The sequence below is a fragment of the Nonomuraea sp. bgisy101 genome (assembly GCF_057708945.1).
Genome location: NZ_JBYITD010000015.1, coordinates 1 through 112375, shown reverse-complemented (window position 1 = coordinate 112375; position 112375 = coordinate 1). Strand labels below are relative to the sequence as shown.

Annotated in this window: 108 protein-coding genes (1 of these 108 cut by a window edge); 58 read left to right on the top strand and 50 right to left on the bottom strand. The window is 71.6% G+C overall.

Translation table 11 applies throughout. The features are described from left to right. The 5 genes in view from nthA to AC3EO4_RS27395 are tightly spaced (at most 58 nt apart) and all read right to left on the bottom strand, a layout consistent with a single transcriptional unit that may run on beyond the window. Window positions 1-158: the 5' portion of a nitrile hydratase subunit alpha gene (gene nthA, locus AC3EO4_RS27415; RefSeq protein ID WP_431898478.1), read on the bottom strand. 424 nt of this gene lie to the left of the window's left edge; only the first 158 of its 582 coding nucleotides appear in the window; it begins with the start codon at window positions 156-158; the stop codon falls past the left edge of the window. Further along, a complete protein-coding gene (nthB, locus tag AC3EO4_RS27410) occupies window positions 155-829 on the bottom strand; it encodes a nitrile hydratase subunit beta (protein WP_431898477.1) in 675 nt (224 codons plus the stop codon). The genes nthA and nthB overlap by 4 nt, the downstream gene beginning before the upstream one ends. Window positions 830-887: 58 nt before the next feature. Beyond that, complete coding sequence (locus AC3EO4_RS27405) at window positions 888-1376, bottom strand: MSMEG_0572/Sll0783 family nitrogen starvation response protein (RefSeq protein WP_379575828.1); 489 nt, start codon at window positions 1374-1376, stop codon at window positions 888-890. Window positions 1377-1390: 14 nt separating this feature from the next. After that, on the bottom strand, window positions 1391-1636 hold the full coding sequence (locus AC3EO4_RS27400) for a hypothetical protein (protein ID WP_379575827.1): 246 nt from the start codon (window positions 1634-1636) through the stop codon (window positions 1391-1393). Beyond that, entirely contained in the window at window positions 1633-2964 is a 1332-nt protein-coding gene (locus AC3EO4_RS27395; protein WP_431898476.1) for an FAD-dependent oxidoreductase, read from the bottom strand. Before AC3EO4_RS27395 ends, AC3EO4_RS27400 begins: the two co-directional genes overlap by 4 nt. 103 nt (window positions 2965-3067) lie before the next feature. On the opposite strand from AC3EO4_RS27395, the gene AC3EO4_RS27390 reads away from it, so the two are divergent. Beyond that, a complete protein-coding gene (locus tag AC3EO4_RS27390; RefSeq protein WP_379575825.1) occupies window positions 3068-3649 on the top strand; it encodes a helix-turn-helix domain-containing protein in 582 nt (193 codons plus the stop codon). A 25-nt stretch (window positions 3650-3674) separates the two neighbouring features. Here AC3EO4_RS27390 and AC3EO4_RS27385 read toward each other — a convergent pair whose 3' ends face one another. The 8 genes from AC3EO4_RS27385 to AC3EO4_RS27350 form a co-directional block, all read right to left on the bottom strand. Continuing rightward, entirely contained in the window at window positions 3675-4121 is a 447-nt protein-coding gene (locus tag AC3EO4_RS27385) for a hypothetical protein (protein WP_431898475.1), read from the bottom strand. Between the two features lie 234 nt (window positions 4122-4355). Continuing rightward, a complete protein-coding gene (locus tag AC3EO4_RS27380) occupies window positions 4356-4751 on the bottom strand; it encodes an OsmC family protein (RefSeq protein ID WP_379575823.1) in 396 nt (131 codons plus the stop codon). Further along, window positions 4748-6109 carry a YlbE family protein gene (locus tag AC3EO4_RS27375; RefSeq protein WP_431898474.1) on the bottom strand — a complete coding sequence of 454 codons (1362 nt, stop codon included), beginning with the start codon at window positions 6107-6109 and terminating at the stop codon, window positions 4748-4750. The genes AC3EO4_RS27380 and AC3EO4_RS27375 overlap by 4 nt, the downstream gene beginning before the upstream one ends. Window positions 6110-6122: 13 nt before the next feature. After that, a complete protein-coding gene (locus AC3EO4_RS27370; RefSeq protein ID WP_431898473.1) occupies window positions 6123-7568 on the bottom strand; it encodes a lyase family protein in 1446 nt (481 codons plus the stop codon). After that, entirely contained in the window at window positions 7565-8458 is an 894-nt protein-coding gene (locus tag AC3EO4_RS27365) for a 1-aminocyclopropane-1-carboxylate deaminase/D-cysteine desulfhydrase (RefSeq protein ID WP_379575820.1), read from the bottom strand. Before AC3EO4_RS27365 ends, AC3EO4_RS27370 begins: the two co-directional genes overlap by 4 nt. Continuing rightward, window positions 8455-9777 (bottom strand): class-II fumarase/aspartase family protein, encoded by a 1323-nt coding sequence (locus AC3EO4_RS27360; RefSeq protein WP_431898472.1) that lies wholly within the window; start codon window positions 9775-9777, stop codon window positions 8455-8457. Before AC3EO4_RS27360 ends, AC3EO4_RS27365 begins: the two co-directional genes overlap by 4 nt. Next, window positions 9762-10637 carry an XcbA family protein gene (locus tag AC3EO4_RS27355; RefSeq protein ID WP_431898471.1) on the bottom strand — a complete coding sequence of 292 codons (876 nt, stop codon included), beginning with the start codon at window positions 10635-10637 and terminating at the stop codon, window positions 9762-9764. Before AC3EO4_RS27355 ends, AC3EO4_RS27360 begins: the two co-directional genes overlap by 16 nt. A gap of 35 nt (window positions 10638-10672) precedes the next feature. Next, on the bottom strand, window positions 10673-11413 hold the full coding sequence (locus tag AC3EO4_RS27350) for a phosphosulfolactate synthase (RefSeq protein ID WP_431898470.1): 741 nt from the start codon (window positions 11411-11413) through the stop codon (window positions 10673-10675). 50 nt (window positions 11414-11463) lie between these two features. Here AC3EO4_RS27350 and AC3EO4_RS27345 point away from each other — a divergent pair, with 50 nt between their 5' ends. The 4 genes from AC3EO4_RS27345 to AC3EO4_RS27330 all read left to right on the top strand — a co-directional run bounded on the left by AC3EO4_RS27345 (window position 11464) and on the right by AC3EO4_RS27330 (window position 17489). Next, window positions 11464-12417, top strand: coding sequence for an AIR synthase related protein (locus AC3EO4_RS27345; RefSeq protein ID WP_431898469.1), 954 nt, complete (start codon window positions 11464-11466; stop codon window positions 12415-12417). Window positions 12418-12547: 130 nt separating this feature from the next. Continuing rightward, window positions 12548-13204, top strand: a complete 657-nt coding sequence (locus tag AC3EO4_RS27340; protein ID WP_379575815.1) for a TetR/AcrR family transcriptional regulator — start codon at window positions 12548-12550, stop codon at window positions 13202-13204. Continuing rightward, window positions 13204-15780 carry an ABC transporter ATP-binding protein/permease gene (locus AC3EO4_RS27335; RefSeq protein ID WP_431898468.1) on the top strand — a complete coding sequence of 859 codons (2577 nt, stop codon included), beginning with the start codon at window positions 13204-13206 and terminating at the stop codon, window positions 15778-15780. The genes AC3EO4_RS27340 and AC3EO4_RS27335 overlap by 1 nt, the downstream gene beginning before the upstream one ends. Continuing rightward, window positions 15777-17489: an ABC transporter ATP-binding protein gene (locus AC3EO4_RS27330; protein WP_431898467.1), complete on the top strand. Its 1713-nt coding sequence runs from the start codon at window positions 15777-15779 to the stop codon at window positions 17487-17489. The genes AC3EO4_RS27335 and AC3EO4_RS27330 overlap by 4 nt, the downstream gene beginning before the upstream one ends. 21 nt (window positions 17490-17510) lie before the next feature. On the opposite strand, the gene AC3EO4_RS27325 is transcribed toward AC3EO4_RS27330, so the two are convergent. After that, window positions 17511-19661 (bottom strand): MMPL family transporter, encoded by a 2151-nt coding sequence (locus AC3EO4_RS27325; protein WP_431898466.1) that lies wholly within the window; start codon window positions 19659-19661, stop codon window positions 17511-17513. A gap of 112 nt (window positions 19662-19773) precedes the next feature. Between AC3EO4_RS27325 and AC3EO4_RS27320 the strand changes: the two genes are divergently transcribed. Next, window positions 19774-20466: a hypothetical protein gene (locus tag AC3EO4_RS27320; protein WP_379575811.1), complete on the top strand. Its 693-nt coding sequence runs from the start codon at window positions 19774-19776 to the stop codon at window positions 20464-20466. A gap of 24 nt (window positions 20467-20490) precedes the next feature. Here AC3EO4_RS27320 and AC3EO4_RS27315 read toward each other — a convergent pair whose 3' ends face one another. After that, window positions 20491-21144 carry a TetR/AcrR family transcriptional regulator C-terminal domain-containing protein gene (locus AC3EO4_RS27315; protein WP_379575810.1) on the bottom strand — a complete coding sequence of 218 codons (654 nt, stop codon included), beginning with the start codon at window positions 21142-21144 and terminating at the stop codon, window positions 20491-20493. A 67-nt stretch (window positions 21145-21211) separates the two neighbouring features. Here AC3EO4_RS27315 and AC3EO4_RS27310 point away from each other — a divergent pair, with 67 nt between their 5' ends. After that, window positions 21212-22042 (top strand): alpha/beta fold hydrolase, encoded by an 831-nt coding sequence (locus AC3EO4_RS27310; protein ID WP_431898465.1) that lies wholly within the window; start codon window positions 21212-21214, stop codon window positions 22040-22042. 152 nt (window positions 22043-22194) lie between these two features. Here AC3EO4_RS27310 and AC3EO4_RS27305 read toward each other — a convergent pair whose 3' ends face one another. Then, on the bottom strand, window positions 22195-23109 hold the full coding sequence (locus tag AC3EO4_RS27305; RefSeq protein WP_431898464.1) for an RNA polymerase sigma-70 factor: 915 nt from the start codon (window positions 23107-23109) through the stop codon (window positions 22195-22197). Between the two features lie 386 nt (window positions 23110-23495). Between AC3EO4_RS27305 and AC3EO4_RS27300 the strand changes: the two genes are divergently transcribed. The 3 genes from AC3EO4_RS27300 (at window position 23496) to AC3EO4_RS27290 (ending at window position 24872) form a co-directional block, all read left to right on the top strand. After that, the gene (locus AC3EO4_RS27300) at window positions 23496-23837 is read left to right on the top strand and encodes a hypothetical protein (RefSeq protein WP_431898463.1); all 342 of its coding nucleotides are present in this window, start codon (window positions 23496-23498) and stop codon (window positions 23835-23837) included. Window positions 23838-23978: 141 nt separating this feature from the next. Continuing rightward, entirely contained in the window at window positions 23979-24320 is a 342-nt protein-coding gene (locus AC3EO4_RS27295; protein ID WP_431898462.1) for an ArsR/SmtB family transcription factor, read from the top strand. Between the two features lie 6 nt (window positions 24321-24326). Then, complete coding sequence (locus AC3EO4_RS27290) at window positions 24327-24872, top strand: SRPBCC family protein (protein ID WP_431898461.1); 546 nt, start codon at window positions 24327-24329, stop codon at window positions 24870-24872. Between the two features lie 84 nt (window positions 24873-24956). Here AC3EO4_RS27290 and AC3EO4_RS27285 read toward each other — a convergent pair whose 3' ends face one another. Further along, the gene (locus AC3EO4_RS27285) at window positions 24957-25583 is read right to left on the bottom strand and encodes a DUF1707 SHOCT-like domain-containing protein (RefSeq protein ID WP_431898460.1); all 627 of its coding nucleotides are present in this window, start codon (window positions 25581-25583) and stop codon (window positions 24957-24959) included. A 132-nt stretch (window positions 25584-25715) separates the two neighbouring features. Then, window positions 25716-26018: a SpoIIE family protein phosphatase gene (locus AC3EO4_RS27280; protein ID WP_431898459.1), complete on the bottom strand. Its 303-nt coding sequence runs from the start codon at window positions 26016-26018 to the stop codon at window positions 25716-25718. A gap of 118 nt (window positions 26019-26136) precedes the next feature. On the opposite strand from AC3EO4_RS27280, the gene AC3EO4_RS27275 reads away from it, so the two are divergent. Next, window positions 26137-26934 carry a hypothetical protein gene (locus AC3EO4_RS27275; protein ID WP_431898458.1) on the top strand — a complete coding sequence of 266 codons (798 nt, stop codon included), beginning with the start codon at window positions 26137-26139 and terminating at the stop codon, window positions 26932-26934. Here the strand turns inward: AC3EO4_RS27275 and AC3EO4_RS27270 are convergent. Together AC3EO4_RS27270 and AC3EO4_RS27265 are read right to left on the bottom strand one after the other, a co-directional pair. Next, window positions 26843-27343 (bottom strand): anthrone oxygenase family protein, encoded by a 501-nt coding sequence (locus AC3EO4_RS27270; RefSeq protein WP_431898457.1) that lies wholly within the window; start codon window positions 27341-27343, stop codon window positions 26843-26845. The genes AC3EO4_RS27275 and AC3EO4_RS27270 overlap by 92 nt on opposite strands. A gap of 32 nt (window positions 27344-27375) precedes the next feature. Further along, on the bottom strand, window positions 27376-28311 hold the full coding sequence (locus tag AC3EO4_RS27265) for an NADP-dependent oxidoreductase (RefSeq protein ID WP_431898561.1): 936 nt from the start codon (window positions 28309-28311) through the stop codon (window positions 27376-27378). A 94-nt stretch (window positions 28312-28405) separates the two neighbouring features. On the opposite strand from AC3EO4_RS27265, the gene AC3EO4_RS27260 reads away from it, so the two are divergent. After that, window positions 28406-28594: a hypothetical protein gene (locus tag AC3EO4_RS27260; protein WP_431898456.1), complete on the top strand. Its 189-nt coding sequence runs from the start codon at window positions 28406-28408 to the stop codon at window positions 28592-28594. A 3-nt stretch (window positions 28595-28597) separates the two neighbouring features. Next, the gene (locus AC3EO4_RS27255) at window positions 28598-29377 is read left to right on the top strand and encodes a GlxA family transcriptional regulator (RefSeq protein ID WP_431898560.1); all 780 of its coding nucleotides are present in this window, start codon (window positions 28598-28600) and stop codon (window positions 29375-29377) included. 3 nt (window positions 29378-29380) lie between these two features. Here the strand turns inward: AC3EO4_RS27255 and AC3EO4_RS27250 are convergent, their stop codons facing one another. Next, complete coding sequence (locus AC3EO4_RS27250) at window positions 29381-30328, bottom strand: DUF2218 domain-containing protein (protein WP_431898455.1); 948 nt, start codon at window positions 30326-30328, stop codon at window positions 29381-29383. A gap of 95 nt (window positions 30329-30423) precedes the next feature. Here AC3EO4_RS27250 and AC3EO4_RS27245 point away from each other — a divergent pair, with 95 nt between their 5' ends. Continuing rightward, window positions 30424-30966 carry an ArsR/SmtB family transcription factor gene (locus AC3EO4_RS27245; RefSeq protein WP_431898454.1) on the top strand — a complete coding sequence of 181 codons (543 nt, stop codon included), beginning with the start codon at window positions 30424-30426 and terminating at the stop codon, window positions 30964-30966. A gap of 16 nt (window positions 30967-30982) precedes the next feature. Here AC3EO4_RS27245 and AC3EO4_RS27240 read toward each other — a convergent pair whose 3' ends face one another. After that, on the bottom strand, window positions 30983-32068 hold the full coding sequence (locus AC3EO4_RS27240) for an ROK family transcriptional regulator (RefSeq protein ID WP_379575802.1): 1086 nt from the start codon (window positions 32066-32068) through the stop codon (window positions 30983-30985). A 98-nt stretch (window positions 32069-32166) separates the two neighbouring features. Here AC3EO4_RS27240 and AC3EO4_RS27235 point away from each other — a divergent pair, with 98 nt between their 5' ends. From AC3EO4_RS27235 to AC3EO4_RS27195, 9 genes are all read left to right on the top strand, one after another. Then, window positions 32167-33405: a Gfo/Idh/MocA family protein gene (locus AC3EO4_RS27235; protein WP_431898453.1), complete on the top strand. Its 1239-nt coding sequence runs from the start codon at window positions 32167-32169 to the stop codon at window positions 33403-33405. Next, window positions 33395-34657, top strand: a complete 1263-nt coding sequence (locus AC3EO4_RS27230) for an ABC transporter substrate-binding protein (RefSeq protein WP_431898452.1) — start codon at window positions 33395-33397, stop codon at window positions 34655-34657. Before AC3EO4_RS27235 ends, AC3EO4_RS27230 begins: the two co-directional genes overlap by 11 nt. A 49-nt stretch (window positions 34658-34706) precedes the next feature. Beyond that, a complete protein-coding gene (locus AC3EO4_RS27225) occupies window positions 34707-35678 on the top strand; it encodes a carbohydrate ABC transporter permease (RefSeq protein ID WP_431898451.1) in 972 nt (323 codons plus the stop codon). Then, window positions 35668-36474, top strand: a complete 807-nt coding sequence (locus tag AC3EO4_RS27220; protein WP_431898450.1) for a carbohydrate ABC transporter permease — start codon at window positions 35668-35670, stop codon at window positions 36472-36474. Before AC3EO4_RS27225 ends, AC3EO4_RS27220 begins: the two co-directional genes overlap by 11 nt. Before the next feature lie 54 nt (window positions 36475-36528). Then, window positions 36529-38253: a tachylectin-related carbohydrate-binding protein gene (locus tag AC3EO4_RS27215; protein WP_431898449.1), complete on the top strand. Its 1725-nt coding sequence runs from the start codon at window positions 36529-36531 to the stop codon at window positions 38251-38253. 361 nt (window positions 38254-38614) lie between these two features. Continuing rightward, window positions 38615-38806, top strand: coding sequence for a hypothetical protein (locus AC3EO4_RS27210; protein ID WP_379575796.1), 192 nt, complete (start codon window positions 38615-38617; stop codon window positions 38804-38806). A gap of 21 nt (window positions 38807-38827) precedes the next feature. Next, entirely contained in the window at window positions 38828-39013 is a 186-nt protein-coding gene (locus AC3EO4_RS27205) for a hypothetical protein (RefSeq protein ID WP_431898448.1), read from the top strand. Between the two features lie 13 nt (window positions 39014-39026). Further along, window positions 39027-40130: a tetratricopeptide repeat protein gene (locus AC3EO4_RS27200; RefSeq protein WP_379575794.1), complete on the top strand. Its 1104-nt coding sequence runs from the start codon at window positions 39027-39029 to the stop codon at window positions 40128-40130. 349 nt (window positions 40131-40479) lie between these two features. Then, window positions 40480-42207 (top strand): tetratricopeptide repeat protein, encoded by a 1728-nt coding sequence (locus tag AC3EO4_RS27195; protein WP_431898447.1) that lies wholly within the window; start codon window positions 40480-40482, stop codon window positions 42205-42207. A gap of 102 nt (window positions 42208-42309) precedes the next feature. Here the strand turns inward: AC3EO4_RS27195 and AC3EO4_RS27190 are convergent, their stop codons facing one another. Then, the gene (locus AC3EO4_RS27190) at window positions 42310-43365 is read right to left on the bottom strand and encodes a LysR family transcriptional regulator (protein WP_431898446.1); all 1056 of its coding nucleotides are present in this window, start codon (window positions 43363-43365) and stop codon (window positions 42310-42312) included. A gap of 229 nt (window positions 43366-43594) precedes the next feature. Between AC3EO4_RS27190 and AC3EO4_RS27185 the strand changes: the two genes are divergently transcribed. Next, a complete protein-coding gene (locus AC3EO4_RS27185) occupies window positions 43595-44137 on the top strand; it encodes a hypothetical protein (RefSeq protein ID WP_431898445.1) in 543 nt (180 codons plus the stop codon). 28 nt (window positions 44138-44165) lie between these two features. Here the strand turns inward: AC3EO4_RS27185 and yczR are convergent, their stop codons facing one another. After that, complete coding sequence (yczR, locus tag AC3EO4_RS27180; protein WP_431898444.1) at window positions 44166-45635, bottom strand: MocR-like transcription factor YczR; 1470 nt, start codon at window positions 45633-45635, stop codon at window positions 44166-44168. 62 nt (window positions 45636-45697) lie between these two features. On the opposite strand from yczR, the gene yczE reads away from it, so the two are divergent. Then, entirely contained in the window at window positions 45698-46510 is an 813-nt protein-coding gene (gene yczE / locus AC3EO4_RS27175; protein ID WP_431898443.1) for a membrane protein YczE, read from the top strand. 169 nt (window positions 46511-46679) lie between these two features. On the opposite strand, the gene AC3EO4_RS27170 is transcribed toward yczE, so the two are convergent. The 6 genes from AC3EO4_RS27170 to AC3EO4_RS27145 all read right to left on the bottom strand — a co-directional run bounded on the left by AC3EO4_RS27170 (window position 46680) and on the right by AC3EO4_RS27145 (window position 53470). After that, entirely contained in the window at window positions 46680-47897 is a 1218-nt protein-coding gene (locus AC3EO4_RS27170; protein ID WP_431898442.1) for a cytochrome P450, read from the bottom strand. A 34-nt stretch (window positions 47898-47931) separates the two neighbouring features. Continuing rightward, window positions 47932-49548: an FAD-dependent oxidoreductase gene (locus AC3EO4_RS27165; protein WP_431898441.1), complete on the bottom strand. Its 1617-nt coding sequence runs from the start codon at window positions 49546-49548 to the stop codon at window positions 47932-47934. 93 nt (window positions 49549-49641) lie between these two features. After that, window positions 49642-50346 (bottom strand): hypothetical protein, encoded by a 705-nt coding sequence (locus AC3EO4_RS27160; protein WP_431898440.1) that lies wholly within the window; start codon window positions 50344-50346, stop codon window positions 49642-49644. Window positions 50347-50430: 84 nt separating this feature from the next. Then, complete coding sequence (locus AC3EO4_RS27155) at window positions 50431-51951, bottom strand: aldehyde dehydrogenase (RefSeq protein ID WP_379575785.1); 1521 nt, start codon at window positions 51949-51951, stop codon at window positions 50431-50433. A gap of 65 nt (window positions 51952-52016) precedes the next feature. After that, the gene (gene solA / locus AC3EO4_RS27150; protein ID WP_379575784.1) at window positions 52017-53171 is read right to left on the bottom strand and encodes an N-methyl-L-tryptophan oxidase; all 1155 of its coding nucleotides are present in this window, start codon (window positions 53169-53171) and stop codon (window positions 52017-52019) included. Further along, window positions 53168-53470, bottom strand: a complete 303-nt coding sequence (locus tag AC3EO4_RS27145; RefSeq protein WP_379575783.1) for a hypothetical protein — start codon at window positions 53468-53470, stop codon at window positions 53168-53170. Before AC3EO4_RS27145 ends, solA begins: the two co-directional genes overlap by 4 nt. Window positions 53471-53600: 130 nt before the next feature. On the opposite strand from AC3EO4_RS27145, the gene AC3EO4_RS27140 reads away from it, so the two are divergent. Continuing rightward, a complete protein-coding gene (locus tag AC3EO4_RS27140) occupies window positions 53601-54944 on the top strand; it encodes an aminotransferase class I/II-fold pyridoxal phosphate-dependent enzyme (RefSeq protein WP_431898439.1) in 1344 nt (447 codons plus the stop codon). Window positions 54945-54976: 32 nt separating this feature from the next. On the opposite strand, the gene AC3EO4_RS27135 is transcribed toward AC3EO4_RS27140, so the two are convergent. Continuing rightward, window positions 54977-55945, bottom strand: a complete 969-nt coding sequence (locus AC3EO4_RS27135) for a MerR family transcriptional regulator (protein WP_431898438.1) — start codon at window positions 55943-55945, stop codon at window positions 54977-54979. Window positions 55946-56177: 232 nt separating this feature from the next. On the opposite strand from AC3EO4_RS27135, the gene AC3EO4_RS27130 reads away from it, so the two are divergent. The 10 genes from AC3EO4_RS27130 (at window position 56178) to AC3EO4_RS27085 (ending at window position 72614) form a co-directional block, all read left to right on the top strand. Next, window positions 56178-56486, top strand: a complete 309-nt coding sequence (locus AC3EO4_RS27130) for an NIPSNAP family protein (RefSeq protein WP_379575781.1) — start codon at window positions 56178-56180, stop codon at window positions 56484-56486. A gap of 255 nt (window positions 56487-56741) precedes the next feature. Continuing rightward, window positions 56742-57719: a GntR family transcriptional regulator gene (locus AC3EO4_RS27125; protein ID WP_431898437.1), complete on the top strand. Its 978-nt coding sequence runs from the start codon at window positions 56742-56744 to the stop codon at window positions 57717-57719. A 34-nt stretch (window positions 57720-57753) separates the two neighbouring features. Then, window positions 57754-58356, top strand: a complete 603-nt coding sequence (locus AC3EO4_RS27120; protein ID WP_379575779.1) for a TetR/AcrR family transcriptional regulator — start codon at window positions 57754-57756, stop codon at window positions 58354-58356. After that, window positions 58353-59207: an NAD(P)-dependent oxidoreductase gene (locus AC3EO4_RS27115; RefSeq protein WP_379575778.1), complete on the top strand. Its 855-nt coding sequence runs from the start codon at window positions 58353-58355 to the stop codon at window positions 59205-59207. The genes AC3EO4_RS27120 and AC3EO4_RS27115 overlap by 4 nt, the downstream gene beginning before the upstream one ends. A 126-nt stretch (window positions 59208-59333) precedes the next feature. Next, on the top strand, window positions 59334-59741 hold the full coding sequence (locus AC3EO4_RS27110; protein WP_379575777.1) for a YybH family protein: 408 nt from the start codon (window positions 59334-59336) through the stop codon (window positions 59739-59741). A 177-nt stretch (window positions 59742-59918) separates the two neighbouring features. Continuing rightward, on the top strand, window positions 59919-60785 hold the full coding sequence (locus AC3EO4_RS27105) for a DUF4132 domain-containing protein (protein ID WP_379575776.1): 867 nt from the start codon (window positions 59919-59921) through the stop codon (window positions 60783-60785). Window positions 60786-60787: 2 nt separating this feature from the next. Continuing rightward, window positions 60788-65659: a DNA-binding protein gene (locus tag AC3EO4_RS27100; protein ID WP_379575775.1), complete on the top strand. Its 4872-nt coding sequence runs from the start codon at window positions 60788-60790 to the stop codon at window positions 65657-65659. A gap of 45 nt (window positions 65660-65704) precedes the next feature. After that, complete coding sequence (locus AC3EO4_RS27095; protein ID WP_431898436.1) at window positions 65705-66871, top strand: ATP-binding protein; 1167 nt, start codon at window positions 65705-65707, stop codon at window positions 66869-66871. Next, window positions 66868-70506, top strand: coding sequence for a vWA domain-containing protein (locus AC3EO4_RS27090; protein ID WP_431898435.1), 3639 nt, complete (start codon window positions 66868-66870; stop codon window positions 70504-70506). The genes AC3EO4_RS27095 and AC3EO4_RS27090 overlap by 4 nt, the downstream gene beginning before the upstream one ends. Before the next feature lie 8 nt (window positions 70507-70514). Beyond that, the gene (locus AC3EO4_RS27085; RefSeq protein WP_431898434.1) at window positions 70515-72614 is read left to right on the top strand and encodes a hypothetical protein; all 2100 of its coding nucleotides are present in this window, start codon (window positions 70515-70517) and stop codon (window positions 72612-72614) included. A gap of 140 nt (window positions 72615-72754) precedes the next feature. On the opposite strand, the gene AC3EO4_RS27080 is transcribed toward AC3EO4_RS27085, so the two are convergent. Continuing rightward, a complete protein-coding gene (locus tag AC3EO4_RS27080; RefSeq protein WP_431898433.1) occupies window positions 72755-74002 on the bottom strand; it encodes a serine hydrolase domain-containing protein in 1248 nt (415 codons plus the stop codon). Between the two features lie 551 nt (window positions 74003-74553). Here AC3EO4_RS27080 and AC3EO4_RS27075 point away from each other — a divergent pair. Then, a complete protein-coding gene (locus AC3EO4_RS27075) occupies window positions 74554-75648 on the top strand; it encodes a class I SAM-dependent methyltransferase (protein WP_431898432.1) in 1095 nt (364 codons plus the stop codon). Here AC3EO4_RS27075 and AC3EO4_RS27070 read toward each other — a convergent pair. Beyond that, window positions 75593-76711 (bottom strand): hypothetical protein, encoded by a 1119-nt coding sequence (locus AC3EO4_RS27070; RefSeq protein WP_431898431.1) that lies wholly within the window; start codon window positions 76709-76711, stop codon window positions 75593-75595. The genes AC3EO4_RS27075 and AC3EO4_RS27070 overlap by 56 nt on opposite strands. A gap of 404 nt (window positions 76712-77115) precedes the next feature. Between AC3EO4_RS27070 and AC3EO4_RS27065 the strand changes: the two genes are divergently transcribed. Next, a complete protein-coding gene (locus AC3EO4_RS27065) occupies window positions 77116-77898 on the top strand; it encodes a GNAT family N-acetyltransferase (RefSeq protein WP_431898430.1) in 783 nt (260 codons plus the stop codon). Between the two features lie 175 nt (window positions 77899-78073). On the opposite strand, the gene AC3EO4_RS27060 is transcribed toward AC3EO4_RS27065, so the two are convergent. Next, window positions 78074-78988: a MerR family transcriptional regulator gene (locus AC3EO4_RS27060; protein ID WP_431898429.1), complete on the bottom strand. Its 915-nt coding sequence runs from the start codon at window positions 78986-78988 to the stop codon at window positions 78074-78076. A 217-nt stretch (window positions 78989-79205) separates the two neighbouring features. Here AC3EO4_RS27060 and AC3EO4_RS27055 point away from each other — a divergent pair, with 217 nt between their 5' ends. Beyond that, window positions 79206-79781, top strand: a complete 576-nt coding sequence (locus AC3EO4_RS27055; RefSeq protein WP_431898428.1) for a dihydrofolate reductase family protein — start codon at window positions 79206-79208, stop codon at window positions 79779-79781. On the opposite strand, the gene AC3EO4_RS27050 is transcribed toward AC3EO4_RS27055, so the two are convergent. After that, complete coding sequence (locus AC3EO4_RS27050; protein WP_431898427.1) at window positions 79770-80288, bottom strand: AAA family ATPase; 519 nt, start codon at window positions 80286-80288, stop codon at window positions 79770-79772. The two genes, AC3EO4_RS27055 and AC3EO4_RS27050, sit on opposite strands and share 12 nt — an antisense overlap. A 229-nt stretch (window positions 80289-80517) precedes the next feature. Here AC3EO4_RS27050 and ppk2 point away from each other — a divergent pair, with 229 nt between their 5' ends. The 7 genes from ppk2 to AC3EO4_RS27015 all read left to right on the top strand — a co-directional run bounded on the left by ppk2 (window position 80518) and on the right by AC3EO4_RS27015 (window position 86799). Then, the gene (gene ppk2 / locus AC3EO4_RS27045) at window positions 80518-81471 is read left to right on the top strand and encodes a polyphosphate kinase 2 (RefSeq protein WP_431898426.1); all 954 of its coding nucleotides are present in this window, start codon (window positions 80518-80520) and stop codon (window positions 81469-81471) included. Between the two features lie 4 nt (window positions 81472-81475). After that, window positions 81476-82348 (top strand): acyl-CoA thioester hydrolase/BAAT C-terminal domain-containing protein, encoded by an 873-nt coding sequence (locus tag AC3EO4_RS27040; RefSeq protein ID WP_431898425.1) that lies wholly within the window; start codon window positions 81476-81478, stop codon window positions 82346-82348. A gap of 200 nt (window positions 82349-82548) precedes the next feature. Beyond that, the gene (locus tag AC3EO4_RS27035) at window positions 82549-82740 is read left to right on the top strand and encodes a hypothetical protein (RefSeq protein ID WP_379575763.1); all 192 of its coding nucleotides are present in this window, start codon (window positions 82549-82551) and stop codon (window positions 82738-82740) included. 176 nt (window positions 82741-82916) lie between these two features. Continuing rightward, window positions 82917-83996, top strand: a complete 1080-nt coding sequence (locus AC3EO4_RS27030) for an NAD(P)H-dependent amine dehydrogenase family protein (protein ID WP_431898424.1) — start codon at window positions 82917-82919, stop codon at window positions 83994-83996. Next, window positions 83993-84493: a carboxymuconolactone decarboxylase family protein gene (locus AC3EO4_RS27025; protein ID WP_379575761.1), complete on the top strand. Its 501-nt coding sequence runs from the start codon at window positions 83993-83995 to the stop codon at window positions 84491-84493. Before AC3EO4_RS27030 ends, AC3EO4_RS27025 begins: the two co-directional genes overlap by 4 nt. 98 nt (window positions 84494-84591) lie before the next feature. Next, complete coding sequence (locus tag AC3EO4_RS27020; protein WP_431898423.1) at window positions 84592-86235, top strand: GMC oxidoreductase; 1644 nt, start codon at window positions 84592-84594, stop codon at window positions 86233-86235. Between the two features lie 111 nt (window positions 86236-86346). Then, the gene (locus AC3EO4_RS27015) at window positions 86347-86799 is read left to right on the top strand and encodes a GNAT family N-acetyltransferase (protein ID WP_431898422.1); all 453 of its coding nucleotides are present in this window, start codon (window positions 86347-86349) and stop codon (window positions 86797-86799) included. Between the two features lie 64 nt (window positions 86800-86863). Here the strand turns inward: AC3EO4_RS27015 and AC3EO4_RS27010 are convergent, their stop codons facing one another. Beyond that, window positions 86864-88651, bottom strand: coding sequence for an amidohydrolase (locus AC3EO4_RS27010; protein ID WP_431898421.1), 1788 nt, complete (start codon window positions 88649-88651; stop codon window positions 86864-86866). Between the two features lie 28 nt (window positions 88652-88679). Here AC3EO4_RS27010 and AC3EO4_RS27005 point away from each other — a divergent pair, with 28 nt between their 5' ends. The 4 genes from AC3EO4_RS27005 to AC3EO4_RS26990 all read left to right on the top strand — a co-directional run bounded on the left by AC3EO4_RS27005 (window position 88680) and on the right by AC3EO4_RS26990 (window position 90881). Further along, window positions 88680-89282 (top strand): TetR/AcrR family transcriptional regulator, encoded by a 603-nt coding sequence (locus AC3EO4_RS27005; protein ID WP_379575757.1) that lies wholly within the window; start codon window positions 88680-88682, stop codon window positions 89280-89282. Between the two features lie 162 nt (window positions 89283-89444). Further along, the gene (locus tag AC3EO4_RS27000; RefSeq protein ID WP_379575756.1) at window positions 89445-90293 is read left to right on the top strand and encodes an SMP-30/gluconolactonase/LRE family protein; all 849 of its coding nucleotides are present in this window, start codon (window positions 89445-89447) and stop codon (window positions 90291-90293) included. Next, a complete protein-coding gene (locus AC3EO4_RS26995) occupies window positions 90290-90415 on the top strand; it encodes a hypothetical protein (RefSeq protein ID WP_431898420.1) in 126 nt (41 codons plus the stop codon). The genes AC3EO4_RS27000 and AC3EO4_RS26995 overlap by 4 nt, the downstream gene beginning before the upstream one ends. 103 nt (window positions 90416-90518) lie before the next feature. Continuing rightward, window positions 90519-90881: a DUF4345 family protein gene (locus AC3EO4_RS26990; RefSeq protein ID WP_431898419.1), complete on the top strand. Its 363-nt coding sequence runs from the start codon at window positions 90519-90521 to the stop codon at window positions 90879-90881. 40 nt (window positions 90882-90921) lie between these two features. Here AC3EO4_RS26990 and AC3EO4_RS26985 read toward each other — a convergent pair whose 3' ends face one another. Next, the gene (locus AC3EO4_RS26985) at window positions 90922-91272 is read right to left on the bottom strand and encodes a hypothetical protein (RefSeq protein WP_379575753.1); all 351 of its coding nucleotides are present in this window, start codon (window positions 91270-91272) and stop codon (window positions 90922-90924) included. 68 nt (window positions 91273-91340) lie between these two features. On the opposite strand from AC3EO4_RS26985, the gene AC3EO4_RS26980 reads away from it, so the two are divergent. Further along, entirely contained in the window at window positions 91341-91961 is a 621-nt protein-coding gene (locus AC3EO4_RS26980) for a DUF3159 domain-containing protein (RefSeq protein WP_379575752.1), read from the top strand. Between the two features lie 161 nt (window positions 91962-92122). Here AC3EO4_RS26980 and AC3EO4_RS26975 read toward each other — a convergent pair whose 3' ends face one another. Next, a complete protein-coding gene (locus tag AC3EO4_RS26975; protein WP_379575751.1) occupies window positions 92123-92398 on the bottom strand; it encodes a hypothetical protein in 276 nt (91 codons plus the stop codon). A gap of 425 nt (window positions 92399-92823) precedes the next feature. Here AC3EO4_RS26975 and AC3EO4_RS26970 point away from each other — a divergent pair, with 425 nt between their 5' ends. Together AC3EO4_RS26970 and AC3EO4_RS26965 are read left to right on the top strand one after the other, a co-directional pair. Beyond that, window positions 92824-93504: a TetR/AcrR family transcriptional regulator gene (locus AC3EO4_RS26970; RefSeq protein WP_379575750.1), complete on the top strand. Its 681-nt coding sequence runs from the start codon at window positions 92824-92826 to the stop codon at window positions 93502-93504. A gap of 257 nt (window positions 93505-93761) precedes the next feature. Next, complete coding sequence (locus AC3EO4_RS26965; RefSeq protein WP_379575749.1) at window positions 93762-94979, top strand: amidohydrolase family protein; 1218 nt, start codon at window positions 93762-93764, stop codon at window positions 94977-94979. Window positions 94980-95019: 40 nt separating this feature from the next. Here the strand turns inward: AC3EO4_RS26965 and AC3EO4_RS26960 are convergent, their stop codons facing one another. The 8 genes from AC3EO4_RS26960 to AC3EO4_RS26925 form a co-directional block, all read right to left on the bottom strand. Then, entirely contained in the window at window positions 95020-95205 is a 186-nt protein-coding gene (locus AC3EO4_RS26960; RefSeq protein ID WP_379575748.1) for a hypothetical protein, read from the bottom strand. A gap of 200 nt (window positions 95206-95405) precedes the next feature. Continuing rightward, the gene (locus AC3EO4_RS26955; RefSeq protein ID WP_379575747.1) at window positions 95406-95801 is read right to left on the bottom strand and encodes a hypothetical protein; all 396 of its coding nucleotides are present in this window, start codon (window positions 95799-95801) and stop codon (window positions 95406-95408) included. 101 nt (window positions 95802-95902) lie between these two features. Next, window positions 95903-97042 carry a CobW family GTP-binding protein gene (locus AC3EO4_RS26950; RefSeq protein ID WP_379575746.1) on the bottom strand — a complete coding sequence of 380 codons (1140 nt, stop codon included), beginning with the start codon at window positions 97040-97042 and terminating at the stop codon, window positions 95903-95905. An 86-nt stretch (window positions 97043-97128) separates the two neighbouring features. Next, entirely contained in the window at window positions 97129-97464 is a 336-nt protein-coding gene (locus AC3EO4_RS26945; RefSeq protein WP_379575745.1) for a putative quinol monooxygenase, read from the bottom strand. Between the two features lie 300 nt (window positions 97465-97764). Then, window positions 97765-98514 carry an SDR family NAD(P)-dependent oxidoreductase gene (locus tag AC3EO4_RS26940; protein WP_431898418.1) on the bottom strand — a complete coding sequence of 250 codons (750 nt, stop codon included), beginning with the start codon at window positions 98512-98514 and terminating at the stop codon, window positions 97765-97767. Window positions 98515-98701: 187 nt separating this feature from the next. Next, on the bottom strand, window positions 98702-101398 hold the full coding sequence (locus AC3EO4_RS26935) for an AAA family ATPase (protein WP_431898417.1): 2697 nt from the start codon (window positions 101396-101398) through the stop codon (window positions 98702-98704). Window positions 101399-101483: 85 nt separating this feature from the next. Beyond that, the gene (locus tag AC3EO4_RS26930; RefSeq protein WP_379575742.1) at window positions 101484-102146 is read right to left on the bottom strand and encodes an AIM24 family protein; all 663 of its coding nucleotides are present in this window, start codon (window positions 102144-102146) and stop codon (window positions 101484-101486) included. Between the two features lie 202 nt (window positions 102147-102348). Beyond that, on the bottom strand, window positions 102349-102852 hold the full coding sequence (locus AC3EO4_RS26925; protein WP_431898416.1) for a hypothetical protein: 504 nt from the start codon (window positions 102850-102852) through the stop codon (window positions 102349-102351). A 55-nt stretch (window positions 102853-102907) separates the two neighbouring features. On the opposite strand from AC3EO4_RS26925, the gene AC3EO4_RS26920 reads away from it, so the two are divergent. The 3 genes from AC3EO4_RS26920 (at window position 102908) to AC3EO4_RS26910 (ending at window position 105437) form a co-directional block, all read left to right on the top strand. After that, window positions 102908-103540 (top strand): TetR/AcrR family transcriptional regulator, encoded by a 633-nt coding sequence (locus AC3EO4_RS26920; RefSeq protein WP_379575740.1) that lies wholly within the window; start codon window positions 102908-102910, stop codon window positions 103538-103540. 308 nt (window positions 103541-103848) lie between these two features. After that, a complete protein-coding gene (locus AC3EO4_RS26915; protein WP_431898415.1) occupies window positions 103849-104304 on the top strand; it encodes a cupin domain-containing protein in 456 nt (151 codons plus the stop codon). Between the two features lie 215 nt (window positions 104305-104519). Continuing rightward, entirely contained in the window at window positions 104520-105437 is a 918-nt protein-coding gene (locus tag AC3EO4_RS26910; RefSeq protein WP_431898414.1) for an LLM class F420-dependent oxidoreductase, read from the top strand. A gap of 9 nt (window positions 105438-105446) precedes the next feature. Here AC3EO4_RS26910 and AC3EO4_RS26905 read toward each other — a convergent pair whose 3' ends face one another. The 4 genes from AC3EO4_RS26905 to AC3EO4_RS26890 form a co-directional block, all read right to left on the bottom strand. Continuing rightward, entirely contained in the window at window positions 105447-105671 is a 225-nt protein-coding gene (locus AC3EO4_RS26905; protein WP_431898413.1) for a DUF3040 domain-containing protein, read from the bottom strand. Between the two features lie 34 nt (window positions 105672-105705). After that, entirely contained in the window at window positions 105706-107409 is a 1704-nt protein-coding gene (gene ctaD / locus AC3EO4_RS26900; RefSeq protein WP_379575736.1) for an aa3-type cytochrome oxidase subunit I, read from the bottom strand. 234 nt (window positions 107410-107643) lie between these two features. After that, window positions 107644-108429, bottom strand: a complete 786-nt coding sequence (locus AC3EO4_RS26895; protein WP_379575735.1) for a SigB/SigF/SigG family RNA polymerase sigma factor — start codon at window positions 108427-108429, stop codon at window positions 107644-107646. A gap of 308 nt (window positions 108430-108737) precedes the next feature. Further along, a complete protein-coding gene (locus AC3EO4_RS26890) occupies window positions 108738-111488 on the bottom strand; it encodes a helix-turn-helix transcriptional regulator (RefSeq protein ID WP_431898412.1) in 2751 nt (916 codons plus the stop codon). A gap of 316 nt (window positions 111489-111804) precedes the next feature. Here AC3EO4_RS26890 and AC3EO4_RS26885 point away from each other — a divergent pair, with 316 nt between their 5' ends. Next, complete coding sequence (locus AC3EO4_RS26885; RefSeq protein ID WP_379575733.1) at window positions 111805-112272, top strand: YflT domain-containing protein; 468 nt, start codon at window positions 111805-111807, stop codon at window positions 112270-112272. A gap of 22 nt (window positions 112273-112294) precedes the next feature. Then, a partial coding sequence (locus AC3EO4_RS26880) for an Hsp70 family protein (RefSeq protein WP_431898559.1) occupies window positions 112295-112375 on the top strand: 81 nt, incomplete at its 3' end.

Here is a 112375-nt window from a genome sequence, read left to right as displayed (position 1 = left end):
GCCTTCGCCACGACCTGCGCGCCGTTCAGCGGCCCGACGTCCGTCTCGTACATCGCGATGTACTTGTCCATGACCGCCGAATCGATCAGGCCGCGCTCGACCAGCAGCTGCTCGAGCGCCTCGACGCGCAGCTCGATCGGCACCCGTTCATCCGTCATGGCGCCTCCTCCAGGTAGTCCTCGTAGAGGTCGACGTGAAGCGCGAACGGCTCGGCGTCGGAGCCGAACAGCTCGGCCGAGCCGAAACGCACCGTGTACACCCACTGCGGGTTCTCCCCCTGGAAGTGGGCGTTCGTGTCCGGCAGCACCTGCGCGGGCTGGACGATCACGACCTCGCCTGTGTGCCCCATCACGTAGCGCGGCAGCCGCGTGTGCCCTGGCGGGTCGAAGGCCCTGGCGCGTACGGCGGAGCCCACGGCGAACCGGGGCGCCGACGAGACCTCCCGGAGGGAGCCCGCGGCGGCCGGGGCGTAGTCCGGCTTGTTCGGCTCCGGCGGCCCAGGCTCCTCGGCCGAGCCCCCTGACAGGTTGGCGGCACGCGCCTCCACCGTCCCCTGCGCGATGATCGAGCTGTCGAGAAGCAGGTTCTCCGCGCCGTGCAGCCAGCGGCCGTAGTAGCCGTCGTCCAGGTAGTCCCGCCGGTCGAGCCGGTTCATCGCGTGCCGGAAGGCGTCGAGGTTCGTGCCCGACAGCCGTATCGACAACACCGCGAGCGCGAAGGCCCTGGCCTGCCATCGCTCGGCGAAGACCGGCTCGTCGGGTCGGGGCACGGGCGCGGCTCCCCAGCCCTCGGTGCCTCCCATGTCGTGGATACCGGTGGCCTTGCTCATCGTCGCCTCCCAGCCGCCCCGCCGGGCGAACGCGCTCTCACCTGGCGTCGGGCGGTGCTCAGACCGTCCAGGTGTTCAGCTGGAACGCGCCTTCCTTCCACGCGGTGAGCGCGGCGTCGAGCACGTCGAGCGGGTTGAACGGTGTCACGCCGGGGATCAGGTCGTCCTCGCGGAAGCCGTAGAGCGCGCCCATCGCGAAGCGGCAGGCGTAGATGTTGGCGCCTTCCTTGATGAGGGTCTTGATCTGGTTGTTGATCGCGAGGTGCCCGGGGAACGCCTCCTGGCCGACGCCGGGGTAACCCCGCGTGCCCGACGCCAGCAGCACGCCGGGGCCGTACAGGATGATGTTCACGTCGAAGCCCTTGCGCACCAGGCGCGTCGAGGTGAGCAGGTTGACGAGGGCGACCGAACCCTCGTACGGGACGGTGTGGATGAAGACGTAGGCCTTCTGCCCCGGCTCGGCCCGCACGTCGGCGAACACCTTTTCCTCGGTGTCGTACAGGGTCTCGCCTTCGGCTGGCAGCTCGGTGGTGACGGTCTTCGGCATGGTGACCTCCTTGACTAGACGGCCGGGCCGGCGGGCGTCGTCGGCTTGGGCCAGTGCCGGCGGTGGCTCCCGGGCATCGCGGCCAGCAACCTGCGACGGACCGGCCAGGGTGTGAGCCGATAGATCGGGACGAAGATCCTGCGCCAGAAGAAGGAGCCGCGGATCGGCGGCGGGGTCCTGCCGTGGGCGCGCGCCACCCGCGCCTGCGCGTCCCTGAGAAGGTACTGCTGGGCGTTCTCGCGCAGCCACCGGCTGATCACGTCGACACCCCGGCCTGCGCGGCCGTCACGATGGGCTCGTTGAGGGCGCCGATCGGCGGCGAGTAGACGTTCTCCATCGAGGCCAGGTCGTGCAGGGTGATGCCCTTCCTGACCGCGAGCGCCAGGAAGTCGGCCCGCTCCTTGATCCCTTCGCCGCCGACCATCTGCGCGCCGATCAGGCGCAACGTCCGCGGCTCGGCGAGGAGCTTGACCGTGACCGGCCTGACGCCGGGGAAGTAGCGCGCTCTGGAGATGCCCGTCGCCTTGCCGACCACGTGCGGGACGCCCAGCGCGGTGGCCGCCACCTCGCCCAGCGCCGCACCGCCGATCATCCACGTGCCGGCGACCATTCCCCACGGGACGTAGACCGGCTGGTACGCGCGTTCTCCGCCCGCGGCGTTGGTGCCCGCCACCTTGCCCTGGGCGTAGGCGTGGCTGCCGGTGAGCCCCTGCAGGGGCAGCCCGCCCACGCCGTGCGGGATCTCGCAGACGTCGCCCGCCGCCCAGACGTGCGGAGCCGACGTGCGCATGTGGTCGTCGACGACCAGGCCCCCCGTCGAGCCCGTCCTGAGCCCGGCGGCCACGGCCAGCGCGTTGTTCGCCACCTTGTGCGTGGCCACCACGACCAGTTCCGCGGGCAGCTCGCCATCCGTGGTGGCCACGGTCCTGACGTGACCCTCGCGGTCGCCGGTGAATCCGAGGAGCCTGGTGTCCCAGTGCGTCGTGACGCCCATCTCGGCCCACGACTCCTGGACGGGGGCGACGATGTCGGGATCGCACAGCTCGCCGAGCGCCCACGGGTGCGGGTCGATGACGTGCGTGTCGATGCCGCGATGGGCGAGGGCGGTCACCATCTCCAGACCGAGGGGGGAGGCTTCGACGACGACCGCGTGCCGTACGTTGTCGAGGATCTTGTCCCACTCCATGGCCCTGCGGATGTTCTTGACGTAGTAGAGGCCGCCGAGGTCCTCACCGGGCACGCCGGGGGGCTGGTAGTCGAAGCCGGTGGCGATGATCAGGGCGTCGTAGCCGCTCTGGCCCTCGCCCTCGACCTGGACGGTCCGTGACTCAGGGTCGAAGCCCAGCACCGTCGTCTCGTACCTGACGTCGATCCCCGCGTCGGCGTAGGCCTGCTTCTCGGCCAGGAACAGCGACGTGAAGTCCGGGATCTCCTTGCCGTGCACGTACGGGATGCCGCACGGGCTGTATCCCACGTCCTCGAACGCGGTGTAGACGATCACTTCCGCCGAAGGCGCGGCGGCCTTCGCCGCACCCGCCGCGCCGATGCCGGCGGCGCCGCCGCCAATGATGACCATCCTCCGTGCCATGGACTCAGCTCCCGCCCGTACGGCACAATATCCATACATTATAGAGGACTTCACGTTGACTATCCTGCATGGCGCTTCGTGATGTCAATGACGAGGGGATTTCATGACCGAGGGTCATCAGGTCGACGAGATCGTCAGCCAGATCGGTCCCAAACTGCGCGCGCTCCGTACGGCGCAGCGCCACTCCCTGCAACAGCTGGCCACCATCAGCGACGTGTCCGCCGCCGCCATCCACAAGATCGAGCGCAACGGGATGGTTCCGACGATCACCACGTTGCTCAAGCTCGGGACGGCGCTCGGCGTCCCCGTCCGCTACTTCGTCGAGGAGGACGACCAGCCGCCGGAGCCGGTGCACTACACGCCGAGCGATCGGCGCCCCACCGTCTACACGCCGCACGAGGGCCTGGCCCTGGCCGGGATCACCGGTTCCTACCGGCAGTTCCAGACGGCCGCCGCCATGGCGACGGTCACACCCGGCGCGTCGAGCGGCGCCAAGCGCATGCAGCATCCGGGCGAGGAGCTGGTCCACGTCACCGAGGGCACGCTGACCTTCCAGGTGGGCGATCAGACCTTCTCGCTGTCCGCGGGCGACTCCCTGCACTTCTCGGGCGAGGTGCCGCATCGCTGGGCCAACGACGGCGACCACCCGGCCAAGGCGATCTGGATCGCCCTGCGCAACGGCTAGAGAGCGCCCGCCTTGGGCGCCCCCGTCAGCCGCAGTGGCCCCAGCCGCTGATCCACTCGGCCTTGGAGCGATTCCCGAAGGGGAACCGCCCGACCAGCTGACCGCCGAACTTGACGCACTGGCCCTTGGCGTGCAGGTAGGTGGGACCCGCGTAGCTCCGGTAGCCCTTGTCCCGGGAGAGCTCATTGTCACCGGACCGCCGAACCGTCGCCGCGATACTGTCCGTCCTGAAGTCCTTGTCACGGCGGGTTATCACGCAGTTGTAGCCGGTCGACGTGTTGTAGTACAGGTACACCACCCCGGCCACACGGCCCGCGCCGGAATCCCGAATCTTGTGGGACTCCTGGAGGTAGAAGCCCGCACCGCAGGAAGGACCCTTGACCGGCTCGGCGTGCGCGGGTGCCGTGGTGACGACCGCCCCGGCGAGTGCGACCGCACCGGCCATGGTTCCGGCCCTTTTCATCACCTGCATGGGACTCCTCTTCATCTTCTTGGCGGGACGACCTGGTCAGTTCCGCGATCTGCCGGCCGGGCCGCGCCTGCGGTTCCGGTACGGACCATCAGGGTGCCCGAGGCGGGACATCGACCACGAGTGGCAGGACTGCCTCGATTCGGCAGGATGCTGCCACGCATCATGCCGGGCTGCCGCCGGTGCTCCATCGGGCACGGCGTGTCCGCCGGCGAGCCCCACCCCGGGAAGACGCTCCTAACGCGTGGTGTGGCGGAAGGTGATCCGGGGCGGCTCGCGCAGCGTGTTGGTGACGTAGCAGACCCGCTGCGCGGCCTCGATGAGACGTTCCGCCTGCTCGCCGGTCAGGGTGGAGACGATCTCGATCGCGATCTCGCTGTAGCGCGGCCCGTCGTAGGTGCCGGTGACGCTCACCTCGACCGCGGCCGGCTCCTCACCGCGTTTCCTCGCGCTGTGCACCAGCGCGAGCGCGAAGCACGACGCGATGGCCGCCAGCAGGTAGTCCGTGGGCTGCGGTCCCGTGTCGGTGCCGCCCGCGCTCTCCGGCTCGTCGACCGGCAACCGGAAACCACCGGCGGTCACGGTGACCCGGTATCCGCCCCGCCACCGGGCGCCGACCGTGCGCGTGCTCATCGGGCCTCCGCCAGGGCCAGCAGCGCCGCCTGGAACGCCGCCAGTGGCGCCGTGGCCACGCCCGCGCCGATCTGGCCGGATCCGTCGCGGGCGTGCAGGACGCCGGTGTTCACCTGCGGCGTGATCCCGGTCTCGACGACCTTGCGCACGTCCACGCCGAGCGGCGTGCCGCGGAAGTCCGTCACGGGCAGCTTGAACCTGGTGCTCTCCGCCGCGCAGATCCGGCGCATGTCGCCGGTGACCCGGGCGGCGTCGGCCATCGTCCCGCCCAGGAACGCCGCCACCGCCGGCGAGCCCGCCGTCGCCGCGCCGCCCAGCCCGACCAGCTCGAGCACGGCGCTGTCGCCGATGTCGGGCGCGCCGTCTGGTGGCCCGTACCCGGCGTGGAACAGCGCGGCCTCCACCGGCGGGCTGTCGGTGACGAACCACCGCCGGTCCCCCGCCAGCTTCACGCCGTACGTGGTGCCGTTGCGCGCCATGGTCGTGACGATGCTGGAGCCCGCCACGCGCTCGGCCGACATGGTCAGCGCCTTCGCGCCGGCCATCGCCATGGTGAGGAAGAACAGGTGGTTGGCCGACAGGTACGCGGCCAGCGGTACCGCGTCGTCGAGCGCGGCGATCGCGGGCAGCATCGAGCGCAGCAGGAGGTTGGTCGACGCCTGGACGCGCATGTGCACGTCGTCGCCCATCTGCACGCCCTGGGCGGCGATCGCGAACGTGTCGATCGGCCCCGTCCGCGACACGATCTCCTTGAGCAGCGGACCTGCCACCGTACGGAGGAAGACGAGCCGCTCGACGGCCGCGGCCGACTCCCTGCCGAGCCAGGCCACGTCTCCGGGACCCTGGCCCAGCGGGGCGAAGGCGCGCGTGCCTCCCGCGGGGTTGTCCACCACCCAGACCGGCATGCTCGGGCCGAGTGCCGTCGCCAGCGGCACCACGCTGTCGTGCTCGTTGGCCGCGGCCAGCTCGACCTGTCCGCCGGTCAGCGCCCTCTCGGCTCCTGCCAGGTCGTCGGCCCAGCCCTCGGCGACGACCGCGGCCCGCATCGAGCGCCGCAAGGGGTCGCACACCGCCTCCCAGACGATCGGCGGCCCGGCGTGCAGGATCGTGCGGTCGCCGATCCCGGGGACCACGTCGATCGCCGGGCGGACGTCGACCACGGAGGGAACCTCCCTGTCGAGCCTGCCCGTCACGTCGGCGTTCGCGCTCTCCAGGTCGGCGGAGTACAGGTCCGTCAGCGCTCGCACCAGCACCGGATCGCCGCGCGCCGGCGGTCTTGCGTCGACGTGGACCACCGCCGCTCCCTGCGCCGCCACCGCGTCGGCGAATGCTCGCAGCCCCAGATTGACGACCTCCATCGTCGCCACCTCCTCAGCGTCCTGCCAGGCAGGCGGCGCGGGCGCGGATGGCGTCCTGCGCCGCGTGGAGCGCCGCGCGGCGGGCGGCCGCGTCCTGACTCAGCTCGGCGGCCTGGTCGCGGACCCCTTCGACCATCGGCATCACGGCCTGCGGCGCGGCCCCGCCCAGGCCGGTGCGCGAGGCGACCAGGGCCTCCGGCGTGAGCCTCACCCGCAGTTCCTCGTCGTCGAGCGACCAGCAGGCGCTGACGACCTCGGTGGCCGCGCGCGCGATCGCCGCGGCGTCCAGCGCGCCGCTCTGCCGTACGGCGTGCTGGACGACCCGGTGGGCGGTGCGGTAGTCGGCGCCGAAGCGCCGCATGAGCAGCTCCGCGAGGTCGGCGGCCTGGGTGAAGGCGGTGTCCAGGGCGCCGCGCATGCGCGCGGTGTCGGCCTCGAGCGTGCGGACCACGCCGGTGGTGAGGCGGGTGGTCCTGTGGGCCAGGTCGAGGGAGCGCGGGAGCTCGCCGTACAGGTAGATGAGGTTGTCGCTGCGGGCCGACGGGGTCTTGATGACGGCGGTCAGGCCGGTGAGGCGGCCCAGCATGACGCCCGCCGTGCCGCGGACGACCGTGAGGGAGTACGGGTTGCGTTTCTGCGGCATGACGACGCTCGGGCGCCCGTACCCCTCGGCCAGCTCGACGAAGCCGAACTCGGCGCTGGCGAAGATCTCCAGGTCTTCCGCGAGCTTGTCCTGGGTGAGGATAAGGCTTGTGGCCGCGGCCATCACGTGCGTGAACGGGTCGGTCTGCCACATGGCGTCGCGGGTGTGCGTGATCGCGTGGTCGAAGCCGAGCGCCCGGGCGGTCGCGTCGCGGTCGTCGAGGATGCGCGAGCCGTTGGCGGCCCCCGACCCGGCGGGGCTGGCGTTGACGTGCCCGAACTCGGCGAACAGCCGCATCGCGTCGCGGAGCACGGGGTCGGCGAAGGAGAGCAGGTAGTGCCCGAACGTGGTCGGCTGCGCCTGCTGGAGGTAGGTGTAGTCGGGCATCAGGGTGCCGAGGTGCCGCTCCGCCTGGTCGGCGAGGCACGCCGCCAGGCCGGCGGCGTCCTCGACCAGGTCGAGGATCTGCCCTCGCACCCGGATGCGGAAGGCGGTGCGCACGGCCTCGCGCCGGGTCCGCCCTGCCCGCAGCCACCCCGCGTCGTCGCCGATGCGTTGTGTGAGGTGACGTTCGCGAGAGGTGTACGGCTCGCCGTCGCGGGGGTCGTAGCCGACGGCCTCGGCGGGCATGGCGGCCAGGTCGAGCAGCGCGCCCAGCAGCGGGCCGCGCACCCTGGTGGGCAGGACGTCCCGGTCGGCGAGCTCGACGCCGTGGGCCAGGTCTGCGAGGCCCAGCGCGGCGTGCAGCCAGGGCGCGTCGGCCGCCTCCCACGCGTAGCCCGCCGCCACCAGCTCGTCCGCGGGCCCGCCGGTCATGTCGCCGCCCTCGCCAACAGGTCCAGCGCGGCGGGAAGGCCGCCGGTGTGCCACAGCACGAGAGGAGTCCGCGTGGCGGCCCGCAGCCGCGCGGCGGCGGCCAGCGTCTTCGTGCCGTACTTGGCGTCGACCAGCACGCCGTCGGCGCGCAACGCGGCCAGCATGGTGCGCACGTCCTGGTCGTCCGCCGGACCTGTCGCGTCGATCAGTTCCCAGCCGGCCACCCCTTCGTGGCCCATGCGCGCGACCAGGCCGAGGATCTCGCTCCGGATCTGGGGCAGCGGCCGGCTGACCGACACGCCGTAGACGCGCCACTTCGCCGCGATGGCGGCCCTTCCGACCAGCAGTCCGGCGATCGACGCCCCCGATCCCACCGGCAGCACGACGATCGCCTCGTCGAAGGCCAGCTGCGCGGCCAGCTCCTGCGCGGCATGCGAGAAGCCGAGCGCGCCGACGGGAGTGGCGCCGCCGCGCGGGATCGCGTAGGGAGTGCGGCCGTGATCACGCAGGTGCGCCGCGCGCTCGCCGATCAGCTTGTCGAGCTCGGTCCTGTCCGCGCCGGTGAGGTGCACCTTCGCTCCCGAACAGCGCACCAGGTCCAGGGTGGCGGGCGCCTGTTCCCCGGCCGTCCCGGAGACGAGCACCTCGCATTCCATGCCGCAGACCGACGCCGCCAGCGCCGCTCCCGCGACGAAGTTGGAGGCCGGGGAACCGCCCGTGACCAGCACGTCCGCGCCACGTGCCAGCGCATCGCCAAGGAGGTACTCCAGGGCGCGTGCCTTGGCGCCTGCGAGCCCGAACCCAGTGAGATCATCCCGTTTGAGGTACATGCCGGCGAACCGCTGGAGCGGCGTGGGCAGCAGGGCCAGGCGGCGGCGCGGCGGGTTCATCGCTGGACTCCTGGAGTGCCGCGGGCGACCACCGCGTCGACCATGGCCGCCGCGGTGGCGAGTTCGGGGCGTGCGGTCCAGCGAGCGAGGCGGGCCGGGTCGGCCACGCCGCTGGAGGCGAGCGCGGTCACGAGGTCGGCGTCCGCGTGGAGCGCCTCCTGCATCAGCTCCTGGGCACGGTGCTTGCCCAGGTGCCTCGACAGCTCGGCGAGGACGCGTTCCGACGCCCAGCTGGTCTTCCCGAGGTTCTCCCTCATGCGGTCGGCGTCGACGACCAGGCCGTCGACGAGGTCGGCGGCGAGTGCGGCGGCCGTGCCCGCCGCGAGCGCGACATCGGGCAGCGCCGCCCATTCGGCCTTCCAGGCACGTCCGTCCCGCTCGTGCCCGCCGGTCATGCCTTCGACCAGGACGCTCGACGCCGCCCTGGCGAGCCTGGCCAGCGTGTCCAGATGCTCGCTGGTCTCGGGATTGCGCTTGTGCGGCATGGTGATGCTGCCGACGGCGTCCTGCGCCGTACGCTCCGACAGCTCCGCGATCTCCGGTCGCTGCAGCTCGTAGACCTCGTCGCCGATGCGGGCGAGCGTGGCCGCGACCATGCTCAGGACCGTCCCGAACTCCGCCACACGGTCGCGCGCCGAGGTCCAGGAGAGGAGCGGATCATGCAGTCCGAGCCGGGCGCAGAAGCGCCCGCGCAGTTCCTGGCCATGCGGCTCGAAGAAGCCCAGCACGCCGACCGCCCCCGCGAGCTGGCCCACCGACCAGCGCTCGGCGCCCTCGGAGAGCCGCACGAGATGGCGTGCCACCTCGTCGGCCCAGGTCACGACCTTGAAGCCGAAGGTGATGGGGGCGCCGGGCTGGCCGTGGGTGCGCCCGCTCATGACCGTGTCGCGGTGCAGCGCCGCCAGTCGCAGCAGCGACCCGTGCGTCCTGGTCAGGTCGTCCTGGACGAGCCTGCCGACGTCCCGCATCACCAGCCCGAACCAGGTGTCGGTGAGATCCTGGACGGTGGCTCCGTAGTAGACGTACTCCCGCGCGGGCTCGGGCAGCAGCCGCTGCAGTCCGCGGATGAGTCCCAGCGTGGAGTGCGAGGTGCGCCGCGTCTCCACGGCCACGAACTCCAGATCGAGGCGCTCCGCCCGCGCGTGCTCGGCGATCTGACCGGCCGCCGCCGCGGGGATCAGCCCGAGCTCGGCCTGCGCCGCGGCCAGCGCCACCAGGATGTCCAGCCAGGTTTGCAGCCGCTCGTCGAAGACGGCGCGGAGCCTCGGCGTGCTCCACAGGTGAGCGTACTCGGCCGATTCGGTCAGACGGGTCGCCATGACGGCTCCCATCCGCGCGCCAGGTGTTCCAGGGCGGCGCGCACCTGACCGAGCGTGGCGCCCCATGGCACGACGACCAGCCCGTCGGATCGCTCGATCCGGTCCTCGAGCAGGCAGCACTTGGTGAGCGTCGGGACGCCTGGGGCGCGGCCGCGCGCCCTGGGGCAGATCTCGACCGTGGCCGCGGCAGGCTCCCCGTAGAACCACTCGTGGATCTCCCGCGACCTGGCGCATCCCAGGAGGGTCCATTTCTCCAGCGCGGGGCGCCGGTCCAGGTAGGCCGCCGGCACATCGCCGACGGTCACGCCCGACCCGCCGCACGGCAGCACATAGCGTTCGGCCGGGGCGCGCGCCGCGAGCTCCTCGAAGCCGACCGTGTCGGCGACCGGCACGATGGGCGGCAGGTCCTCCGCCACCGCGAGCAGGCGCCGCACCTGGTCGAGCAGCTTGGGCGGCTCCGGAGGCACGATCTCCTGTACGGCCAGCCGCAACGGGTCGGGGTTCACGATGAAGCTGACATGCCCGTACCTGCCCTCGACCACCACAGCCCTGACGCCCTGCGCCCGCGTCAGCGCGATGCGGGCCAGCGTGGACGGCACCGCCGTATCGGCCTCCGGCGCCACGACGTAGGCGCACTCCTCCGGTGGCGCGAGCACCTCGATCTTCGTGATGGGCGAGAACAGCGGCACCTCCGACTCCTTCTCGACCCGCAGCAACGTCGTGCCGCCCCGCTCGTCGCGGACCACCACGAACCGCGTGCGCCGGTAGGCCTCCCGCCCGAGGAGGAGCCGTCCGTCCATCCTGCCGAGGCGTGCCACGGAAACGCCGCGGTAGGCGCTCGGGACCATGTTCGGCGTCATCGTCCGGCGCCATCGTCCGGGTTCATCGTTCGGGGTCATCGCAGCGACAGCGCTGCGGTGTCGGCTCGCAGTCCCCGCCGGAGCGTGGCCAGCGGGAGCACGTCGTCCGGCGCGATGTTGGCGAGGTTGACCGCGGGGCCGAACCGGTTGATCAGCCACGCCTGCTGCGCCATGCGGGGCGCCTCGAACATCACCCGCTCGATGCCGGCCGCGTCGACGGCGGCCTCGACGATGTCCTGCCGGGGGCGGCCCGACCCGTCGTAGATGCCGACCGTCCCGCTCTCCCTGCCTTCGGTGATCACCCATGCGGCGCCGGCGGCCAGGTCCTCGGCGATCTCCTCCCGCCACTCGCCGGCCTGAACGGCCGTCCCTGCGTCCTTGCGGCCCGTCTCGGCGAACACGGTGAAGGCCTGGCAGGCCCGCTTGATCAGCTCACGCTTGTCGTCCAGGTCCATCTCGACGACTCCGCGGGAAACCTCCACGGCGTCCAGACCCGTGCGCTCGGCCCAGGCCAGGCACTCCTCCGACTTGCCCTGTGACCAGGCGATCTCGAGCAGTGTCCCGCCCAGGCAGCTGATGACCTCATGCTCGCGCAACAGCCACAGCTTCCGGTCGAGACCGCGATCGAGGTAGGCGATGCCCCAGCCGAACTTCCAGACGTCGATGTGCTCGCCGGTGAGCTCCAGCACGCCGGCAACGGCATCGGGGGCGAGGCCCCTGTCCAGGACGTGGGTACGGCCCGCCACGGTGGGTAGTGCGAGAAAACCAGGTCCCACGTTGTCTATGTTACGATTTCTGTTTACTTTCCGACAAGAGGCGGGCTCTCATGGCCGAGCTCGACGACGTCGTCGCGGCAGTGGCGGCAAGCCCGGCGATCCGCGCCAAGCGCTCGATCGGGCTGGTGTCGGAGGTGCTCGGCGCCTCCGGCTGGGTCGAAGGGCCAGGCGACGACGGCGCCGCCGTCGACGTGGACGGCCGCACGGTCATCGCCTGCGGCGAGGCGCTGTGGCCACCGTTCGTGCGCGCCGACCCCTACGGCGCGGGTGTGGCGGCGGTGCTGACCAACGTCAACGACGTGGCCGCGATGGGCGGTCTGCCCTTGGGGATCGTCGACACCGTCGTCGCGGACGAGGCCACCGCGCGCTCCGCCCTGGAGGGCATGCGCGAGGCGGCGCGGCTGTACGACGTGCCGATCGTCGGCGGCCACCTCACGATCTCCGCCGACGCCGCCCCCTCGATCTCCGCCTTCGCCGTCGGATCCGCCGACGCCCTGCTCTCCACCACGCACGTGCGCGAGGGGCAGGACCTGGTCGTGGCCGCCTGCACCGACGGCGTCATGCGCGAGGACTTCCCGTTCTTCCCCTCCTTCGACGAGCGCGGACAGGATCTCGCGGGGGACGTCCGCCTCCTGGCCGACATCGCGAGGAAGGGCCTGGCGGTGGCGGCCAAGGACATCAGCATGGCCGGACTTGTCGGCTCCCTCGCGATGCTCCTCGAATGGGGCACGTTCGGCGCGGAGGTCGGTCTGGCCGCTCTCCCCGCGCCCCGTGACGTGCCGCTGGCGTGGTGGTGCACGTGCTTCCCCTGCTACGGCTTCCTGCTGACCTGCGAGCGCGGCCAGACCGACGCCTGCGTGCACGCCTTCACCTCCCGTGGCCTGTCGGCCGCCAGGGTCGGCGGCATCGACGGAACAGGCGTGATCACCCTCACCGCCGGCGGGCGCTCCCTCCCGGCCCTCGACCTGACCAGGGTCAGGGTGACAGGGCTCGGCGTGCGCTAGCCGTACCGCGGCCCCCGGCGGAGCCACGCGTCTGCCCGGCGGCTGCGATCCTCCAGGCCCGCCACCAGACCCTTGCGCCAGGCCGATCCCTCCTCTAAGTTATGGCCCATAACTAAGGGAAGGCTTACCTATGAAAACCGGTGGGCGCACGGCCGCCTTCACCCTCCGTGACGTGGTCCGCGCAGGGACGCGGATCGGTCTGGCCGAGCTCACCGTGCAGGGCGTCGCCGACGCGCTGGGCGTCACGACGGCGGCGGTCTACCGCCGTGTACCGAGCCGTTCGGCGCTGGAGAGCCTGGTCGGCGAGGCCATCCTGGAGGATCTGATCCTCGTCGACGACCCGGCCGAACCCACCGTCGCCCACCTCGTCGGCTTCGCCGCGCAACTGCGGCGGTTCACGCTCGGGCGTCCGGGCACGGCCCAGTACCTCCAGCGGCTGTTCCCGCGCGGGCCATCGGGCATCCGGCTCCTCGAGCACCAGATCACCGCCCTGGGCCGGCGCGGCTACGACCCTGCCGCCGCCACCGTGCTCAGCTCCGCGATCGCCACCATCACCCTGGGGGTCACCGTGGCCGAGCAGGAGCGCGCGGCCCACCTCGATTCCGAGACCACCGACGAGGCGCTGGCCGCGATGGCAGGCTCGGCACTCGTGCGGCAAGCCCAGGCGGGCATTCCCGCGCACACTCCGGAGGACTTCTTCGTGTTGATGCTCACCGCGGCCGCCGAGGGGTTGGTCGCCCGACTCCCACCCGGCCGGCCGATCACGGTCCCTGGGACGGCCGGCTGATGGCGAGAGGGTACGGCGGCGCTGTCGCCAAGGCGTTCGGCGCGCAGGACCACACGCTCACCGTCGTGGCCGTCCAGGACATCACCCCGCACTTTCGCCGCATCACGTTCGACGCGCCGACCCTCTTCGACGGCGGGCCGATCGAGCCGGCCGCCTGGGTACGCCTGTGGGCGCCCGATCCCGACCGTCCTGGACGCGAGCACCAGCGCGGCTACACCCTCGTCGACCCCGACCCTGGCCTGCGGCGAGTCAGCCTGGAGTTCCTGCAGCACGAGCCGGCGGGTCCTGCGTGCGCGTGGGCGGGACGGGCCGGGGTCGGCGACACCGTCGAGGTGACGAGGTGGGCCTCCACCCACTTCGCCGCCCCCTACCCCGCGCCCGAGGGTTACCTGCTGGTCGGCGACGCGGCCTCGCTGCCGGGGATCAACGCGATCCTCACCGCGGTGCCGGACACGACGCCGGTGGAGTTGCTGCTGGAGCGGTTCCACGACGAGGACGGGGAGATCCCGATCACCGCACATCCGCGGTGCACGGTGACGTGGCTGCGGACCACCGGCGACCCGGCCACGCTGGCCCGCGCGATCGGCGAGCGGGACTGGTCGAACTGGTACGCCTGGGTCACCGGCGAGACGGCGGCGGCCAAGCAGGTCAGGGCCAGGTTGAAGGAGCTCGGTTTCCCCAGGCCGGACATGCACGGCAGGGCGTACTGGACCCGAGGCAAGGCGATGGGGGTCGACCGCGAGCGAGCCGTGGAGCAGGAACCTGCCGAGCCCCGTGAGGGAGCCGTGAACCAGGCGCCGGCCGGGCCCCGCGATGGAGCGACCGACCAGCCACGCGGCACGCGGCCAGGAACGTCCGGCCGCGGGCGGTGGCGGTCGCGGGCGGGCGCGCACCTCCTGGCCCCGCTGCGCACCCGTCTCCTGCTGGCCGGCCTGTTCCAGGCCGTGGTCTCGCTGCTCCAGCTCGCCCCCTACGTCCTGCTGGTCGAGCTGTGCCGCAGGCTGCTGGCGGGCGGAACCCGCCTGGCCGAGCTGGGCGTGCTCGCCCTGATCCTGATGGGCGCGGGCGCGGCCCTGGCAGGCCTGCTGGTCGTGGCGATGCACGTGCTGGACGCCCGCTTCGGCCATGAGGTGCGGGTGAAGGTGGTGGACAAGCTGTCCCGCCTCCCCCTGGGCTGGTTCACCGCCCACAGCTCGGGCAGGATCAAGCAGGCGGTCCAGGACGACGCGGCCGACCTGCACTATCTGGTGACCCACGCGGTTCTCGACGTCGTGGCGGCCCTGGTGACCCCGCTGGCCGTGCTGGCCTACCTGTTCTCCGTCTCGGGCCGGCTCGCCGCCGCCCTGCTGATCCCGCTGCTGGTCTTCTTCGTCCTGAGCGCCCGCATGGTCCAGGCCTCCACCTCGCAGCTGGCCCGGTTCACGGCGTGGGAGGCACGGGTCGGCTCGGAGGCGGTCGCCTATCTGGACGGCCTGGCCGTGGTGCGCGCCTACGACGCCGGTCCTGCGGGCGGCTTCCGGGCCACCCTCGCCGAGCGCGCCCGCTTCCTCGAGGCCTGGCAGCGGCCGCTGTCGAGCCGCAAGACCCTGGTCGACCTGGTGACCCGCCCGCTCACCTCCCTGCTGCTGATCATCGTGGCGGGCGGTCTGATGCTGGAAGGCGGCCTGTTGAGCGCGGCCGACCTGCTGCCGTTCCTGCTGCTCGGGGTGACCTTCGGCAGCCGGCTCCTGAGCGCCGCGTACGGCATGGGCTCGATCAGGGAGGCGCAGGCGGCGGCCCAGCGCATCGGCCTGCTGCTGGAGGAGCCGGAACTGGCCGAGCCGGACCGGCCCCGTTCCCCGCAGGGCGAGCGCCACACGGTCCGCTTCGAGAACGTCGGTTTCAGCTACGACGGGCGGCACGCCGTCCTGGAGGGTATCGACCTGGAGCTTGTTCCCGGCACGGTGACGGCGCTGGTCGGCCCCAGCGGCGCGGGCAAGTCCACCCTCGCCGCGCTGCTGGCGCGCTTCCACGACCCGGCCGAGGGGCGTATCACCCTCGACGGCGTCGAGCTCGGCGAACTCTCCCTGGCCGAGCTGTACCGCAAGGTCGGCTTCGTCTTCCAGGACGTCTCCCTGGTCCGGGGCAGCGTGCACGACAACATCGCGCTGGCCCGGCCGGAGGCGAGCCGCGAAGAGGTGGAGCGGGCGGCCAGGGCGGCCAACATCCACGACCGGATCACGCGCCTGCCCGACGGCTACGACACGCACGCCCGGCTGTCCGGAGGCGAGGCCCAGCGGATCACCATCGCCCGGGCGCTGCTGGCCGATCCCAGCGTGCTCGTCCTGGACGAGGCGACCGCCTTCGCCGACCCCGAGTCGGAGCACCAGGTGCAGCAGGCGCTCAGCCGCCTGGTGGCCGGCCGTACCGTCCTGGTCATCGCGCACCGCCTGCACACGATCGCCGGCGCCGACGCCATCGTGGTGATCGACGGCGGACGCGTCGTGCAGCGCGGCACGCACTTTGAACTCCTGGCCGTGGCAGGCCTCTACCGCGAGCTGTGGCAGGCCGCCCAGTCCTCCGAGGTGACCGCATGATCCTGAGCCTGATCGACGACCGCCGTGCGGTCACCCGCTACGCGAGCCTGCTCGCGACGAGCGCCGTGGTCAGAGCAGGGGCCGTGCTGACTCTGGTCCCGCTGCTGTCGGCGCTCTTCTCCGGCGGCGACGCGCTCTTCTGGGTGGCGGCGCTCACGGTGCTCGTGGCGGCGGGCTGGGCGTTGGACCACCGCGTCGCGGACGCCGGCTTCGCCATCGGCTTCGAGCTGCTGGGCGGCCTGGAGAACCGGCTGGTCGACCGGCTGCAGCGCACCCCGCTGGGCTGGTTCACCACCGAGCGGAAGGCCGAGGGGCGGCGGGCGATGACCTCGTCGGGACGCGAGCTGTGCCAGGCGGTCGCGTGGCTGGTGACCCCGGCCGCCAACGCGCTGCTCACCCCGGTGCTGGTCGGGCTGGGCCTCCTGCCGGTCGCCCCCGCGCTGGGCCTGGTGGCGCTGGCGGCTGCGCCGCTGCTGCTGGGCGCCCTGTGGGCGAGCATGCGGTGCGTGCGCGCCGCGGACGACTCCTACGCCTCGGCGTCGGGCGAGGCGGGTGAGCGCATCATCGAGCTGGCCCTCGCCCAGCCCGCGCTACGGGCGGCCGGCCGCGCGGGCACGAAGGGCACGGCCGTCGGCAGGGCGCTGGCCGGGCAGCGCGCGGCGGCGCTGCGCCTGATCGGGTACGGCCTGCCGGGGCAGCTGATGTTCGGGCTGGCCTCGCAGGCGGTCCTGCTCGCCCTGGTGGCCACCGCCGTGCTGGCGGAGCTGGGCGCCCCCGAGGTCGTCGCCCTCGTCATCGTCGCCGTCCGCTTCGTCGAGCCGTTCACCACCCTGGCCGACCTGTCCCCCGCGCTGCAGAACCTGCGCGGGACGCTCGCCCGGGTGCGCGACCTGCTCGAGGCACCCGTGCTCGACGGCTCCCGGCCGGCACCGGATCCCGGTGCTCCGGCCCTGGAACTGCGCGACGTGCGGTTCGGCTACGAGCCTGGCCGCGCCACGATCGACGGAGTCTCCTTCACCGTGGAACGCGGCACCACCACCGCCGTCGTCGGCCCGTCGGGCGCGGGCAAGAGCACTCTGCTGGCCCTCATCGCCCGCTTCCACGAGGTGGACTCAGGCAGCATCCGGGTGGACGGCCACGACGTGCGGGACTTCGACCCGGCCGCGCTGATGGGCCGGCTGGGCATCGTCTTCCAGGACGTCTACCTGTTCGAGGCGAGCCTGCGCGACAACGTCCGGCTGGGAGACCCGCGGGCCACCGACGAGCAGGTCCGGGCGGCGGCCTCGGCGGCCCAGCTCGGCGAGCTGGTGGAGCGCCTGCCCGACGGCTGGGACACCCGGGTCGGCGAGCGGGGCGCGAGCCTGTCGGGCGGGGAGCGCCAGCGGGTCAGCATCGCCCGCGCCCTGCTCAAGAACGCGCCCATCCTGCTGCTGGACGAGGCCACCGCCGCGCTGGACACCGGCAACGAGCGCGCCGTCGTCGGCGCTCTGGAGGCGAGCGGCAGGGAGCGGGCGACCCTGATCATCGCCCACCGGCTCAGCACCATCGCCCGCGCCGACCAGATCATCTTCCTGGAGGCGGGGCGCGTGGTGGAGTCGGGGACGCCGGCCGAGCTGCTGGCCCGGGAGGGCAGGTTCGCCGCCTACTGGCGGCAGCGCGAGCGGGCGGCAGGCTGGACGCTTACCGAGGTCGCCACTCCCGCTCCCTGACCGGGCCTTCCCGAGGGGAGCTCACAACGCCGGGGTCTCGTCCTTGAGCGGGGAGGCCGGGACACGAAGGAGCCGGGCGGCCCAGGCGGGCAGCCACCAGTTCCACCGGCCCATCATCGCCACGGCCGCCGGGAGGAGGACGCCGCGGATGAGGGTGGCGTCCAGCAGGACGCCCAGCGCCAGGCCGCTGGCGAAGACCTTGACGTCCAGTTCGGGGGTCATGGCCAGGGCCGCGAACGAGACGAACAGGATCAGCGCCGCGGAGGTGACCAGCCGTCCGGTGCGGCCGACGCCCTCGACGACCGCGTGGCGGGTCTCGCCGGTCCTGTCGTACTCCTCGCGCATGCGGGCCAGGATGAACACCTCGTAGTCCATGCTGAGGCCGTACAGGAACGCGAAGATCGTGAGGGGGACGAACTCGCCGATCGATCCGGTGGGCTGGATGCCGAGGATCTCGCGGGTGCCCCAGCCGAACTGCCACAGCAGCACCATCGCGCCGATCACCGCGCCGAGCGACAGCAGGTTGAGCGCGATCGCCTTGACCGGCAGCAGCAGCGACCGGAACGCGCGGGCCAGCATCACGAAGGTGACCAGCGCGATCATGGCCAGCATCCATGGGAACGCCCCGTAGGTGTGAGCCCGGAAGTCCATGCTCTGCGCCGCGTTCCCGCCGACGAGCACGCTCTCCGGTACGGCGGCGCGGACGCGGGTGACGGTCGCTTCACCGTCGACGGCGCCGCTCTCGGCCTCCGGCAGCACGGAGATGACCGCGCTCCCGTCACGCCGCCAGGCGGACGCCTCCGGCGCGAGCACGGCCGCCACTCCCTCCACCTGCCTGACCCGGTCGACGACGCCGGACGGATCCCCGGTGACCAGGGCGTCGATGGGGGTGATCACGCCCGTGGGGATGCCGGCCAGGGTGAGCGCGGCCAGCCCTTCGTGCCCGGGGGCGGTGGCCGGCAGGTGACGGCTTTCCGGCAGGCCGAGGTTGACGCCGAGACCGGTCGCGGCAAGCGCCAGCAGCAGCCCGCCGGCGCCGAGGATCGCGACCCGGCGCAGCCGTACCACGCCGCGGGCCCAGGCCGACCACGCCCGCCCCGCGGCGGCCTCGCGGGCGAACCGCGCGCCGGTAGCGCCGCGGCGGTCCAGCCGCCGGCCGGTGAGGGCGAGCAGGACCGGCAGCACGGTCAGCGTCGCCGCCACGCTCACCGCACAGATGATCATTCCCGCGATGCCCAGGCTGCGCAGGAACGGCACCGGCAGCACCACCATGGTCACCAGCCCGGTGGCGACCGCGGCGCCGCTGAACAGCACCGCGCGTCCGGCGGCCGCCATGGCCCGGTGCACCGCCTCGTCGCCGCGCACGCCGCCGGCCTGCTCCTCACGCCAGCGGGCCACCAGCAGCAGCGAGTAGTCCACGGCGATGCCCAGGCCCAGCAGCGGCATCGTGGTCAGCGCCACGTCGTGCACGGTCATCATGAGCGTGAGCGGCAGAATCACGATGAACGACACGAAGACCGACAGGACGGAGATGAGGATCGGGACCAGCGCCAGCGCCGAGCGGAACACCAGCGACAGCACGATCACGGCGGCGAGCACCCCGACACCGATCTTGGCGGGCACGTCCACGCCACCGGCGTCCACGCTGGGGGCGAGCGTGTCCAGCCCGGTGACGTGCACCCGGGTGCCCGCCGGCAGGTGCGGGATCATCGCCTCGACGATGGCCGGGCTCTCGTCGGGCGTCTCGCCCAGGCCGCCGCCCGGCGGGCTGCCGTCGGAGTGGGTGCCGGGGAAGACCAGCCCGAACGTGGTCCGGGCGTCGGCGCCGACCAGCCCGGGGTCACCGGTGTCGGCATACGACACGACACGTGCCTGGGGCAGCTTCGCGGCCACGGCGGCGAAGGCACGCCCGATCGCCTCCCTGCTCGTGTCCGCGCGCCGCCCGCGCGGCAGCACGACGACCGGTACGAAGGGCCGCTGGTGGCCGCCGTTGCCGTAGATCCTGACGATCTCCTGGTTGGCCTCGAAGGCCGGCATCCCCGGGTGGGCGTACTCCTCCGACAGGCGTTGGATCGCGATCGGGGTCGCGCCCATGCCGACGAGAAAGGCCAGTAAGGCCAGCAGGGTGACCAGTCGCTTACGGCGCAGGACCCAGGCCGAGATTCTCTCCATGGCCCCAGCGAAACAAAACGATCTTCAGCGCCCCTGTGACAGGCCTTGGACCCGAGTGTGACCATGACGCCACCCCGCGAGCCCACATCGTGTTGGATGGTGACCCGTGCGGATGAAGATCATCGTCCAGCGGGTGCGCATGGAGGGCGAGGAGTACCGGGTGATCCGCCCGGCCAGACCTCTCACCAACGGGGCTCTCTACGACGACGGCCGCCACTACGCCATGTACGTGGACCGGGTGGACGGCCGGCGAATCGGCACGCTGTGGCTGCTCGCCGCGCGATCTCCGCGCTCCTTGACATACCTGCCGATGCGCTCCACCCCGCCCGCCCCCGGGATCAACCCCGACCTCGACCGGGAGGAGAGGTGCCCGGACCGGCCGCTCGACCTCGTGCTGGCCCACCACTCGTTGCAGTTCCCACCGTCACGCTGGAAGCGGCTGCGGGCGCGGATCACCGCGGGGAGCCCTCCGCACGAGCTCCGGACCGCGAGCGTCCCGGACGCCGACCTGCCCGCCGACGAGGACATCGACTACCGGGCCCTGAACTTCCACGAGAACAGGGACGCGCTCCACCAGCGTGTGCACGCCGAGACGCTGTTCCTGACCGGCAGCGCCGCGGCGTTCAGGGAACCGGCCCGTCACTTCTTCGCCGTGGCGAAGGAGGGGCCGGTCGCTGCCGCGAGGTCGCTGTACATCTCTGGCGCGTGCAACTACCACGTCTGCCGGCTGTTCTACTGGCCGCATCTGGATCCGGGCGGTGGACAGGACATCCACGTGGAGTACTGCCCTCCATGGACGCGTTGACGCGCGGTCCCTGTCCACGCGGGGCTAAGGCCCGGACAGGGCGGCGGCGGTGCCGTTGACGAGCGTCCGCAGGCCGTGTTCGAAGGCGTCCTCGCCGAGCGGGGGGCCGCCCTCGCGGACGGCCCGCAGCAGGGTGGCCGAGGCGCCGCCCTCGAGCACGTCGGCCAGCGCGGCCAACCGGTCCTGCGGGGTGTCGGCCTGCTCGCGAGGCACGCTCTGCTCCTGGAGGACGAAGCCGGTGACGTAGTGGCTGACGGCCGTGATCGTGCGCAGCGCCAGCACCGGGGTGAATCCGCAGCCGACCATGGCGGTCAGCTCGTCGTCGAACATCCGCGTCGCTTCCAGGCTCAACTGCCGGGCGTTGACGACGACGCGGGCGCCGTCGCGGTGGGCGAGCAGGGAGGCGCGGTAGGCGCGGGCACGGCGGGTGAGCCACTCCTGCCAGGGCTCGCCGTCGCGGGGCGGCCCCATCCCGGCGGCCCTGACGATCGCGTCGGCCATCCCGTCGAGCAGTTCCTGTTTGGTGCGGACGTGCCAGTACAAGGCCGGCGACTGGACACCCAGTTCGGCGGCCAGCCTGCGTACCGTCAGCCCCTCCAGCCCGACGTCGTCGAGCAGCCTCAACCCGGTGTCGATCAACGTCTGCCGGGTCAGACCTGGCCGCTTGCTCGCGCGCATGGTTGACACCTTAGCATCGCTAAGTCAGGCTTAGCAGTGCTAAGGAACTCTCGGCCACACCGGGGGCATGATGTTCACGACCGTTTCGGCCGACGGCACCGAGGTCCGCGCCTACGACGATGGGCAGGGCCCGCCGATCGTGATGGTCGGGCCAGGCCTGGACGACGGGACCCGGCTCCAGAAGGTCGCCACGCTCCTGTCCGGGCGCTTTCGCGTGCTGCGCCTGCACCGCCGGCAGTACCGGCTGGATCTCAAGACCGATCTCCGGCAGGGCTCACCGTGCTCCGTCGCCGAGGAGGCCGAGGACGTCCTCGCGGTGGCGCGGGCGGCCGGCTCACCGGCCGTGCTCTACGGCCACTCCTCCGGCGCGGTCGTCGCCCTCGAAGCCCTGGTGGCATCGCCGTCCTCGTTCGCCGGCGCCGTGATCTTCGAGCCGGCCGCGGTGACAGGGCCGCCGCTGGCGGGCGCGGGCGGCGAGGTGCTCGAGCGGGCGCGGGCGGCGATGGAGGCAGGCAGGCCCGGCCAGGCGATGACCATCTTCATGCGGGACACCGTGGGGCTGCCGGACCTGCAGGCTCGGCTGGCGGGCCGGCTCACGGCCCTTGTCCCCCGTTACCGCAGGCTGGTGCCGTGCCAGCTCGACGACCTCGAGGCGCTGGACCGGCTGGGTGTTCGCCTCGGCGCTTACGCCACGATCGAGGTTCCGGTGATCCTGCTCGGCGGAGACCGCAGCCCGGCGCACCTCGTCGAGCGGCTCGACGCCCTCCAGCGGGTGATGCCGAGCGCCGAACGGGTGGTGATGCGCGGGCGGGACCACGGCGCCGACCTGAAGCATCCGGCGCAGGTCGCCCGGATCGTGCAGGATCTGGCCGGCAGGGTTCTCCCGCCGATCTTGTGACTGTGGCGGAGTTCCGCGCGCCGGTGGCCAGGTCGACGCTCAGTCACCACCCTGCGGGTCCTGCGTGATGCCCGGACGTCGGCATCGGGTGAGCGTGAAGGACGGTCCGCAGCTCGGTTGAAGGCTCGCCGCGACCAGCGTCTCGCGGCAGGTCATGGCGCGGCCGACGCTGCGGTGATCTTGGTCGGGTTCATCATCCACAGCACCTGGTCGATGCCCTGCGCGGAGGCGCTGACCGTGAGGACGGTGAACACCTGCCCGTCGCGGCGCAACAGGGCGGAGGTCTGTCCGTTCGTGCTGGCCCACGCCACTTCGACACCGTCCCAGAACTGGTTCGCGAACGCCTTGACGTACTTCGCCACCCGGAATGCGCCGACGACGGGGATGCGAGAGGCACGGACGGCGCCGCCGCCGTCGGAGTGGCTGGTGACGTCGGCGGCCAGGAGCTCTTCCAGCGCGCCCAGGTCGCCGGAGCGGGCGGCGGCGACGAAGGCCGTCAGCAGCCTGCGCTGTTCCGCTTTGGTCACGGACGCGCGGCGCCCGCGGAGCACGTGTTTGCGGGCTCGGCTGACCAGCTGGCGGACCGCCGCCTCGTTGAGCTGGATGATGTCGGCGATCTGCCGGTAGGGGTAGTCGAACGCTTCACGCAGCACGTATGCCGCGCGTTCGGTGGGCGAGAGCCGTTCCAGCAGGAGCAGGACCGCGAACTCCAGAGCTTCGCCGCGCTCGGCGCCGAGGTGTGGATCCGCGGTGGTGTCGACGGGTTCGGGAAGCCAGGGGCCGACGTAGGTCTCGCGGCGGACCCGCGCGGACTGGGCGGCGTTGATGGCCAGCCGCGTGGCCGTCGTCGCCAGAAACGCGGCCGGGTTGACCACCGCGGCGCGGTCACAGGCCTGCCAGCGCAGCCAGACGTCCTGCACCAGGTCCTCGGCCTCGGCGACGCTGCCCAGCATCCGGTACGCGATCCCGAACAGGCGCGGCCGCACGCCGGCGAAGACCTCTGCGGCCTGTTCGAGGCCTTCCGGCCCGCCGGATCCGCTCTCCGCCACGGCATCTGCCACTGTCATCGCCCCCTGATTCGCCGGTGTCCCACACACCGCCGGTGGTTCCATCTTTCCGCCACTTCGGCTGCCGCCTGCCCCTCGGGTGCCGCGTTACGGGACGGCCCCGCTGCCCCTCACGACTCGGAAATTTTCGCTGAGGCTGTCACAGGCGGGGAGGCTGCCCGGGCTTAGCTGGCGACCGAAGGCGGCAGGGCCCCGGCGTACAGAAGGGTTCGACATGAAGATCGTGGTGGTCGGGTCGAAGCTCGTCACCAAGCTCGGCGAGTGCGCGGCCCCGCCTTCATAGAGCCCGCGCCCGTCCCGAACGCGGGCGGCCCGCCTTCGCAGAACCTTCGCAGCCGTCCCGAACGCGGGTGGGCCGCTCCCGGCATGACGGCGACAGGCGGCCGATGGGCGAGGCGAACGCCTGGCCGGCCGGGATCAGGCTGCCGGACATCCACTACAACACGCATGGAGGAAAGATGAGCGCGCCGAACGGCGAGAACGACGTGCTGTACGAGCTCAAGATCGAGGTCGAGGCGGAACTGACCCTGGCCGAGGCGAGCCACCCGGAAGAGGTCGTCGTCCTGCCGGTCACCGACTGGCTGGTCGATCCGACGGACGTCGAACGCGAGGAGATCGGCCTTCGAGGCCTGCTCGCGTCTGGTGCTGCGCCGGGCGGGCCAGGCCGTGGCGGTGGTCAGCGTGAGCGTCGCCGGGACACAGTGTCACCGCCGTGTGGGCCGTGCTGAACCCCGACAAGCTGCGGCGCCGGCACCGTCCATGACCAGCGCACTCGCCACGGGCTCTTCGTGGCGCGCGATGGGCGTGAGCGCTCCAGGCCCACATGTATGCCTTGACAGGCATATAACTCATGGGGAATATTTGGCGGCATGGCAGACACAGCCGTCTGGGCCGCCCTGGCCGACCCGCACCGCCGGGCCATCATGGCGCTGCTCCTGGAGCGCCCACGGCCGGTCGGCGAGATCGTCGAAGAGTGCGGCCTCAGCCAGCCGAGCGCGTCGAAGCACCTGAAGGTGCTGCGCGAAGCTGGTCTGGTGCGTGTGCACCAGCAGGCCCAGCGTCGCGTCTACGCGCTCGACCCAGGCCCCGTGTCCGAGCTCGACGCATGGCTCGAGCCGTACCGAAGGCTGTGGAACGCCGGCCTCGATGCGCTGGGCAGCAGCCTCGACGAGACGGCGGGCCTGCAGCAACCCGACCCTTCAAAGGACTGAACCACCATGACCACGGGACCCGCTGAAGCCACCGGAACCTACGTACACCTCGACGACGGCCGTCCGGCGGTGCGCTTCACCCGCACCTACACCCACCCGATCGGGCGCGTCTGGCAGTTCGTCACGCAACCGGCCGAACTCGCGCACTGGTTCCCTTCCAAGGTCGAGATCGACCTCCGGCCCGGCGGCGAGATCCGATTCAGCTCCGGCCCGAACCTGCCCGACTCGACCGGCCATGTCCTCGCCGTCGAGGCGCCGCGTCACCTGTCGTTCGACTGGGAGGGCGACGAGATCCACTTCGACCTGGAACCGGTCGGGGCGGACAGCACCCGCTTCACGCTCACCAACGTCCTGGCGGCGGAGAACACGGCCGCCCGCAACGCGGCAGGCTGGGAGGTCTGCCTCGCCGCCCTGGACGCCGCGATCGGCGGCGAGCGCCACGAGGGCCCGCACGCGGGCATGACGCCTTCCTGGAAGGTCTACTACGACGCGTATCTCACGGCGGGGGTGCCGTCCGGGGCCCACGTGCCGGGCATGGACGAGGCCGGCTGACCCCCGGCCAGGCCCACGATCACGAGCGCGACCGGAACCCGGGAATCAGCAGGAGAAATCCATGATCTCCCCAGCATCGGCTCCTCATGCCGCAGGACGGTCGGTCAGGTCGCCGCGTGTCGCCTGTCGCCTTGTCCTGATGACGACGGCGCCGAACATGGCGAGCCCGCTGATGACGATGCGCGGCGCGCCCGGCTTGCCGCGCCTGGTGCCGCGCTTGCCGAACAGGCCGAACAGCCCCAGGCCTCTGACCTTGACCTCGATGTCGTCGGGGACGACGATCTCGGTGCCACCCCACAGGGCGAGAGCGCGGATGCGCGTCTCGTGGGCGGTGAAGGCGGCCTCGCTCAGGTCGATCCTGCCGCCGCCGAACATCGACACGACGGAGAACCTCCGCGGGACGACCCACTGACCCTCGTGCTCGAACCCGCCGAACAGGCCCAGCGCGAAGCGGGAGGTGGGCTGCTGGTCCACCACGAGCAGGTCCGTGCGGCCCGGTTCGGGCAGATCGCGACACACCCGCTCCAGGTCGGCGTGCGTCTTGGCCTCGTAGATCCTGGTGAGCCGCGTATCCAGTTCGGCCAGGTCGATCCGCCCGTCGGCGGCGGCCACCCGCACGCGGTCCGCCGCGCGGTCACGCTCGTGGTCGGAGGCCCGCACCTGCTGGTCCTCCGTGCGCCCGGGATGCTCCATCATGTTCAGTCCTGTCATGTCGATCCACGCCTCGAACCACGCGAGGGTGCCGCCCGGTTAGCGCGGCCGAGGTCCACCTTATTATCCAACTGGAGAATAGGTTGGCGCCAGGGCGTCGCGGCCGCCATCAAGGCCGGTCATCGTGGCCGGTCAGATCACCTCGATCCCGATGAGGCAGGTGTCGTCGTCGGTGTCGGAGTTGCTGTGCGTGAGGAGCCGATCGAGGCTGTGTTCCAGCGTGGTGTCCAGGCGCGCGAGAGTGGCGAGCAGGCGCTCCTGCGAGCGCTCCAGCGCGATGCCGCGCCGCTCGATCAGGCCGTCGGTGTACATGAACAGCGCGTCCTCGCGCTCCAGCCTGACCTCCCCCTCCTCGTAGTCGGCCTCCGAGATCACCCCGAGCATCAGCCCGCCGATCAGCGGCAGTTCCCTCGCGGTGCCGCCGCGCACCAGCACGGCGGCAGGTGGCCCGCCCTGGCCCAGCGCAGCCCCTGGTGTCGGGGTCGTACAGGCCGCAGATGGCGGTGACGCGGTCGGTCAGGACGACCGTGTCGTACCAGTCGCCGCCGGCCAGGTGCTCCTCCTCGGCGGGGCGGTAGCGAACCGCGATGTTCAGCCCGAAGGCCTCCACGGGGCCCTGGGCGGGCGGCATGATGGCGTGCTGGAGCTGCAGCGTCAGCCGGTTGCGTTCGACCGCCTGCTGCTCGGAGTGGGCCGGCTGGTCGCGGGTGGCGGCCAGCGCGACCTCGGTCCAGTGCTGTGCGGAGATGTCCTGGCAGGCGCCCCGTACGGCGATCATGCGGTCGTCGGGGCCGAAGACGGGTTCGGCGACGACGCGGATGTGGCGGGTGCTCCTGTCACGGCGCTGGAGCCTGAAGGAGGTGGAGGCCGGCCGCCGGTGGTGCGGCACGGTGCGCAGGGAACGGCCGACGGCCGTGGCGTCGTCGTCGGGATGGGCATGCTCGCGCAGGTACTCCAGCGGGATCGGCCGCTCGCCGTCCTCGGCGTGCAGGACCCGCATGCCGTGGATCTCCAGGATGCCGGTCAGCGCGAACAGGTTGCGCGTGTCGTCGTCGACCACCAGCACGGTACGGCCGGCGAGCGTGCCGTCCTCCTCCTGGCCTGCGGGCTCGCCCTCCTTCTCCGAACGCACCAGGGGCAGTACGTCGCCCGGCTGGTCGGCGGTCAGGTGGAGGGCGATACGCTCGCGCAGCTCGTCGAGACTCGACAGCAGCTCCAGCGGATGGTGGTCGGCGCGGGACTGCAGGTCCCGCGGATGGTCAGCCGCGGGCCTGCCCGTGGAGGATCAGCGCCCAGACCAAGCAGCCGAACGAGCCGGTGGCGGCGACGGCCCGGACGACGTTCCAGGTGATCCAGCGCGCCTCGAACGCCTCCCGCACGGCCGCCAGGTCGGCGATCTTCGCCGGGTCGCCGGCCTTGGCGAGCTGGTCGTTCAGCGGGACGTTCACGCCGCTGGTGACGCCGAACATCAGGAGGTAGAACACGCAGCCGGCGATCACCCACGGCAGGGCGGCACGCAGGTCGCCCTGCCAGTGCAGGGCGACGGCGGCGAGCGTGAAGACCAGGCCGCCCATGAACACGATCATGAAGACCGGGTTGAGGATGGCGACGTTGATCTTCTGCATGGCCTCGACGAGGGTCCGGTCGGCGCTCTGCCGTAAACCGGGCATCACCGCGTAGGCGAAGGCGGCGAAGAGCCCTGCCATGAGTCCGGCGCTGAGCGTGGACAGGACGAGGGCGATGGTGCTGAGGGCTTTCACGCTGCTCTCCATGGAGTGGTGGACCGGCGCTCTCAGGCGACGGTCAGGACGATCTTTCCGGTGGTGCGGCCGCTCTCGGCGATCTCGTGGGCCTTGGCCGCCAACTCCAGGGGCAGCGCCGCCTCGATCCTGGGGCGCAGGCGGCCGGCCGCGGCGAGGGCCGCGATCTCCCGCATGCCCGCATGGTCGGCTTCGACGATCATGAAGGCGGCGCGGAGCCCGAGCGGGCGCGCCTCGGCCGCCAGGTACGCCTCGGCCGGTGAGGCCAGCGAGACGACGATGCCGCCCGCGCGCAGCGTCCGCAGCGAGCGCGGGCCGTACTCGCCGCCGATGGTGTCGATCACCACGTCGATGTCGCCGGTCGCGACGCCGAAGTCGGCCTCGGTGTAGTCGATGACCTCGTCGGCGCCCAGGCCACGCACGAACTCGTGCTTGGCCGCGCGGGCGGTGCCGACGACGTACGCGCCGCGCGCCTTGGCGATCTGGACGGCCAGGTGGCCGACGCCGCCTGCCGCGGCGTGGATCAGCACCCTTTGGCCGGGCCGCACGTGGGCGGTGTCCACCAGCGCCTGCCATGCGGTGAGCCCGGCCAGCGGCAGCGCGGCCGCCTCCTCGTGGGAGAGCCCGGCGGGCTTGCGGACCAGGTGCCGCGCGGGCGAGGTGACGTACTCCGCGTAGGTGCCGGCGGGCAGCGGGTGGCGCGGCAGACCGAACACCTCGTCACCCTGCTCGATCGTGGTCACGCCCGGCCCGACGGCCTCCACCACGCCGGACACGTCCCAGCCCAGCCTGACCGGGGCGTCGCCGCCCGCCAGGCCCCCGCTGGCCCGGTGCCAGATGTCGGTCGGGTTGACCCCGGCCGCGCGCACCCGCACGAGCACCTCGGCCGGGCCTGGCTCAGGCCGCTCGGCCTCGACCACCTTCAACACCTCAGGGCCGCCGAATGAGTCCTGACCTACAGCGCGCATCATCGCATTCCTCCCGTTTCGTGTGGAGTAAGCCTGGCGCGGCCGGCGGGGGCCCACGAGTGGCCAGATAGCCAATATGTGGAAGGATCTGGCCATGCATCGCGTCGTCGTCCTGGCCCTCGAGGGCGTCTACCCCTTCGAGCTGAGCATCCCGGTCCGGATCTTCGGCACCGCCACCGCGAACGACGGCGCGCCGCTGTACGAGGTCATCACCTGCAGCCTTGACGGCGCCCCCGTCACGACGAGCGCCGACTTCGCGCTCGCCGTCCAGCACGGGGGCTAGGCGCTGGAGAGCGCGGACACCCTGGTGATCCCTCCGTTCACCTGCGGCCCCGCGGAGGAGAGGAACTGGCTGCCCGAGGAGCTGTCCTCGGCGCTCGCCCGCGTCCGGCCCGGGGCCAGGATCGTGTCGATCTGCAGCGCGTCGTACGTGCTGGCCGCGGCCGGCCTGCTCGACGAGCGCCCCGCGACCACGCACTGGAACGAGGCCGATCATTTCCAGCGGATGTTCCCGCGGGTCAAGGTCGATGCGGCGGTGCTGTTCGTCGACGACGGCAGGGTGCTCACCGCGGCCGGGGTGGCCGCAGGGGTCGACCTGTGCCTGCACATCCTGCGCCGCGACCACGGCAGCGAGGTCGCCAACCGGGTGGCGCGGCTCTGCGTCGTGCCGCCATGGCGCGAGGGCGGCCAGGCCCAGTTCATCGAACGCCCCTTGCCCGAGCTGTCAGCCTCGGGCACGTCGGCGACCAGGGCATGGGCGCTCGAACGGCTCGGCGAGCCCATCATGCTGCCCGAACTGGCCGAGCACGCCCGCATGAGCGTCCGCACCTTCTCGCGCCGCTTCCGTGAAGAGGTGGGCATGACCCCGCTGCAGTGGCTCACCCAGCAGCGCGTCCGGCACGCCCGGCGGCTGCTGGAGACCACGGACCTGTCCGTGGACCGCGTGGCGGCCGAGGCGGGGCTGGGCAGCGGCGCCTCGCTGCGCCAGCACCTGGCCGCCGCGGTCGGCGTCTCGCCCACGGCCTACCGCCACACCTTCCGCGCCAAGGACCACCGGGCCGTGTAGGGCTCAGCGCTTGCGAACGAGCGTCACGCCGTCGCGCACCGGCAGCATCACGGACTCGACCCGGTCGTCGCCGAGGACGATCTCGTTCATGCGCCGCATCGCCACCTGGTTGTCCTCCTGGAATGCCGGGTCGAAGACGCGCCCGCCCTGGAACACGTTGTCGAGGACGATCAGGCCACCCGTGGTCAGCCGCGGGACGATCTCCTCGTAGTAGGCCGGGTAGTTCACCTTGTCGGCGTCGATGAAGGCGAAGTCGAAGGCGGGCTCGGCGGGGAGCGCGCGCAGCGTGTCGAGCGCGGGGCCGATCCTCAGGTCGACGCGGTCGGCCACGCCCGCGCGCCGCCAGTACGGCAGGGCGATGGACGTCCACTCCTCGCTCACGTCGCAGGCGAGCAGGAGGCCGTCGGCCGGGAGCGCGCGGGCGATGCAGAGGGCCGAGTAACCGGTGAACACGCCGACCTCGATCGCGCGGCGCGCGCCGATCATCCTGACCAGCATGGTCAGCAGCGCGCCCTCGTCATGCGAGATCTGCATCCCCGCCGCGTCACCGGTCGCCTCGCGCGTCGCGTTCACCAGGTCCCGCAGCAGTTCGTCGGCCGGCGTGCAATGGGTGAGCACGTAGTCCTCGACGACCGGGTCGATGATCTGCATGTCGTCGCCGCGCAGGGGCGCCGTCCATTCGACGCGGAGCTCCTCCCGCGTGGCGAAGCGCAGCAGGTGGCGGGTGACGACGTCCTGGACGCCGGCCAGCGCCTCCGTGTCGGCCGCCGTGGCGATCAGGCGCAGGTGGTCGCCGGCCGGGGCGAGCACGCAGCCACCGTGGCGGAGGGTGACCGTCCCCCTGCCGTCGCTCGACAGCTCGGTGGTCGCCTTGTTCCCCAGGTTTGAGACCAGTTGCTTGATGTAGCGCTCGGGGCGCTCGGTCGGGACGTGCGCGGTCGAGGAGGGCATCGGAAATCCTTCGGCTGGACGACGAGGAAGCGTCGACAATATTCGACACTTAAGAGGTGTTTGTCAAAACGTCGAGATTCCTCGACACTTTTCTTGTGAACGACCGGCCGACCGACGACGAGCAGCTGACGTTGCGTACGTCCGCGCAGTTCAAGGCGCTCGGGCATCCCGTACGGCAGCGCATGATGAACGTGCTGCGTCAGCGGCCCGCGACGCTGGCGGAGCTGGCCTCGGCGCTGGGATCGGCCAAGGGCACGATCGCCTATCACGTCCGCGTCCTGCGGGAGGCAGGGCTCGTTCGCCTGGCCTACACCCGGCAGGTGCGCGGTGGCACCGAGCAGTACTTCACCAGGGCCGCCGGCGTCATCAGGCTCGCCTCTGAGATGGGCGCCGAGTTCCTCCTCAAGGAGGCCATGGCCGAGATGCTGCCGGTCCGCCAGGACCAGGGGCACACCGTGCTGCAGCACCTCTGGCTCACCCCCGAGGAGGCCGGCGCGCTGGTGACACGGATCAAGGAGTTCGCCGCCGCGCAGCGCGAGAACGACGACCGCCGGGGCGAGCCCTACGGCCTGCTGCTCAGCCTCTACCCTGCGGACATCCCCGCGCTACCCTCGGCTCCCGAGCCGGGCGCTCCATGACCGCCCGAGGGCGTGCTCAGAGCCCGAGCACCTCGCGCTCCACGTGGTCCAGGGCCAGCCGTACCCCGCCCAGCGCGACGCTCTCGTCGCCGAACGTGGAGGTCACGACCTCGGGCACGCTGAGGCACAGGTCGTCCAGATGGCGGCGGAGCGGGGCGAGCAGCACCTCGCCCGCGCGCGCGTAGCCGCCGCCGATCACCACCATGTCGGGATCGATGGCGAGCACGAGCGCCGAGGTGCCCACCGCGAGGTTCCACGCGAAGCCGTCGACCGCGTCCACCGCCGACTCCTCGCCCGCGCCCGCGGCGGCGAACACCTCGTCGGGCCTGCCCTTCTCCGTCAGCGCGCGGCCCGCGTCCTCCCAGCCGACCTGACGAAGGGCGCCGATCTCGCCGGCGCCGCCGCCGCGCCCGCGGTGCACCCTGCCGCCGATGACGATGCCGGCGCCCGCCCTGCGCCCGGCGAGCACGTAGACGATGTCCTGGGCGTGCTGGGCGCTGCCGCACCAGTGCTCGGCCAGCGCGGCCAGGTTCGCGTCGTTGTCGGCCAGGCCCTTGCATCCGAACCAGCGACCCGCGTGCGCGGCCAGGTCGACGCCGGTCCAGCCGGGCAGCACCAGGGAGAGCGTGACGCGGCCCGTCCTGTCGACGATGCCGACCGTTCCCGCCGCCACCGCCCAGACGCGCGATCTGGCGATGCCGTACCCGTCGGCGCAGGCCAGGGCGGTGCGTTCGGCCGCGGCCAGCCGCTCGGGCGCGCCCGCGGCGTCCTCGACGACGGTCCGCTCGGAGGCGACCACCCGCCCGTTGAGGTCGGCGAGGGAGGCGAGGATCTTGTTGGCTCCGACGTCGACGCCCATCACGTAGCCCGCGTCGGCACGGAAGCCGAAGCGCCGCGCCGGCCTGCCCATGACGCCGCCGTCGGGCGGGATCTCCCTGACCCAGCCACGCTCGCCCAGTTCGTCGAGCACCGCCTCGACGGTCTGCCTGGACAGCCCGGTGATGCGGCCGAGTTTGGTCAGTGTGGCCACGCCCTCACTCCGCAGCGCACGCAGCGTGGCCTGGGTGTTGACCTTGCGTACCAGAGACGCGTCCCCCAGCACTTATGAGACCTACTCTCGTAACTGCCCCATTGACGTCCAACGGCCAGGATTCTAGCATCAGCCGACATACGTAAGCCGGTTACATAAGTGGAGGAAAGATGGTGACTCTCGCCGTCGTCGGCGCGGGTTCTCGGGGGACCTCCTATGCCCGCCACGCCATCGCGTCCGGCCGGGCCGAGGTGGTCGCGGTGGCCGATCCGCTGGCCGTACGGCGGGACAGATTCCCCGAGGCGACGCCGTACACCGACTGGCGGGCACTGGCCGCGCTCCCCCGCCAGGCGGACGCGGTCATCATCGCCACGCAGGACGCCGACCACGTCGAACCCGCGGAGCGCTTCGCCGAACGCGGCTACGACATCCTGCTGGAGAAGCCGATGGCGGTCTCGGAGAAGGACTGCCACCGGATCGTGGCCGCGGCCGAGCGGCACGACGCCGTCTTCGCCGTATGCCACGTCATGCGTTACACCTCCTACACCAGGACGTTGAAGTCGCTGCTCGACGCGGGCCGGATCGGCGAGATCGTCAGCGTGCAGCACCTGGAGCCGGTCGGCTGGTGGCACCAGGCGCACTCCTACGTCCGCGGCAACTGGCGCAGGGCCGACCAGTCGACGTTCATGCTGCTCGCCAAGTCCAGCCACGACCTCGACTGGCTGGTGCACATCACCGGCAGGTCGGTCACCAGGGTGTCGTCGTTCGGCGGGCTGCACCACTTCCGGCCCGAGAACAAGCCCGAAGGAGCCGCAGGCCGCTGCCTGGACTGCGCGGTCGAGGCGGACTGCCCGTACTCCGCTCTGCGTATCTACCTGCCACTCGCCGGGCAGGACGTGTGGCCGGTGTCCGTGCTGTCCGAGGACGTCTCCGAGCGGGGGCTGCTCGAGGCGCTCAGGACCGGCCCCTACGGCAGGTGCGTCTACGACTGCGACAACGACGTGGTCGACCACCAGGTCGTGAACATGGAGTTCGAGGGCGGCGCCACCGCGTCGTTCACGATGACCGGCTTCACCCCCGCCGCGCACCGGCAGACCCGCATCTTCGGCACCCGCGGCTCGGTCGAGGGCGACGGAGAGCGCCTGACCATCCACGACTTCGTCACCCGCGAGGTCGAGACCGTGGACACCCGGCCCATGGGCGACTCCACGGCCGCCGGTGGGCACGGCGGCGGCGACCAGGGGCTCGTCGACGCGTTCCTCACCGCGGTCGCCACCAGGGACCGCTCCCCCATTCTCTCCTCGCCCGGCGAGAGCCTGCACAGCCATCTGATCGCCTGGGCGGCCGAGAGGTCACGTCTCAACGGCGAGACCGTCACTCTGGAAGGAACAACCCCCCATGCACGGTAAGCAGATCGCGGCCGTCCTGGCCCTGGGCATGAGCCTGGTGGCCTGCGGATCCTCGACCCCCACCGCGGAGGAAAGCGCGGAGTCCGGCGGCGGCGACCGAGGGCCGATCACGTTCGCCAGCGGCAAGTTCGAGGCCGAGGCCACCCAGAAGATCGTCGACGCCTGGAACGCCAAGCACCCTGACCAGAAGGTGACCTCCAACCTGCTCCCCGAGAGCGCCGACGAGCAGCGCCGCAAGCTCATCCAGAACGCCCAGACCAAGTCGGACTCGTTCGACGTGATCCTCATCGACGCCGTGTGGACCAGCGAGTTCGCGGCGAACCGGTGGGCCGAGGAGCTGACGGGACCGCGCTTCGACGTGACCGGGTTCCTCCCGCCGTCCATCGAGACCGGCAAGTACCGCGACAAGCTCTACGCGATGCCGCTGTTCACCGGCACCGGCCTGCTGTACTACCGCAAGGACCTGGTGGAGCAGCCGCCCAAGACGTGGGCCGAGATGAAGAAGATCTGCGACGAGGTCCTGCCCGAGCAGAAGGGCATGAGCTGCTACGGCGGGCAGTTCGACAAGTACGAGGGCCTGACGGTGAACTTCGCCGAGGCGGTCAACTCGGCCGGCGGCCAGTTCCTCGACTCGGCGGGACAACCCCAGGTCACCAGCGACGCGGCCAAGCAGGGCGCGCAGTTCCTCGCCGACGGCTTCAAGAGCGGGCTGATCCCCAAGGAGGCCATCACGTTCAAGGAGGAGGAGGGCAGGGTCGCCTTCCAGGAGGGAAAGCTCCTCTTCTACCGCAACTGGGCCTACATGTACGAGGCCGCGAACAAGACCGACGGCTCCAGCAAGGTCAACGGCAAGTTCGACGTGGCGCCCATTCCCGGGCTGTCCGGCCCCGGCGCGGGCACGCTCGGCGGCAACAACCTGGCGGTCTCGGCCTTCTCCAAGCACAAGGAGACGGCCAGGGACTTCATCGCGTTCGTCACCTCGGCCGAGCAGGAGAAGGCGTTCGCGCTGATCAACTCCACGCCGATGGCCCGCGCCTCGCTGTACGAGGACCCCGACCTGATCAAGAAGTACCCGTACCTGCCCGCGCTCAAGGAGGGCATCCTGGCGGCCAAGCCGCGCCCCGCCGCGGTCAAGTACGGCGACGTGACCGCGGCCATCCAGGAGTCCGCCTACGCGATCGTCTCCGGCGCCAAGCCCGCCGACCAGGCCCTGACCGAGCTGCAGTCCGCGCTGGCTCCGCTGCTCAAGTAACCGCCATCCGGTACGGCACGCCGTACGGACCGAGGGAGGTAGCAGGACGGTGGTCACGCTGACCGAGAACCCGCGCCCGGTGACCACCGGGTCCGGCAGGCGGCGAAGGGGGGCGGGGGCGCGCGGCCACTCGTGGCTGGCTGCGGCCATGCTCTCGCCCACGCTGATCGTGCTCGCGCTGGTGGTGTTCTATCCGCTGGTGGCGGCCATGCGCGAGTCGTTCTACACCAGCGGCGAGACGCTGGACGCCGACGGTTTCGTGGTGGAGGGCGAGCAGTTCTCCGGGCTGGCCAACTACGCGGGCGTGGTGGGCGAGCGGTTCATGAACGCCGCCTTCAACACCACGCTGTTCACCGTGGTCACCGTCACGCTCGAGGTCGTGCTCGGAGTGGCGATGGCGCTGGTCATGAACAGGGCCTTCCGCGGGCGGGCGTTCCTGCGGGCCAGCATCCTCATCCCGTGGGCGGTGCCGACCGCGGTGTCGGGGCTCATGTGGAAGTGGATCTTCCAGGCGGACGGCGTGGCCAACGCGCTCCTCGGCACGGAGATCCTGTGGACCGCCGAGGGCGTCCACGCCAAGTTCGCGGTGATCATCGCGGACGTATGGAAGACGGCCCCGTTCGTCGGCCTGCTGGTGCTGGCCGGGTTGCAGATCATCCCGCACGAGGTGTACGAGGCGGCCAGGGTGGACGGGGCCTCGCCCAGGCAGACGTTCTGGCGGATCACGCTGCCGCTGGTCAGGCCCGCTCTGCTGGTGGCGGTGCTGTTCCGCCTGATGGACGCGCTGCGCATCTTCGACCTGCCGTACGTCCTGATCGGCCCGCGCAAGCACTCGGTGGAGACGCTGTCCGGGCTGATCTGGGACGAGGCGACCAGGGTGCACTACGGGCCCGCCTCGGCGTACGGCACGGCCCTGTTCCTGTACATCGCGGTGATCGCGTTCGTGTTCGTCAGGCTGCTGGGCGCGGACCTGCTGAGCGACGTGCGCGGCCGCGGGAAGGAGGCCGTGAATGCTGCGTAGGACCGGCATGATCGGCATCGCGCTCTACTGCCTGGTGCCGTTCTACTGGATGGTGGTGTCGAGCTTCCGCCGCACCGCCGACATGTACGACAAGACCCCCGTCCCCGTGCCGTGGTCCGTCGAGTCGTACCAGGCCGTCTTCGAGGAGGGCGTCGGGTTCGGCCGGTCGCTCGTCAACAGCCTGATCGTCGCAGGGGTGACGACCGCGGTCACGCTGCTCGTCGGCACCCTCGCGGCCTACGCGCTGGCCAGGCTGACGTTCCGCTTCAAGAACCTCATCCTGGCGCTGATCATCGCGGTGTCCATGTTCCCCGGGGCGCTGCTGATCGTGCCGCTGCTGAAGCTGTTCACGGCGATCGGGTGGATCAACACCTACCAGGCGATGATCGCGCCGTCGATGTCGTTCGCGCTGCCGCTGACCGTGTGGAACCTCACCACGTTCTTCCGGCAGCTGCCGTTCGAGCTGGAGCAGGCGGCCATGATCGACGGTTGCACGCCGTTCACCGCCTTCCGGCGGGTGATGCTCCCGCTGGCGGCGCCCGGGATCTTCACGACGGCGATCCTGGCGTTCATCGCGACGTGGAACGAGTTCATCATCGCGGTCACCATGATCAACGACCCGGCGACGCAGACGGCGACCGTCCGCATCGCCCAGTTCACCGGCGCCGCCAAGTACGACACCCCGTTCGGGACGCAGATGGCGGCCGGCGTCCTCGTCACGATCCCCCTGGTGCTCCTGGTCCTGTTCTTCCAGCGCCGCATCGTCACGGGACTGACGGCGGGCGCGCTGAAGTAGCGCTCGTCGCCTGCGGAGGCAGGCGGGAAGGGGTGAGGCAGTACGATTCCCGGCATGCGCGATCTTGGGGCCTTAGTCGCCTCCCTCGTGGTGGGCGCCGGACTCGTCGGCGTCCCCCTTCCCGCCTCCGCCGCGACGACCCCGGTGACCTGTTCGGCCGTCGTGCCCGTCTACGCCGTCGACAGCGGCGGCAAGCTTCGCTGGTACGGTCACCGCCAGGGCGCCTCCGGCACTGACGCCTGGGCCGACGGCAGCGGCAGAGAGATCGGCCACGGCTGGAACACGCTCACGAAGGTGTTCTCCGGCGGCGCCGGCGTGATCTACGCCATCGACAGGGACGGCGACCTGAAGTGGTACCGCCACCTCGCCCCCTCCACCGGCGAGGAGGGCTGGGCTCCGGGAAAGCGGACGGTCATCGGCACCGGCTGGCACGACATCGTGGACGCGGTCTCCACGGGCTCGGGTGTCATCTACACCCTGGACAGGTCGGGTGACCTGCGCTGGTACCGCCATTTGTCCCCCACCACGGGCGCCGAAGGCTGGGCGGCCGGCAGCGGCAAGGTCATCCGTTCCGGATGGACGGCCGTCACCCGCCTGATGACCGGCAGGGACGGCACGCTGTACGGCGTCAACACCAAGGGGTACGTCCGCTGGTACCGCCACACCGACCCCCGCGGCGGCGGAACGGCCTTCGGCGAGGGCACCGGGCTCGTCGTCGGCGAGGGCTGGGACGGCTACCGCAGCATGTCGGCCGCCGGCGGCGGGGTCATGTACGGCCTGGACCTCACCGGCCGGCTGTGGTGGGAGCGCCACGCCGACCCGCTCGCGGGCGCCCCCGTCTGGCAGGCCCGCAGGACCGCCAGAACCGGCCTGGCCGGCCTCACCTCCGTCTTCGCCGACGCCACGGCCTGCGCGGCGAACACCTCCTTCTCCGGCTACGCCGCGGGCAGGCAGGGACAGACTCTCGCCTACCGGAACGGGCGCGTGCGGGCCGCGTTCACCGTGGGGGCGCGGACCGCGCTGACGTTCGGCGACCTCCGCACCCTGACCGAGGCGAACAGCAAGGCGAGCGTGGCCACCAGGGCCCGGGTGTCGCTGCTGCCCGCGCCGTGGGCGCTCGGGGCGCCGTGGGCCGGCGAATGGCTGGATCGTCCGCGCGACGCCGGCGAGGAGGACCTGCTGGCGATCGCCACGCAGTACCTCGCGCAGGCTCCCGACAGAACCAAGGACGGCCTGCGCTACGCGGGAGACGCCGACTACGGGCCGCTCCTGGCGGACGGGACCCGGCAGGAGGGGTCGGACTTCAACGACTATCTCGGCGTCCCCTGGTCCTACCCCGGCAAGACCGACGCGCCTGAGGCGAAGCAGAAGGGCGCCCTGGACTGCTCAGGATTCGTCCGCATGGTCTTCGGGTACCGCGGCGGGCTGCCGCTGGGCGTCGAGGGCGCGATGCCCGCGGGGGCGCTGCCGCGCCGCGCGGTCGAGATGGCCGAGGACACGGCCCCTGGGGTGACGGTCATCGACGGCAAGGGCGCCAAGCCTGCCTCGTACGCCGACCTGCAGCCTGGCGACCTGCTGTTCTGGGACGGCTCGTCCGATGACGGCACGGCCATCGACCACGTAGGCGTCTACCTGGGCATCGACTCCACGGGCAGGCACAGGTTCGTCTCCAGCCGCAAGTCCGTCAACGGGCCGACGCTCGCCGACGTCGGCGGCCCGTCGACGCTCGACGGCGAGATGCTGTACGACAGGTCCTGGCGTAAGGCCCGCCGCATCTGACCTCGGCTGTCAACTCCCTTGCAAGTGAATTGAAAGGGATTAACAAGCAGAATCGAGTACAAAGCGGGCATATGACTGCGTGGTTCTCGGATCGCCGGTACGGGAGGTCAGGCCGGCCGCCCACCGCGTTCGAGGCCGCCCGATCGATATCGGAGAAAGTGGATGACAACACACGCCACTCCCGCCGAAACCTTCAGCGGCCGCCGGGCCGTACTCCCATCCGTCCTGGCCGACTCCCGGCGGTCGCGACCGCCCGCGCCGCCGTTACCGGCAGGTCCCGCAGGCTGAAGGCCGCCCGCGAAACCGCGGGCGGCCGGGGGAATCGCCTGTCCGCGCAGGACAGCTCACCACGGGGAGACATATGCCCACACCCGACACCCATGCGAAGCCCGGAAACGGACGCCGGCTCACCGCCGCCGCGGCGCTCGCGCTCGTCCTCGCCTCCGGCGCGGCGGCGGTCACCGCCGGCACGGCCGACGCCTCAGTCGCCAGGCCGGGACCGTCGCCAGGGCTCAGCCACAACCACAACGAGACCGTGCTGGTCCGAGACTGACCGCGCGGCACGGAGGACAGCATGTCCGCACACGAGAAGAAGCCGGGAGCCGAGACCGGACGGCGGCTTGCCGCCGGACTGCTCACGCTCCTGCTGGCCTCCGGCGCGGCAGCGGCCACCACCGCCGCGGCCGACGCCGCGGCGAAGCCCAGGCCCGACAACCGGCTGAGTCTCAACCACAACGAGACCATCCTGATCCACGCCTGAAAGCACGAAACCGATGGAATCCGAGCAGGACATCGTCCACGCCCTGGCCGAAGCAGTGCGGCACAGGAGCGAGGGGAACTATTCCGCCGCGCTGGAGCACGCCGTCCAGGCGCGCCTCCTGCTGACCGGAAGCGGATCGGCGACCGAAGCCGACACGGCCGAGGCGCTGGCCGCGGTCCTGCTCATGGAAGGCGGCCTGCGCCGGCACCTCGGTGACCTGCCGCAGGCCGCGACGACCCTGAACGAGGCGCTCACCCTGAGCGAGCGAGCAGGCGCCACCATCGAGGGGGCCCGGCTGACGCTGTCCGTTCTGGGCGAACTCGCCGCCGTCCACCGCACCGACGGCGACTACGACCAGGCCGAACGGCTCCTGCGCGCGGCCATCGCCCGGGCCAGGCGACTTCCGGGGCCCGAGCCGCCCGAACTGGCCAGCCTGCTCAACGAACTGGCCGTCACGTTCAAGTACTCCGGCCGCTTTCCCGAGGCCGAACAGCTCTACCATCAGGTCCTCGAACTCCTGGAGCGGGCGCTGCTCCCGCACCAACTGGACCTGGCCGCCGTCCACCACAACCTGGGCGGGCTCGCTCACGCCAGAGGCGACTTCGCCGCCGCCGAACCGCATGCCCGCCGTTCGCTGGCGTTGAGCGAGCGCGCCCTCGGCGCCGATCACCCTGTCACCGCCGCCGACCGTGCCGCCCTGGCCGCGATCCTGGACGCCCTCGGCCGGCACGAGGAAGCGGAGGCGCTGTTGATCCAGGCGCTGAAGGTCTTCACCCGCGTCTACGGTGACGACCACCCCGAGGTCGCCGTCACCTGCAACAACCTGGCCGCGATCGCCTACCGGCGCGGCGACCTGGCCAGAGCAGAGCAGCTCTACCGGCGATCCCTGGCCGTCAAGGGACACACGCTCGGCTCGGTGCATCCCGAGCTGGCTCCCACGCTCAACAATCTGGCCCTGCTGAAGGAGGACCAGGGCGACAGGGCGGAGGCCGCGGCGCTGTACCACCGCGCCCTGGCGATCCTGGAGGGCGCGGTCTCGCCCGACCACCCGGTGCTGGCCACCTGCCGCGCCAACTACGCCGCGCTTCAGGGCGCGCGGCGCGGCCGCGACTCCTGACCGGCCGCCCACCGGTCGCCCACCACCGGCCGGTTCACCCCCGCACGGGCATCACGCGGGTCACCTGCTCGCGTGCTCGGGACGTCGTCGTCCATCACGATCACCAGCTTGCCGCGGGCAGCGGCATGTTCCTCCAGGCGATCACGTGGTGGCTGGAGAGCGGCAGGCGAACCTGGCGTCACCAGCCGATCGAGATCGTCCAGGTGGGGTGGGCCCACAGAGATGTCTAGAGGATTACTACAAATGATCCCGAGATAATCACCGCAAATAGCGACGTTCCGGACGTGCCTTTTGGTAGAAACGCACTTTGATCGTGGTTGGCACGTGAAGAAGGCGAGGCAGGAGCGGCATGACTCGGACCATCGGCAGGATCCCTCGGCTGCCACCGGAGAGCGGTCTCAACATCGCGATCCTGGCCATGGCCGCCGACATCTCCGGTACGCGGGAGGGGGCGGAGATGCTCGCCGAGTGTGCGGAGACGCTGCTCGCGAACGGTTCTCGCGCGGAGGCGCTCGACTGGTTCTCGCGCATCGTGGAGGGCGGCGAGCCCGAGCTCGCCCCACACGCGGCCCTGCGCATCGGCGACGTGCTGGTCGACGAGGATCTGGAGGCCGCCCAGGCCGCCTGGCGTTACGCCACCGACCATGGCACCAAGCGAGTCGGGAAGGCCGGGCGCGACAACATGAAGGTCCTCGCCCGGCACGACATCACCCCTCGCAAGACCCCGGCCACCGCCGAGGAGGTGGTCGGCCGCGCGGCGCTCGGACGCGGCCGGCTGTGGGTGGCCGAAGGGGATCTGGACGCTGCCGCCGAGGCGTTCGGGCAGGCCTCGGACTCCCCGATCCTGGAGGTGGCGGCGGAAGGGCTCTCCTACCTGGGCTCGACGCTCTCCATGGCGGGTGAGCACGAACGTGCCGTGCCCGTGCTCGAACGCGCGATCGCCACCGGACATCGGAGGTACGGGCCCATGGCGGCGCTCGACCTGTCCTCGATTCTCAGCGCCCGGGGCCAGGCCGGCCGCGCGGTCGCCGTGCTGAGACAGGCACAGCACGGGGAGGGCTGGGCCGCGGCCATGGCCGCGGTCAACGTCGGGGTGCTGCTCGCCCGCGAGCTGGGCGATCTCGAAGCCGGCATCGCCGAGCTGCGCCAGGTCTCCCACAGCCCGGACCCGCTGGCGGCCGCGGGCGGGCTGTTCAACCTCGCCACCCTGCTGGAGGAGAACGGGGACGCCGACGGCGCGCGGCAGGCCTACCAGGACGCCGCGGACCTGCGGCAGCCGATGTTCAGCGGCAAGTCCGCCGTGAACCTCGGTGTCCTGCTGACCAGGGAGACCGACTTCAGGGGCGCCGAGGCCGCCTGGCTGCTCGCGCTCCAGATCGGCACCCCCGAGGACCGGGCCAGGGCCCAGGATTCGCTCGAGCAGCTCAGCCTGCTCGGCGACCTGGACCAGGCGCGCAGCACGGTGGAGGGGGTGGATCTGAACGATCCCGACCTGGTGGGTACGGCTGCGCTCCAGGCCGCCGAGCACTTCCTCGCACAAGGGGACATCGGGGCGGCGGTGCGCTCGTACGAGCGGGCCATGGACACCGGCCATCCCCTGCACGCGGCGTGGGGAGCCGCCCTGGTCGGGCTCATGTTCTCGTACGAGCACGGCTCGCGGGGCGCGGAGATCGGGATCGGCCGGCTGGGCGAGGTGGGACTCGGCCCGCTGGAGGCGAGGGCGTGGTTCTTCCACGGGGTGCTGGTGATGCGGCGCGGCGATCTGGCGGGCGCCGAGTCCGCCTGGCGGCGGGTGGCGCGGACGGCTCGTGACGCCTACCCCGCGGCGACCTGCCTGCTGTGGGCGGTGCACCGGGACCCGTCGCAGGCGGAGGCGTCGTTCCACTGGGTGCTCGAACTGGCCGGGGACCTCACGGAGGACGTCGTCCAGGCGGTGCTCCAGCTCGGGCGGGCACGCGCCGAACAGGGTGACCGCGCGGCGGCCCGCGAGGCGTACGAGCTGTGCCACCGCCTCGCGGGCCGGTCCGGGGACGCCACGCTGATGGAGCAGGTCAGGACCGCCATGGGCTCGACCTGACCGGCACCCGCGCGGGCCCGTCACGGCTGTCGGCGGTGCCGTTACCACGGTGCCGATCCGAAGGCGGACACACCCGCCGCCCGCCGTCCCCGAGCTGCCCGGCTACCCTCCCGCGGGGTGGCCGGTCTCGGCCGCCTCTCTGCCCAGGGCCTCCCACAGCAGGTTCAGCGGATGATCGGGCCCGTACCGCTCGCGCTCGCCCTTCCTGGTGAACACCGCCGAGACCATCTCCAGCTTGGGCTCGACGTCGTGCGTCAGCTCGACGACGCGCAGTGCCGTGCCGTCCGCCGCCTCGACCGCACGGCGGCCGAGCGTGCGGGTCACGATCATGCAGCCCTTGGCCAGCCGCGCCCTCAGGAGCGCGACGCCGTACTGGAGATCCTCGATCTCGGCCACGATGTTCAGCCGGTCACGGAACGCGGGACCGAACCAGCGCGCAAGGAAGTCGGCGATCAGCCCGCTCACGGGCACGATCAGCGGCAGTCCGCCGAGTGCGCTGGTGGCGACCGCGTCACCGGGCAGGTCGGCCTCCGGAAGGTTGGTCAGCAGGACGGGGCTGCCGCGGCGCCATTCGATGCTGTCGTACTTGCCGTGGCTGGCGTGGTCACCGACCGGCGTGACGACGCTGCCGCACAGCAGGTCCACCTGCCCCTCGTCCAGGCGGGACCAGAAATCCCTGGTGCGGACGTGCACGAGCCGGAATTCGACGCCACGGCGCGCGAATTCGTCCGCGAGCGTTTCCCAGGCACGGGCGAGAATCCATAGCGTGAATTCCGTCGTGCCCACCGTGAGCGTTTTCCCGATGCGCCGCCGAGATTCGTGAAGGTCGTCCATCGAGCGCGCGAGCACCGCTCGCGCGCCCTCGACGAGGATCTCGCCGGTGGGGGTGAAAACGAAGTCCTTCCCTCTGCCGCGCTTGCTCACCAATACCTCGCCGCACAACGACTGGAAATTGCGGTTGAGCGTGTCGAGCTGTTTCTGGACGCTGGACTGCTCCCTGCCGAGAAGCCGTGCCGCCTGCAGCGCCGACCCCGTCCGCCGAACGACGATCAACGTCCGGAGCTGGTCCAACGTGGTGTCGAGCAGCGCGGGCGGGCAACTCAGGAGTTCGGCCATCGGGTCGGCCGGCGGCACCAGTTCGGGAAGCGGCGCTGACATGTGCGGCTCACATCCTCACTTTCGTGTTGCACGGAAAGTCCCGTGGAAACTGATCCCAGTTCCCGCCGAACTTATCCGAAGATTCTTTCGACTTCCGATGGACATCGGTGATCGAAACATAGAGCATTGCTTCTCGCCCCCGCCGGGATTCATCTCGAAAGCGGGCCGCCCGCGCCGTCCGGTGCGCCGGGCATTTCAGCATGACAATCGTCTCTGACCAGGAGTGATCATGGCATCATCGCACGCGTATACAGCCGCGCCGCAACACGGCGGCCGGCCGCCGGCGAGACCGGCGACGCTGAGGGCGGCCGCGGCCCTCTTCGCGCTCGCGGCGCTCGCGGGCATCGGCAACCTCGTCGTCGCGCTGACCGGCGGCAGGGAGCTGCTGCGCGGCCTGATCGACGAAGTGATCAAGAGGGAGCTGGGCGGCTCCGCGGACGCCGCGAGCCTTGGGGAGACGCTGATCGCGGCGGCCCTGGACGACGCCTACTCCACGCTCACCGCGCGGACCTCGATCATGGCGTTCGTCGGAGTGACGTTCCTGTTCTTCGGGGCGTTCGTCTGGGCGCGAAGAAACTGGGCACGGATCGCGGTCATCCCGTTCGCCCTCATCGGCCTCGGCATCTGGTTGCTGGACCTCACCGACGACGTCCCGACGATCCTGCGCTTCCTGGACGGTGTCGGCGTGGCGGCCACGGTCGCGGCACTGGTCCTGATGTGGCTCGGCCCCTCCAACCGCGCCGTCAGGGCGCGCAAGGAGGGGCGGAACTGACCCGGGCGTCGCCGCCCGGGGGATGCCCTCACGCGACCCAGTGCGGTCGCCGGGAAGCGGGTGACGGCGATGGGCCGTCGGCGAGAGCGGTGGCCATCCGGCGCACGGCCTCGCGCAGGGTGTCCGGCGGCATGGTGTAGGGGATGCGCAGACGCTGTTCGAAGATGCCGGGGTCGGTGGCGAAGTAGGCGCCGCCCTCGATCCGCACGCCGTAGTCCAGCGCGCGCTCGGCCAGCGCCGAGGCGATGGGCTCGCCCAGGTCGACCCACAGCGAAAGGCCGCCGGGCGGCGGTCGCCAGGTCCAGTCAGGCAGGTGCTCGTTCAGGGCGGCGGCCAGGGCGGCGCGCTGCTCGCGCAGGTGTTCCAGGCGAGGCGGCACCAGCTCTCCGGCCCTGGCCAGCAGGGTGAGGGCCAGCAGCTGATCCAGGACCGAGCCGCCCATGTCGGTGGCGACCCGCTGCCCGGCGAGTTCGGTGACCAGGCGTGCGGGGGCGCGCAGCCAGCCGATGCGCAACCCCGCCCAGTGGGTCTTGCTCATCGACCCGATGGTGATGATCTGGCCGCTCCCGCGAGGCGTGGCGTGGGAGGCGAGAGGCGGCGGGGCGGGGACGTCGAGGGCGAGTTCGGCCAGCGTCTCGTCGACGACGAGCCACGTGCCGGAGCGTTGCGCGGCTCGCAGGAGACGGGCGCGCTCCTGCTGGGGCATGAGGCAACCGGTCGGGTTGTGGAAGTCGGGGATCAGGTACGCGAGGCGGGGCACCGCCTGGCGCAGGGTCGACTCGATGATCTCGATGTCCCAGCCGGTGTCGGTCACCGGGACGGACACGGTGCGCAGCCGCGCTCTGCGCATGGCGTCCAAAGCGTTCGGATAGGACGGATTCTCGGCCATGACGCGGTCCCCGGGGCGGCACAGCAGCGCCAGGACCAGCGTGAACGCGTGCTGGGCGCCGGAGGTCACCAGGATCTGTTCGGGCACGGTGGCAAGGCCGCGCCGGCTGAAGCGCTCGGCGACGGCGGCGCGCAGGTCGGGCAGGCCGTACGGGTGGTAGCCGGGGGTGTTCGCGTGCTCCGAGAGGTGCGGGGCGACGGTCGCGAGAGCGTCCGCCAGCGCCTGCCCGGGCAGTCCGGGGGCTGCCCTGGCCAGGTCGATCGCGATGTCCTCCGGGCCGAGGAGCCGGGTGACGCCGGTGGTCCCGCGGCCTTCCGGCAGGTCCGTCCAGGTGCCCGAACCCTGGCGGCTGTGTGCGAACCCGCGCTCGCGCAGCAGGTCGTACACGGCGGTGATCGTGGCCCTGCTCGTGTTCAGGACGATCGCCAGTTCCCGCTCGGCGGGCAGCCGTACGTGCAGCGCGATCCGTCCGTCCAGGATCAGCGCGCTGATCGCCTCCGCCAGGTGGCGATAGGCGGGCCGCGCTCCGGCGAGGTCGGGCAGCATGGCGGCGAGCTGCCGGCTGCCCAGGGCCCGATCGCCGCGTTCCAGCGGGTTCGAGTCGGCCATACCAACCATTCCCCTGAGATTGGCCATGTCTTCTGAGCCAATCACTCTACAGACTCGCCTCATTGGCCTTGAAGTCAGACGAACCCCTGGAGGCGAGCGGTATGGAGCAGGAGATCACCGACGGTGACGGGCACCGGCTGGAGCGCCGCCGTCGGGCACGTGTCACGGCTCGGCCGGCCCCTCGCTCCACCCCCTCCCCTCCCCCGCTCACCTACGTCCGCCTCACCGAACGTCCACTGCGACGTCTCCCCCAGCTGTTCATCGGCCTCGCCCTCTACGGGTTCAGCCTCTCGGTCATGGTGCGGGCCTCGCTCGGTGTCAACCCGTGGAGCGTCCTGTACGAGGGGCTGGAACGCCACACGCCCCTGAGCTTCGGCACGATCAGCGCGGTCATCGGCGTCGTGGTGCTGCTGCTGTGGATCCCGCTCAGGCAGGCACCGACGTTCGGCACCGTCGCGAACATCGCCGTCCTGGCGTGCTCGTCCGACCTGGGCCTCCTGCTCATCCCCCAGGACCTCGGGCTCCCCGCCCGGGCCGGTCTGCTCGCCGGGGGGATCCTCCTCAACGGGCTGTCCGTCGCCGTCTACGTCGGCGCGCGCTTCGGCCCAGGTCCCAGGGACGGCTTGATGACGGGCGCGTCCGCCGCCACAGGGCACTCCATCCGGCTCGTCCGTACCTGGATCGAGCTCACCGTGCTCGCGATGGGCTGGCTGCTCGGCGGGACCGTGGGAGTCGGCACCGTGCTGTACGCACTCGCGGTCGGCCCGATCACCCAGTTCTTCATGCCCTGGTTCGCGTACCGCGACGCCGCCGACCGCGCCGGCGGGCAGCCCTCGCCCGACGAACCCCGCGCCGGCTCCCATCCCCTACCCTGACGCCGGGCCCACGTCGCCGGAGATCGCGAAGGCGTGCGCTCACGAATGCGCGAGCGAGCGGAGAGATGAGCGAACCAGGCATCCGGTCTCTTCCACCCGAGCCACATCGTCGACCTGGACCCGTCCATCGCGGCCACGGCCACGCTGCCGCTCGGGCACATCGCCTGGGTCAAGGCTGGTACGGCAGGACCCGGTCGTACTCGATGGCGAGGTGGCGCGGGCCGCGCAGCGTCGAGCTCGGGCGGTAGGGCGGCGGGTCGGTGACGAGCCTCGGGTTCACCAGCCGCCTCGCGAGCTCGCGAAGGGCGATCTGGGCCTCCAGGCGGGCCAGCGGAGCGCCGAAGCAGTGGTGGATCCCCCCGCCGAACCCGAGGTGCTGGATGTAGGGGCGGTCGGGGTCGAACCGGTCGGGATCGTGCACGTGCGCCGGGTCGCGGCTGCCCGACGCGAGGGCCAGGGCGATGGAGGAGCCCTTGGGGATGGTGACGCCCGCGATCGTGATGTCGTCGAGCGCGACACGCTGCGGCAGGAACTGCACCGGCGGCTCGAACCGCAGGAGCTCCTCGACCGTGTGGATCACCAGGTCGGGCTCGTTACGGATCCGTTCGATCAGCCCTGGATCGCGCAGAAGGGTCAGCATCCCGTTGGTGATCAGGTTGACCGTGGTCTCGTGCCCCGCGATCAGCAGCAACGTGGCGGTGGTGATCACTTCGATCTCCGAGAGCGCCCCGTCGGGACCCTCGTAGGTGACCAGTCCCGACAGCACGTCGTCGCCCGGGTTCTCGCGGCGGGCCTGGGCCAGTCCACCCAGGTACGTGGCCAGCGCCATGATGGCGGCGTGGCGGCGCCTGGCCCGCTCCTCCACGCCGCCCTCGCCGACGCCGAGGGTCTCCACGATCTCCTCCGCCCAGTGGTGGAACTTGGGCTCGTCCTCGCGGGGCACGCCGAGCAGGTGGCAGATGACGGTGACGGGGAACGGGTAGGCGATGTCGTCGACGACGTCGGCCTGCGTCCTGTCCGCGATGCCGTCGATCAGGTCCTTGACGATCTCGTGCAGCTCTCCGCGCATGTCGTCGACAGTGCGTGGCGCATGGGGTGGTCCGAAGTGACGCATCGCGAGCGCCCTGAGCCGGTCGTGCTCGGGCGGGTCGGTGGTGATGAAGGAGGGCGGCAGCGGTTCCTCGGGGGGCGGGTTGTCCGCCTTGCGCTTGTCCGAGCTGATGCGCGGGTCGTGCAGCAGCGCGACGATCTCGTCGTAGGTGCTGACGACGTAGCTGCCGTCCTCCAGCCTCACGACGGGCGTCTTGCGGAGCTCGGCGTACAGCGGGTACGGGTTCGCCCGGTTGGCGAACTGGTGGATCTGCTCGTAGATGGTTGCCGGCTCCACGGAGCGTGCCTCCCTGTCTCGTCGTTCGAGGGTCCTACTGCTGATGCCGTACGAGCGAGACGCGGCGTTCGGCCGGATCGTGGCCGGTCACCACGACGGTCGCGCCCTCCGCTGGAGCCATCCGCTGCGGGACCTCGGCCGGGACGGGCCGCAGTTCCTCGGGTCTGCCGACCATGTGGAAGTCGGGCGGGAACGGCTCGGCCCGCTCGATGAGGTCGCGGTAGAAGTCCAGCCACATCGCCTGGTCGAAGGTGACCGCGGCGGTGATCCTTCCGCGGTATCCGTACACGGCGACGAACCGGCGGTTCTCGACCGAGCCCTGCGCGATGACGACCTCGTCGGCGACACTGGGCACGCCGACGGACTTGATGTTGGTGTTGAACTGGTTGGACCAGAAGACCGGCAGCGACAGGTGCGGCCAGCGGTGGGCCTGGTCGCTGAGCATGTTGTGGGCGGCGATCTCGGCCTGGGCGACGGCGTTGCCCCAATGCTCCAGCGCCATGAACTGGTAGTGGTAGACCGGGTGCGGGAACCGCGCGACGTCGCCGGCGACGAAGATGTCATCGGTGACCAGGCCGTTGATGTCGACGGCGCGGCAGCCCGCGTCGGTGGCCACCCCCCAGGGTCCTGCCGCGAGGCCGGAACCCTCCAGCCACTCGACGTTGCGGAGCGCGCCGAGCGCGACCACGGCCATGTCGGCCTCGACCCTGCTGCCGTCGGACAGCCGCGCGCCGACCAGCCGCCCGTCGGCGTCTCCTTCCAGCGCCGTGACCGTGACCTCGCAGCGCAGGTCCACTCCGGCCGCGCGCTGCATGTCCGCGGCGATGTCGCCGATCACCTTGCCGAACGCGCCGACCAGCGGAGCGGGACCCGCTTCGACGACGGTCACCTCCAGCCCGAGGCTGCGGCAGACCGAGGCCACCTCCGAGCCGGTGAACCCGGCCCCGATGATCAGCACCCGCCCGACCCCTACGGCCAGCCGCTCGCGCATCCGGTCGGCCTCGTCCAGCGTGCGCAGCACGTACACGCCGTCGAGCGCCGCCTCCTCCTGCTTCGGCCACGGCCTGGCGCGGGCGCCGGTGGCGATCAGCACCTTGTCGAAGCCGATCTGCCTGCCGTCGGCCAGGCGCACCTGCTTGGCGCCGATGTCCAGTCCCGTCGCCGGGGTGCCCGCGAGCCATTCGACGTCGATGTCGCGCAGCTGGGGAAGCATGGTGTGCTCGGCGTCGACCTTGCCTGCGAGCACCTGCTTGGACAGCGGCGGCCGGTCGTACGGCGGGTACGGCTCGTCGCCGATCAGGGTCACCGTGCCCTTGAAGCCGTCCCTTCGCAGGACGCCGGCGGCCCGGCCACCGGCGAGCGAGGCGCCGACGATGACGATGTGCCCGTTGCGCTTGAACTCGTCGTCACCGTCCCTGGTGGGATGGCGCAACTCGGGGTCCACGGTTCTGTGCTGGGTGGCCATCCTGTCGACGTGGATGGCCTGGACCGGACATGCGGCGGCGGCCTGCAGCACCTTCTCCCGCTGTTCGTCGCCAGGGTCGGTGTCGTACATGAGGGCTTCCTGGCCGTGCATCGTGAACGCGTCAGGCGCCAGGAAGGCGCACTGCCCGTATCCCTGACAGCGCGTGAGATCAACGACAACTCTCACAGCCACTCCCCCGTCGATCTGGGCCGGGACACGCCCCCAGGCCGATCTGACACCCCCTTACCCGGCACTCTCTCGGCGATAAGCGAGGAAAGGTCATGGATTGGGTATTTTCGCGGTCAGGCGGACGCCATTGCCCGCCGGCGGTGCGCCGAGCAGGAAACAGCCCACGGCCAGGACCCAGACGGGGAACAGCATCTCCGTCCAGACGACGGTTCTGACGACGAGCAGGAGCACCAGCCCGGCGAGATAGCCGAGCGCGCTGAGCCAGCGGGGGAAGATGCCGAGACGGGTGGCGATGGTCGTGGCCGTCAGCGTGAACACGGCGGCCATGCGGGGCGCGTACTCGGCGAGCAGGGTGAACGTGAGATAGCGCCCGAAATGGTGGAGGTTGCCCGGCTGTCCGGCGGCCTTCATCTCCTCGATCGTGTCGAGGTAGGCGCCTGCCGTCGCTCCGAAGACGAGGAGCATCGCCACGTACAGCAGGCCCGCGCCGAAGAAGACCGTCGCGAAGAACCTGTCCTCACGCGCGCCGATCGAGTCCCGCAGGGCCCCCATGAACCACAGGAAGAAGATCCCGCCGTACGGCAGCAGCACCAGGGCCACCCGCAGGGCACGGTGGCTTGAGGTGTCGGCGAGGTACTCGGCCGCGTCGAGCGGCCGGCCGGGGAACGCCAGGCGCACCAGGACCATGGCGCCGCCCAGCATCAGGGCGGCGAGGATGCCCGCGGCGCCCGCGGCGCGGGGAGTGCGCAGGCTCTTCGCCGGCGGATCGGCACTGCCCTGCATGCGGTCCCCCATTCCAGCGCACCCTGTACGGGCTTTCGTATCCTTCCGCTACGGTGTGTAACCGCCCTGGCGGGCTCAGCGGCGAGCAGAGGGGCGTCAGCGGGGTGTGAGCCGGGGAGGTCTCGTCTGGATCCAGGTCGCCTTCGGCGCGGTGTACTCCTCGACGGCGTGCAGGGACTTGTCGCGCGCGGTGCCCGACTGCCCGAACCCGCCCCACGGGACCGACCAGTCGCTGCCGTCGTAGTCGTTCACCCACACCTGCCCGGCCCGCAGCCGCCCGGCCACGTGCAGTGCCAGATCGATGTCCCTGGACCACAGTCCGGCGCCGAGGCCGTAGACGGTGTCGTTGGCCATGCGCACCACCTCGTCGACCTCGTCGAAGGTGAGGACGGACAGCACAGGCCCGAAGATCTCCTCCTGGGCGATCGTCATGTCGTTGCGGACCTGGTCGAACACGGTCGGCGCGAGGAAGTGCCCGCCGGTCTCGGCGAGCACCTCGTGGCCGCCGGTGACCAGCCGCGCGCCCTCGGCGCGGCCGCGCTCGACGTACCGCATGACCCGCGCCTTCTGCTCCGCGCTGATCAGCGCGCCCAGTTGCGTCGCCGGATCGAGCGGGTCGCCGACGCGCAGCTCGCGTGCGCGCCGTACGACGAGGTCCAGCAGGTCGTCGACGATCTCCCGGTGGGCGAACAGCCTGCTTCCCGCGCTGCACACCTGGCCCTGGTTGTAGAAGATCCCCCATATCACCGCCTCGGCCACGACCTCGAGGTCGGCGGCGTCGGGAAAGACGATGTGCGGCGACTTGCCGCCCGCCTCGACGCACACCTTCTTGGCGTTGGACTCGGCGGCGTAGCCGAGGAACCGGCGTGCCGTCCGCGTCGAGCCCGTGAAGGCGAGGACGTCGACGTCCGGGTGGCGGCCCAGAGCGGCACCCGTGGTCGGGCCGTCGCCGGGAACCACGTTGAGCACGCCGGGCGGCAGGCCTGCCTCCATGGCGAGGGCGGCGATCCGGATGGTCGTCAGCGGGGTCTGCTCGGCAGGCTTGATGATCAGGCTGTTCCCGGACATCAGCACAGGGCCGAGCTTGTAGGCGGCCTGGTACAGCGGGAAGTTCCACGGGGTGACGCAGCCGACCACCCCGAGCGGCTCGCGGCGTACCACGGCCAGCACGTCGGTTCTCGTCGGCGCCACCTCGTCGTACAGCTTGTCCGCGGCCTCGCCGTACCATCGGGTCATGTCGGCCGACTTCGCGATGTCCCCGGTGAGCACGTCGCGGACGGGTTTGCCGGTGTCGAGGCACTCCAGCAGTGCCAGCTCCTCCCGGTGCTCGTCCATGAGCTCGGCCAGGCGTCGCAGCACACGGCCGCGCTCGCGGGGCGAGCGGCCTGACCAGCGCCCGTCGTCGAAGGATGCCCTGGCCGACACGACGGCGGCGTCCACGTCCTCTCCGGTGGACATCACCACCTTGGCGATCACCTCGCCGGTCGCCGGGTTCTCGGTCGCGAAGGCGTGACCGAGCGCGCCGGTGCGGTACTCGCCGTCGATGAAGGCGCGCGTCTCGGGCCGGAGCCGTCCGGCCATGGTGCTGATCTCGGCGACGTCGCGGTCGAGCAGCATGTGTTCGCTCCTGTCCTGTGGTCGGAGGTCGGCGGCGCCTCGACGGCGTCGTGGGGCCGTGGCGGTCATCGCGAGGAGGCCGGTACGGCCAGGGCCGGGCGGTCGAGAGAGAACCGGGAGACCGGGCGCGCCGTCGTTCCCGTCGTGAGCAGATCGACCATGATCTCCCCCAGGACCGGGCCGAACTTGAAGCCGTGACCCGAGCATGCCGACGCGACGCCGATCGTGGCCTGGCCGGGAAGCAGGTCGAGGACGAAGTCCTCGTCGGGTGTCATGGTGTACCGGCAGGTCTCGGCACGGACGAGCGGCCCGAGTCCCGGCAGCCGGTGGCGGGCGTGTGCCATGAGCCGCTTGAGCGCCGGCTCGTGCACGACTCCTGACAGATCGCCGGCATCGATCTCCGGGCCGTCGCGGTCGAGCATGAGCTTCACGCCGCCGCCCGGCTCGAGCTCGGGGAACATCGAGATCATCGGGGGCCGGCCGGCCCGGTGCTCGATCATGACGGGGAAGCGGTCAGGCCCGAAGGCGGTGGAGGGGGCGGCGAAGTAGGCGACCTGCTCGCGCGTCACCGACAGCGGAAGGGGGCGTCCCATCTCGGCCAGCAGCGGACGGGTCCACGATCCCGCGGCGATCACGGCCGCCGCGGCGCGAACGTCCACGCCGTTGACGTCGGCGGCCACTCCGCCGGGCACGGGCCTGAGCCGGCGCACGCGTGCCTGCTCGCGTATCTCGGCCCCGTGCGCCCTGGCATCCGTGGCCAGCGCGCGTACACAGGTGTCGGCGTCGAGCACACCGGCGTCCTGCTGGTAGAGGCCCTCCATGCCGGGGTCCGGGCGCAGCTGCGGGAACCGGCCGGCCAGCTCGTCCGGCGACAGCCGCTCGAATTCGACGTCGCACGCCTCCATCGTCCTGGCGGTGGCCCGCAATGACGGCGTGTCGGCTGAACCGAAGTCGAGCCCGCCGGTCCCGCGCAGCAGCCGCTGCCGGACATCGTGCCCCACCCTCCGCCACAGCCCGTAGGCCTCGCGCGCGAGAGCGACGTAGTCGGCGCCGTCGTAGGCGAGTCGGATGATGCGGGACGGCCCGTGGGAACTTCCGTGGGGGTTGCCGATGTGGAACTGCTCGACCAGGAGGGTGCGCAGTCCCCGCCGGGCGGCGGCCGAGGCCGTGGCGGTACCCGTCACTCCCCCGCCGACCACCAGCAGGTCCAGGGCGCTCACCGGTCGTACAGGTGGTAGTGGGTCACACGGGATTCCTTCTCCAGCAGGTAGTCGCTGTCGAAGTCGTAGTACTTGGCGACGGTGACGTCGTCGCCTGCGAAGGCGGCGATCGACCGCTCGGACTCCCAGAACGTCAGCGTGAGGAAGTGGGCCGCCTCCGCGTCCTCGTGGTGCAGCACGTAGGCGCCCTGGTTGCCGGGGGTGGAGCGGTAGTCGGGGATGGCGACTTCGCGCATCAGCCTCAGGTAGTCGCCGGATTTGTCGAGCGAGGTGGCGCCGTGCCAGATACGGGCGATCATCGTCTTCCTCCCCATGAGGACTTCTGTACTGGTACAGTTGTTCATCTGTTCTGTCATAGAAGCATCCAGCGTGGTGAGAGGTCAAGGCGCTCGGCATGATGAACCCAGGCGTCGGCGACGAGGAGGCACAGTGAGCGGTTGGCAGGATGTCATCACCGGACGCAGCAGGAAGGAGCTGGTGCTCAGCGTCGAGCGCGCGGTCAGCGCCGGAACGCTGGCGCCCGGCCAGCCGCTCCCCTCCGTCCGCGTCCTTGCCCGCCATCTCGGTGTCAGCCCCTCGACGGTCGTCGGCGCCGTCACAGAACTGCGGCAACGCGGGGTGATCGTGACGAACGAGCGCCGCACCAGCGTCGTCGCACCTGTACCGCCGCTGAAGCTGGACCTGCCCGCAAGCCCTGCCCCGCCCTCGCAGCCGCCTGGCATCGACCTCAGTCACGGCGGGCCCGACCGCGCGCTGCTGCCGAGCCTACGACCGGCCCTCCTCGCGGCCGCCGAGGAGAGCCACACCCCCCGGCTGTACGGCCAGCCCACGATCGACCCCGAGCTGCGTTCCCTGGTCCTGCCCCAGTTGCACGAGCTGGTGAAGGGGTTGTCCGCCGATCACGTCGGGGTCACCAGCGGCGCGCTCGACCTCGTCGAACGCGCGTTGCTGGCCTGCTGCCGCCCGGGCGACCGGGTGATCGTCGAGGACCCCGGCTACCCGGACCTGTTCGACCTGATCCGCGCGGCCGGGCTGCAGGCCGTCCCTGCCGCCGTCGACGACGAGGGTCTCCGGCCCGAGGCCGTACGGGCCGCGCTGGAGCGGGGGGCGTCCGCGCTGGTCCACACCCCGAGCGGGCAGAACCCGTTCGGCTCCGGCCTGTCCGGCAGGAGGGCGGCCGAGCTGGCCCAGACGCTCGCCGACCGGCCGGACCTGGTCGTGATCGAGGACCAGCACCTGTCGCTCGTGGAACCGCCGCGCGCCAGCCTGGCCGGACGGGTCCAGCGGTGGGCGGTCGCGCGGTCCGTGGCCAAGTCACTCGGACCCGACCTGCGGCTGGCCATCGTCGCCGCCGAGCCGCACCTGTTCGCCAGGGTGTTCGGCCGGCACGCGCTCGGCCCCGGCTGGGTGTCGCACATACTGCAGCGCACCGTCGTCCACCTGCTGCGCGACCCGGCGGTCCAGGCGGGGCTGCGGCAGGCCAGGGAGCTCTACGACGCGCGCCGTAACGCGCTGCTCGCCGAGCTGCGTTTCAGGGGCGTGCCCGCCCACGGAGCGACAGGGCTGAACGTGTGGGTGCCCGTCCACCAGGAGGGCAACGCGGCCGTGGATCTGGCTCACCGCGGCTGGGCTGTCAGCCCCGGCGGCGCCTACCGCAAGACCTGCCCTCCGGGAATCCGCGTCACCACGTCGACCCTCGACCTCGCCGACGCCTCCCGGCTCGCCGACGACATCGCCGACGTCCTGCGACCGCGCGCCTCCCGGCGAGGCTGAGACGGACCACGACCCGTCGCCGCGTCACCTGCTCACGCGTGGGAAAGCGGGTTCCGGCGCAGCCAGTCCAGCACCTCGGCGGCGTGCGTGTCCGGCGGGAAGATCGGATAGAAGACGTGCTCGACCGTGTTGCCTCGCACCACCATGGTGAGGCGTTTGTACAACGTCAGGCCGTTCGCCTCGAACGTCGGCAGGTCAAGCGAGCGACCGAGGGCGAACGTCGGGTCGGACACCATGGGGTACGGCAGATGCAGGCGCCGGACCAGCTCGCGCTGGTACTCGGCTCGGTCCGTCGACAGCGCGACGACCCGCTCGGCGCCCTCCGCACGCAGGGCGGCCAGAAGGTCCCGGAAGCCGCACGCTTCCTGACTGCATCCGCGGGCGCCGGGGATCTCGTCCCAGCCCTGGGGGATGTCGGCCCCCGGCTTGCCGGTCAGCGGATAGACGAACAGTACCCAGCGTCCGTCGCACACGTCGTCGAGCCGTACCTCTCCGCCGTCGGTGGCGGGGAACGCGAGCTTCGGCAAGGTGAGCCCCGGCAGGTGCCGGGCGGCCCCGTCGTCGACGGGAGCGGGCAGGTCGTCGGGCAGGATGTCGGGCTGGGGCAGCATGTCAGGCGGCTCCTGGTCAGGGTGATGGGATCCGAAGCCCCGCCCTGCCGCCGCGTGCATCTGCCGCGTCAGCTGCCGGCGGGTCCGCGAAAGGCGTGCGATGAACGCGTCCAGCTGCTGGATCTTGCGGTGGTACGCCGCCAGCGATTCCGGGCAGTCGTCACCGACCTCGTGCCCCTCGCGCAGGCAGTCGAGGAATGGCCGGGTTTCCTTCGGTGACAGGCCGAGCGAGGTCAGGTTGCGGATCTCCGCCACCAGCCTGACGTCCTGCCCGCTGTAGTCCCGATAGCCGTTGGGAAGGCGCGCAGGCCGCACGAGGCCGAGGTCCTCGTAGTACTTCAGGGCCTTCACGCTCACCCCGGCGGCGACAGCGGCCTCACTCGCGCGCAACGGAATCTCCCTTCGCGTCACCTCTCTCCCCCACGCTAAACCTGTCCCTTCGGGTGCAGGTCAAGCGATCGTCTCCCCCGACCGCCGCAGGACGTGCCCGGCCCGACACGGATGGAAGCCCGCGGCTGGATCGGCCTGCGCATGGAAGGTCACGACGGCGGGCAAGAGCTCACCGTTCACCAGGCCTTGACGGGTACGCACGTCCGACCGACAACCCACCGAGGGAACAGAAGTGATCACCTGTGTCGTCGACTACACGATCGACCCCACGAAGCTGGCCGCGTTCGAGGAGTTCGCGCGCCGTTGGATCGCGTTGGTGAACCGGCACGGCGGATCACATCACGGGTACTTCCTTCCCGCCGAAGGCGCCAGCGACAAGGCGCTCGCGTTGTTCAGCTTCCCCAGCCTCGCCGCCTATGAGCAGTATCGCGGGCTGTTCGGAAAGCATCCCGACTTCATCGCCGCCGACAGGATCAGGGACGAGAGCGGCTGCGTGGTGCGGTACGAACGGACGTTCATGCGACCTCTGCTCCCCGACTAGCGCCGACGGGCTGCTGACCGGCGGCGACGCGGGACCGCACGCGGGGTGGTGACGTCGCCGTCACGCGGGAGGCTGACGGCCCGCCACAGCCGGACGTACGGCCGGCGGCGGTGGCAGATCTTGCCGCTGTCCTGCCGGAACAGCAGGTCGGCGCCACGCCGTGCGTGCTGTCGGTGGCGCAATCCGACCGTTATCCCTATTTTCCTACCTGATTGCTAGGTTGATGCGCGACGGAGGGCGAGCAGGGAGGCGGGTATGGACCGGGTTGCGGCCGTGCCGGACGTCCGACGACGCCGGGCGGATCGGGCGAGGCAGGTCGCGGACCTGCTGAGGAGGCAGATCGTCGACGGGCAGGTCGCGCGCGGCCAGCTGCCGCTGGAGGCGGCGCTCGCACGCGAGTTCGGCGTCTCGAGGAACACCGTCCGCGAGGCGCTCGACCTGCTGCGCGACGAGGGTCTGGTCGAGCGCTGCCCCGGCGTGGGCACCACGGTGGCCGCCGAGAAGTACCCGCACGGCCTGCACCGGCTGCTCGGCCTGGCCGAGCGGCGGGCCACCGCCACCGGTCTCAGGGAGCTCGTCGAGGTCCTGCCCGCCACCCCCGAACTGGGCGCCGCGCTTTCCGAACGGCTGGCCAGCGCGGACGCCGTGGTCCGGGCGACCGGGCTCGACGTGCTGCGCGCCCTCCGGCTGGGCGGCAGGCAGACCTTCGGCGCGGGCTTGGGCGACGCCGACCGCAGGGTGCGCATCGAGGCGATCCGCGGCCTGGTCTCGCTGGACGAATCCGACCTGGTGGCCGCAGCCGCGGGCGACCCTTCGAGGGAGGTGCGGGTCTGGGTCGCCAGGGGGCTGGGTCTCATCGGCAAGCCGTCGGGCGCGCTGGCGGTGCTCGCCGCCGACGGCGATCCGCTGGTCAGGGCCGCCGCGCTGGAGTCGTCGGGCACCGTCGGGCAGCCGATGGAGGCGGAGGCCGTACGCGGGCTGAAGGACGCCGACTGGCAGGTGCGGGTGGGCGCGGCCCGCTGCTTGGGCGCGGCGGACCGGTCGACGGCCGTGGGGCCGCTCGTGGCGGCGCTGTCGGACGCCAACCTCGACGTGCGCAAGGCGTCCGTGCTCGCGCTCACACCGTGGGCGGCCTCCCCTGAGGTCGGCGCCGCCCTGCGATCGGTGCTGACCGACACCGACGCGGACGTGCGCGCCTACGCGCGGAGGGCCCTGGCCGACCTCGAATCTTGACTGTTTGTTCCAGATCTGGACTAGAGTACCTCGCGTGGCAAGGACGAGGGAGTTCGACACCGACGCGGTCATCGACGAGGCGGTCGGCGTCTTCTGGCGAAAGGGCTACGCCGCGACCTCGGTCCAGGATCTGGTCGAGGCGACGGGGATCGGCCGCGGCTCGCTGTACGCCGCGTTCGGCAGCAAGGAGGGGCTCTACGAGGCCGCGCTCACGCGCTACGCCGAGCGGTCCTCAGCCGAACTGATCGCCCGGATGGAGAGCGCGGCCCCCGTCCACGAGGTGCTCCGTGACGTGCTGCTTCACCTCGTGGACGCGACGGTCGCGGACCCGGAGCGGCGCGGCTGCCTGATCACCAACACGGTGACGGAACGCCTGCCCGGCGACCCCGTGGCCGCCCGCGTGGCCGGCGGGGCGCTCGACCGCAATGCCATGGCCCTCACCGCCCTGCTGCGCGGCGCCAGGGCGCGCGGCGAGTTGCCGCCCGACGCCGACGTGACCGCGATGGCCGACTTCGTCATGACGACGATCCAGGGGCTGCGCGTCCAGGGCAAGGCGGGCGCCGACCGGCGGCGCCTCGTGGCGGTCGTCGATCTGGCGCTATCTGTACTGTTCATTCACGATAGGAGTTCGCTATGACCACCGTCGCGCTGCTGGGTACGGGGATCATGGGCGCGGCCATGGCACGCAACCTGCTGAAGGCCGGCCTCGATGTCAGGGTCTGGAACAGGACCAAGGACAAGGCGCTGCCGCTGCAGGCGGACGGCGCCGTCGTCGCCGCCGACCCTGCCGAGGCCGTGACCGGCGCCGACGTCGTCATCACGATGCTGAACGACGGCGACGCGGTCCATGACGCCATGTCCGCCGCCGCCCCCGGACTGCGCTCCGGTCAGGTATGGGCGCAGATGAGCACGGTCGGCGTGGCCGCCCTCGAACGGCTCGGCGAACTCGCCCGCGCCCACGGTCTCGTCTTCGTGGACGCGCCGGTGCAGGGCACCAGGCAGCCCGCCGAAGCGGGCACCCTGGTCATCCTGGCGGCGGGGCCGGCCGACGAGCGGCTCGAACCGGTCTTCTCCGCCGTCGGCGGCAAGACGCTGTGGGTCGGCGAGCCGGGGGCGGCCACCCGGCTCAAGCTCACGACGGTCGGCTTCGGGATCGCGCTGACCTCCGTGCTGGCCGAGGCTCTCGCGCTGGCCAAGGGGCTCGGGGTGGACCCCGCGCTGTTCGGCGAGGTGATCACCGGCGGGCCGATGGACAGCCCTTACCTGCAGGCGAAGATGAAGGCCATCGTCGGCGGGGACTACACGCCCAGTTTCACCGTGCGCAATGCCGAGAAGGACACGCGGCTCATCGCCGAAGCTGCCGCGAGGGCGGGCGTGTCGGTGGACCTGGCCGAGGCCGCCGGCGAGCGGTTCAGGCGAGCCGAGTCGCAGGGGCACGGCGACGACGACATGGCGGCCGGCTACTTCGCCAGCTTCCCGTCCGCCTAGGTTCGCCGCCAGGCACGGCCGGAGCCCGCGGCGCGAGCGGGTTCCGGCCCTCGGCGGCCTCGCGATGAGTCTGCGGATCCGCGCGGGTTGTAGTCCTGAAGGACGCACCGACCCGAAAGGAAAGTCATGCAGACCGACGACGAGCGGATCCGCGCACTGATCGAGCTCTGGGCCGAAGCGGTCCACGGCGGTGACCTGAAGGGGGTTCTCGCTGATCACGCGGAGGACATCGTGATGTTCGACGTTCCGCCGCCCTACGAGGGCGTGCGCGGCCTCGACGCCTACCGTGACACGTGGCCGCCCTTCTTCCAGTGGCAGGCGAACGGCGCCTCGTTCGAGATCGAGTCGCTGGAGGTCACCGCCGGTGAGGACGTCGCCTTCGCCCACGCGCTGCTGCGGTGCGGCACCCGGGAGGAGTTCGCCGCCAACCCCGACAATCGCCTGCGGCTGACGCTCGGCCTCCGCAAGGACGACGGCCGCTGGGTGGTCGTCCATGAGCACCACTCCTTCCCTGTCGGTCCTGCCGTCGGCTGACCCCGGCGGGTCGCGGGGCGGAAGCCGCGCCGGTACGCGGTCTCTTCGGCCGCCCCCTTACCCCGAAGTGTCGGACTCGGGTGCTTTTGTCGGTCGGCGCCGCTAGCGTTCCGCGCATCACAGCGGGCGGGAGCTGACGTTCCCGTGTGTTCGACGACGGCGAAAGGCGGGGCAGCGTTGGGTTGGCTGGCGGCGGGCGACGGGTACGAAGTCGCCCTCATAGAGGGCAGGGTCGCGGCGAGGGCCACGTCCGGCAGGGCGGCGGGACGGCAGCTGAAATCGCTGCCGAAGGCGTTAAAGGAGCATCCGGAGGTCGACCGGCTGCGCCGCCTCGCCGAGTGGCTCGACCGGCACGCCGCCGCGTGCGTGGCCCAGGTCGACCTCTGGATGGTCTCGGCCCTGCCCGTCCCGACCGGCCTGCTGGCCCGCGTGTGGCCGGATGAGGCCTGGCAGTCGGCGCTGCGGGACATGGCCGTGGTCGGCGACGACCCCGACGAGGTGGGGTTCCTGCGCGACGCCACCGATGCCGGTGAGCTGCGGGTGGTCAACCTCGACGGCGAGACCGTACGGCTGTCGCCCACGACGGTGACGCTGCCGCACCCGGTGCTGCTGCCCGATCTCGACGACCTGCGCGAGTTCGCCGCCGAACTGGGCCTCGTCCAGAAGGTCGAGCAGATCCACCGCGCCACCTGGCACAAGCCGGCGGAGCTCGCCGAGAAGGCGACCGAGGTGAAGGAGTTCGCCGGAGGCAGGTACGACTCCAGGTTCGGGCTGGCCGCGCGCGCCACCTCGCTCGGCTACCGGGTGTCCGGCGGCTACGCCACCTGCAGGGTCCGCGACGCGGAGCGCATCACCGAGGCCAGTGTGTGGATCGGCGAGCCGTACTGGGACGACGAGGTGACGACGGGCGGCCTCAGCTGGAACGACCAGGAGGGCAGGTCGCTCCCGCTTCGCGAGGTGGGCCCTGTGGCCTGGTCGGAGGGGATGCGGATGGCGGCGGCGCTCTACGCCGGACGGCGGGTCGACGAGGGGAAGGACGCGTGAGCATGCGGATGTCGCCGGCGGAGGAGCTGCTGAGGGCGGGCGCGGTGCTGCCTCCGGGCACCGAGGGGGCCGGCGAGCGGGCGGTGCCGCTGACCGCCAGGACCTACCGCCATCCGGGCCTAGACGGCCGGGTGGTGGTCCGCCTGGTCGCCGCCGAGCTCGGCGCGGCCGAGGACCTGGCGGCGAGTTTCCTCGGCCTGTCGCCCGACAGGGAGCCGGAGGTCGTCGGCCTCGGCTCGCGCCGGTCTCTCGGCTTCCCCGAGTGGGTGCTGGTGCACCATCCTGAGGACGGTCACCACGCGCTCGCCGTCGTGCCGGAGCTGGAGCGCACGGCGCGGCAGGCCAAGTCCAAGCCCAAGGCCGCGCTGGACGCCTACCAGGAGCTCGCCGGCAGGCTGGCCGCGTCGGTCCCGCACTTCCTGCCCACGTTCTACGAGCAGGCCGGCCGGGTGTTCCTCGAGGTCGAGAACGCCACCTACGCCGCGCAGCTGTTCGGCCACGCGCGCAAGGCGGAGGCGCAGCACGGCCTGGCGGTCGACGAGGACCGGCTCGACGCGGTGTTCCTCGAGTTCGCGCTGGCGGGAGCGCTACCGGTCAAGGTGCTGTCCGGCTACGCGAGGGAGCTGGCTGCCCGGTTGCCGGCGGACGAGGCGCTGCGCAGGTTCGCGCGGCTGTGCGTGCGGCGCACCGCGGGAGGGCTCCCGCCGTCGACGCAGATGGCGACGGATCTGCGCAGGCTGGCCAAGGCCGCGGGCGCCGACGCCGACGCCGAGGAGCAGGCGTTCCTGGCCCGGCTGCTCGGCCTGTCTGCCACCCTGCTGGCCCCGACCGGCTGGTGGAAGGCGCACCGTCCGGCGATCACGGCGCTGGCCCTGCGCGATCCCGAGACGCGCGGGAAGCTGCTGAACGTCATGCCGCAGGCCGGGGATCACGACCTGCCCGGTCTCTGGCTGGACATCCTCGAAGGGTCGGGCGCGACCGTGGGCCTGGCCGGCGGCGAGGTGCCCGAGCAGGAGCGGCCGGGCGACGGTACCGCGGGCTGGCTCGAGCGTTTCCTGAAGGCCCGCGACGAGGCCTGGGGCGTCCCGCCCCGCCTGCCCGCCCTGTACGCGCTGGTGGAGCGAGTGGCCGACGTCGTGCGGTCCGAGCTCGCCGCCTCCGGAGGGGCGCTGACCGTCGAGTACGACGTCGACCTGCTGGATCTCCTGCTCGCTCTCGACATCCCCGTGGCCGACTCGGCGGCGTCGGGCTCACTGCGGCTGGAGGAGTGGGCACGCGGCGAAGGCCAGCGCGACCTGCTCGCCCTGGCCGCCGACGCCCGCTATCACCGGGCCTTCCATTACGCCGCCGACAGGTTCTGCGACGACGAGGACGGCAGGCGGGCCGTCCGGCTCCTGGCCGGATCCCCCGGCGGGCGACCCCTGCTGGCCGAGTGGGTGCGGAAGGTGGCCGCGCGGTCGTCGGCCGCGGGGCTGCCCGACCTGCCGGGCGCCATGCGGCAGCTGGCCTGGCTGCCCGGCGAGGCGCTGGCCCTGGCGGAGGAGGAGGTGCGCGCGGCCGCCGGCGCCGACGTCGCCGAGGTGCTCGCCAGGACCCTGCGCGCCGGGCTCTTCGACGAGCTGGGCTGGCCGGCGTGGGACGAGGCGGCCGCGGCCCTCGTGCCGAAGAAGGACATCGACGACCTGGTGGTCGCCGACGCCTGGCCGTACCTCGTCGTCGGGGGTTCGGCGCAGGTCCGCGTGCTCGGCGCCGAGGGCGCCGTGCTCACCCACGACCTCCGCGTGCCTGCCGACGACACCTGGAGCGACCTCGGCTTCCACCACGTGGACGGCGAGCTGCTCGTCTACTGGCAGTCCCGCGCGCTGGACGGCGGGCTGCGCGGATACTGGCACAACGCCCCCGACCGTCCGCGCCCGATGGAAGGCGGCAGCGGCCCCCGCGGCACCCGCATGGACTGGTACCGCGGCGACGACCCCGTCACCCTGCCGGTTCCCGGGGGCGGGCGGACGACCGGCCACACGCTGCTGCACAAGGGCGACACGGCCATGCCCGACGAGCGATCGGTGATCAGCGACGGCACCTCGTTCTGGGTGTGGACGTGGGAGGAGGACGACCGGGGCGGAGCCGACTGGCACGAGTTCGACCCCGTCGGCGGACGCCGCGGCAGGAAGGCCAGGCCGGGCTTCCTCGCCGACGCGCTGCGCTCCGCGCCGGCCGGCAGCGCCTTCCACGCGGGCTGGGTGCTGCCCGCCCCTTCGGACGAGGTCACCCCGGCCGCCGTCCCCGTGGACGGCGTATATGGCTGGCGGGTGGTGCGGCTGCCCGACGGATCGATGCGCGGCGAGGACCTGTCCGGTCGGACCGTCACCGTCGGACCCGACGGCGGGCCTCCGGTGCGCGCGCTGACGTTCCCGTCGGACGAGCGGCACACAGCCGTCGTGCGGCCGGGGAGCTACCAGGTCGCCCTGGTCGACGCCGACGGTGTCGTCACGGCCACCGCCAGGACCGACGCCGCTCCCGGCGCGTTCGCGGCGGGCACGCTCATCCTGCCGCCGGTGCGCTACTGGCACTGCCTGAGGCCGAGAGACGCGGACGGCTCCGCCGCGCTGCGCCGCGTCGGCAGGGACACCGCGTCCGCCCTGCTCGACGCGGGCGAGGCGAAGGAGAACGACCTGCCCGCGCGGATCCGTGCGGTGCTGCCGCAGGTGAGCGACGACGCGCTCGTGGCCGGCATCGCCGGGGTCGTGCGCTTCGCCGCCGCCCAGCGCACCGCGCTGCGCGACGTCGTGACCAGGCTCACCGAGGTGCTCGAAGGCGGCCACAGGGAGACAGCACCTGTGGGGCCCACGGACGAGCTGATCGACGCCGCGCTCAACGGCCTCGGCAGCTTCGTTCCCTACTACTGGCACCGCCAGGACACCGACGGCGCCCACCGGCACATGCACGCGATCGGCGCCGCGGTGGCGGAGGGCGCGCCCGCCGCGCCCGCCGGCCGCACCCACCTCGACCTGCCCGGCCTGCCCGACTCAGCGCTGCACTGGGACGCGCTGCTCGACCACCCCGCCGCGGCGGCGGTCAAGGCCGCGGCGGCGACGACCGAGGAGGATCACCGCACGGTACTGCGCGGCCTGCTCGGCGACCTGCACGGCCTCGGCCTGCCCGTCACGGCCGGTCAGGACCGGTGGCGCCGGATGTCGCTGCGCCTCGACAACCACCACGTGCGCACGGCAGAGGGCGGCCTGCGCGCCGGCACCTGGCTCGGCCTGCTCCCGCTGGCCGGCGGCGCGCTGCTCGCCTTCGTACGCTGGACGGTCGACGACGCGGGGGGTGAGTGGACGGCGCTGTTCCACGACCCCGCGGGCCGGTTCGAGGTCCCCGCCCCCTACACCGTCAAGTCATCCTCCCCTGTCGGCGGAACCGGGCAGGCGGGCTGGCTCGAGGCGTTCCTCGCCGAGCTGGACGCGCGGGGCCCCGCGCCGTGGCGGCCGGCGGCGGCGGAGGAGTTCGCGCTGCTCACCGGCGTCTCGCCGACGCTGGCCAGGCTGGTCGTGTCCGGCATGCCGTACGTGGACAGCCATGAGCGGAGCTTCCTGCCGAAGGAGACGCGCGCCGCGCTCGGGGTGAAGGTCGGTGACGCCGCCATCGCCAAGGACGAGCTGCGCGAGGTGAGCGTCACCGTCCGCAGGGCGGTCGTCGCGGCTCTCCTGCCGGACGACCCGGCGAGGCTCTGGACGGACGGCCCCGACGTCGCCCGCGCGGCCCGGATCTGGATCGAGGCGGTGGGGCGGCGCAGGCCGATCCCCGAATGGCTCGCCGCCGAGGCCGGCCGCGCGCTGAAGACCGAATGGGACAGCGCCCGGGCGCTCGGCATGCTCCTCGACCCGGCCGCCGCGCCCGAGCTGACCCGCGACCTGGTGTGGACGGTCAGCGGCGACCGCGTCGCGGCCACCGAAGGGGCGAGCGCGGGGTTCACCGGCGACGCCCTCGTCGTGGCCGTCGACACGGCGGGCTGGCTGGCGCACCGGCTCCCCGCGGGCGACCCGATCCGCGCGAAGCTGCCCGAGACACTGGCGGCGGTCCGCGCGCGGCTGGCCGCCCCTGGCCTGATGCTCGACCTCGACCGGTACGTCGACCTGCCCGCGTTCAGGAAGGCCGCAGGCGCGCCGACCGAGGTCACCGAGGGCTACGAGAGGTACGGCGCGCTCGTCATGCCGACCTACGACGACCGGCCCGCGCCCGGCATCCGCGTCGCCCTGCTCGACGCGGCGGGCGAGGATCCCTACCTGCGCGCCCTCCTCGCCACCGAGGAGCCGTTCCCCGTCGACATCGCGCTGCGCACCGCCCGCGACCCGCGGTTCGAGGCGCTCCTCGCCGACCCCGGCGACCCCGTGGCGGGAGAGCGTGACGCCGACGGCACATGGTGGCCGCAGGACCCCACCAGGTCGGTGCCCGACCTGGTGGTCGAGGTGGCGAAGGAGCACGGCCTCGGCGAGGACGCCGCGGCCCTGTACCTGATGCTGCTGGCCATGCCCGATCCCACCGATCGCCACGTCGCCCGATGGACCGGCTGGAAGCCCGCCAGGCTCAGGTCGGCCCGCGCCGAGCTGGCCGCCACGGACCTCGTCGTCGAGGCCACCAGGAACCGGGCAGGGCGCTCGCTGTTCCTGCCCGGCGGCTGGCGCGAGCTCAGGTCGCCGCGCCTTCCGCTGGAACAGTGGAAGACGCCCCTGTTCGACGTGTCCGAGAACCGGAACGGCCCGCTCGTTCCCGCCGAGCCCGCCGCCGGCCTGTACGGCAGGGCCTGGCGGCGCGTGAAGGACGGCGACGCCCCCCGGTTCGCCGAGCTCCAGGTCAGGCGCGGCAAGCGCCGCTGAGCCCGGTCACCTACCCCAATCCACGACCTCGAGGACTTCCCTTCCATGACCCTGACAGAAGACCAGGCGACCGCTCCCCGGCAGGTGCTGCCCGCCGAGGAGCGGCACGCCGCCGAGCTCTCCTTCCTCGCCGCCCACGACGACGGCCCCCGCCCGCCCGGCTGGGCCCTGACGCCGCGCGCGGTCGTGACGTTCATCTGCGGCAGCGGTGACGACACGCTGGAGGTGCCGAAGAACCGCCGTCCCGACGACGGCACCCCGGCCCGCATGAAGATCGCCGCCAAGTTCGTCGGCGAACGGGCGCTCGTCGAACGGTGTGTGGTGACCCTCGCGGGCGAACGCGGACTGCTGCTGGTCGGCGAGCCCGGCACCGCCAAGTCCATGCTGTCGGAGCTGCTGGCCGCCGCGGTGTGCGGCACCAGCGCGCTCACCGTGCAGGGCACCGCGGGCACGACCGAGGACGCCTTCCGCTACGGCTGGAACTACGCGCTGCTGCTCGCGCAGGGCCCCAGCCGCGGCGCGCTCGTCGACTCCCCCGTGCTGACCGCCATGCGGTCGGGACGCGTCGCCAGGATCGAGGAGATCACCCGCTGCCTGCCCGAGGTGCAGGACGCGCTCGTGTCGATCCTGTCCGACCGGCGGGTCAGCGTGCCCGAGCTCGCCGGCACCGCCGACGCGCAGGTGGCCGCCGCGCCGGGCTTCACCGTGATCGCCACGGCCAACCTCCGCGACCGCGGCGTCTCGGAGATGTCGGCCGCGCTGAAGCGGCGTTTCAACTTCGAGACCGTCGACCCCATCTCCGACGCCGGCGCCGAGACCACCCTCGTCCGCCGGCAGGCCACCGCGGTCGTCCAGCGGGCGGGCGCCGCGTTCGCCGTGGACGACGCCGTGCTCGAGGCGCTGGTCACGGTCTTCCGCGACCTGCGCACCGGCCGCTCGGACGAGGGCTGGGACGTCGAACGGCCCGGCACGGTGATGTCCACCGCCGAGGCCGTGCAGGTCGCCGCCTCGCTGGGCGTCGCCGCCGCCTACCTGCCGAGCGGCGACGTCCTCGACCTGGTGCCCGGCCACCTGCTCGGCGTGGTCCGCAAGGACGACCCCGCCGACCACGGGCGGCTGCTCGGCTACTGGGACGGGCCGGTGCGGCGCAGGGCCGAGGACGGCTCGGCCATGTGGCGCAGGCTCTGGGACCTGCGGGAGAGCCTCCGTTGACGGCACTGGTTCACGACGACAGGGCAGCCGATCCCCGGCGGGCCGTCGCCGCGCTGGCGGCGTCCGGCGTGCCGTACCTGCTGGGGGTGCGCCACCACAGCCCCGCGCTGGCGGTGGCGCTGCCCGCGCTGCTCGACGCGGCCGACGTCGAGGTGGTCTGTGTCGAGCTGCCCTCGGACTTCCAGCCGTGGCTGGAGTACCTGGCCGATCCCGCGACCATCGCGCCGGTGGCCCTCGCGGGGTCGGGGGCGGAAGGGCGGCTCGGGTTCTACCCGTTCGCCGACTTCTCTCCCGAGCTGGTGGCCGTCCGGTGGGCGTGGAAGCGCGGCGCCGAGGTGATCTGCTGCGACCTCCCGCTGTCGGACCCCGGCTGGCACGCGCCCGACGCGTCCGCCGGCGGCTCGGGCGGCGCGCCGTACGCCCGCGGGCTGTCCGCCTCCGGCACGGGCCGCGAGGGTGACGACATGTGGGACAGGGCGGTGGAGGTCCTCGCGCCCGGCTGCCCGCCCGAAGCGGTGCGGCGTGCCGCCCTCGGCGTCGGCTGGGCGCTGCGCCGCGACGCCGAGGCGGCAGGCGGCGTGCCGGCCAGCGACCTGGCGCGGGAGGCGCACATGCGCCGTGTCCTCGCCGGCGCGGCGGCCGGTGGGCGGCGCGTCGCGGCCGTGGTCGGCGCCTTCCACGCTCCGGCGCTGGTCTCCTCCGATCCGCCGCCCGATCCTGCGGTGCCCGGCACTCCTGCGTCTGTCACCTCGCTCGTGCCCTACGCCTTCGACCTGCTCGACTCGCGGTCCGGCTACCCCGCCGGCATCCGCGACCCCCGCTGGCAGCAGGCGGTGTTCGCGGCGGGCGGCGACCCCGACCTGGTCAGGGACGGCGCCGCCCGCGCGATCACCGACGTGTGCAGGGAGCTGCGCGCCGCCGGGCACACCGCGGGCACCGGCGAGGCCGTGGAGACTCTCCGCCTGGCCTGCGACCTCGCGCGGCTGCGCGGGCTGCCCGCCCCCGGCAGGGGCGAGCTGCTCGAAGCGGTGACGACCGTACTCGGCCAGGGCGAACCCCTCGGCAGGGGCCGCGCGCTGGCCCAGGCTCTCGACAAGGTGCTCGTCGGCGCGGAGCGAGGCAGGACCGCCCCCGGCACTCCCCGGTCCGGGCTCGGTCCCGCCGTCGAGGCCGAGCTCGCCGCCCTGCGGCTCCCGTGCCCCGACAACCCCGAGCCCCGGGAGGTACGGCTCGACCCGCTCCGCTCCGACCTGGACGCCCGCAGGGAGGTGGCGCTGCGCCGCCTGGTGGTCTGCGGCGTTGGATACGGCGAACCCGTCGAGGTGGCGGGAACAGGTGACGGCACCGCGCTCTCCACGAGATGGCGCCTGGCCTGGACTCCTGCGGTCCCCGCGCTGCTCGACCTGGCGGGCGTCCGCGGGGTGACCCTCGCCCAGGCCGCCGCGGGCACGCTGCGCGAGAACTTCCGCCGCGAGTCCGCCGAGGCAGGACCCACCTGCGCGCTGATCCTGGACGGCCTGCGCGCCGCGGCCCGCTGCGACCTGCCCGAACTGGTGGCCGACCGTCTCTCCGACGCCGCCGACGCGCTGCCCGCCGCCGCCACGCTCGCCGAACTGCTCGACGCGCTCGACCTGCTCGAAGCGCTGCGCCGCGAGCACCTGCCCGGCACCACGCCCGAGGGGCGCGAGCACGCGGCGGAGCTGGCGGGCACACTGCTCGACGCCGCGGTCCGCGCGCTGCCCGGCCTGGCGGGAAGCGACCAGCCGGAGGACGCGGCCGCGCTGGTCGCCCTGGCAGGCAGGGCCGGGGAGGAACGCCTCGGGCTGCGGATGGACGACACGCTGGCCGCTCTCGCGCGCTCCGGATCGCCGCTCATCCAGGGGGCGGCGCTCGCCGCTCGGGTGCTGCTCGACCTCGACGGCCCCGACGTGCTCGGAGCCAGGGCTGCCGGATGGGTCGACACCGCCACCGACGCGGACGGGCGCCGCCGCCTGAGCCGGCTGCTGAGCGGCGTGCTCGCGGCGGCGGCGCCCCTGCTCCAGTCGGCTCCCGCGGCGCTCGGCCCGCTCATGGACCGGGTCGACGCGCTGGCCGACAAGGAGTTCCTCGACCGGCTGCCGGCGTTGCGGGGCGGGTTCGACACCCTGGCCCCTGCCGGACGCGCCAGGCTGCTGAACGCGGTGTCGGAACGGCTCGGCGACCGGCTCGACGTGGCGCTGGACGCCCCGCCCGCGCTGCTCGCGATGTGGGCCGCGGCCGACGCGGCGGGCCTGGCCGCCCTGCGGGCGCTCCGGCTCCCTCTCGGCGAGGGATTCTCCGACGAGCCGGGCGCCTCTCCCGAGACGCGCGATCGCGCGGCCGACGCATCCCTCGACACGAGGAGCCGCCCACCGAAGCATCCGGATCAGCCGGCCGACGCCCCGCAGGCACCTCCGGGTGACGCGCTCCCTGAGGGCCGCCCGGCCGTACTGGATGACATGGCCGCTCAGGGGCTCGTCGTCGCGCGGAGGTTCAGGCCGGCCGACCGGTGGCGGCTGTTGCTCGGCAGGGAGTCCGACCGGCTCCCCGCGAGCGCGCGCTCCTACGCGCGCGCGTTGGACGAGCTGTACGGCGCCGGTCGCGGCGAAGGCGCGAACGACTTCGGGCCTGGCCAGGACGAAGGAGGGAACTCCGGCGGGAGGTGCGACTCGTTCCCCACCGCTCGCGAGTGGGCCGAAGAGCTCGAGGCGCTGTTCGGCACGGACGTCCGTGAGGAGGTACTGGCCAGAGCCGCCGAGGCCGGGCGAACCGACGTGCTGGACGTCCTCGACCCCGCCGCGGTGCGGCCGTCCGTCGAGCTGCTGACCTCCGTGCTGACGCTGGCGGGCGGCCTGCCCGAGCAGCGGCTGGCCAAGCTCAGGCCACTCGTCCGCCACCTGGTCGCCGAGCTCACCCGCGAGCTCGCCACCAGGCTGCGGCCCGCCTTGAGCGGGCTGGCCACGCCGCGCCCGACCCGCCGTCCTGGCGGACGGCTCGACCTCCCCCGCACCCTGCGGGCCAACCTGTCGCACACGCGCCGCATGGACGACGGCAGCTTGATGGTGGTCCCCGAACGGCCCGTGTTCAGCACCAGAGCCCGCAAGGAGGCCGACTGGCGGCTGATCCTGGTGGTCGACGTGTCCGGCTCGATGGAGGCGTCGGTCATCTGGTCGGCGCTGACCGCCGCGGTCCTGGCGGGCGTGCCGACGCTCTCCACCCACTTCCTGTCGTTCTCCACGCAGGTGATCGACCTGACGGGCAGGGTCGCCGACCCGCTCTCCCTGCTGCTGGAGGTGCAGGTCGGCGGCGGAACGCACATCGCCGCCGGGCTCGCCCACGCCAGGTCCCTGGTCACCGTGCCGAGCCGCACGCTCGTCGTGGTCGTCAGCGACTTCGAGGAGGGGTACCCGATCGGCGGCCTGCTCGCCGAGGTCCGCTCCCTGGCGGGCTCGGGCGTCCACCTGCTGGGGTGTGCGGCGCTCGACGACAGCGGTGTCCCCCGCTATTCGATACCCGTCGCCCAGCAGCTCGTCGCGGCCGGGATGCCCGTCGCCGCCCTCAGCCCGCTCGCCCTCGCCCGATGGGTGGGCGACCGCCTCCGCGGAGAAGCCCGGTGAACGCCCCGATGTCAACCGATCCGTCAGCGGGAGCACTCCCGCCCGCCGCACCGCACGTGGTGGCCGCGGCCGTCGAGTGCCTGACCTCCAGGCTGCGGAAGAAGCTGGACGCGGCGGTCGAGCAGTACGCCGCCGTGCCCGCCGTCACCGACGGCGAGGGCATCACGATCACCTGCGGCGAGGACGCGGTGGTCACCCTCTCACCGGGGTCGTCGGGTGTGATCGCGGAAGAGGGGCAGGCGCGGTGCAGTTGCCTGCTGGCACCCCGCTGCCTGCATCGCGCGGCGGTACTGAGCGCCTGCCCGGTACCGGACGCCGACACCCTCGCACCCGCCGACACGGTGGTGGATGCCGGCACCGCGACTGGCGCCGTCACCACGGCTGTCACCGACACGGTGACGGGCACCGTCACCGGGGCCGGCACCGATGCCCAGGTGGGCGCGGTCCCCGCTCCCGCATCCCACACCGGCTCCGGATCAGGTCCCCATCCCGCCTCCTCCGCCGGCGCGGCCGGACACGCGGCCACGCCCGAACAGGCGGATCCCACCCGTGCGCAGGTCGCGGCCGCCTCGGCGCTGTGGGACGCCGCGGCGGCGGTGCTGGCGGCGGGGGTTCCCGCGGCAGGCGCGGTCCTCCAGGCGGAGTTGCTCAGAGCCGCCCACACCGCCCGGCTGGCCGGGCTGCCCAACGCGGAGGCCGCCGCGCTGCGCGTCGTGCGCGGCCTGAGAGCGGCTCGCGAACGCCACGTCAGTCACCGCCTCGCCGACCTGGTGTCCGCCCTTCGCGAGCTCCTGCTCACCGCGGGCAGGCTGGCCATGGCCGACCCTGATCCGGCGCTGGTCGGCAGCGTTCGCAGAAACTACGAGCAGGGCGGGAGCCTGCGGGTGCACGGCGTCTGCAGGGAGCCGTTGATCAGCGCCACCGGATACGGCGGCGTGGTCACCCACCTGGTCACCGAGGACGGCCGGTGGTTCTCTGTGGCCGACGTCAAGCCGGGCGGGGCGGCGCGCGCCCGTGGGGCGGCCACCGCGACCGTCGCCATCGGCTCGGCCATGCTGAACCACGCGCAACTGGCGCGGGCGGGACTGCTGATCACCGGTGCGACGATCTCGCCCGACGGCCGCCTGGGCGCGGGCGCGGGCGTGCGTGCCACCCCGCTCCCGAGCAGGCCGTGGACCACCGGTCCGCTGGCCGCGCTGTTCGCGCGCCCGCTGGCCGACGTCACAGGGACGCGGCTGTCGGGTGACGCGTGGCGCGAGCAGGACGTGGCCCGCGAACCGGTCGGCTGCGACCTGGTGATCGTCGGAACGGCCGGCGACGCCGTACTCGCTCGCGAGCTCCTGCCCGCCCCCGCGGCCGAAACGACCGATGCCGCAGGGGGCGTGACGACCGGCTCCGTCACCACAGCCGACGACTCCGTCCCGGGCGGTCCGTCCGGCGCGGGCCGGACGGCCGGCGGTCCGGTACCGCGGGCGCGGCCTGGCGGGCCGCTGATCCGGCTCGTACCCGCCGGCCTGCATCCCGCCCTGGCCCACCTCGACAACCTGCGGCGGCTCGCCTCACGCCCCGGCCTGCTGGTGCGCGTGGTGGGCCGGGTGGATCCCGACAGGGCCGCCACCCTGGTGCCGCTCGCCGTGGGGCCCGTGCCGGGCGCGGAGGCGACCCTACGCCTTCCGCCCGAATGGCAGGGCAGGGCCGACCTCGGCTACGACCGCCTGCAGGGCTCCCACCTTCCCCCGGAGGACGCGTGCCTCCCGTGGCAGGCGGAAGCGGGCGACGACGTGGACCCGCTGGCGGGCGCGCCGCTGTGGCGGGTGCGTCGCCTGGTCGAGCTGGCCGTGTCGGGCGGGCGCAGGGCGGTGGCCGAACCGGCGCGCAGCGGAGACGCCCGCGTCCAGGCCTCCGCCCTGCGCGGCGCCGGGTTCATGGCCGCCGCGGAGCTGGTCACCGAGCTCACCGCCGAGGCCGACCGCAGGTCTCGCGACGTGTTCGGCCGCTTGGCCGAGTCCGACGCCGATCGATACGCGTGGGCGTGGCTGGCCGCCGCGACGCATCTCGCCGCGACGGAACGGGCCCTGGTTCGGGCCTCCTGGCAGCCCGCGGTGTGACGGCGTGGAGGGTACGGCCGGGCGGGGAACCCCTGCCCGGCCGTACCCGACGATCACGGAGCTGGACGCCCCTGCACGCGAGGCGACGAACGTGAGCCCGCGCGAGGCGACGCATGCTGAGCCGGCGAGGCGAGGCCGAGCTAGAAGTAGCGCGAGCTGAGGTCCGTGGTCGGCCAGGTGGTCACCTTGCCGATCTCGGCGTTGATCAGCGGGCTGAGCCCGTCGAAGTCGGGGGACCCGCTCTCCTCGCCCCTGTTGAACAGAGCCGCGTAGGTGAAACCGTTCTGCAGCCTGGCCAGGTAGGTGTAGGTCCCGGGCAACGACCCGTTGTGCCAGGTGTTGAGGTGTCCAGGCACCTGGCGCACCCACCAGCCGGCGCCGTACCAGGCGACACCGTCGGTGAGGAGTGGGTTCGGCTTGGCGAGCATCCTGTTGATGGACGTCGCGTTCAGCACCGCTCCCGGCGCGTCGAGCACCTTCGCGAACCGCACCAGGTCGACCGCTGAGGCCAGCCATCCGCCGCCCGGCCCGCGGTTGGTCATGCTGAAGCCGCCGTACGGCCTCGGCACCACCGCGCCCGACGCGTCCGTCACGGTCACGGCGGTGCCGTCGGACTCGTAGATCACCTCGCCGGGCGCCGCCTGCGACCTGAGGGTACGGCCGAGCCGGAGGCGGGTGATGCCCACGGGCGCCAGGATGCGCTGCCTGACATAGGACTCGTAGCTCATCCCCGAGACCTTCTCGACGATCCGCCCGAGCAGCATGTAGCCGTAGTTGCTGTAGGCGTACTTCGTGCCGGGTTCGAAGTCGAGCGGGCGGCTGCCGGCGTACTTGATGATGTGGTCCTGGGTGATCGGCAGCGGGACGCCGAGCGCCTTGGAGATGGCGTGGTCCATGTAGAGGTAGTCGCCGGAGACGTCGCGGTCCCAGCCGCCGGTGTGCTGCAGCAGCCGCCACACCGACACCGTCGCCAGCCGGGCGTCGGCGGTGGTCGGCAGTCCCAGGAGGGTGGCGACCGACGCCGACAGGTTGAGCTTGCCGTCCTGCGCCAGCCTCATGATCGCCGTGGCCGTGATGTGCTTGCTCAGGCTGGCGATGCGGAACAGCGAGGTCGGGGTCACCGCGGGGATGGCCCTGCCGTCGTCGGAGTACCGGTAGCCCCTGGCGAGCACGAGCTTGCCGTTCTTGGAGATGGCGAGCTGGGCGCAGGAGATTCCGCGCTCGACGATGAAGGTCTTGAGCACCCTGTCGAAGCCGGCGAGCGCGGTGGGCGCCACCCCTGAGGTCTCCACCGTCGCGGCGAGTGCGGAGCGGGCCGCCGTGGCGCCCCATGTGATGGCCGGCACCGTCACGGCACCGGCCTGGAGGAATCTCCGCCTGCTCAGCATTCCCGCGTCCACCTTCCGGCCGCCGTTTCGGATGAGTGAGGCGCGTATTTTTGCATGGTCATATATCTAGCGGATCAACCTCACTCTTTGCTGGCGTATGTCCGCATTTGTTGCGGCTCCGCAGAGCCGTTATCCGCGCTTCGCGGACGACGGCACGCGCTCGCGGTGGTCGGCACCCGCTTGTGCCCCGAAGAGTGACCTTTCAGACCAGGACCGTCCGGTAGCCGGACATGAGCATGAACAGGTCCGGGTCCCCGCCGCAGAACGTGATCGCGAAGTCGACCCATGTGAGCTGCGGGCAGTCCTTCGACGAGAGGCAGATCCGCCGGCGGCGTTCCTCACCTCGATCTCCTCGCCCTCGGAGATCTCCGGCGGGTGCGAGGCGCTGATCAGCCCGTCCGTCGGCACGACGGAACATGGGCCGACCACCCGCCTGTACGGATCGTCACCCGGGCATCGCCGGGCCGCGCAGAGGAGTCGTGGTGCCGCAACTATCGTGGGGTGAAGTACGGCCCCGCCTTGGGGGAGGCGGGACGGGGGGAGTGGACGGCATGCCCGAGACCAGTGCAAACGCAGACACCGAGCGGCGCGACGCGCTCGCCGACAGGCTCTTCCGCGACACCATCGCCATGCAGGAGATGCTGCACATCTACGTGGGCGACCGGCTCGGGCTCTACACCGCGCTCGCGGGAGCCGAGTCGATGTCCCCGCAGGAGCTCGCCGACCAGGCGGGCATCGCCGAGCGGTACGCCCGCGAGTGGCTGGAACAGCAGGCCGTCGCGGGCATCCTGGACGTGATGGAAGACGACGGTGGCAGGCGCCGTTACCGGCTCCCGCCCGGGGCCGACGAGGTGCTGTGCGAGCCGGAGAGCCTGTACTACATGGCGCCGTTCGCGCCGCTCGTGGTCAGCCTCGCCCAGGCGCTGCCGCAGGTCGTCGAGGCGTTCCGCAGCGGGGGCGGCGTGCCGTACGAGGCCTATCCCGGCGTGGCCGACGCGATCGCCCGCGGCAACCGGCCGATGTTCGTCAACCAGCTCGCCGCCGAGTGGATCCCGGCGCTGCCCGACATCGAGGCCAGGCTACGCGGTACCGACCCTCCCGCGCGCGTCGCCGACCTCGGCTGCGGGACCGGCTGGTCGACCCTCGCGCTCGCCCGGGCCTACCCTGACGCCCGCGTCGACGGCATCGACCTCGACGAGGGGTCGATCGAGACGGCCCGCGGCAGGGCCGAGCGGTCCGGGCTGGCCGAGCGGGTCACCTTCGCCTGCCGTGACGCGGCCGACCCCGGCCTGAGCGGGCGCTACGACCTGGTGACGCTCTTCGAGACGCTGCACGACATGTCCAGGCCGGTCGAGGTGCTGCGGGCGGTCAGGGGCATGCTCGCTCCCGGCGGAACGGTGCTGGTGGGCGACGAAAAGGTCGCCGAGACCTTCACCGCGCCCGGCGACGACGTCGAGCGCTTCCAGTATGGCTGGAGCGCCCTGCACTGCCTGGCCGCCTCCATGGTCGACCCCGAGTCGGCCGCCACCGGGACGGTGATCCGCCCGGAGACGGTCCGCCGCTACGCCGACGAAGCCGGCTTCAGCAACGTCACGATCCTGCCTGTCGAGCATGACCTGTGGCGCTTCTACCGCCTCGACCCATGAGCGTCAGGTAGGCCGCGCGTACGGCGAGCGCGCGCTCGAGCTCGCGGATCACCGGCGGGAAGAACTCCTTGCGGTAGTGCGGATCGGTCATGGTGGAGATCGCGAAGTACATGCTCGCGAACCCGGCGAGCAGCAGCGACACCCGCAACAGCGCGACCGGGAGCACGGGGATCAGATTGGACGGGTTCGGCGGCGATCCGATCCACTGCTGCATCGTCGCCGGGTCGATGAGCACCAGCCCGATCGAGACGAAGAACAGGAACATGCCGACGCCCACCACGGCCGCCTGGGTGAGCTGCCTGCCGGCCAGCAGGAGCAGCCGGTTGAAGCTCTGTCTGCGGGTCAGCGGGACCGCGGCGGCGCATTCGTCCAACGCCCCTTCGAGAGGCGTCCCGCGACAGGCGGAGAGCATCTCCGGGATGGACAGGCGCTGCTCGATCTGCTGGATCTCCTCGCGCAGCCGGGCGGCGGAGGCGCAGACGGTCACGGTCGCGAAGATCCCGATCACCACGCTCTCCCGCCACCACGACAACCTGTCGGCCAGCTGCCACAACTCGCCGGTGAAGAAGAAGAACAGCGTGAGGAACAGCAACAGGGGCAGGCTGCGCGCCTGCAACTGCACGCTGTCCCTGACGTCGCGGACGACGTGCAGGAGGGCGCGCCCGGCCAGCGGCACGAGCCCGTAGGCGGTGGCAAGGTAGGCCACAGGGAAGAACGTCCCCAAAATCACTACGCTGCCGACGGCGCTTACCGTCACCTCCGGCCCGGAGAACTCGACCATCCCGATCGCGCTCGCCCAGTAGAGGCAGACGGACGCGAACCTCGTCCAGCGCACGGCGACGGAGCGACGCGTGACGCCGATCCAGTAACGCAGCGCGAACGCTCCAGCGGCGGCGACGCAGTACAGGACGATCACCATGTTCTGCAGCGGCCTTTCCAACAGGCCCGTCACGCCCACGAAGGCCAGCACGGGTGCCATCCGGGCGAGTGTGTCGCGCCGGCCGTCATCGAGGCGGAGCGTGGGCAGCCCCTGGCGCACGAACCATCGCTCGACCTGGCTCACCCGCGGGTCTCGTCCCGCGCTCGGTTCCGGTGGGCGGCCGGCTTCGCGCACGGCCGCCGAAGCGGATTGCCGCGTGTACGTCACCATCGTCCCCCCGTCGGCGGCTGTCTTGGGCTACCACCGTGCGGGACGCCGGTTGACGACCGCTTGCAATGCCGGTGCTGTGCACTGGACATCGGCCTGAACAGCCCCGGGGCCGATCTCCTGGAGATCGGCCGTCCCGCCCGAGCAGGACGGTGCGCTCGGGCTGCGCGTTCCCGCCAAGGTGGAGCGGAGCCCTCCGACACCGCGTTGAGAGGTGGGAGGACGAGCCTGCGCGGCTGAACGGCGCCACAAAGGGGAGGGGGTGAAGTTCGGCGTGGACGCCAACGCGCAGGACGGCGCGTGCCGCGATGCTGAAGCTCATGGCCGAACTCCTCATCTCCGCCCCGGCCGGGGTCACGATCCGTTCCCTCCATGGCACGCGGGCACTGCAGTGCGCCGACCGACTTCTGCGTGGGGTCTGGGGAACGAGACGCGGCGACGACCCGCCGATCCCGCTGGATCTGCTGTGCGCGTTCGCCCACACCGGCGGATATGTGGGCGGTGCCTTCATCGGCGAGGAGCTCGTCGGGGTGGCCGCGGGGTTCCGCGCGGCGGACCGCAGCCTGCACTCGCACGTCGCGGGCGTGGCTGCGGGCGCACGCGGGCGTGGCGTCGGCAGGGCGCTGAAGGAGCACCAGCGGGCGTGGGCTGCCGAGCAGGGGCTGGCCGCCGTGTCGTGGACGTTCGACCCTCTGGTGCGGCGCAACGCCTTCTTCAACCTGGCCCGCCTGGGCGCCCGCGTCGACGCCTACCTGCCCGACTTCTACGGGCCGATGACCGACGGCATCAACGACGGCGGACCCTCCGACCGGCTCTACGTCACCTGGCCGACGGATGCGGCCGCTCCCCCGCCGTTGTCGGACCACGATGGTGTGGTGGTGGTCGACGAGGCCGGGACGGTACGGGAAGCCGGTGACGCGCCGCTGCTGCTCTGCGCGACCCCGGCGGACGTCGAGTCGATGCGCGCGGCGGACCCGGCGGCGGCCGGGCGGTGGCGGGCGGCGCTGGAACGCGGGCTCGGGGACGCGCTCGGCCGCGGCTACCGGGTGACCGGGTTCACCCGCTCCGGCTGGTACCTGCTCGCCCGCGGGGGTGCAGCCTGAAGCTGGGCACTGTCGGCGAGCATGCCCTGAATCAGCTGGAAGCGCCGCCCGGGCTCTGGACACGGGCATCGTCTGGATCAACACCCACGCCGCCACCGTCGCTCCGCCCGAGCACAGCAGAGCGACGGGCTCCTGTATCGTCGCGCGCCGACCCCCGCCGGCCCGCACCGCGCGGTCAGGGATGAGCTCGGAGCGCCGCCGCCAGCCAGGCGAAGTCGTCCAGGTGCGAGGAGGGGGCCGGTTCGCCGTTGACGGTCGCGAGGAGCTGCCGGTAGCGCTCGGTTCGAGCGTCGCCTCCGGATTCCAGCCGCGCCAGCACCTGGGTCCGGTCGGCCGGGCCGAGGAGCCGGTCCAGCACGTGGGCCGCCGCGGCCGAGTCGGGGCCGATCCCGCGCTCACGGGCCTCGCCGACCATTCCGCCGACCTTCTTGGCGAACCACTGGTAGGCGCCGGGCTCGCGGCCCGGCCCCTCCGGAGGACGTCCGGCGGCGTGCTGCTCGGCCATGGCGCGCATCCGCCGCCGGAAGTCCCTGTCCTGGACGAGCTCGGCGAGCTCGATCCAGGCGTCGACCTGCTCGGGGGTGGGGTCGGCGGGCAGGTCCGCCGGCGTGTGGCGCATGCGCTCCTTCAGTTCGGGGTCGGCGTCGAGGCCGCCGAAGACCTCCTCCAGGAAGTCCTCGATGATCTGACGGCGCTCGTCGCCGGTGAGCCTGGCCAGTCTGTCCAACAGGGTCAACTCCTCTGGTCGGGGGCGTCGCCTGGCGAGCGTGCTGAGCACCGCCCGGCGCAGCCGGAGGACGCGGATCTGCGCGTCCAGTGCCATGACGTGGGTTTCGGCGACGTCCGCGATCGTGGTCCGCTCCTCCAGCACCCGGCGCACGTCCCCCAGTCCCAGCCCGAGCTCGCGCAGGCTCCGGATGAGCTCCAGCCGGGCCACGGACCGGGCGTCGTAGAGCCGGTAGCCGCTTTCGCTCCGGCCCGCCGGCGGCAGCACCCCGACGTCGGACCAGTACCGGATCGTGCGCACCGGCATCCCCGTATGCTGGGACAGCCGGCCGATGGTGAGCGGTTCGCCGCGGTCGTCGTCCATGACCATGAGTGTGGACCTTCCAGCCGCTGGAGACTCAAGCCCTTCGGCTCGCCCCTCTCGCCGACAGCGGGCGACTCGAGCGCCTCCCGCACGCGGCAGCGCAGCCGCCATGCTCGGCGACTCCTCCTGGAGCCTCGTCCTCGCGAACGGCCTGCACGCGCGCGCATGCCTGGGAAACAATCACGGTGACTCCTGTGCGAGTGCGGAGGGAACCGCGATGAGAAAGATCATCTTGATGATGTCGGTGTCGCTGGACGGATTCTTCGAGGGACCGGACCGCGAGCTCGACTGGCATCTGGTCGACGACGAGCTGCACGACCACTTCAACGAACAACTCGGCGCCATGAGCGCCTTCCTCAGTGGCCGGGTCACCCACGAGCTGATGGCCGAGGCCTGGCCGACGGCCGACAAGGACCCGTCGAGCACCCGGCCGATGGTCGAGTTCGCCCGTATCTGGCGGGACATGCCGAAGATCGTGTTCTCCCGGTCCCTGGAGAAGGCCGACTGGAACACCGCGGTGCTGCGGAACGTCGACCCTGAACAGATCAGGGAGCTCAAGGCGCGGCCAGGTGGCGACATGGCGCTCGGCGGGGCTGATCTGGCCGCGGCCTTCATGCGCGAGGACCTGGTCGACGAGTACCGGCTCTACGTCCACCCGGTCGTCATCGGGCGGGGCAGGCTCCTGTTCCGGCCATCGGACTCCAGGGCCGAGCTGCGGCTCATCGAGACCAGGGCCTTCGGCAACGGGGTCGTCCTGCTCCGCTATCTGCGCCCCGAAAGGTCAGCCGCCTGACCCTTCGGCGATGATCTGAGCGACCCGCGCGGGCGCGACGCCGGTCGTGTCGACGACCTCGGCTTCGCGGGTCAGCCACGGCAAGGCGTCGCGGTAGTCCGCGAGGTGGTCGAGCCGCCACTGGCGTGCGCCGGTCTCGATGGTGTCGGTCTCGATCCGCCGGGTGAGCGTGTCCTGGTCGGTGTGCAGCACGACGTGACGCAGGGGGATGCCCTCCTTCTCCAACCCGGCGCGGATCTCCGTCCAGTACTCCTCGATCAGCACCGTCTGCGGGATGACGAGCACTCCGCCCACGTAGTCGAGCAGGCGGAAGGCGGTCTGGACGACCAGCGCGCGCCACGGGGTCCACTCCTGGAAGTTCCTGACCTTGGGCAGGCCCTCGACGTGGTAGAGCATGTAGCCCACCTGCTCGGCGTCGAAGATCCGCGCATCGGGAACGACCTTGACGAGCTCGCCCGCAGTGGTCGTCTTGCCCGCGCCGAAAGTGCCGTTCAACCAGATGATCATGACGTGAGCCTAGCCGTTCCGCCCCTCGTCCATGATGCCGATGATCTCTCTTGGCCGGGACCCGCCGGGACGCGGCAGCCTCGTGATGTCGCCTTTCTCGGCCGCATCCGGCGGCGTCCGGGCGGCGGTAGGGTGAATTCTTAGGAGAACACCCCGGCATGTGGTTAAACGACCTTCTGGCTGTGAAGGGTGACGATATGGACGCCATCATCTTCGCCTGCCCGGCCGCATGAGCAACTCGCAGATGCGACCCCGGATCGTGGTCGATCCGTTCGCCGCGGCCGACGGTAGCGAGCTGCTCGACGCCACACCAGGCCTGTGGGTCGATGATCGCGACGACGACGACCCGGTGCTGCTGCGTGCCGACGGCAGCCCGGTCGACACGTGGCGCCAGCACTACCCCTACCCGGTCCGCCTCCAGCGAGCGGAGTACGAGCACGACAAGCGGCTCCTGCAGATCGAACTGCTCAAGCTGCAGTACTGGATCAAGCGCACGGGCCTGCGACTCGTGGTGCTGTTCGAAGGGCGCGACGCCGCGGGCAAGGGCGGCACCATCAAGCGCTTCATGGAGCACCTCAACCCGCGCGGCGCCACCGTGGTCGCGCTGGAGAAGCCCAGCGAGCGCGAACGCACCCAGTGGTACTTCCAGCGCTACGTCGCCCACCTGCCCGCCGCGGGCGAGATGGTGCTGTTCGACCGATCCTGGTACAACCGCGCGGGTGTCGAGCGGGTGATGGGGTTCTGCACCGAGGAGGAGTACCGGGAGTTCATCGAGCAGGCGCCGCGCTTCGAGCAGCTCCTCGTCGAGTCGGGGCTGCACCTGATCAAGCTCTGGTTCTCGGTCTCGCGCGCCGAGCAGCGGACCCGGTTCATCATCCGCCAGGTCGACCCGGTACGTCAGTGGAAGCTGTCGCCGATGGATCTGGCCTCGCTCAACAAGTGGAACGACTACACCAGGGCCAAGGAGGACATGTTCCTGCACACCGACACCGAGGCGGCGCCGTGGACCGTCATCAAGAGCAACGACAAGAAGCGTGCCCGGCTGGAGGCGATGCGCCACGTCCTCAGCAGGTTCGACTACGACGACAAGGACGCCGACGTGGTGGGCATCCCCGATCCACGCATCGTGATCTCCGCCGCCGACATCTTCGACGAGGACCACGCCGCCGATCACGAACGGTAGCCTCGTGGCGTTCTCCCCTCCACAACTCGTCGAACGCGCCCTCACCGTCCCCTTCGAGGGAGTGATGGTGGAACCCGTGGGCGGTGGAGACGTCGGCGTCCTGGTCCTGGCGGGCTCGAGTGGCCGGATCGCGACGGAGCGCTCGCGCCTGCTGGCGCGGACAGGCGCCGTGGCGTTGTCGATCCGCTGGTTCGGCGGACCTGGCCAGCAGGAGGGAATCTGCGAGGTCCCACTGGAACGGTTCTCCACCGCCATCGGTCTGGTGGAGCGCCGCGGCGTCCGGCGCGTCGGCATCGTGGGTCTGTCCAAGGGCGCCGAGGCCGCCTTGCTGGTCGCCGGACTCGATCCGCGCGTCGACGCCGTGGTCGCGCTCTCGCCCAGCTCGGTGGCCTGGGCGAACGTCGGAGCGGGGCACGACGGTCGCGCCCTGCCGTACCGGTCCTCATGGACGTGGCGTGGAGGAGAGCCGCTGCCGTTCGTTCCCTATGACGACACCTGGACTCCCGCCGAGCGGGACGGCGCGCCCGTCGCGTTCCGCGCGCTCTACGAACGCAGCCGACAGCGTTTCGCGCGTGAGGCGGAGGCCGCGGCGATCCCGATCGAGCACGCGGCCTGCGACCTCCTTCTCGTCGCGGGCGGAGACGACCTCATGTGGCCCTCCTTGCCGTTCGCCGAGGAGCTGGTGGCCCGCCGTACCGCGTCGGGGCACTCGACGCGCCTCGTCAGCAGTCCGGACGCCGGCCATCGCCCCAGGCTTCCTGGCGAAGCGCCGGCCCCGCCGTCCACGGCCTACGTCTACGGAGGCTCCGACGAGGCGGATGCCGCGCTGGGGACCGCGGCGTGGCCCCACATCCTTGAGACCCTCCAGATCATGTGACGTTCCTGGCGACCGGACTCTGAGGGGTGTGTGGGGAAAGGTTGAACGACGCGGGGCACCCCCACGCGGAGGTGACGCTCCGTGATGTGTTGTACTCAGATAACCCCCGCCTTCGGTGATATCCGTTTCAGCATGGGTTGGAGGCAGGTATGTCCATGAGTCGTGGACCAATGTGTCAGGTCGTCCCCCACTATGACCGGTTGAGCATCACCGGATGGGAGCCGGCGCGATACGTGCCTGCCGCGGAGGACCATGATGGCTCGCACGCCACGCTCACCCTGGAGATCGTCCAGGCGTCCGTGATGGTGATCTGCGAGGTCCACGACTGGTGCGGACGGGTGCCCGTGGACTCCGACTACCGGCCGCCGGGGTACGAGCCCTGGCCGATCTGACGCCTCAGCACGCGCACCCGGGCCGGCCGTCGCCGGGTGTGTCCAGTCGTCCGCCGTCCACGCCGCCAGGGTGGGCGGCGTCGGCGGTACGGCCGGGCAGCACCCTCTGATCGCCGCCTGCGGCGGGTATCGCGGCGGCACTATACACCGAACCAAGCGCTTGCTACGCTCCGCCCATGACGCCCACGATCGTCTGGGGTACCGGCAACGTCGGCCGTGCGGCCATCCGTGCCGTCGAGGCCCATCCGGCGCTGAATCTCACGGCCGTGCTCGTCCACGACCCCGGCAAGGTCGGCCGCGACGCAGGCGATCTCGGCGACCTCGGCTACGACCTGGGGATCGCGGCGACCGACGACGTCGCCGCGGTGCTGGCCGCCGGCCCCCGCGCCGTGGTCTACGCGGCGTCCGGCGACATCCGCCCCGATGAGGCCCTCGCCGACATCATCAGGGCGATCCGGGCGGGAGCCGTGGTCGTCACTCCCTCGATGTACGCGCTCTACGACCAGCGCAACGCCTCGCGGGAACTGCGGGAGCCGGTGCTTGCCGCCATCGCGGACGGCGGCGGCTCGCTGTTCGTCTCCGGCGTCGACCCCGGCTGGGGCAACGACGTGCTGCCCCTGCTGATCAGCGGGCTCGGCACCACTGTGGACGTGATCCGCTGCCAGGAGATCTTCGACTACTCGACCTACGACCAGCCCGACTCGGTCAGGTACCTGGTCGGTATGGGCCAGCCGATGGACTACGAGCCGCCGATGATCGCGCCGACGGTCCCGACCATGGTGTGGGGCGGGCAGGTACGGCTGATGGCCAGGGCTCTCGGGGTCGAACTCGACGAGATCCGCGAGACCGTCGACCGGCGTCCGCTCGAATCCACGGTGAGCACCAGGACGATGGGCGCGTTCGAGGCCGGCACCCAGGGCGCGGTGCGGTTCGAGGTGCAGGGTGTCGTCGAGGGCGAACCCCGCATCGTCGTCGAGCATGTCACCCGCATCCACCCGTCCTGCGCGCCGGACTGGCCGACGCCGCCCGACGGCGAAGGAGCGCACCGGGTGATCATCGAGGGCCGCCCGCGCATCGAGGTCACGGTCGAGGCCACCGACGAGGGCGACAACCGGTCCGCGGGCGGGAACGCCACCGCCGCCGGCCGGCTGGTGAGCGCCATCGACTGGCTGGTGGAGGCGGAACCCGGCCTCTACGACGCGCTCGACGTCCCCCTGCGCCCCGCGGTCGGCAAACTCGGGAGGAAACAGCCGTGAACATCGACATCCCTGAGGGCAAGGACGCGATCGAGTACGTGTGGGGCGAGATGGTCCCCGGCATCGGGATCGCCGCCTCGAACTTCTCGCTGTCGGTCTACGCCAACACCACTCTCGGGCTCCGCGAGTTCGAGGCGGCACGGCTGCGGATCGCCCAGATCAACGGGTGCGTCTTCTGCCTCGACTGGCGGACCGAACGGGACGGGCAGAAGGTCGAGGAGAGCTTCGCCGACGCGGTGGCCGAGTGGCGCACGACCGACGCCTTCGACGACCGCACCAGGCTGGCCGCGGAGTACGCCGAGCGGTACGCCCTGGATCACCACGGCCTCGACGAGGAGTTCTGGACTCGGATGACCGCGCACTACAGCCAGCTCGAGATCGTGGAGCTGACCATGAGCCTCGGTTCCTGGCTGGCGTTCGGCCGACTCAACCGCGTGCTGGGACTCGACACCGTGTGCATGCTGCCCAGCGGTCCATCGCCCTCTGTCAGGCGATAGCCCCGCTGCGACCCGACCATCAGACAACCGGCTACCGATTCAAGGCGCGAGCACCATGTAGAACCTGTTCTCATTTAGTCGAGTGTGAGGAACGTCGCATGAGCACCACCTCGCGTTCTACAGGCCCCAGAGATCTGTCGCGCCGCGGATTCATCGCTGGAACCGGCTCCATTCTGGGAGTCGCGGCTCTCACCGGCCGCGCCGGCGCGGCCAGGGCGCAGGCCGTAGCGTCCGCCCCTCCGATCGCCAACGGGGCCCACGTCCCCGCCCTGGTGGTCGGCACCGGGTACGGCGGCTCCGTCGCCGCCCTGCGACTCGCCCAGGCGGGCGTCGACGTGCACATGATCGAGATGGGCATGGCCTGGGACACCCCCGGCCCCGACGGCAAGATCTTCTGCAACACGCTCGAGCCCGACCACCGGTCCTACTGGCTGCGTACCAGGACCAAGGCGCCGCTCAACTACTTCCTCGGCTTCCCGATCGACAGGAACATCTCCCGCTACACCGGGATCCTGGACGCCGAGGACTTCAGCGGCATCACGGTCTACCAGGGTCGCGGGGTCGGCGGCGGCTCGCTGGTCAACGGCGGCATGGCGGTCACCCCCAGGCGGGAGAACTTCGGCGCCGTCCTGCCGTCGGTGAACGCCGACGAGATGTACGACATCTACTACCCGCGCGCCAACGCGGGACTCGGGGTCAACACGATCGACCCGGCCTGGTTCGACTCCGCCGCCTGCTACCAGTACGCCAGGGTGGGCCGCAAGCACGCCCAGCGTTCGGGCTTCCCGTTCGTCTTCGTGCCCGACGTGTACGACTGGGACTACATGAAGCAGGAGGCGGCCGGCACCGTCACCAAGTCGGCGCTGGCCGGCGAGATCCTTTACGGCAACAACCACGGCAAGAAATCACTGCAGCTGACCTACATCGCCCAGGCGAAGGCCACCGGCAGGGTCGCCGTCTCGCCGCTGCACAAGGTCACCTCGGTCTCCCCGGCGGCCGGTGGCGGCTACACGGTCGTCATCGAACAGCTCAACACCAACGGCGACACCACGGCCACCAAGACCGTGACCGCGGACAGGGTGTTCTTCGCCGCGGGCAGCGTGGGCACCAGCAAGCTGCTGGTCAAGCTGAAGGCGACCGGCGCGCTGCCCAACCTGAACGACGAGGTCGGCAAGGGCTGGGGCGACAACGGCAACGTCATGTGCGGCCGCGCCAACCATCTGTGGGACCCGACGGGCAAGCTCCAGTCGACCATTCCCTGCTCCGGTATCGACAACTGGGCCGCCGGTGGCGCGTTCGCCGAGGTCGCGCCGCTGCCGACGGGGATCGAGACCTACGCCTCGTTCTACCTGTCGATCACCAAGAACCCGAACCGCGCGCAGTTCTCCTGGAACGCCGCGACGGGCCAGGTCGACCTCAACTGGCAGACGGCCTGGAAGCAGCCGTCCATCGACATGGCCAAGACGATCTTCGACAAGATCAACGCGAAGGAGGGGACGATCTACCGGACCGACCTCTTCGGCGTCTACAAGATCTGGGGCGATCACCTCACCTACCACCCGCTCGGCGGCGCGGTGCTGAACAAGGCCACCGACAACTACGGCCGCCTCACCGGTCACCCGGGCCTGTACGTCATCGACGGCTCGCTGATCCCGGGCAACACCAGCGTCAACCCGTTCGTCACGATCACGGCGCTCGCCGAACGGAACATCGAGAAGATCATCGCCACCGACCTGCGATGACGTGATGCGGCGGTCGGCCACGGGCGCGTGTGGCCGACCCGTTCTCCGAGGATCCGCCCTGGCCGTACCGCTCCCTGATGAGGGTCACGATCTCCCTGGCACGATGGGATGATGACTGCCTACGTCCTGCGTCCCGCGGTCCCCGAGGACTACGACCCGATCGCCGGCGTGGTCGACGACTGGTGGGGACGGCCGATCCTGCCGTCGCTGCCCAGGTTGTTCCTCGACCACTTCCACCGGACCAGCCTGGTCGCCGAGCGCGAGGACGGCCGGATGGCCGGGTTCCTGATCGGCTTCCCCTCCCCTTCCCTGCTGGACGAGGCCTACATCCACTTCGTGGGCGTCTCCCCTGAGGCGAGGGCAGGCGGCGTCGGCCGCAGCCTGTACGACCGTTTCTTCGCGATCGCCCGCGATCACGGCAGGCGGACGGTGAAGGCGGTGACCTCCCCGGTCAACGCGCCGTCCATCGCGTTCCACCGGCGCATGGGCTTCACCGTCAGCGACCCCGTTCCCGGCTACGCGGGCCCCGGCACCGCGCTGGTCACGTTCGAACGCGCCATCTAGCGCGCCCTCCGTGCCTGGCGCGGCGCGGGAGTACCCGCCGGGGTCCTCCCGCGTCCACCACCCGTCAGCCGAAGTCCGCCGAGCCGTGCACGATGGTGCCGCCCACCATGGTGAGCAGGACCTTGGTTTTCGCGATCTCCTCCGCGGGGATCTTCATGACGTTGCGGTCGAGCACGATCAGGTCGGCCAGCTTGCCGACCTCCAGCGAGCCGGTGTGCCGTTCCTGCCGTAGCTGGTAGGCGCCGTTGACGGTCGCCGCGCGGAGGGCGGCGGCGCGGGGCAGCCGCTGGTGCGGGGTCATCGCGCCCTGCTTGGCGAACGCGCTGCCGGGCGCGGCGGTGCGGGTGATGACGGTCTTGATCGCGGTCCACTCGTCGAGCGGGTCCACCGGCCAGTCGCTGCCGAGGGAGACGCGGCCGCCCTTGCGGAAGATGTCGCCCTCGGGCTCGTAGGTGGCCCAGCGCTCGGCGCCCAGGTACGGCTTGACCGTCTCGACGGAGTCCGGCGCGGGTTTGGCCCAGTGGAAGCCCATGGCGGCGACCACGTCCAGCCTGCCGAAGCGCGGGATGTCGGCCGGGTCGACGAGCTCGGCGTGCGCGATCGCGGGGCGGGTGCCGGTGTACCCCGACCGGCGCAGCAGCGCGTAGGCGTTGAGCGCGACGCGCACCGCCCGGTCGCCGATGGCGTGGATGTGCGGGTCGAACCCGGCCTTCGCCAGCTTGAGCACGACGGCGTCGAGCTTCCCCTGTTCCCAGTACTGGGCGCCCTTCTCGCGGCCCGGCACCCAGCGGTCGTGCCGGTGCACGAGGTACGGCTCGAGCAGTCCGGCGGTCTGGGCGGGGTACTGCAGGACCCCGTCCATGAACAGCTTGACGTTGTGCACGGCGACCTTGGCCCTGGCGGTGACCCTGCCGTTGTCGTAGCGGCGGCGCAGCCGGGCCGGTTCCTTGAGCGGGTCGGCGTCGGTGACGTTGATCAGCGGGGCGAAGTGGGCTCGGGCGGTGAGCTCTCCCCGCTTCTGCAGGGTGGTGAACGCCCGCAGCCCCTCCTCGGAGGCGACGGCGTCCATGAACGTGGTGACGCCCTGCTGCGCGAGCGCCGCCAGGGCGGTGCGGGCGATCTCCACGTTCTCGGCGGCGGTCGGCTTGGGGATCTTCCTCTCGACCAGGGTGGACGCGCCGTCCTGCAGGACTCCGGTCGGCTCGCCCGACCCGTCGCGCTCGATGGTGCCGTCGGGTGGGTTCTTCGTCCTGGCGGTGATCCCCGCGAGCTCGAGCGCGCGCGTGTTGACCAAGGTGGTGTGGCCGTCGGTCGACTGGACGATGATCGGCCGCTTGGTGTCCAGCGCGTCCAGGTGCGCCCTGGTCAGCTTGGTTCCCTTGGGACGCATGGCCTGGACGTACCAGTGGGAGACGACGACCCAGGCGCCGGGCTCCTTGTCCTTGGTTTTGTCCAGGTAGGCGCGGATCTCGTCCTGGAACCGCTCGACGGTGAGGGAGGCGTACTTCAGGTCGCAGCCGATCAGCCCCTGGCCGCCGGACATCGGGTGCATGTGCCCGTCGTGCAGCCCCGGCATGACCATCCGGCCGCCCAGGTCCACCACCGTGGTGCCGTCGCCGATGTGGCGGGCCGCGCCCTCGACGCTGCCGACGTAGACGATGCGGCCGCCGGAGACGGCTAATGCGCGGTGCACGCTGTCGCGGGCGTCGACGGTGTAGACGTAGCCGTTGGTCAGGACGAGGTCGGCGGCCGAGGCGGCTTCGGCGGGCGCGGTGAAGCCGTCGGCGACGGCCGAGGCTGCCACCACGGCGCCGGCGGCCAACACGGCCCGGCGGGGCGGGTTATTCTCCACGGGGTTCTCCTCAGAATGCGACGGGTGGATGGCTGGACAGAGCGGCAAGACGCAGGAGCGCGGCAGGCAGGCCAGGCGCAAGGTGGTGGAGGCGGCGCTCTCGGTGATCGCCGAGCGGCCGGTGGCGGAGATCCAGGTGCAGCAGATCGCCGATCGGGCGGGGATGAGCCCGGCGCGGGTGCTCTACTACTTCCCGTCAAGGGACGAGATCTTGGCCGAGACCTTCCGGTGGAGCGAGCGCGAGCTGGCCGAGCGGCGAGCCAGGGAACTGGTCGGCGAACCGCAGGAGCGGCTCGAGCGGTATGTACGGATCTATCTGCCCGTGGATCGGCATGACGTCTCCTGGAAGCTGTGGCTGGAGGCCTGGCTGCGCGCGGTGTCCAATGACGCGATGAGCCGCACGGCTGACGAGATCGACAGCGGGTGGATGCGGGATCTGTCCGCGATAGTCCGGGACGGCATGGCGTGCGGGGTCTTCCGCTCGGTGACCGTCGAGGAGTTCCTGCCGTCGTTCAACGCACTGCTGGACGGGCTCGCGGTTCATGTGCTCATCGGACGGCTTGACCAGGCGCAGGCCGTAAGGGCCGCGCTGCGTCATGCCGAGGGAGAGCTGCACGTCCCACGAACTTGAATGGAATTTAAGTTCTGTGGCGCGTGCGCGTCAACGGCTTGCGGCATCGCGCCACCCCTGCCGATCGGAGAGATGGGCGATCCGAGCCTGTCGATCCGGCCGGCGGCCGTTCGTATGGATGTCGAGACGCCGGCACGGTGCCGGCGCGCGAGAGGGGCCGTGATGAGGAAGACCGAGCTCCGGACGCTGCTCACCGGCCGGGGACTGGTCGAGTCGCCGCGCTGGCACGGTGACCGGCTGTACTTCTCCGACTGGTCCGCGGGCGAGGTCATCGCCCTCGACCTCGACGGCGACGACGAGGTGGTCGCGCACGTCGAGTCGTTGCCGCTGTGCACGGCCTGGTTGCCGGACGATCGGTTGCTGATCGTCTCCTCCCGGGACGGGCGGCTGCTGCGCAGGGAACCCGACGGGTCCCTCGTCACTCACGCCGAACTCGGCCCGCCCGGCTGGAACGACATCGTGGCGGACGGCCGCGGCAACGCCTATGTCAACCGCGGCGGCTTCAACCCGATGGCGGGTGAGCCGTTCAGACCCGGTTTCGTCTTCCTGGCCACCGCCGACGGCTCGGTGCGCCAGGTCGCCGACGACATCGCCTTCCCCAACGGGATGGCGGTGACCGCTGACAACTCCACCCTGATCGTCGCGGACTCCTACCGGCACAGCCTCGTGGCCTTCGACATCGGCGCTGACGGCGGGCTGTCGCGACGGCGCGTCTGGGCCGACCTCGGCGAGGGCACACCCGACGGCATCTGCCTCGACGCGGGGAACGCCGTGTGGTACGCCGACGTGCCCAACCGGCGGTGCGTACGCGTGGCCGAGGGCGGCACGGTGCTGGACACCGTCACACTCGACCGCGGCGCCTTCGCCTGCGCCCTGGGCGGCACCGACGGGACGACCCTGTTCATCGTGGCCGCCGAATGGCGGGGCATGACCGAACCGGAGATGGTGACGCCAGGCTCAGGCCAGGTGCTCGCGACGCAGGTCGGCGTGCCTCAGGCGGGCTGGCCGTGACGTGCGCCCCGACCGGCGGCACGCCGTCCCCGACCAGGCCGGCAGGCTCCGCGGCCATCGCCCGCCTGCGGGCCGAGGCCGAACGCCTCACCGGCGTCACCCTGCCCGCCACCGTCGCCTGAGCGGGCGCGAACGCAGCGGCGATCGAGCCCGGAGGCGTCACGCGCCCGCCCCCTACCTGAGAGGTCATCGACGGGCGACGGCCGTTCCGTGATGCTGGAACCCATGAGCCAGGTGGTCATCGGTGTGGTGATGGTCTTCTTCGCGGGGATGGGGATCTACGGTCTGATCTCGCCCGCCTCGCTGGTGGCACCGTTCGGGACGGCCCTGCTGTCGGCCGACGCCCGCAACGAGGTCCGCGCCGTGTACGGCGGTTTCGGCCTGGCCGTGGCCGCGGCCCTCGCCGTCGCCATGCACGACGTCCGGCTGCGTGTCGGCGTCACGACGACCGTGGCCCTGGCACTCGCCGGCATGGCCGCGGGACGGATCATCTCCATGATCGTCGAGCGTCCGTCCCGGTTCTATCCCACCGTCCTCTACCTGATCGTCGAGGCGACTCTCGCCGCGGCTCTGTCAGCCGCCCACTGATCTGTCAGCCGCCCACCGCGCCGCCACCCGAGCACCGGCGTCAACGCTCTTCGGCGACCCCGGCCGGTGGGGATGCGCGCTCCGGCCCCGCGTCGATCTCACCTGCGGGAACAGACTGCTCCTGGCCCGTGGGTGGTACGTGCCCGAGCCTGGTGATGATGAAGACCGCCGCCACGATCAGGACGCCGGCACTGGCGGTGGCGAAGACGTTCATGCCGTCGGCGAAGGAGTCCCTTGCCGCGGCGAGCAGCGAGCCGCCCAGCCGCGGGGGCAGATCCCCGACCACGGCCACCGCGTTGGCGATGTTCTCCTGCGCGGCGCTGACGGCCTCGCCCGGCAGGCCCGGAGGCGCGCCGGTCGCCAGCCGGCCGGCGTACACGGCGGCGGACACCCCGTGTGCCTGGCCCGCGCCGCGAGGCGCAGACTGGTGGTGCGGATCCTGTCACGGAAGGTTCATCCATGAACGCCGAGGCCGGCGGGAGGCTCGCCCGCGTGCTGGACAGTCCCGTCGTCGGCATGGCTCCGTGGATCATCTTCTCGCTGCTGGTCGGCCCCGGCCGGTTCGAGATGGCGGTGGCGTCGGCGCTGGCCGCCTCCGTCGTTGTCATCGTGGCGGACCGCGTCCTCCGGCGGGGCAGCTCCTGGAAATTCCTCGAGGTCTGCGAGCTGGTGTTCTTCGCCGGCCTGACGGCCGTGGGCGCGGTGGCGAGCGCGGGCACGCACCGCTGGCTGGAGACCTACGCGGGCGAGGTGGCGAACACCGCCCTGGCCGTGATCGCGTTCGGCTCCATGGCGTTCCGCAGGCCGTTCACCCTCCAGTACGCCCGTGAGCAGGTGGACCGCGCGTACTGGAACTCGCCCGCCTTCGTCCGCGCCAACTACGTGATCACCGGCGTCTGGGGCCTGGCCTTCCTGATCGCGGCGGTCGCGGGCGGCTACGGGGATCTCGTCCTGCGCGACCCGGACAACATCTGGACCGGCTGGATCATCCAGATCGCGGCGATCGTCGGGGCCCTTCGCTTCACCGGCTGGTATCCCGGCGTCGTGCGCGCCCGCGCCCGCGATCAGGAGGGCCGCTAGTCGTGAGCCGGCCGGGCGTCACGGCGGCCGGCATCGGGTACGCCGCCGAACTGCTCCTCCGGTCATGAAGGACGCTCGGCCGGGACATCCCGGCCGAGCGTCTTCACCGGCTCATGGCGACGGTCCTGGTTCGCCGGAAAGGTGAGGTCGTTCGTCCCCGATCAACCGCGGGCAGCGCTCCGCAACTGCCTGTTCGCGTCCAGCTTGCTCGGCACGGTCCCCCACCACGGAAGGTCCCGCAACGCCTCCAGCATCCGCATCCGCTCCGAACGAGCCTCGATCAGATCCGCCATCGCCTGCTCGTCGAACGCGGCCTCGCCGTTCACCACGGTCACCGACGCCGGCAGCGCCGCGGCCAGTTCCTGCACACGAGCGTCCGCGGCGTCATAGGCCCGTTGAGCTTGGATCACATCTTCGGGCAGGTCTAGGTCAGCCATGCGTCCCCCCAGATCACGGCGCGTTTAGAGCCCTGATCCTAGGACCACCCACAATCGGGGCGATACCCGCTCCACCACACAAAACGACAAAGCCCGGACCACCTCTCGACCCCGTCTCCCAGAGGCCGCATCCGATCGCGTAAGGGACGTACCTCGACCGTGGATCAGGGCCGCCGTCGCCTCTCGCGGGCGACGACCGGATGGCCGAACCCCGCCTGCCCGCGCCTCGCCCATGTTCGTCGGATGTGGAAGCCGGGGTGCCGGGCCGGCCGGCCGCGGGTGGGACCGCGGGTGGGACCGCGGCCGGGCGCAGCGGCGCTCCGGCTCGGTGCCCGGCAGATCGGCGCCGCCCACGGCAGGCGACGTGCCGTATCCGGCGCAAAGGGCGCTCCGGCATATTTTCATAGCACTGCTACAGTGAGCGTGTGAGCGGAAGATCGCCGCGCCCCGGCGGAACGGCCGGCAAGAGTCCCGACCGCGTGGACGGGCGGACGGAGCGGTCGCGCGCGACCCGAGCCCGCATCATCGCCGCGGCGACCGAACTCTTCACCACCGCCGGCTACACCGCCACGAGCATCAACTCCATCGCCGCCGAGGCAGGCGTGGGCGAGCAGACCGTCTACTACGCCTTCGGCACCAAGAAGGCCATCCTTTCCTCCGCCATCGACCTGGCCGTCGCCGGTGACGACGAGCCCGTTCCCACGCTCGAACGCTCATGGGTACGGGACGCCCTCGCCCACCCCGACCCACAGGAACAGATCCGTCGCCACGTGACCGGCGCCGGTGAGATCTACCTGCGAGCGGCGCCACTTCTGGATGTCGTGCGCAGCGCCGCCATGGCCGACTCCGACCTGGGCGAGCTCTGGGCGAACAACATTCGGCAGCGCCGCATCGTCCAGCGTGTCTTCATCGAGGCACTGGCGCGCAAGACACCTCTCCGCGACGGCATGACCGTCGACGGCGCGACCGACACCGTCCTGGCACTCCTGTCGCCCGAGACCTACAACCTGCTGGTGAACCACCAGCAGTGGGAACACGCTCGCTGGCAGGCATGGGCCGTCGACGCCCTCACCAGACTGCTCACAACGCTGCCCGACCCGGCATAGCGCTCCCGCCGGATATCCGCGGACCCGGCGCGACCGTGACCTCTGACGCCTATCCGGGCAAGCTCTCCCCCTCTGTTCTCCTTTCCTGTCGCTCACCCTCTTCCCAGAGTTGACTGTAGTGCCACTCTAAAAATATTGTCGTAGTGACACTACAAGAACATTGCCGCGGCCCGCGTCGGCGGACCCCCGACCCGGGCCTACGGCGCCGAACCACGCCGCCGCCCCTCCGTACGCGGCGGTGACAGGGATGGAAAGAAATGCGCACACGGATCAACCGACGCGAGACCCTCAAGGCAGGGGCCGTGGCCGCTGCGGCCCTGGCCGGCGCGCCGGGCTGGACCTTCCAGAACGAAGCGGACGACGGGTTGCTCATCACCGCCGACTCCATGTTCGACGGCCACCGCTTCGTGGAGAACGCCGCCGTGCTCGTCAGAAAGGGCAAGGTCGTGCGCTCCGGCCCGGCGCGCTCGGTACGCGACGCCTCCGCACGCAGGCTGGCCATGGGGTCGGCCACCATCACCCCCGGCATGATCGACCTTCACGTGCACGCCACACAGGGTCATGTGCCCTTCGACAGAATCCTGGCCCACGGAGTGACCACCATCCGCGACCTCGGCGGAGACCTGCGACCGACGCACGAAGGCCCCGGCCGCCTCCGCTACGTGGGCGCGGGACCTCTCGTCACCGTGCAGGACGGCTACCCCACCCCCGTGTGGGGAACCGGCCTGTCCGCGGTGATCAAGGGCCCGGCGTCGGCTCGCGCGACGGTGGCCAGGCTGGTCGATCAGGGGGCCGCCATCATCAAGATGGCGCTGGAACCAGGAGGCGAGGCGGGAGCGCCATGGAGCGGCGAGCACGCATCCACGCCCCCGCCATGGCCGTTGCCGTCGATCGAGGAGGCCCGCGCCGTCGTACAGGAGGCCCATCGTCGAGGACGTAAGGTCACCGCTCATGTCGGCGAGGAGCAGGGCGTGCGCATCGCGCTCGCCGCGGGCGTGGACGAGTGGGCGCACAGCCCGAGTGCCCTCGTTCCCGAAGAGCTGCTGAAGGAGGCCGCCCGCAAGGGAGTCCGCATGATCAGCACCCTCGACACCGAATCCCACACCGAAGGGGCCCTGCGCAACGCCAGGATCTTCGTCTCCCACGGCGGCCGGCTGCTCTACGGCACCGACATGGCCCACCCGGAGATCCCTCACGGATTCGATTCGCAGGAGCTCAGCCTGATGATGCATGTCGGGCTGACCCTCGAACAGGCCCTGGCGGGAGCCACCTCGCTCGCCGGCGAACAACTGGGGCTGGCACCGCTGGGCACCCTGCGTCCCGGCGCGCCCGCCGATCTGATCGTCGCGGCCGGAGACATCCGCCAGGGGCACGGCGGCGTCAAGAACCTCGAATACCCACTGCTGGTGATGACAGGAGGCCGCCTGGTGGTCACCCCGGACACCACCAGGTCACCCCAGACCCCTGCTCATTGACCGGATGACCCGGAGCCCCTCGAGGCTCCGGGTCATCGGATCACAGATAGTGGCCGCACTGGCCGAAGAAGCCGTAGTCCCAGACGTAACACCACTCCCAGACGATGTAACCGTCGTTGGGCTGCGCCTGGGCAGGGGAGGCGGTGGCACCGCCGATGAGGACAGCGGCGAGGAGGCCGAGCATGACGGCCATGATCCGTTTGCCGGCCCTGGAGAAACGCGACATCGATGACTCCTTCTCATTGTCGGTACTCGTCGGAACGCGAAAGAGTCCATCGCAGAGGAACTGTGGATCACCTGGAACCCGGTTGCGGATCAGTGGATGCCGATCACGCTTCCAGGGTGAAGGCCGAGATGGGCGCGGCCGAAGCGAGCGTGCCGGACCGGGCACGAACGCCGCGCGTCAGCACAGGGCGAGCGGGTCGATCACTCGCTCGAGGAGGGTCCGCGTCCGAGGGCTCGCTCGACGGCGATGCGGGTCAGCCAGCCCAGGCCCGCGGTGAAGAGCGGCGGCCACACGATGGGCCCGAAGGTGTAGCCGACCAGCACCCCCAACGGGATCCACACACGGTGCACCACTTGATGGGCCGGCCCTGGCGGGCGGACTCCACCCAGCCGCGCCAGGTCGGGCAGCGCGACGAACAGCAGCATGGCGGCCGTGGTCGGCAGGCCGTACTTGACGCTCTCGAAGACGGCGAACGCGGCCAGGAACAGGGCGAGCGCGCCCCAGCAGATCCTCCGCGTCCGGCCGCCGACGCCATGACGGCCGCCCACGCGCATGACAGGCGGCGACGCGTCGTCATCCGTGCGTTCGCTTGTCACGCGCACAGCGTAGACCAGCGGGCCGCGGCGGCGTGCTCATGGGGGCGCGGCCGACGCTCAGGAAGGGTCCTTCATCAGCGGAGGAGGGTACGGAGGGGGCCTCACGCGTTCTCCCTGAGATCGAGGATGTGGGCGAACGGATCCTCGTATCCGGCCCACGCGCCGGAGCCGGCCCCGGCCTCCTCCTCGGTGAGCAGGCAGGAGTCGAGCAGGGCGTGGATGCGCTCGCGATCGAGGTCCGGGCCGGTGAAGACCAGGTGCTGGACGCGGTCGCCCAGGATGTCGTTCCAGTCGAGCGAGGCGACGGCGTGGCGGGCGGGGGCGACCAGTTCCCATGCGGCCTCGGGAAGCGTGGCCAGCCAGGGGCCGGCGTCCTCCACCGAGACGACCCCGGCGACGGCGTCCCAGGCGAGCATCCGCTCGTGCCGGTTCGCCAGCCAGAACCGTCCGCGGGAACGGACCGACGCGCTGACGAGGTCGTCGACCGCCTCGTACAGGCGGGCAGGATGGAGCGGGCGCAGCCGGTGCCAGACGACCGTGGTGATCTCGCCGGTCCGGGCGTCGCAGGGCAGTTGGGCGGTCGCCGGATCGACGCGTTCGGCCAGCTCGGCGGTGCACAGCGCGGCACCTGTCACATCGGGCACGTGTCCGGCGAACACCGGTGTGAAGGGCGCCAGGTGACCGAGGACGGCACGCGTGAGGTCGTGGTCCTCCTCGTCGCCGCCGTGCAGGACCAGCCCGGTGGCGTACTCGATCTGCCGGGCCAGCACCTCGGCGAGGTAGCGCTGGTCGCCGGCCGCCGCGGCCCTGCCCGATTCGGAGAGGCGGTCGCCGCGGGAGATGTCGACGGGCATGTGCTCGGCTTCCAGAGCGGTGAGCACCGCGGTCAGGCGCAGGAGGTCGGCGGCTTCGTCGACGTCGAGGGCCTCCGCGACCGAGCGCGGCTCGACCGAGTCCCACAGGTCGGCCACCAGCAGCGAGGCGGTGCCCGCGCGCTGGATCAGCTGTGGGAGCAGGTCCTCGCGGACCGCGCAGGTGACGCAGCCGTGCGCCAGTCGAACGTCGGCCACGTCCAGTGTGCCGTGGGCGGTGCGGACCACGCGCTCGACCCGGTCGTCGGTGACGGCGCGCAGATCGTGATGGACGGCGACGGCGCCGGGGTGCGTTCGCAGCAGCCGGTCGACGGCGGCGGTGCGGGCCGAGGCGTGCAGGCCGGCGACGAGGATGACGGGGGTGGACAAGGGGTCCTCCCGGACGACGAAGGGAAACGATTGTCGCTCCATGGCATGAGACAGGAGCCTCAACCGTGCCAAGGGGCTGGCGACGGCTACGCGCGCTCCTGCGGCACCGCCATCTCGCCGAGGAGCGACCAGTCCTGCTGGGGAACGTTCGCGTTCACGATCCGCGGGGTCTCCGCCAGGTACGCGGGGAGCGTCTGCCGGGCCTTCGTGAAATGCTCGGACCGGACGTGCGCGGCCCCGGCCTCGTCGTCGCGGAAGGCCTCGACCAGGACGTACTCGCTGGGGTCCTCGATGCTGCGCGACCAGTCGAACCACAGGCAACCGGGTTCGCCGCGAGTGGCCCTGGTGAACTCATCCGTGATCTCTGGCCACCGGTCGGCATGCTCGGGCAGCACGCGGAACTTCGCGGTGATGAAGATCATTGATGCTCGCTCCTTCAGCTCGGAACCCGCCGCGGCGCGGCGGAACAAGGCTTCGGCCGCCTCGCACGCCCTTCACGCAAGAAAGGCGACGGCGCCCGCGCTCCCCCTCCTTTGATCATGTCACCCTGAGTCCGCGATGGCGACGCGACGAGCTGCGGGCCTGCGGATCGCAGGCCCGCGGTGGTCCCTGTCCCGCCGGGGAAGAACCGGCACGTCTACTCGGCGTCCAGGCGGAGGGGAACCTTCGCCTCCCCGGCCCCGCCGAATTCCGCCTCACTCATGTTCGGCTGCCTCTCCTCGTCAGTCGACGAGCGCGCCGCAGGAGATGTTCACCTGCGTGGAGGTGAGTGTGCGGGCGTGCTCCGAGGCCAGGAAGGCGGCGACCCGGCCGACGTCGGCGAGCGTCGCGGCCCGCTTGAGGAGGGTGGCGTCGACCATCTTCTGCCGGAACGGCGCCGTCTCCGGAACGTCGGGCATGCTTTCCGGGATTCCGCCGGTCCGCATCGAGATGACGCGGACGGCGTGCGGGCCGAGTTCGCAGGCCCACTGGCGGCGCATGGCCTCGACCAGGTCGAAGCCGACCTGTACGGTGCCCAGGCCGGGCGTGGAGTTGGTGGCGTCAGCGCCGCCGAAGTGCAGGATGACGCCCGAGCCCTGCTTGACCATGTGCCGGGCGGCGGCCTTGGTCGTCAGCAGGAACGAGCGCGCGAGCTTGTCCATCGCCTGGCCGAAGTCGGCGACCGGCATGTCGATCAGCGGCACGAACAGGGCGTCCTGGGAGATGAGGTTCACCGAGACGTCGACGCTGCCGGTCTGCGCCGCGATCGAGTCGACCCAGCCGTTGACGGCTGCCTCGTCCAGGGCGTCCACGACGGCCGTCTCGGCCAGTCCGCCTTCGCGGCGGATGTCCTCGACGACGGCGTCGAGCCTGCCGGGGGTACGGCCGGCGAGGAAGACTCGTGCTCCCTCCGAGGCGAACGCCCGTGCCATCGCGCCGCCGATGGCCCCGCCGCCACCGTAGATCACCGCGGTCTTGTTCTCGAGCAGCATCTCTGACTCCATCCGTCGGATTCGATGGCTCGAACCTAGGAGCGCAGGGGCAGGACCGGCATCGGCCGGATGACCGTGCCGGCGGACCCGCTGATCAGGACGGCAGGCGAGCGCGGCGCCGTACCCCGTGACGGTGGGGTGCGGGTCTCGCGGCGGGGTGCGGGTAAGTAGGTCGACTGATACGAGCTCACAGCTCGAGCTGCGTCAGCTCCATCCGCCGGGTCACGCCGATCTTCGGGTAGGCCCGGTAGAGGTGGTGCCCCACGGTGCGCGGGCTCAGGTACAGCCGCGCCGCGATCTCCCGGTTGCTGTATCCGGCCGCGGCCAGCCGCACGACCTGGAGTTCCTGCGGCGTGAGCCGCTGGAGTGGGTCATCGGCCTGGTCGCGGGCCACGGGCCGGTCGCCGAGCACGCTCAGCTCGGCGCGGGCACGCGCGGCCCACCGCGCCGCGCCGAGCCGCGCGAAGGCGTCCTCCGCCTGGACCAGGACGGCCCTGGCCTCGGAGCGGCGGCGCCGGCGGCGCAGCCACTCACCGTAGACCAGGCCGGTCCGCGCCCTCTCGTACGGCCGGCCGGGAACGAGGTCCAGGGCGGCGCGATAGTGCTCCTCGGCCTGGTCCCCTTCGCTGAGCAGCCCCTGGCAACGCAGCTCGAGGGCGCGGCCGAGGACGTTGTGCTCGGCCCACGCCGACAGCACAGGCACGTGCCGCCGAGCCAGGTCCGCATGGCCTGAGCGCACCGCGGCCTCCACGTGGTCCGGCACCGCCCGGATCAGCAGATCGTGCCGGGCGGGTCCCGAGCACACCGCTTCGAACCGGTCGAGCGCCTGCTCGCTGCGCCCGTCGGCGAGGTCGAGCAGGCCCAGGCCCCACGAGGCCAGGGCCGCGTTGGTGGGGTGCAGTGCCGCGTGTTCCAGCACCTCGCCGGCCAGCTCCTGGCATCGGGCGGCGTCGCCGCTCACCGCGGCCAGCCATACGGAGATGGCCTTCAGTACGGTCACCTGCATGTCCATGCCGATGTCGGAGGCCAGCCAGACGCCCTCGGCGACGTCGGCCCCTGCGCCGCGGAAGTCGCCGCGCAGCAGCCGTCCGATCGCCAGCGGCTCCAGCAGGTAGGGGAGCCAGCCGAGCGATCCCGCCGCCCTGACGTCGGCCGCCAGCGCCTCCAGCAGGTCCGTCGCCGCCTCGTCGTCGGCGATCAGCAGGCCCATGAATCCCGCGATGACCCGTTCGACGAAGTCCTGGACGGTTCCGGCCTGGACCGCCGTGACCAGCGCACGCATCGGCGGTACGGCAGCGGCAGGGTCGCCGTCGCTGAGCCGGCCGTAGCCGATCAGCGCCGCGACCACCGGCGTGAGCGCCGAGCCCACGGGCAGCCGCACGGTCTCCAGCAGGGCGACGCCACGCCGCAGGAGGTCGTGAGCGCAGGCGTCACGCGCCGCCCACACCGCCTCGGTCAGCATGGACACGGCCCGCTCGGGGTCGCTCCGGCTGATGAGGGTGGCGCCTTCCAGCGCCAGGGCCGCGTCGGCGGCCGGCGAGGTGCGTTCGTACGCGACCTGGGCGCGCACGTAGGCCGCCTCGGCGACGACGCCTGGCTCGTCGGTGAGGGCCGCGGCCTCGGTCGCCAGCCTGGTCGCCCAGTCCGGGCGGCCGGCGTCGTAGGCCGAGCGCGCCGCGCGGACGATCCGCTGGGCCTTGCCCCGCCGGCCGGCGCTGAGCCGGGCGGCACGCTCGTACGCCGAGGCGACGGCCACGGTCCCGCCACGGTGCCGGGCACGTTCGGCGGTACGTTCCAGCTCGCCCGCGACCTCCTCGTCGGGGCCGGTGGCGGCGGCGGCCCGATGCCAGGTGCGCCGGTCGGCGTCCGCGGCGACCGGAAGGGCCTCGGCCAGCGCTCGGTGCGCGGCGATGCGCTGGTGGTGGGGGGCGTCCTGGTAGGCGACCGCACGGATGAGCGGATGGCGGAACCTGATCTCGTCGCCTGCCGTGACGACGAGACGGGCCTCCTCGGCCGGGCCGAGGTCGGCGGGGGACGCCCCGAGAGTCTCCCCTGCCCGCAGGACCACGCCCAGTTCGGCGGCGCCGTCGGCGGCCGCCAGGAGAAGGAGCAGGCGCGTGGCCGCGGGCAGCTCCCCCAGCTGGGCTCTGAAGGCGTCCTGGACGCGGCCGGTGACCCGTAGCGGCCCTGCCTGGTCGACGAACCCGTCCCTCAGTGCGTGCGCCAGCTCGATCAGGGCCAGCGGGTTGCCGCCCGCCTCGTCCAGGAGCCTGTCGCGGACCGGGACGGTCAGCTCGGGCGCGCATTCGGCCAGCAGGTCCGTGGCGGAGGCCCGGTCCAGCCCGTCGAGCCGCATGGTCTCGATCCCGGGAGTGGGGAAGGGTTGCACGGTGTCCCGGACCGCGAAGACCATCGCGATCGGATCGTCGTGCAGCCGCCGTGCCGCGAAGAACAGCGCGTCCGAGGACGCCCTGTCCAGCCACTGGGCGTCGTCGAGCAGGCACACGAGCGGCCGCTGCGCCGCCAGGTCCGACAGCAGCGTGAGGGTGGCGGCGCCGATGAGGAACGGATCGCGCACCGGCGACTCCGCCAGGCCGAACGCCGAGCGCATCGCCGCCGCCTGCTGGTCCGGTAATCCCTCCAGCCGGTCCGCGAACGGGTGCAGCAGCAGGTGCAGGCCGCTGAACGGAAGCTCGGCCTCGGACTCGATGCCGAGTGCCCGTAACACCCTCATCTCCCCTGCGGCCGAGGCGAGGTCCTCGAGCAGCGTGGACTTGCCGATCCCCGCCTCGCCCCGCACCACCAGCGCCCCGCTGCGGCCGTCCCTGGCGTCCGCGAGCATCCGCTCCAGGCGGTTGCGCTCCGGGCCTCGACCTTTCAGCATGAGGGCACAGTAGCGAGGTGACGGCTTCCCGGTCAGCGCCCCGCCTCGCCGGAACGCCACGTCGCCTGGACCGCGCGGCCTCGCGCTACTTCGCCTGGACCACCGGCGGGCCCTCGCTCGCCTGGACCAGCACGAATCCCTGCCCGTGGAAGGCGAGCTGCATGGCCTCGCCGCTGCCGCGGCCGATCAGTGCTCCGGCCTTCATCGTACGGTTGACGCCCACGTTCAGGTCGGCGCTCCAGCACACGGCGGACTGACCGTCGGCGAAGGTCGGCATCTGCGCGGTGTCGAGGAGCACGGGAGTGCCGTGGGCGGTGACCGCGACCCAGCCGGTGCCCTTGACCGTCATGTTGAACAGCCCGCCTGCGGCGACGCCCGCCCCCTGCACGCGCTTGATGTCCCAGGTGAGCGAGGCGTCGAAGGCCAGGAGGTTGCGGCCGTTGACGGTGAGGGCGTCGTTCTCGAGGTAGAACAGATGGATGTCGTCGGCGTTGTCGGCCAGGAACAGCAGGCCCTGACCCCTGACGCGCATGAGCGGCGCGCCCTCGCCGGTCACCATCTTCTTGAACAGCTTCCCGACCCCGCCCGCCCCCTCGTAGTCGAAGTCCATCTGGCCCTGGAAGGCGACCATCGAGCCCTGCCTGGCGAGCACGTCGTGGGGCAGCTGAACGCGCAGCATCTTGGCATTCTGCAGGGCGAAGTTGGCGGGTACCTGGGTGTCCAGGTTTCCGAAGAGCGCGCTGCGCATGAGGGCCCCTTTCGGCGGATGTGGTCGACAAGGGTGATGACGAACGGGCCGGGGCCCGGGTTCCTGACGGGCAGGCGTCATTCTCGGCCTTACCCTCGAAGGCCTCCCGGCCACCCTGCTGTGGCACGACGCCGCCGCCGGGATCGACGCCCCGGGGCGCCGTCCGAGTACGGCGGCGACCGAAGCGGACGGCCGGTCGTGATCACCAGCTCGTGCGCCTGCTCATCCGGCGGAAGGGCCCGTACGGCGGCCGCCTCGGGGCGACGGACGGCGGCCGTGCCCAACGCCACGGTGCGGCGGGGGCGCGTACGGCCGGCCGCGCGGACCGCACCAGGTCCAGGTCGACGCCGGTCGCGGCGTGCAGCACGCGCCGGTGATGCTCGTCCAGCTCGGCCAGGGCCGGATGGCCGTCATGCTCGTCCAGCAGGAACCTGGCGGACGGCATGGCGGCGGCGAGCTCATGCCACGTCCGGACCACGGCGTCCCGCATGTCCTTCGGCGACTCCTCGAGCAGGGCGTCGAGACGGGCGTCGAAGGACCGGTACCAGCGGCGCTGAACGTCGCACAGGAACTCCGCGAATCCACCGAACTCGGCGACGACTTCCCCCGCCAGTCCGGACGGAACCTCCGGCCTACCTGTCGCGGCGATGTCGTCCAGGACGGCATGGACCAGTTGATGGCGGCGGCGCACCCGATCCCACGACATCGTCTCACCTACTCCGTGTCGGTCACATACACAGTGTATGTCGTATGCTCAACGCATGTCATCTGTCAAGCGCCGGCGCGAGCAGTACGCGGAGGCGACCAGGTCCGCCCTCCTCGAAGCGGCCAGACGTCGCTTCGCCGAGCACGGCTTCGCCGGGACGGCGCTTGAGGACGTCGCGGCCGACATCCAGGCCAGCCGTGGCGCGGTCTATCACCACTTCGCGAACAAGACCGCGCTGTTCGAGGCGGTGGTCGAGGCGCTGGAGACCGACATGATCCACCAGGTCATCGAGTCCAGCGCGCAGGCGGCCGACCCCTGGCAGGCGGCGATGGCGGCCACCGAGCGGTTCCTCGACCATTGCTGCGAGCCGGACTACGGGCGTGTGGTCTGGCAGGAGGCGCCCATCGCGATGGGGTGGCGGCGCTGGAAGGAATGCGAAGAGAAGTACGCGTACGGGCTGATCGAGCACCTCGTCAGGGCGCTCGTGGACAGCGGAGATCTGCCGCCGCTGCCCGTCGAGCCGATGACCCGCATCACCTTCCACATCCTCGGCGCCGCGGGGATGGCGCTCGCCGAAGCGCCCGAAGCGGACAAGCGCCGGGTCAGGGACGAGTACTCCCAGGCGATTCGACAACTGCTCAGCGGCGTCCGCATGGCGGGGGCGAAGGGCACGGCCTCCGCCCCATGACCGCCGGGCGCACGGTTGGGGAGCCGGCCCGGTAACCGGACGAATCCGGCCCCCGTCCTCGAGAGAGTCCGGTCCTCCAGTACCAAGAAAGGACAGGACGGTGTCCCGGTATGTGATAGCTCGGCCAGGTGGGCCGACGACCGGGAAGAACTTCGCCAGGACTGTCACAGGCCGGAGGGTCGCCCTGTCTTCGCTGGTGACGGGACGGCGACCACACCCCGAGGACAGGAAGGTTCGTCATGGAGATCGTGGTGGTCGGCGGCACCGGCCCGGCCCCACCATCACCGATTCGTCACGGAGGTACGTCCATGCCAGGCACCGATCCGACCGGAAACGAGCAGAAGCCCAGGTCGACCGCGTGGCAGACGGCGCTCACACTGCTGCAGGAGGCCGAACCGCCCTTCATCCCGGCGGGCGCGCACGTGATGACCGTGGTCATCGAGTTCCCGCCCGGCGATCCGGGCACGCCGCCGCACCGGCACTCAGGCCCGGCGTTCGGCTACGTGGTGGAAGGCGAGATGCTGCTGGAGCTGGAAGGCGAGCCGGAGCGGGTCGTCCGCGCAGGTGAGGCGTTCTGGGAGCCGGGCGGCGACGTCATCCACTACCAGGACGGCAACAACCGCGACGACGTCCCGCTCCGGTTCACCGTCACCATGCTGTGCGAACCCGGCCAGCCGATGCTCACCCTCGTGGACGACGAGGAGCTCGCCCAGCGCCGAGAGCGCCGGGCCCCTCGGCCGTCCGATGCGGAGCCACCACGCTGACACCCGGCCCCCTCCACGCACCGGCACGCCGGAGGCGCGCCCGGGCCGCATCCCGGTCGGCGGCCAGGGGCGTGCGCGGACCGCGCACCGGATCTCCAGGATCACGGCAAGCCATGAATCGGGCATTAACCCGCCCCGGCGATGCTGTGCCTATCGTGAACAGGGGCGAGTCCAGTGACCTGCGACGACAGGTGACAAGAACGGGGTGGATCGCGATGCCTGATGGCAGCATCGACGCGGCGGAGCTGAAGCGGCGTCTGGGCCGGGTGGGGGTCTGGGCGAGCACGCTGAGCGGGGCGCCGGCCTCGTTCGAGCGGGAGGCCGCCGCCGAGATGGAGGGCCTGGGTTTCGGGACGCTGTGGGTCGGTGAGAGTCCGAAGGGCAAGGAGGCGCTGGCCCATGCGGCGATCCTGCTGGGCGCGACACAACAGCTGATGATCGCTACCGGTATCGCCAACATCTGGGCCCGCGACCCCGTCGCCGCCACGAACGGGGCCAACGCTCTCGAGGAGGCGTTCGACGGCCGGTTCGTGTTCGGCCTGGGCGTGAGCCACGCGCCCACCGTGTCGGCGAGAGGCCACGACTACCGCAGACCGGTGTCGGCGATGCGCGCCTACCTGGACGCCATGGACGCCACGGAGTACGAGGGCCCGCTGCCGGAACCGGCTCCGCGGATGCTGGCCGCCCTGCGACCGAGGATGCTGGAACTGGCCGGGCAACGCACCCACGGCGCACACCCCTATTTCGTCACCGTCGAGCACACGGCGCGAGCGCGCGCCGTTCTCGGCCCCGATCGTGTGCTGGCGCCGGAGCAGACGGTCGTGCTCGACACCGACCCGGATCGGGCGCGGCAGACCGCCCGCCGTTTCATGTCGCTCTACCTCGGCCTGCCGAACTACACCAACAACCTGCGCGATCTGGGCTGGGATGACCGGCACCTCGCCGACGGCGGCAGCGATGAGCTGGTCGATGCCATCGTGGCGTGGGGTGACCCCGAGACGATCATCGAGCGGGTTCGAGGCCATCTCGACGCGGGCGCGGACCATGTCTGCGTCCAGGCCCTCGCCGACACCCCCGAGCGCATGCTGGAGGACCTGCGCACCCTGGCCCGCAGCGACGTCGTCTCCAGCTGACCCCAGGGGTCAGGCTCCGAGGATCACGAGCACCGGCAGGATGACGGCCATGACCGCCACCACGAGGACGACGACTATCTCGAGCAGACTGACCTGACACGCGAAGCGTTGGGGGCCCAGCCTCGACTCGACCGCGCCCAGCGCGCCGAACCGGCGCGCGAGGGCCCGGTCCCGCCGCATCAACCCCTTCTCGATCTCGACCAGCATCTGGTGCTCTCGTCTGGTGAGTTCCATGAGCGACCTCCGGATCAGGTGACCCGTTCGGGCTTCACGGTTGGCCTCTCTCCACGCCTGCCCTGTCGTGGGCTTGGGGGCCGATGGCCACTTGCGGGTAGTGCAGGTCGAAGGCGGGCCGTTCGGACCGGATGGCGGGAATTCTCTTGAAGTTGTGCCGGGGTGGCGGGCAGGAGGTGGCCCACTCGAGGGAGTTGCCGAACCCCCAGGGGTCGTCCGCGGTGACCCGGGGCGCCCGTCGAGCGGCCCACCAGACGTTGTAGAGGAACGGCAGCGTCGAGGCGCCGAGCAGGAACGCGCCCGCCGAGGAGATCTGGTGGAGCGTGGTGAAACCGTCGGCGGCGCTGTAGTCCGCATACCGTCGCGGCATGCCGATCGCCCCCAGCCAGTGCTGGACGAGGAACGTGGTGTGGAAGCCGATGAACAGCGTCCAGAAGTGCCACTTGCCGAGTCGCTCGTTCAGCATACGGCCGGTCATTTTCGGCCACCAGAAGTAGAAGCCGGCGAACATGGCGAACACGACGGTGCCGAACACCACGTAGTGGAAGTGCGCGACGACGAAGTAGCTGTCGGTGACCTGGAAGTCCAGCGGCGGCGAGCCCAGGATGACCCCGGTCAGCCCGCCGAGCAGGAACGTGAGAAGGAACCCGACCGCGAACAGCATGGGCGTCTCGAAGCTCAGGTGCCCCCGCCACATGGTGCCGATCCAGTTGAAGAACTTCACGCCGGTGGGCACGGCGATGAGGAAGGTCATGAACGAGAAGAACGGCAGCAGCACCTGGCCGGTCGGGAACATGTGGTGCGCCCACACGGCCATCGACAGCCCGGAGATGGCGATCGTCGCCCCGACCAGCCCGACGTAGCCGAAGACCGGTTTCCTGCTGAAGACAGGAAGGACCTCGGTGATGATGCCGAAGAACGGCAGCGCGATGATGTAGACCTCGGGGTGGCCGAAGAACCAGAACAGGTGCTGCCACAGCAGCGGCCCGCCGTTGGCAGGGTCGTAGACGTGGGTGCCGAACTTGCGGTCGGCCTCCAGCGCGAGCAGCGCGGCGGCCAGCACGGGGAAGGCCATCAGCACGAGCATGCTGGTCAGCAGCACGTTCCAGGTGAAGATCGGCATCCTGAACATCGTCATGCCCGGCGCGCGCATGCAGATGATCGTGGTGAAGAAGTTGACCGAACCGAGGATCGTGCCGAGCCCCGACAGCGCCAGGCCCATGATCCACAGGTCGCCGCCAGGAGTCGGGCTGTAGGTGACGTCCGACAGCGGCGTGTAGGCGAACCACCCGAAGTCGGCGGCGCCTCCGGTGACGACGAATCCGCTGAAGGCGATCAGGCCGCCGAACAGGAACAGCCAGAGGCTGACCGCGTTCAGGCGGGGGAAGGCGACGTCGGGCGCGCCGATCTGGAGCGGCATGATGACGTTGGCGAACCCGGCGAAAAGGGGGGTGGCGAACAGCAGCATCATGATCGTGCCGTGCATCGTGAACAGTTGGTTGTACTGGTGGGCGGTGACCAGTTGCAGCCCCGGTTGGACGAGCTCGCCACGGATGATCAGTGCCATCACACCGGCCAGGGCGAAGAAGATGAACGAGGCGATCAGGTACATGTAGCCGATGACCTTGTGATCGGTCGTCGACAGCCAGTTGGCGATCACCTCTCCCTTGCGCCGACGCGCGGCCGGAGCGAGTGGTGATGTGAGGGGCTCGTCTTCGGGTGGCTTGTGAATGGTCATCGGACACTCCCCCTCCGCCACCGTGGCGGGTGTCATGACTGCCGGATGAGTACGGCCTGCCCTCCCCCGGCGCAGGCCACATGGACCGCTTTACCCCCGTCTAGCAGGCCATATGCGTTATGGTCGAAATGTCCGCCGAGCCGACAACGCGCCGAGTGCTGGACCGACGCGCCGTCGCCGTAACGGATCCGGCGCGACCACACGTCGAAGGTCCGGGGAGACGAAAGCCCGCGCTCATCCCGTGAGCGGGCTTTCCGCGCAGAGCCCGGCTCGCAGCCTGCCGAGTATGTCGCGCAGCATGCGGGAGACGTGCATCTGCGAGATGCCGCACTCCGCAGCGATCTCCTCCTGGGTCAGGTTGCCGTAGAAGCGCAGGAGCAGGATGGTCCGCTCGCGGGGCGGCAGGGCGTCGATGAGCGGTTTGACGGCCTGCGTGTCGATCAACACCTCGAGCGAGTCGTCCCGGTCGGGGATGAGGTCGCCGAGGCAGGTGTCCTCGTCGCCGGTGAGGGGCGCGTCGAGGGAGAAGGTGCTGTAGGCGGTCGCGGCGTCGAGGGTGAGCAGGACGTCCTCCTCCGACAGCCGCATCTTGGCGGCCAGCTCGGCCACGGTGGGCGAGCGCTGCAGGGTCTGACTCAGGTCGGCGATGAGCCGGTTGAGTTCCGAGCGGCGCTCCTGGTAGACGCGCGGCACCCTGATGGCCCAGGTACGGTCACGGAAATGCCGTTTGACCTCACCCATCATGGTGATGACCGCATATCCCCCGAAGTCGTGGCCGAGGCCGGCGTTGTAGCCGTTGATGGCCTTCATCAGGCCGACGTAGGCGGCCTGGACAAGATCCTCCAAGGGTTCGCCGCGGTTACGGTAGCGGCGAGCGATCTTCATGGCCAGCCGGCTGTGCATGCGCACGATGTGTTCACGCAGCCGCTCCCGGCGGAGCGGGGATGTCTCCGGGTGCGCCATGGCAGCCAGGAGTTCTTCGGCGGTCATGTCTTCGAACGTGGTGTCCTGGACGACCATCTCTGATCCTTAGCTTGCAGGCGGCCGCCGCGCGGGACATTTCAGCCGGTAGCACGCCTGATCCGACGCGAAGGCCGCTGCTGGACCTCACCTGCCACATTCCCCTTCGGCGGAGTTATTCCACCTTTTATGGCGATAAGTCACTTTCTCTGGGGGTGCCCATTCCTGCCGCCGGGACCGGGCACGGCGTCACCTTCGGCCCTTGCCCCGGCCGCTCGTCGTCGGCCGCGCCGTGCAGCCTCGGGAACGGCTCGCCTTCCTCCTCGGTGACGTACGCGCGGATCCGGTAGGCGCCCGTACGATCTGCGCTAGATCGGCGACCGGTCGCGCAGATGATCTTCTTCGACGATGAAGCGGGTCAGGTCGACGCGGGAGCTGACATCCAGCTTCCTGAAGATCTGGCGCAGGTGGAACGCGACGGTATGCATGCTGATGAACATCTGGTCAGCGGCCTGGCGGTTGGTCAGCCCCTGCGCGACGAGGCGGGCGACGGCGCGCTGCGTGTCGGTCAGGCTCGCCCATCCGAGCGTCGCGCCCCCGCCTCGCGTCCAGTGCCGGTGCCGTACGCCCAGCCTGCGCAGCCGGCGACGCACCCGCGCGCTGTCTCGGACCGCTCCCGTCGCCTCGTACTCGGCGAGCGCCTTGTTGAAGCTGCTGATCGCCTGGTCGCACTCGCCTGTCAGCGCGAGTGCCGCCCCGAGATCCTCTCTGGCCGACGCCCGCGCGTAGGCGTCCGCGGCGTGGGCGACGGCGACGCCCAGGGCCGCCATGTCGCCGTCGAGCAGGCCGCGGGCGTGAGCCGCCGCGGCCACCACGACGGCGAAGTCCGGGTTGTCGTCGGCCAGCGCGTTGATCGCCGCGGTGAACGTCTCGGCCCGCGCCCGATCGCCCTCGCTCAACGCCAGCCGGACCAGCCACGCCGCGATGCTCGGATCGACGATGAGGACGGAGCGGCGCCGCTCGATCATGGGGCGGAGTTCGGCGATCAGCGCCATGGCCCGGCGTGGACGTCCCAGCGCCTCAGCGACCTGCGCGGCGAGCAGGAGGCAGCGTACCCGCCCGTGTGCCGCGGCGTAGGGGGACAGTTCCGCGCGCTCACCCTCCACGAGGGCCGCCGCCGCCTGCAGATCTCCGCGGCGCAACGCGGCCGCTCCGAGCACCGCCATGCCCAGTGACGTGAACAGATGGGTGCCCAGCGCGTCGGCGACGACCAGACCCGCTTCCGCCGCCGACACCACCGCGGCCAGGCGGTGTCCGGCCAGCTCGCAACGGGCGCGCAGAAGCGCGGGGCCCGCCGCCCAGGCGGTGTGCCCGAGCGCCTCCACCTCCTCGCGCGCCGCGCGCACTTCTGTCTCCGCCTCGTCCAGGCAGCCGGCGTCGAGGAGCATCGACACCAGAGCCAGCCCCGGATGGGTACGGCGCGCCGCCATCGACCCTTCGCCCGCCCGCCGTACGGCCTCGCGAGCCAGGCGGATCCCGTCGTCGAGCCTGCCCTCGTTCCAGCTCGCGACCGACATGACGGTCAAGGCGGCGACCACGACGGCGTCGGCGTGGCCGTCCACGTCTTCGAGGATCGACGCGGCCTGCCGTACGGCGGGCTCGATGTCCTCCTGTTCGGCAGAAGCCTGGAGCAGCACCAGCCTGGCCTGGTCCCGTACGGCGTCGGGCAGGTCGGGTGTCGCCAGTGCCTTCTCGGCCTCGGTCACCGCGTGCGCCGTCTCGCCTGCGAGGAGGCTCGCGGCCGACAGCGCGCAGCGCAAGCGGGCGGCGTCCGCCGGGGAGGGGTCCCGGTCCAGGGCCTCGGTGATCAGCTCGACGGCCTCCGTCAGCCGCCCGGCCTCCGTCATGGCCCGGGCGACGTCGAGTGTGAGGGTGTGGCGACTCGCAGAGTCACCGGTGAGCAGCTTCATGGCGCGCCCGCCGGCGGCGGCCGCGGCCTCCGGGGTCTCGGCGCGGAGTTCGTCCACCACCTGGCCCAGCCGGGCGAGGGTGCTCCTGCCGGGATCCTGGGCGTCGACCCGCAGATGAGCGGCCTCCATGGCGGAGCCGCGGCGGTCCAGGAGGATCCCGCCGATCTGGTGGTGCAGGGCTTGGCGTAGTGGTGGAGGCAGTCCGTCGACGACGGCTTTCCTCACGAGATCGTGCCGGAAGAAGAGGAAGTCGGGGGCGTCGGCGAGGACGTCGGCGACCATGGCCTCCTGCAGGGCGGGCAGGATTGCGGCCGGCGTCCTGCCGAGAACCTCTGCGACGTCCTCGGGCAGGAAGGAGCCTCCGAGCACGGCGGCGGTCTCGACCACCTGGCGCGCCTGGCCGCTCAGTCGTTCGAGGCGCCGCCCCACGGCCCGTTTGAGCCGTTGCGGAAGTCGCTCAGAGATCAGCCGGGACTGCCCGCCCGCGACGTGGACCACGCCCTCGTCGCACAGCCCGGCCAGGAGCTCGGTCAGAAGGAGAGGATTGCCTTCGGCTCCCGCCACCAGCTCCATCACCTCACGACCGGGAGGCGCGGGAAGGAAGTCGGCGACCAGCGCGGCCACGGCGTCGGTGGGCAGCGGGCCGAGCTCGATCCGCGTGGCGCCCTCCGCCTCCATGAGGGCGAACAGCTGCTCGGCCTCCGCTCCGCGGAAGTCGGTGTTCCTGGCGAGCAACCAGACGAGAGGGTGGGCGGACAGCTGCGGCTGAAGGGTCCTCAGCGCCATGAGGGTGGCGGGGTCGGCCCAGTGGAGGTCGTCGAGGACCACGGCCACGGGGTGGACGGACGCCAACACTTCGGCTCGGCCCCGCAACCGCTCGAGGAGCACGACCGGCCTGTCCATGGCATTCGTCAACGACTCGTTGAACGCCGACAGCAGCGGCGCCATCGGAACGAGCCGGCCGAGCATCTCGGCCCGGCCCACGGCGAGCGAGAATCCAAACGCGGAGGCCGTGTCGGCGGCCTCGGCCAGAAGGGCGCTCTTGCCCGCGCCTGAGGTCCCGTCGAGGAGGAGCACCCCACCGGCTCCCGGCCTCGCCGCTCGGAAGAGTCCAAGAACAGCGCGCCATTCGCGCTCACGTCCACGCATCCGTCACTCCGAAGAGCGTCCCCCCTGCGGATAACGAAACGACTGCGAGCAGCATATGCGCACCGCTCGCACAACCCCCATCCAGGTAGTCCCCGTCGGCGAACCCCCATATCGCCCCTAAGGACTACCCGAATTGAGGATGTCAAGTCAGCCGTCCGGAGCAAGCCTCGAAGGTGTGGGCCCTATTCGTCAGAAGGAGGTCCGGCAATGGGACTGCTTCAGAACCGCAGAGGCGACCAAGGCCCCTGCCGCGTCTCGCTGCCTCGCGCGTTCGAGGACCGCGAGGCCCAGGCACATCAAGATCTCGGGATGAGCGATGGCCGCATCATCTGACTCGGTGGTCGCGAGCTACGTGCCCGTGGCCGGCTATGACAGCTACCTCGAAGCCCAGAAGGCGGTCGACCGCCTGTCCGACGAGCGCTTTCCCGTGCAGGAGGTCGCCATCGTCGGCAGCGGCCTCAAGCTGATGGAGAAGGTGCTCGGACGCATGACCGCCCTCAAGGCGGCCGGGCTCGGAGCACTGTCCGGCGCCTGGTTCGGCCTGCTGGTCGGGTTGTTCTTCGCGATCTTCGCGGTGAGGGTCTCACTGCTCGCCCTGATCGTCTGGGGCCTGATCTGGGGGGCGATCGCCGGCGCCGTGTTCGGCTTCATCTCGCACCTGTTCACCGGCGGACACAGGGACTTCGTCGCCAGCAGCCAGCTGATCGCTGACAGGTACGAGGTGCTCGTCGCCCCGGCACACGCCGAACGCGCGCGGGAGCTGCTCCAGATCCGCCCGATCTAGAAGACAACGAGGGGACACTCCGATGGCCAAGGCAGTCGGCATCGATCTCGGTACGACGAACTCAGTGATCGCCGCGATGGAGGGCGGGCAACCCACCGTCATA

Coding starts and splice junctions, on each gene's coding strand:
- nthB (WP_431898477.1), bottom strand. CDS start 829: ATGAGCAAGGCCACCGGTATCCACGACATGGGAGGCACCGAGGGCTGG.
- AC3EO4_RS27405 (WP_379575828.1), bottom strand. CDS start 1,376: ATGCCGAAGACCGTCACCACCGAGCTGCCAGCCGAAGGCGAGACCCTG.
- AC3EO4_RS27395 (WP_431898476.1), bottom strand. CDS start 2,964: ATGGCACGGAGGATGGTCATCATTGGCGGCGGCGCCGCCGGCATCGGC.
- AC3EO4_RS27390 (WP_379575825.1), top strand. CDS start 3,068: ATGACCGAGGGTCATCAGGTCGACGAGATCGTCAGCCAGATCGGTCCC.
- AC3EO4_RS27385 (WP_431898475.1), bottom strand. CDS start 4,121: ATGCAGGTGATGAAAAGGGCCGGAACCATGGCCGGTGCGGTCGCACTC.
- AC3EO4_RS27380 (WP_379575823.1), bottom strand. CDS start 4,751: ATGAGCACGCGCACGGTCGGCGCCCGGTGGCGGGGCGGATACCGGGTC.
- AC3EO4_RS27375 (WP_431898474.1), bottom strand. CDS start 6,109: ATGGAGGTCGTCAATCTGGGGCTGCGAGCATTCGCCGACGCGGTGGCG.
- AC3EO4_RS27370 (WP_431898473.1), bottom strand. CDS start 7,568: ATGACCGGCGGGCCCGCGGACGAGCTGGTGGCGGCGGGCTACGCGTGG.
- AC3EO4_RS27365 (WP_379575820.1), bottom strand. CDS start 8,458: ATGAACCCGCCGCGCCGCCGCCTGGCCCTGCTGCCCACGCCGCTCCAG.
- AC3EO4_RS27360 (WP_431898472.1), bottom strand. CDS start 9,777: ATGGCGACCCGTCTGACCGAATCGGCCGAGTACGCTCACCTGTGGAGC.
- AC3EO4_RS27355 (WP_431898471.1), bottom strand. CDS start 10,637: ATGACGCCGAACATGGTCCCGAGCGCCTACCGCGGCGTTTCCGTGGCA.
- AC3EO4_RS27345 (WP_431898469.1), top strand. CDS start 11,464: ATGGCCGAGCTCGACGACGTCGTCGCGGCAGTGGCGGCAAGCCCGGCG.
- AC3EO4_RS27340 (WP_379575815.1), top strand. CDS start 12,548: ATGAAAACCGGTGGGCGCACGGCCGCCTTCACCCTCCGTGACGTGGTC.
- AC3EO4_RS27335 (WP_431898468.1), top strand. CDS start 13,204: ATGGCGAGAGGGTACGGCGGCGCTGTCGCCAAGGCGTTCGGCGCGCAG.
- AC3EO4_RS27330 (WP_431898467.1), top strand. CDS start 15,777: ATGATCCTGAGCCTGATCGACGACCGCCGTGCGGTCACCCGCTACGCG.
- AC3EO4_RS27325 (WP_431898466.1), bottom strand. CDS start 19,661: ATGGAGAGAATCTCGGCCTGGGTCCTGCGCCGTAAGCGACTGGTCACC.
- AC3EO4_RS27320 (WP_379575811.1), top strand. CDS start 19,774: ATGAAGATCATCGTCCAGCGGGTGCGCATGGAGGGCGAGGAGTACCGG.
- AC3EO4_RS27315 (WP_379575810.1), bottom strand. CDS start 21,144: ATGCGCGCGAGCAAGCGGCCAGGTCTGACCCGGCAGACGTTGATCGAC.
- AC3EO4_RS27310 (WP_431898465.1), top strand. CDS start 21,212: ATGATGTTCACGACCGTTTCGGCCGACGGCACCGAGGTCCGCGCCTAC.
- AC3EO4_RS27305 (WP_431898464.1), bottom strand. CDS start 23,109: ATGACAGTGGCAGATGCCGTGGCGGAGAGCGGATCCGGCGGGCCGGAA.
- AC3EO4_RS27300 (WP_431898463.1), top strand. CDS start 23,496: ATGGGCGAGGCGAACGCCTGGCCGGCCGGGATCAGGCTGCCGGACATC.
- AC3EO4_RS27295 (WP_431898462.1), top strand. CDS start 23,979: ATGGCAGACACAGCCGTCTGGGCCGCCCTGGCCGACCCGCACCGCCGG.
- AC3EO4_RS27290 (WP_431898461.1), top strand. CDS start 24,327: ATGACCACGGGACCCGCTGAAGCCACCGGAACCTACGTACACCTCGAC.
- AC3EO4_RS27285 (WP_431898460.1), bottom strand. CDS start 25,583: ATGACAGGACTGAACATGATGGAGCATCCCGGGCGCACGGAGGACCAG.
- AC3EO4_RS27265 (WP_431898561.1), bottom strand. CDS start 28,311: ATGCGCGCTGTAGGTCAGGACTCATTCGGCGGCCCTGAGGTGTTGAAG.
- AC3EO4_RS27260 (WP_431898456.1), top strand. CDS start 28,406: ATGCATCGCGTCGTCGTCCTGGCCCTCGAGGGCGTCTACCCCTTCGAG.
- AC3EO4_RS27250 (WP_431898455.1), bottom strand. CDS start 30,328: ATGCCCTCCTCGACCGCGCACGTCCCGACCGAGCGCCCCGAGCGCTAC.
- AC3EO4_RS27235 (WP_431898453.1), top strand. CDS start 32,167: ATGGTGACTCTCGCCGTCGTCGGCGCGGGTTCTCGGGGGACCTCCTAT.
- AC3EO4_RS27230 (WP_431898452.1), top strand. CDS start 33,395: ATGCACGGTAAGCAGATCGCGGCCGTCCTGGCCCTGGGCATGAGCCTG.
- AC3EO4_RS27220 (WP_431898450.1), top strand. CDS start 35,668: ATGCTGCGTAGGACCGGCATGATCGGCATCGCGCTCTACTGCCTGGTG.
- AC3EO4_RS27215 (WP_431898449.1), top strand. CDS start 36,529: ATGCGCGATCTTGGGGCCTTAGTCGCCTCCCTCGTGGTGGGCGCCGGA.
- AC3EO4_RS27210 (WP_379575796.1), top strand. CDS start 38,615: ATGCCCACACCCGACACCCATGCGAAGCCCGGAAACGGACGCCGGCTC.
- AC3EO4_RS27205 (WP_431898448.1), top strand. CDS start 38,828: ATGTCCGCACACGAGAAGAAGCCGGGAGCCGAGACCGGACGGCGGCTT.
- AC3EO4_RS27200 (WP_379575794.1), top strand. CDS start 39,027: ATGGAATCCGAGCAGGACATCGTCCACGCCCTGGCCGAAGCAGTGCGG.
- AC3EO4_RS27195 (WP_431898447.1), top strand. CDS start 40,480: ATGACTCGGACCATCGGCAGGATCCCTCGGCTGCCACCGGAGAGCGGT.
- AC3EO4_RS27190 (WP_431898446.1), bottom strand. CDS start 43,365: ATGTCAGCGCCGCTTCCCGAACTGGTGCCGCCGGCCGACCCGATGGCC.
- AC3EO4_RS27185 (WP_431898445.1), top strand. CDS start 43,595: ATGGCATCATCGCACGCGTATACAGCCGCGCCGCAACACGGCGGCCGG.
- yczR (WP_431898444.1), bottom strand. CDS start 45,635: ATGGCCGACTCGAACCCGCTGGAACGCGGCGATCGGGCCCTGGGCAGC.
- AC3EO4_RS27160 (WP_431898440.1), bottom strand. CDS start 50,346: ATGGGGGACCGCATGCAGGGCAGTGCCGATCCGCCGGCGAAGAGCCTG.
- AC3EO4_RS27155 (WP_379575785.1), bottom strand. CDS start 51,951: ATGCTGCTCGACCGCGACGTCGCCGAGATCAGCACCATGGCCGGACGG.
- AC3EO4_RS27145 (WP_379575783.1), bottom strand. CDS start 53,470: ATGATCGCCCGTATCTGGCACGGCGCCACCTCGCTCGACAAATCCGGC.
- AC3EO4_RS27125 (WP_431898437.1), top strand. CDS start 56,742: ATGGACCGGGTTGCGGCCGTGCCGGACGTCCGACGACGCCGGGCGGAT.
- AC3EO4_RS27115 (WP_379575778.1), top strand. CDS start 58,353: ATGACCACCGTCGCGCTGCTGGGTACGGGGATCATGGGCGCGGCCATG.
- AC3EO4_RS27110 (WP_379575777.1), top strand. CDS start 59,334: ATGCAGACCGACGACGAGCGGATCCGCGCACTGATCGAGCTCTGGGCC.
- AC3EO4_RS27100 (WP_379575775.1), top strand. CDS start 60,788: ATGCGGATGTCGCCGGCGGAGGAGCTGCTGAGGGCGGGCGCGGTGCTG.
- AC3EO4_RS27095 (WP_431898436.1), top strand. CDS start 65,705: ATGACCCTGACAGAAGACCAGGCGACCGCTCCCCGGCAGGTGCTGCCC.
- AC3EO4_RS27085 (WP_431898434.1), top strand. CDS start 70,515: ATGTCAACCGATCCGTCAGCGGGAGCACTCCCGCCCGCCGCACCGCAC.
- AC3EO4_RS27080 (WP_431898433.1), bottom strand. CDS start 74,002: ATGCTGAGCAGGCGGAGATTCCTCCAGGCCGGTGCCGTGACGGTGCCG.
- AC3EO4_RS27075 (WP_431898432.1), top strand. CDS start 74,554: ATGCCCGAGACCAGTGCAAACGCAGACACCGAGCGGCGCGACGCGCTC.
- AC3EO4_RS27065 (WP_431898430.1), top strand. CDS start 77,116: ATGGCCGAACTCCTCATCTCCGCCCCGGCCGGGGTCACGATCCGTTCC.
- AC3EO4_RS27060 (WP_431898429.1), bottom strand. CDS start 78,988: ATGGACGACGACCGCGGCGAACCGCTCACCATCGGCCGGCTGTCCCAG.
- AC3EO4_RS27055 (WP_431898428.1), top strand. CDS start 79,206: ATGAGAAAGATCATCTTGATGATGTCGGTGTCGCTGGACGGATTCTTC.
- AC3EO4_RS27050 (WP_431898427.1), bottom strand. CDS start 80,288: ATGATCATCTGGTTGAACGGCACTTTCGGCGCGGGCAAGACGACCACT.
- ppk2 (WP_431898426.1), top strand. CDS start 80,518: ATGAGCAACTCGCAGATGCGACCCCGGATCGTGGTCGATCCGTTCGCC.
- AC3EO4_RS27030 (WP_431898424.1), top strand. CDS start 82,917: ATGACGCCCACGATCGTCTGGGGTACCGGCAACGTCGGCCGTGCGGCC.
- AC3EO4_RS27020 (WP_431898423.1), top strand. CDS start 84,592: ATGAGCACCACCTCGCGTTCTACAGGCCCCAGAGATCTGTCGCGCCGC.
- AC3EO4_RS27015 (WP_431898422.1), top strand. CDS start 86,347: ATGACTGCCTACGTCCTGCGTCCCGCGGTCCCCGAGGACTACGACCCG.
- AC3EO4_RS27005 (WP_379575757.1), top strand. CDS start 88,680: ATGGCTGGACAGAGCGGCAAGACGCAGGAGCGCGGCAGGCAGGCCAGG.
- AC3EO4_RS27000 (WP_379575756.1), top strand. CDS start 89,445: ATGAGGAAGACCGAGCTCCGGACGCTGCTCACCGGCCGGGGACTGGTC.
- AC3EO4_RS26990 (WP_431898419.1), top strand. CDS start 90,519: ATGAGCCAGGTGGTCATCGGTGTGGTGATGGTCTTCTTCGCGGGGATG.
- AC3EO4_RS26980 (WP_379575752.1), top strand. CDS start 91,341: ATGAACGCCGAGGCCGGCGGGAGGCTCGCCCGCGTGCTGGACAGTCCC.
- AC3EO4_RS26975 (WP_379575751.1), bottom strand. CDS start 92,398: ATGGCTGACCTAGACCTGCCCGAAGATGTGATCCAAGCTCAACGGGCC.
- AC3EO4_RS26965 (WP_379575749.1), top strand. CDS start 93,762: ATGCGCACACGGATCAACCGACGCGAGACCCTCAAGGCAGGGGCCGTG.
- AC3EO4_RS26960 (WP_379575748.1), bottom strand. CDS start 95,205: ATGTCGCGTTTCTCCAGGGCCGGCAAACGGATCATGGCCGTCATGCTC.
- AC3EO4_RS26945 (WP_379575745.1), bottom strand. CDS start 97,464: ATGATCTTCATCACCGCGAAGTTCCGCGTGCTGCCCGAGCATGCCGAC.
- AC3EO4_RS26940 (WP_431898418.1), bottom strand. CDS start 98,514: ATGCTGCTCGAGAACAAGACCGCGGTGATCTACGGTGGCGGCGGGGCC.
- AC3EO4_RS26935 (WP_431898417.1), bottom strand. CDS start 101,398: ATGCTGAAAGGTCGAGGCCCGGAGCGCAACCGCCTGGAGCGGATGCTC.
- AC3EO4_RS26930 (WP_379575742.1), bottom strand. CDS start 102,146: ATGCGCAGCGCGCTCTTCGGAAACCTGGACACCCAGGTACCCGCCAAC.
- AC3EO4_RS26925 (WP_431898416.1), bottom strand. CDS start 102,852: ATGTCGTGGGATCGGGTGCGCCGCCGCCATCAACTGGTCCATGCCGTC.
- AC3EO4_RS26920 (WP_379575740.1), top strand. CDS start 102,908: ATGTCATCTGTCAAGCGCCGGCGCGAGCAGTACGCGGAGGCGACCAGG.
- AC3EO4_RS26915 (WP_431898415.1), top strand. CDS start 103,849: ATGCCAGGCACCGATCCGACCGGAAACGAGCAGAAGCCCAGGTCGACC.
- AC3EO4_RS26910 (WP_431898414.1), top strand. CDS start 104,520: ATGCCTGATGGCAGCATCGACGCGGCGGAGCTGAAGCGGCGTCTGGGC.
- AC3EO4_RS26905 (WP_431898413.1), bottom strand. CDS start 105,671: ATGGAACTCACCAGACGAGAGCACCAGATGCTGGTCGAGATCGAGAAG.
- ctaD (WP_379575736.1), bottom strand. CDS start 107,409: ATGACCATTCACAAGCCACCCGAAGACGAGCCCCTCACATCACCACTC.
- AC3EO4_RS26895 (WP_379575735.1), bottom strand. CDS start 108,429: ATGGTCGTCCAGGACACCACGTTCGAAGACATGACCGCCGAAGAACTC.
- AC3EO4_RS26890 (WP_431898412.1), bottom strand. CDS start 111,488: ATGCGTGGACGTGAGCGCGAATGGCGCGCTGTTCTTGGACTCTTCCGA.
- AC3EO4_RS26885 (WP_379575733.1), top strand. CDS start 111,805: ATGGCCGCATCATCTGACTCGGTGGTCGCGAGCTACGTGCCCGTGGCC.